Below are 115,343 nucleotides of genomic sequence, written 5' to 3' on the forward strand. Positions count from 1 at the left end.
AGTGGCAGGGCCAGCGCGGCCACGGTCAGTGGCGCGAGGAGGCGGGAGGTGCGGCGGCGCGTGTGCACAGCGGCTCCAGAGGTGTGTCCCGGGCACTGGGGTGGTCCCGGGAGTGAGGGTGGGGGTGACTCCGCCGGCCCGCTGGGCGTGCCGCCGCACTGTTGTGCGGGGCGCGCGTGGGGGCTGGGCTCGGTTCGTGGGCCGGCGTGTCGCAGCAAGCTTCGGGGCAGTGGGCCGGTGCGCGACAGCGTGGAACCACGTGCTCGCCCCCGCCCGACCGGTCGCGTACAACCACGCGACCGGTCGGGCCGGTGCACCGCGGCGCCGGGGGCGGTGGCCCCCGGGGCGGGGCCCGGAGGCGGTGGCCGGGGGTTCAGCGGGGGGCGGCCCGAAGGCCGAAGGCCCAGGCCGCGATCTGGAGCCGGGAGCTGACGTGGAGCTTGGTCATGACGCGCTGGACGTGGCCCTCGACGGTCCGCGGAGACAGGACCAGCCGGGCGGCGATCTGCTTGTCCGTCAGCCCCTCGGTCAGGAGGTCGACGACCTGCTGTTCCCGGGCGGTCAAGGGCGAACGGCCGGGCGCGACCTCGGCGGGCGGGGCCGGCTCCCGGTCCAGGGCGAAGGCGACCGCCTGCGCCAGGGACATCTCGGCGCCGGTTCGCTCGGCCCCCGCCAGCTGCTCCTCGGCGAGGTGCCGGCGCAGGAGAGTGCGGCAGGCGTCGCGGTGGTTCAGGAGGCGGCCGAGCGCGCGGGGCACGACGCCGATCCGCTCCCACACCGCCTGGGCCGCCCCCAGCAGCACGGCGCCGTCGCCGGCCGAGCCGGCCTGCGCGGCGGTCCAGGCGAGAACCTCCAGGGTCTGGGCCGTGGCGAAGAGGTTGTGTCCGGGTTCCTCCACCCGCAGGGCGTCCTTCAGCGCGGCGCGGGCGCCGTCGAGATCGGCCACGAGCCAGCGCTGCAGCCCGATGACCCACAGGGCGTACCGGCGGGACCACTGGGCGTGGTGGGTGTCGCAGAGCGCCAGGCCCCGGTCCGCGTAGTGGCGGGCGCGGGGGTCCGCGGCCAGGGTGCAGGCGACGGCCAGCAGGAAGAGTGTGGTCCACTGCGCTCCCGGGTCGCCCGTCGCGGTGTGGTGGTCGAGGGCGCGGTGCAGGAGCTCGACGGCCTGGGCGAAGTCGTCCCGGAACAGCGCGCTCAGGCCGGCGAGCTGGTCGGCGAGGGCGTGGGTGGGGCCGTGGTCGACGCGGTCGGCGATGGCCCGGCACTCGGCGAGGCGCACGGCGGCGGTCGGGGCGTCGCCGCGCAGGAGGGCGAGCCAGCCGTCGGCCCAGAGGGCCTTGGCCCTGGCGGGGGTCGGCGTGGTGCCGAGGACGAGGGTGCGGTCGAGCCAGTGCCGTTCCTCCTCCAGACAGCCGTGCCCGAACCGGTGGCTCCAGAGGGCGGCGACGAGTTCGAGCGCCCCCTGGGCCTCGGTGGGTGAGGTGAGGCCGAACTCGACGGCGGAGCGGATGTTGGCGTGGTCCTGGCGCAGACGGGCGAACCAGGCGCTCTGCCGGGGGCTGAACCAGTCGGCTTCGGCGCGGGCGGCGAGGTCGCGGTAGTGGTCGCGGTGGCGCCGCCGGGTGTCCGCCTCGCGTCCTTGCTCGCGCAGCCGGGCGAGGCCGTAGTGGCGGAGTGTCTCCAGCATCCGGTAGCGGGGCTCCCCGGAGTGCTGTTCGCGCGTCAGGACGGACTTGTCCATGAGTGCGGCGAGTGTGCGGAGCACCGCGTGGCGCGGCAGGTCCTCGCCGTGGCAGACCGCCTCGGCCGCGGCGAGGTCGAAGCCGCCGCGGAAGACGGACAGGGCGGTCCACAGGTGCCGTTCGCGGGGCGTGCAGAGGTGGTGGCTGGAGTCGATCGCCGCGTGGAGGGTGCGGTGCCGCTCCGGCACGGCCCCGCCGGTCGGTGTGGGCAGGTGCGGGCAGGCGTCGAGCCGGTCCAGGATCTGCCGGACCGGAAGGACGCGCATCCATGACGCCGCCAGTTCGATGGCCAGCGGGATGCCGTCGAGCCGGGCGCAGATGTGACCGGCGGCGGTCCACTCGTCCTCGCCGTGCGGGAATCCGCCGAGGACCGCCCGCGCCCTGTGCACGAAGAGCCGGACCGCGGCGTAGCGGGTCAGGGCGTCGGGCCGCGGGAGGTGCTCGGCGTCGGGGGTGGCCAGGGGTGGGAGGTCGAGGATGTGCTCCCCGTAGACGCCGAGCCGGTGGCGGCTGGTGGCCAGGACCCGGAGACCGGGAGCCGTGGTGAGCAGGGTGTGGATCAGCGGTGCGCACTGCTCGGTGAGGTGTTCGCAGTTGTCGAGGACCAGGAGCAGGTGCCGGTCGGCGAGGTGGCGGACGAGCGGCGTGAGCGGGTCGGGGGTCGTCGCCTCGTGGTCGACGCCGAGGGCCAGGCCGAGGGTCTGGGCGAGCCGGTCGCCGTCCTGGAGGAGGGCGAGGTCGATCAGGCGGGTGCCGTCCGGGAACGCGGGTTGCAGGTCCCGGGCGGTGCGCAGGGCGAGGCGGGTCTTGCCGATCCCGGCCGGTCCGGTGACGGTGACCAGCCGTGACCGGGTGAGTAAGCGGCGGGCCCGGGCGAGTTCACGGCTCCGTCCGACGAGGCTGTTGGTCTCTGCGGGGATGGCCTGTTCCCCAGGTCGGGTGAGATGCATGGTTCATGACAGCGCGTCGCGGCCCGGGCGCGCCACCGGTCCGGGGGCAGTGGCCGGGGCGGAACCGGGGCCGCCGGCGCCCCCGGCCGGTCCGTCGGGCCGCTGCTCCTCACGAGCCGGCGGTGGCGGCCTCCAGGGTGGTCGCCATGACCGGGCTGGTGAAGGTGTTGGTCGCGTCCCCCGAGGAGAGGTGGTACGAACCCCACTTGAGGTAGTTGCGGTTCCCGTCCCAGGTGGTGCCCTTGAAGGTGCCGGAGCCGGTGGTGAAGGTCTGCTTCACACCGTCGAACCAGAAGTCGATGGTGCCGTCGGTGCGGCCCAGACGGATCTTCAACGCGTAGGAGTGCCACCGGTTGTTGGCGGTCGGCGCGGTCCACAGCGTGTGCGCGACGTGGTCGGTGTCCCACTCCTGGAGGCGGATGCGCCCGGCCGTCGCGTCGATCTCGATCGGGTGGTTCGCCGTGTCGGTGCTCGGCGAGCACTTGAGCTGGAAGACGTAGCGGCTGTTCGCGTCCTTGATGTCCACCTTGGACGACCAGCCGAGGTAGAAGGTGTCGCCCTGCTTCAGGTCGGGGCTCAACGTCTCGCAGCGCTCCTCGCCCGCGGCCTGGAACGCCCGCCACACACTGCCCTTGGCGGAGTCCTTGACGACGCCGAAGCCGCCCGACGCGCACTGCACGGCGGCGAAGGAGGACGGGCCCTTTGCGGTGCTCGGGGTCCACAGGACCCTGCCCGCCGCAGCGGCGGAGCTGCCGGCGGTGGCCCAGCCGCAGGAGATCGCGAGCGTGGTGAGGGCCACGACGCCGGCAACGGTCCTGCGGTGGTCGGACGACGGGGACATGCCTCTCCCGGGTGAACGAGTGGCCGGAACGGACGGACGCCGTCCGGGCCGACCGGCCCGAACGCACGGAACGATTCGACCACCCGCCGAACCACCGGGCCAAGCGGCCCGACCGACAAGTGCACTTTCGGGCACCTCCACCGGCCCGGCGCCGGCCACCCGTGTCACCCGTGTCACCCGGGGCGCCGGTGGGTGTGCCCGGCGATGGGGCAACACCCGGCCCCGGGGCCGTCTGTCGTCGCCGCGCCCACCGGTCTCACTTCACGGATCCGGCCATCGCTCCCTGGATGAAGAACCGCTGGAAGCAGAGGAACACCCCCACGGGGACCAGGAGGGACAGGAACGCGCCGGGTGCGAGGATGTCCATGTTGCTGCCGAACTGCCGCATCTGGGACTGCAGGTAGACGGTCAGCGGCTGCGAGTCGTTGCCGGCGAAGATCAGCGCGACCAGCATGTCGTTCCAGACCCAGAGGAACTGGAAGATGCACAGCGAGGCGACGGCCGGTGCGGCGAGCGGCAGCGCGAGGGCGCGGAAGATCCGCCACTCCCCGCAGCCGTCCATCCGCGCCGCCTCAAGGAGCTCGGCGGGAATCTCCAGGAAGTGGTTGCGCATCAGGAACACGGCGAACGGCAGCCCGTAGCCGACGTGGAAGAGCACGACACCGGGGATCGTGCCGAACAACCCGACGGCGCCCTCAAGTTTGGCGACCGGGATGAGCCCGACCTGGACGGGGACGACCAGCAGCCCGACCACGCCGAGGAAGACGGCGTCCCGGCCCGGGAAGCGCATCCAGGCGAAGGCGTAGCCGGCGCCCGCGGCGAGGGCGACGGTCAGCAGGGTCGCCGGGACGCTGATGAGCACGGTGTTCCAGAGCGCCTTGGGGACGTCGCCGCCGCCGAGCAGCGCGGTGTAGTTCTGCAGGGTGAGCTGGGCGGGCTCGGTCAGTGCCGTCCACCAGCCTCCGGTGGCGGCGACCTGCTTGGGGCGCAGCGAGGAGACCAGCAGGCCGACGGTGGGCACCAGCCAGGCGACGGCGGCCACGGTCAGCACGGCCTGGACGAGGCCGCTTCGGGTGAGGGCGGCGAGCCGGGTCGTGAGCGCCGGGGCGGGCCGGCCGGCCGTCACTGGTGCGGGCACGGTGGTGGTGGGGGCGGACGGGGCCGTCCGGGTGGTGGTCATGCGCGGCTCCCTCGGAAGCGTCGGACGTTGAGGAGCATCACCGGGACGACGAGGAGCAGCAGCAGGACGCTGAGCGCGCTGCCGAGGCCCTGGTCGTTGCCGCCGCCGAAGGAGACCAGGTAGAGCCGGAGCGCGAGCACGCTCGCGTCCTGCTGCACCGGCCCGGGCGCGATGATGTACACGAGGTCGAAGATCTTCATCACGTTGATGACCATGGTGATGAACACCACGCCGAGGACCGGGGCGAGTTGGGGCACGGTGATGCGGCGGAGGATCTGCCATTCGCCGGCGCCGTCGATCCTGGCCGCCTCGATGGTCTCGCGGGGCAGGTTGGCGAGGCCCCCGGCGATGATGACCATGGCGAAGCCGGCCCAGATCCAGATGTAGGCGCCGATGACGGCCGGGGTGATGAACGCCGGTCCGAGCCAGTCGACGCCGCGGTAGGGGGCGGCGAAGTTCGCCGCCGGCATGACCACCGACGTGGTGGGGGACGGGGAGGCGGCGAACCGGAAGGTACCGTCGTCGGCGGTGGTGGTGGTGTCGACCGTCCTTCCGCCGTCCCGGAGTTGGACGGTGACGCCGGGCAGGCCCTTCTTCCCGGCTTCCGGCCTGCCGGGGTGGCCGCCGCCGCCCGGGACGAAGTCCAGGAACACCGTGCCGCTGACCCCGTCGCCGCCGACCGGCTCCTGGGCCGTCCGGGCGGCGGCCGGGAGCGCGCCGGGCTGCACGCCGACCAGCGGCAGCAGCACGACGTGCGTGCCGGCGGGCGCCGTGACGTCGCCGTCCCGGGCCTGGTCGAGGCCGCCGCCGGGGCGCGGGTGGGCGCCCGGGTAGGTCGGCCGGTCGGTGAAGGTGTCGTGGACGGCGACCGCGGCGGCGTTGAGCACGCCGCGCTGCGGGTCCGCGTCGTACACCGTGCGGAAGATGATCCCGGCGGCGAGGAAGGAGATCGCCATCGGCATGAAGACGAGCAGCTTGAACGCGGTGGCCCAGCGGATCTTCTCGGTGAGCACCGCGAACACCAGGCCCACGGCGGTCACCAGTGCCGGGGCGACGGCGACCCAGATCGCGTTGTTGCGCACGGCGGTGAGGGTGGCGTGGTCGGTGAAGGCGGTGCCGTAGTTGTCGAGTCCGACGAAGCGATGGCCGGAGGCGTCGAAGAGGCTGCGGGCCACCGAGTAGCCGATGGGGTAAACGACGAGGGCGCCGAGCAGCAGCAGGGCGGGGAGGACGAAGAGCAGGGCGAGGCCCCGGTGGCGCCGGAGGGCGCCACCGGATGCCCGGCCGCTGCGGGGTGAGCGCAGGGACATGGTGGATCAGCCCTTGTAGGCCTTGGCGGCGTCGGCTTCGAGCCTGGCCGCGGCGCCGTGGACGTCGGAGGGGTTGGCGAGGAAGTCCTGGAGGTCCTTCCACTCGCCCTGGCCAGCGGTGCCGCCGAACGCGGCGGGGGCCTGGTCCGACATGTCGAAGCGGAAGGTGTCGGCGGCGTCGATCACCGACTTGGCGAACTGCCGGGTGGTGTCGTCGGGGTAGACCGAGGGGTCGACGGCCTTGTTGGGCGAGATGAAGCCGCCGGCCTTGGCCCAGACGGTCGCCGCCTCGGGGCCGGCCAGGAACTCGACGAACTTCTGCGCGGCCTCGGGGTGCTTGGCGCCCTTGAGGACGACCGCCGCGTCGCCCGCACCCATCACCGGGGCCTTGCCGCCGTCCACGGCCGGGAACGGGAACACCTTGGCGTCGGTGCCGACCTGCTTCTTCAGCTCGGAGGCGATGACACCGCCGACGAAGTCGCCCTCGTGGGTCATGGCGGCCTTGGGCTGCGCTCCGAAGACGTCCTGGACAGAGGTCGGGAAGTCGGTCTGCAGGGCGCCCTGCCCCCCGCCGACGACGAGTTGCCTGTCACCGAAGACCTTGCCGAGGGTGGTCAGGGCCTTGAGGACCGACGGGTCGGTCCACGGGATCTCGTGCCGGGTGAGCTTGTCGTAGAGCTCGGGGCCGGCCTGGGAGAGGTAGACGTTCTCGAACCAGTCGGTGAGGGTCCAGCCGGCCTGGCCGCCGACCGAGAAGGCCGGGGTGCCGGAGTCGGAGAGCGTCCGGCCGACCTTCAGCAGGTCGTCGAAGGTGGCCGGGGGCTGGACGCCGGCGTTCTGGAAGGCGGTGGGGCTGTACCAGATGGTCGACTTGTCGGCGGCCTTGAAGTAGAGGCCGTACTGGGTGCCGTCGACGGTCCCGAGGCTGGACCAGATGCTGGCGTAGTCCTTCTTCGCGGCATCGGTGACGGCGGACGAGAGCGGCGCCAGCCAGCCCTTCTCCGCGAACTGCTTGATCACGCCGGGCTGCGCGACCATGACCACATCCATCGGGTCGCCGCCCTCGATCTTGCTGCCGACCACGGTGGAGAGGTTGTCGCCGGTGGAGGTGTAGCTGACGGTGGCGCCGGTCTTCGCGGTGAAGGCGTCCAGCACCTTCTTGAAGTTCTCCTGCTCGGTACCGCTCCACACGGCGGCGACGGTCAGGGTCTGCCCCTTGAGCTCCTGGGTGGCGGAGTCGACGGCGGTGCCGCCTCCCCCGCTGCCGCAGGCGGTGGCGGTGGCGGCCAGCACGACGGAGGCGGTCAGGGCGGGAAGAGCGTTGCGGAGTCTCATCGTCGAGTCTTCTTCCGTGAGGCGGGTGGCGGGGTTTGTGATGTGATGAACAGTCAGATACTGCTGACGGCGGTGGTGTTGACCCACCAGGCGGCAGTTGCGGGCGGCAGGACGCCGTCATCGCACGGGCCGCTGGCCAGCAGGGGCGGGCCGACGACCGGAGCCGGTGCGGGGGTGTCCCCGAAGTTGACGGCGCACACCAGGCCCTCGCCCCTGACGAACGCGAGGACGCCGGGCGGGGTCTCCAGCCATCGCAGCGTGCCCTCGCCGAGCTGCGGGAGTTCACGGCGCAGCTGAAGGGCGGCGCGGTACAGGTGGAACACGGAGCCGGCGTCGACCCGCTGCCGCTCGGCCGTGTGGGCGGCGAACGAGGCCGGCTGCGGCAGCCACGGCGCGGCCGGGCTGTCCGGCGGGCTGAAGCCGAACGGGGCCTCGGCGCCCGACCAGGGCAACGGTATCCGGCAGCCGTCGCGGATCCCGGTCCGGCTGCCGGTGCGGCGGAAGATCGGGTCGGTGACCGACTCGTCCGGCAGGTCGAGGACTTCGGGCAGTCCGAACTCCTCGCCCTGGTAGATGTAGGCGGCCCCGGGCAGGGCCAGCATCAGCAGGGCGGCGGCCTTGGCCCGGGCCGGACCGGAGGCCGGGTCCTCCCCCGCGAACCGGCTCACCGTGCGGACCTGGTCGTGGTTGTTGAGCACCCAGGTGACCGTCGACCCGGTGGCGGTGATGTCCCGCACGGCGTCGTCGATGACCCGGTGGAAGTGCGCGAGGTCCCACGGCGCGTGCAGCAGGTGGAAGAAGAACGCCTGGTGCAGTTCGTCCGGGCGCACGTACAGCGCCTGTTCGGCCGGCGTGGGCACGGACGCCTCGCCGACCAGCAGCCGCTGCCGGCCGTCGCGGACGGTGTACTCCTCGCAGATCGCGCGCCAGCGGCGCCAGACCTCGTGCACCTCCGGCTGGTTCCAGGCCAGCGGGTTGACCGAGTCGCGGGTGCGCTCGTCCACGTCCGGGTCGGGCGAGTCCGGCAGCTCGGGGTGCTTGTACAGCCCGGCCGCGACGTCGATCCGGAAGCCGTCGACGCCGCGGTCGAGCCAGAACCGCAGCACCTCCTCGAAGTGGGCGGCGACGTCGGGGTTGCGCCAGTTGAAGTCGGGCTGCTCCGGGGTGAAGAGGTGGAGGTACCACTGGCCGGCCCGGCCGTCGGCCTCGGTGGCCCTGGTCCAGGCCGGGCCGCCGAACATGGCCCGCCAGTTGTTGGGCGGCAGCTCCCCGGCCTCGCCGCGCCCGTCGGCGAAGTGGAACCGCGCCCGCTCCGGGCTGCCGGGGCCGTTGGCCAGCGCCTTCTGGAACCACGGATGCTCACGTGAGCAGTGGTTGGGGACGACGTCCAGGACCAGCTTGAGGCCGAGCAGCCGGCAGTCCGTCACCAGGCGGTCGAACTCGGCGAGGTCTCCGTAGACCGGGTCGACGGCGCAGTGGTCGGCGATGTCGTAGCCGTGGTCGTGCTGGGGTGAGACGTAGAACGGGTTGAGCCAGACGCCGTCGGCGCCCAGCTGCCGCACGTGGTGCAGTCGTTCCCGGACGCCGGCGAGGTCGCCGACGCCGTCGCCGTCGGTGTCACGGAAGCTGCGCACGTAGATCTGGTAGATCACGGCGTCGCGCCACCAGGCGCGGGCGGTGGGGGTGGCGGTGGGGGCGTGCGAACGAGCGCGCGGCAGGGTGACCGCGTCGCCGTCGGGGAGGGTGGGGTTGGGCATCTCGCTACTCCAACGGTTATGCATTCGCGTTAGGTATAGCAGGCAGATGCAGCCGCTGTTAAGCCCTTGTTTGATGCTGTTTCCCGGGAGTTACGAGAAGGGATGCCCGATCCGGGATAGATACATGTTAGGTACTAGCGGGTAGGGAGCTCGCCCGGCAGGGGCTGAACCGCCCGCAGCCGTCCTCGGCGTCGACTCAGCCGACGATGGCGCGCAGCTCCGCGGCCAGCCGGGGCAGCGCCGCCTCGGCGGTCCGACGGCCCGACACGACCTCGAACGCCGTCTCGCTGAACGCGAGGCTCAGCTGCTGGTACTGCGGCACGCCGGGGCGCGCCCCGGCCGCCAGGATCGCCGTGCGCAGCACGGGCAGGTACGGGAACCGGGCCGTCAGGTCCGGGTCCGCGTAGAGGTCGGCCCAGACCGGCGGCAGCCCGCCGTCGGTCAGCACGCGGCGCTGCGCCCGCCGGCTCGTCAGGTAGCCGATGAGCGCCCGGGCGGTGCGCTGGCGCCGGGAGAACCGGCTGACCGCCAGGCCCGAGCCGCCCAGCACACCGCTGCCGGGCCCGTGCGGGCCCGGCAGCGGCACCACGCCGAACCGTCCCTCCACGGGGGACCCGGCGGCGCCGACCGCGTGGTAGACGTACGGCCAGTTCCGCAGGAAGAGCAGGCCGCCCCGGCCGAAGGCCGCGCGGGACTCCTCCTCCTGGTAGCCGAGCACCTCGGGCGGGATCCAGCCGTCGCGCACGCCCCCGGCCAGGAACTCCAGCCCGGCCAGAGCCTGCGGGCTGTCGACCACCACGGTTCCGTCGGCGGCCAGCAGGTCCCCGCCGGCCGAGCGGATGGCCTCCAGCGCGTTGACGGCGAGGCCCTCGTAGGGGCTCAGCTGGCCCGCGTACCCGGACAGCCCGTGCGCGGGGGCCAGCGTCCTTGCCTGCCGCGCCAGTTCCGCCCAGGTGGTGGGCGGCTGCTCACCGGCGGCGGCCAGCACGTCGCTCCGGTAGTACAGCAGCGCGGCGTTGGCGACGAACGGCACCGCGTACAGCCGCCCGTCGTACCGTCCGGTCCGCACGACAGGTGGCAGGAAGCTGTCCAGCGCGAAGTCCGACTCGTCCAGCGGCACGGTCCAGCGCCTGGCCGCGAACTCGGCCGTCCACACCACGTCGAGGTTGAGCACGTCGAAGCGGCTCCCGCCGGCCGACAGCTCGCCGGCGAGCTGGGCGTGCACCTCGTCCGCCGCCTCGGGCAGCTCGACCAGCTCGGCGGGCTGGTCCGGGTGCTCGGCGTTCCAGTCGGCCAGCAGCCCGCGCAGGTAGCGGGTGGTGTCCCGGCCGGTGGCCAGCGTGACCGGCCCGACGCCCTCCGGATCGCCCGCCGCCTGCGCACCGCCGACCAGGCCGTACCAGGCGGACGCGCCCCCGGCCGCGAGCACCGCCGCCCCGCCCGCCAGCGCGCGGACCACGCGCCGTCGACCCGCGTCGGGACCGGTGGGCGGCCGGTTGTCCATGGAGCTCCTTCGATCCGCCGGCACGGGTGGGCGCCGACGCACGTCCCTTTATACGGCCTCCCTGCTGGTGGGGACCCGTCTGCCCGTACTGTGTGACCGAGGTGTAACCAGCGAACAGGAACGAGAAGGAAGAGGTGACGCCCGGTGCGCCATCAGCTGCTGGCGCTGCTGGCCCGGCAGCCCGCCTACGGGTACGAGCTCAAGCAGGGGCTTGAGCAGACCTTCGGCGCGGCGTACCCTCAGCCGAACATCGGCCAGATCTACGTGACCCTGAGCCGACTGGAGAAGTCCGGACTGATCCGCGGCACCGAGGTGACGCAGGAGGGCAGGCCGGACAAGAAGGTCTACGAGATCACGGAGAAGGGCACCGAGGAACTCGCCGGCTGGTTCGAGGCGCCCACCGAGGGACCCCGGGTCAGGGACGAGTTCTTCATGAAGCTCATCCTGGCCGAAGGCACCGACCTCGCCGACCAGCTGACGCTGATCAACAACCAGCGCCGGCACTGCATCAACACGATGCGCGGACTCAACAAGCTGGCCGCCACCGAGCGCGGCAACCGGACCTCGCTGTTGCTGATCGAGGGCGCGGTCCTGCACCTGCAGGCCGACCTCGACTGGCTGGAGCGTTGCCAGGAGGAGCTCACGTGACCGGCTCGGAGCCGATACCACCGCTGCTGGCCGCCGACGGCGTGGTGCGCTCGCACCTGAGCGGCTCGACCCTGATACCGGCGGTCCGCGGCGTCAGCCTGCGGATCGACCGGGGCGAGTTCGTCGCCGTCACCGGCCCTTCGGGCGCCGGCAAGTCCACCCTGCTGCACCTCCTCGGCGGCCTGCTGCGGCCCGACGAGGGCGAGCTGTGGCTCGACGGACGCCGGGTGGACCGCCTGCGCGAGTCCGCCTGGGCCCGCCTGCGCCGCCGGCACTACGGGATCGTCTTCCAGAGCGGCAACCTGCTCCCCGACTTCTCCGTCGCCGACAACATCGAACTGACCGCGGTGCTCGCCGGCATGTCCGGCCGTACCGCCCGCGAACGCCGGCAGGAACTCCTCGAAGACCTCGGCCTCGCCCAGAAGGCCGCCGCCGGGCCCGGCGAGCTCTCCGGCGGTGAGCGCCAGCGGGTCGCCCTGGCGCGCGCGCTGGTCAACCGGCCACAGCTGCTCCTCGCCGACGAGCCCACCGGGAACCTCGACAGCCGCAGCGCCCGCGACGTCCTCGCCCTGCTCAGCCGCTACCACGACCAGGGCACCACCATCGTGCTGGTCACCCACGACGCCAGGGCGGCGAGCACCGCCGACCGCGTCGTCAGCCTCTTCGACGGCCGGGTCGCCGACGACGCCCGGGTGGAGGAGCCCTCGCCCGCGCGGCGCGCCGTCGGGGTCCGCGACATCATCGATTTCGGCGGGTGAGCCGGTGCCTGCCGTCCTCCGCTGGATCCGAGCCGACCTGCGCTCGCACCGCCTGCACGCCCTGCTGATCGTCCTCGCCACCGGCGGCACCGCCGCCGCCCTCCTGCTCGCCGGCACGCTGCTCGGCGCCGCCGCCGACCCGTGGCAGCGGCAGTTCCACGCCGCCGGATCACCCGACGTCCGGATCGACCTGCGCCCGTCCGCTTCCGCCCGGGGCGGCGCCGACGAGCCCTCGGCCGCCGTGCTCGCCGGCGAACCCGGCGTGCTCGCCGTCTCACCGTCCCAGCACACCGCCGAGACCACCCTGGTCGGCCGACGCACCGACGGGGCCACCGACGCGGGCCCGCCCGGCCGCACCACGCTCGTGCTGCGCGGCGACACGCCGGACGCGGCTCGTCCTCTGCTGCGCTCCGGCCGCTGGCTCGATCCGGACGACATCCACGGCATCGTGCTCGAACGGTCCGCGGCCGACGCCGCCTGGGTCCGCCCCGGGGACCACCTGACCGTCCTCGACGCCCACGGCGGCCCCGTCGACCTCCAGGTCGTCGGCGTCGCGGACAGCCCCGACCAGCTGCCCAGCCAGGCCGCCGGCTACGACCTCGGCTGGGCCCCTCCCGGCACGCTCGACCTCGTGCAGCCGGAACGGTCGGCGCAGGGACTCACCCTCGGCCTGCGGCTGGCCCACCCCTCCGACGCCGGGTACACGGCCCAGCGGGTGGTCAGCGTCCTCGGCGCCGAGCGGGTCTCCCGGATCACCACCTGGCTGGACGCACGGGCCGCACGGCAACAGGACAACCGGCTCGCCGGCCTGCTGCTCGGCCTCAGCGGACTCGCCGCACTGCTCGCCGCGGCCCTCGTGGTGGCCGGCGCGGCCGGCGGTCGGATCCGGGCCAGGACCGGAGACATCGCCCTGCTCAAGGCGCTCGGCTTCACCGCCGGCCAGGTCGCCTGGATGTTCATCGCCGAACAGCTCCTGCTGGCCGGCACCGGAGTGCTGCTCGGCGCCGGCGGGGCCGCGATCGCCGTCCACACCGTACCGGCCCTCGGCGGCGGGACCGACGCGCTCCCCGGGCTCGTCCCCGGCGGCACGGCGACCACCGGCGCCGTGGTCGCCGCCGCGCTCCTCGCCGTCGGGGCCGCGGCCGCACTGCCCGCACTGCGGGCCGCCCGGGTCGCCCCCGTACCCCCGACGGACGGCACCCGGCCGCCCGCCATGACGGCCCGGCCGGTCCGCCTCGGCCCGCTCCGGCGGCTGCCGCCGGCCCTCGCCTTCGGGCTCGGCAGCGTCCTGCGCCGACGCTCGGACCTGGTCGGAAGCGCCCTGCGGCTGACCGTGCCGGTCGTCGCCGCCACCCTGGCCCTGAGTACCTGGACGACCCTCGACGCCGTCACCCGGCCCGACGGCGGCGCCACCGTCCCGTCCGTCACCGCCCGCCGCGCCACCCCCGACCAGACGCCCGGCGACGGGCAGCTCGCCGCTGCGCTGGCCGCCGACGCCGCCGTGCAGCGCGTCTATCCGGGCGCCGAGGTGCAGGCCCTCGCTCCCGGCCAGTCCGCGACGCTCACCCTCCGCGCCGTAGGCACCACCGACGCTCCGTACCCGTACACCCTCGTCGAGGGCCGGGCGATCCGCGCCACCGACGAGGCCGTCGCCGGACAGGGCGCCCTCGACCTGCTCGGCGCCCGGGTCGGCCAGTGGGTGCGGCTCACCACCGGGGGCACCCCGCGCATCCTGCACATCGTCGGACGGAACCTCGAACCGGAACACGGCGGCCGCGTCCTGTCCACCGGCTTCGACACCCTCGACCGGCCCGGCGACCCCACCCACCCCGACTTCTGGCAGCTGACCCTGCGCCCCGGCCAGGACCCGGCCGAGGTCCAACGCGACCTCCCCGCCCGCGCCGGCCTCGCCGGGCAGACGGAGATCCGCCTTCCGACCGGCCCGGTCACCCGGCCCGGCGCCCTGCGGGCCAGCGTGGTCGGCCTGCTGCTCCTGCTCTCCCTCATCGGCTTGGTCGACCTGCTCAGCACGGCCGCCGCCGGCTTCCACGAACGCCGCCGGGACCTCGGCCTGCTCAGGGCGATCGGCCTGACCCCGGGCCAGTCCGCCGTCGTGCTCGCCGTCCGGGGGACGGTCATCGCCCTCGTCACCGTCGCCGTCGGCTCGGCCGTCGCCGTCCCGCTCGTCCGCCGGCTCATCGACCGGCAGGGCGAGCTGAGCGGCATCGGCGCGGGCATCGCCCGCGCCCCCTCGACGTGGACGGTCCTCGCCATGGCCGCCGTCTGCGCCACCGCGGCCGCCGCCCTCTGCGCCCTCCCGGTGCTGCGCATCCCCCCTCCCAGCCGGACCCCGGACGGCACCGACCGGTAGCCGTGGCCGCCACGGCCTCGCCCGTGCTCCTGCCGGAGCCGGACGGCTCAGCGGCCGCGGGCCGCCGGGGCCGCCGCCCCGGATCGCGGCCTCGCTGCGGCGGCCCCGGGGGACGGGACGCACTCGCACCCTGCGGCCCCGCACCGGCCCCCGCTTGACAGTGGCGCCGGCCGGACGTAGACGGGAAAGCATGAGTCGGCATGAGCCCGGCGAACAGGCGGGACCTCACGGGAGCACGGCGGCCCACCCGGCCACGGGAGCCGCGGCGAGCACCGACCGCCCCGAGCACGCACCGGGGACGGCGGTGTCCGACCGGGTGCGGGCGGAGTTCGAGGACGCCCTGGTGACGGCCGTGGTCAAGGCCGTCGGGGACAGCGCGGCCCACGCCGGCAGCGTCTTCCTGCGTTCCCGGGACGGCCGGTCCATCGTGCTGGCTGCCGCCTGCGGCACCCCGCCCTCCCTGCTCGGCGGCTGGCAACTCATCCCGGTGAACAGCCCCATCCCGGTGGCGGTGGCCTACAGGTCGGGCCGGACGGTCCACCTGGCCGACGCCACCGAAACGGTGCGCCGTTACCCCCAGCTCGCGGTGGCCCTGCCGTACGCGTTCGGCTCGGCGTCGGTGCCGGTCCAGACCGGCCAGGAGAGCCTCGGTGCACTGGCGGTGGTGTGGGCGGCGGCATCCGGGCACCCCGGGCTGTCCCGGGCCCAGCTCCGTCACCTGCGGGCCATCGCCGGCAGGCTCGGCGCCACCCTCGCCGACCTCCGAGCCCGAGGGGGCACCCTCGACTGCGACGCCGCGACCGTCCCCCTGCAGGTACCGGCCCCCGAGGTGCCGGCGGTGCGGGTCGGCCTGTTCGACTGGCAGCTCGACACCGGGGCCGTGGTCGCCGACGACGAGTTGTGCGCCCTGTTCGGCCTCACGCCGGGCACGTTCGACGGTCGGGCCGAGACCCTGGCCTCCCGGCTCCATCCCGGCGACCGGCTGTCGCTCCGGGCCGCGGCCCGCGAGGCCCGCACGGACGGCAGGGTGCTCGCCCGGCGACTGCGCGTGCGCACCGCCGAGGGGTACCGCACGGTGGAGCTGTGGGGACGCGTACCGGAGGCGCCCGGGGAGGAGGCCCGGTCCCACCTGGTCGGCAGTGTGCTCGACGCCGGGGCCGGCGCCGCGGCCGTCACCGCGGTGGAACGGCTCCGGGACGGCATCTTCTCCCTCACCCCGGACGGCCGGGTCACCTACACCAACCGCTGCCTGGAGCAGCTGCTCGGGGTATCCGGACCTGAGCTGCTCGGCAGTTGCCTGTGGGAGGTCGTCCCTTGGCTGTCCGATCCCGTCTTCGAGGATCGGCACCGGGCCGCGATGGTCTCGCAGCAGCGCACCGCCTTCCTGGTCCGCCGACCGCCGGACCGGTGGCTCGCCTTCTCCCTTCACCCGGACGCGAACGGCGTGACCGGCAGGGTGGCGACCGCGGCCCCTCCGCAGCCGCCGAAGGCGGCCGCCGGGCCGCCGGTGGGGGCCCGGGAAGCGGAGGAGGACTCCGGGGATGCGGCCGGTGCGCCGCCGGACGCCCGGCCCGCCCCGCTCTCCCCTTCCACCCCTTCCACCCCGTCCGCCCCTTCCACCCCGGACCCACCGGTCGATCGGGCGGCACCCGCGCGCCTCGGCGCCATCTACCGCATGATGCAGCTGGGCAGCGCGCTGACCGCGGCGGTCACCATGGACGAGGTGTGCGAGGTCGTCGCCGGCCAGCTCCTGCCGGCCTTCGGAGGCCAGCACCTCGCCGTCTACGCCATCGAGGAGGGCCGGCTGCACCTGCTCTCCCGCACCGGCCGGCACGACCGTTTCCTGCACCGTCTGGAGGGCCGGCCACTCGACGCCCCGCTGCCCGGAACGGAGGCGCCGGCCCTCGGCGTGCCCCTGTTCATCGAGGATCGGCAGGACCTTCCCGGTGGCCGGCCGCCCCGCGCCGGGGAGGGCGCCGGCGAGGACGCCGGGGAAGGTCTCGGGGAGGCCGTGGCGACGTGGGCCTACCTGCCGCTCATCGCCTCCAACCGTCCCGTCGGCGCCTGCCTCCTCGGATTCGACGACGTCCACCACCTCACCACCAAGGACCGCGGCATCCTCACCGCGCTCAGCGGTCTGATCGCCCAGGCGCTGGAACGCGCGCGTCTCTACGACGCGAAGAACGCCCTCGCCCACGGCCTGCAGAACGCACTCCTGCCGCACCGCCTGCCCGTCCTGCCGGGCATCCACACGACCGGCCGGTACCTGCCCGGGACCAGCGGGATGGACATCGGCGGCGACTGGTACGACGTGATCCCCACCGGGGACGGCGTGGCCCTGGTCGTCGGGGACGTCGAGGGCCACAACATCGCGGCGGCCGGAACCATGGGCCAGCTGCGCAGCGCCGTCCGCGCCTTCGCAACGGCCGGCCACGCCCCCGGGGCCGTCCTGGCCGGCACGAACCGGCTCCTGACCGACCTCGACCCCGGGCTGCTCGCCAGCTGCTGCTACATCCGCGTCGAGCCGGGCAGCGACTGCGCCCACGCCGTCCGGGCCGGGCACTGCCCGCCGCTGCTGCGCCGCCCCGACGGCAGCACCGAGGTGCTGGAGATCGCCGGCGGCCCGCTCCTCGGTGTCGTCGGCACCAGCAGCTATCCCGAGACCCGGCTGGACCTTCCGCACGGGTCGGTCCTCGCCCTCTACACCGACGGCCTCGTCGAGGAACGCGGCCAGGACATCGACGTGGGGATCGACGAGCTGCGGGCCACGCTGGCCCACGCCCCCGCCGGCGACCTCGATGAACTCGCCGACCACCTCCTGCGCAAGGCCCGGCGCTCCCCGCACCGCTCCGACGACATCGCCCTGCTGCTCACCGGCTACCACCCCGAGCGGGACTGAACCCCCGCCGCTGGACGAGCGGTCGCCGCACCTTCGCGCCGGCCGGCACGCGACGGACGTCCTCTCGACCGACCCGCCTACCCCGCGAACCGCTTCCGGTGCGCCGCGATCAGGTCCCGGTACCAGCCGTACGAGGCCCTGGGCGTGCGGCGCTGCGTCTCGAAGTCGACGTGGACGAGGCCGAAGCGCTGGGCGAAGAGCCCTTCGGCCCATTCGAAGTTATCGAGGAGGGACCACGTGTAGTAGCCGCGGACGTCGACTCCCCCGGCGACGGCCCGGGAGAGGGCGTCGAGGTGGGCGGCGAGGAAGTCGATGCGAGGCCGGTCGGGATCGGTGGACTCGGCGACGGAGCAGCCGTTCTCGGTGATGGTGACGGGCGGAAGGGCCCCGCCGTAGGCGTCGCGGAGGTCGAGGAGGAGCCGGGTGAGGGCCTCCGGGACGACGGGCCAGCCGAAGGCGGTGTGGGGGACGTCCGGGATGTCGACCAGGTCGAACGGGAGGCCGGGGGCGGTGGGGGCGGCGATGCGGGTGGGGTTGTAGTAGTTGACGCCGAGGCCGTCGAGGCCGGGGGCGTGGATGAGGTCGAGGTCGCCGGGGTGGACGGCGCCGTAGACGTCGTCGGGGACGCCGAGGGCGGCGAGGTCGGGGTAGCGGCCGAGGAGGACGGGGTCGGTGAACAGCCGGTTGTGCAGGGTGTCGTAGGCCGCCGCGGCGGCGAGGTCGGCCGGGTCGGAGGTGGCCGGTTCGACGGGGGTGAGGTTGTTGGAGAGCATCACCTCCAGGCCGCGCTCGTGGAGGATCGAGGCGGCCAGCCCGTGGCCGAGGAGCTGGTGGTGGGCGGCCGGGAGCGCCTCGAACATCAGGGTACGGCCGGGGGCGTGGACGCCCGTCGCGTAGCCGAAGACGGTGTGGACGAAGGGCTCGTTGAGGGTGATCCAGGCGGGGACGCGGTCGCCGAGGCGGTCGGTCACGACCGCGGCGTAGTCCGCGAAGCGGTGAGCCGTGTCACGGTTGAGCCAGCCGCCGTGGTCTTCGAGGGCCTGGGGAAGGTCCCAGTGGAAGAGGGTGGGCAGGGGGGTGATGCCGGCGTCGAGGAGGGCGTCGACCAAGCGGTCGTAGAACGCGAGTCCGGCGGGGTTCACCGGCCCGCAGCCGGTGGGCAGGATCCGGGGCCAGGCGATGGAGAAGCGGTAGCCGTCGAGGCCGAGGCCCTTCATCAGGGCGATGTCCTCGGGGTAGCGGTGGTAGTGGTCGCACGCGACCGCACCGGTGTGACCGTCCCGGACGGCGCCCGGACGGGCGGCGAAGACGTCCCAGACCGACGGGCCGCGGCCGTCCTCGCCGACCGCCCCCTCGATCTGGTAGGCGGCGGTGGCAGCACCCCAGCGGAACCCCGCCGGGAGGTCGATACGGTCCGGCATGACAGCCTCCTGACGAATACATGAGGGGTAGTCATGTTATCGACGGGGCGCCGAAACACCAGGGAGGTGCACCGCCCGGCTACCGCATCTCCGACGACACCGCCTCCCTTGAGGTCAGGTCGGGAGTGATTCCACCCCTCCTGCCGGAAATGCGCCCACACGAGCATCGCGCGCATGCACATGGACACGGGCCCGGTGCTCGCCGGAAAGCCCGGCGCCGGTCGCGACGGATGTCCGGTCGCGGTCGGAAACGGCGGTCCTCCCGGCTCGGCTGCCGGATCCCGCCCCATGCACGTGGCGGAGAGGGGGTGAGGGCGTTCACCCCGATCGACGTCTCACGGAGCGGGCGGGCCGGAGGCGCAGCCTCGGCCGGAGGGAGAGGCCCGTGCTGTCCGAGGCTTCGGCGAGCACCTCCAGGAGCGGGTCCACGGCGTCGGCCGGTGAGGCCTGTTCGGACAGGCACACCGTCAGTTCGAGCACGGGGCTCCGCCCCCGCCCCATGCGTGCTCGCGCACCGACGACGCCCGGGACCTCCTCCGCCCGCGTCCGAACCGCATCGGTGAGGGCTCGGGTGCGCAGCCGGCCACCCCTCAGGTCGAGCCTGGCGGGCGTACCGGGCAGGGCTTGGGCGGCGAGCAGCAGCAGGCACAGCGCCCCGGTGGCCGCGACCGCGACGGCGAAGGAGTCGTCCCAGCTCCGCGGCGCCAGTGGGTGCACGGGGAGCAGGCACGGCACGACGATCTCGGAGGGGCCGCCCGGCACGCGGTGGAGCCACCTGCCGGGCGGGCGGAAGCCCGCGGCGACGAGCAGGACGGATGCGCTCAGCGCGGTGAGGGCGAAGCCTGCCAGGCCGAGCACGGCACGGTTGACGAGTCGTCTCATCGGTCCTCCTGGGGATGAGGTGGCCGGACCGGTGCCGGCGGTGGCGGTGGCGGTGGCGGATTCTGCTCCGGGAACCGGACGGACCCGGCCGGGTCCTCGCCTGGTCGCCCGGCTTCGCTCACGGCCCGGTCCGCCCGGTGGCGGGCGACGCGCACGGTGATCCGGGGGCCGCTGCCGTCGAATCCGAGGCGGAACAGCGCGCCGAGGGCAGCGTCCTGCAGGTCGGCGGCGCAGCCCCCGACGGCCCGGACCCGAACGGTCCGGCGCACCCGCACCCGGGGCGTGGCCACCGCCCGGGTCTGCCCGACGGCGCGCTGCACCGCGTGTTCCACCAGGCGGCGGTCCACCGTCACGGGCGGATCCGCCTCCGGGCGCGGCAGCCGCCAGCGGAGCGCGCCGCTGCCGGTGGCCGCCAGGACCAGCAGACGCAGGCCCAGCACGCCTCCGGCCGCGGCGACCACGGCCCCGGCACCGGTGGCCCGGTGGCCGAAGGTGCTCAGCGCGGCGTCCAGGTGCCGCGGCCGCCAGGTGCCGCCCAGCCGGACGTACCACCACGCGGCGCAGGCCGTGGCGACGACGGCGTAGAGCGCTGCCGCGGCCGGGCGCCGCTCGCACCAGTGGCGTCGGGCCCGGAGTGCACGACCGCGCAGGGGCGGGGTCGTCGCCGAGCGGGCCGTCCCGCCGGAGCCCGGCCCGGTGGCGTCGACCGGGTTCGACGGACGGGCATCGCGCGCGGGTGCGGAACGCGCCGTCAGCCGGCCGAGTTCGGCGCGCACGCTGCGCAAGCGGACCCCGGCCAGGTGCAGGGCCGCCGCCTCCGCGGCCCCTGCCGCGGCGACGAGGACGCTCGGCAGGTGGGCGGGGTAGTCCACCGTCAACCGGAGCTCTCCGTCGGTGACGGCGCCGCGTCGGTGGACCGTGACCTGCGGCAGGGCACCGGGCGCGAGAGCGGGAGTGCCCTCCCGGGCGCCCTGCGCCATGACCCGCGTCAGCGCCCTTTCGGAGACGGTGAGACGGCCCCGCCGGCGGGGCGCCGGGGTCTCCGGCGAGGTGCCGGTGCTCATCGTTCCCGTCCCCTGCGCAGGAGGTCTTCGAGCTGCGGGTGTCCGTCGGCCCACCAGCCGGTCAGAAAGCCCACCGCTCCCAGTGCGGCTACCAGCAGGAAGGCTGCGAACCCTCCGAAGTACCCGGCGAAGCCCAGCGCCATGCCGGCGAGGAGTCCGGTCCGTGCCGATGACATGTGTTGCTCCCTCGCGTCCGGGTCAGAGGCCCGCCGGGACGAACAGCCGGTAGCCCGTCAGATCCAGGAGCTGGCGGTGCTGGGGCCGCAGCCCGGTGACTTCCAGGCGGGCACCGGCGAGGGCGCAGCGGTTCTGCAGGCGGGTCAGGAAGTTGAGTCCGCTGGAGTCCATGAAGCCCGTCGCGCTGAGGTCCAGGTGCACCCGGAGCACCGGCGGGCAGACCAGGCACAGGGGCCCGGCGAGCACCGGGAGCGCGGCGATGTCGAGGTCTCCGCAGGGCGCCAGGGCCAGTGCGCCGTCCTCCTGCCACACGTCGCAGTGGAAGCGCGGACAGGGGACGTCTGCTCGGTGGACACGGGCGGTCCGGGCGGCGGGCAGATCGACGATCATGGCGGGTTTCTCCTCGGCGACGGGACGGACAGGTGACGTGCTCGGCTGTTGGACACGCGGACAGCGCCGATGCTCACGCACGCTCGCGTCACTCGTGCGAGTGAATGTCTCTCCCGGCTCGCCCGCGTCGACCGGCGGCTCCGAACACTCCCCGACTGGCCGCGTGAGGAATCCCGGATCCCGGGTGTCCAAGTGCGCGACCAGCACCGACACCTTCGGAGGAATCGATGACCGCCACCGGCACCGTCACCCGCAGCATCACCGCAGGCACCGCGACGAAGGCGGTGGCGGCCGCCGAAGCCCTCGGCACCGTCCAGCAGCCGGTGCCGCCCGCGTCCTCCCCCGATCGGGGCCGAACCGTGATCGCGGACCAGGTGGTCGGCAAGATCGCCGGCATGGCCGCTCGGGAGGTGTACGGCGTCCATTCCTTCGGTGACGGCCTCACCCGGGCCCTCGGCGCCGTCCGGGACCGTGTGCCGGGCGGGCGGGGATCCGGTGTCACCCGGGGGGTGAAGGTCGAGGTCGGCGAGAAGCAGGCCGCCGTGGACCTGGACATCGTGGTCGAGTACGGGGTCGCGATCGCCGAGGTGGCGGCCGAGGTCCGCGAGGAGGTGATCGGCGCGGTCGAACGGATGGCGGGCCTGCAGGTCGTCGAGGTGAACGTCCACGTCGTGGACGTCCACCTGCCCGACGACGGGGAGGAGGACGACGCACCCTCGCGCGTCCGGTAGGTCCCGACCCCGTGTCCCGGAAGGGGGCGGAGCGTACCCACGACGGCCGCCCCCTGCACCGGGGCCCTCATCTCGACGGAAGCGACATGTTCCAGCCCCGCTCCGAGGTACTGACCCCGCCGGGCCCGTACCTCGCCCCGCCCCCCGCGGGACCACCGGACACGGTTCTCGTGGCCCGTGCCGCCGAGGGCGACGAGTCCTCCTACGCGGAACTGATGCGGCGCCACGTGCCTCGCATGTTGACCCTGGCCACCCGGCTGCTCGGGGACCGCGGATCCGCGGAGGACGACGTCCAGGAGGCCTGCCTGACCGCGTGGCGCCGCCTGCCCGACTTCCGTCGCGAGGCCGCCTTCGGCACCTGGCTGTACCGGATCGTCACCAACCGCTGCCTCAACACCCTCCGGGCCCGGCACGCCCACGTCCCGCTGGAGGACGCCGAGGAGCCGGCGAGCCCCGACCCGGCGGCGTCCCCGGAACGCACCGCCGAATCCCACGCCTCCGCACAGGACCTCCGCACGGCGCTTGCGGCGCTGACCCCGCAACAACGGGCATGCTGGGTCCTGCGTGAACTGCACGGGCTGTCCTACGACGAGATCGCCGAGGTGACCGGCATCGGCGAACCGGCGGTACGCGGACGGATCTTCCGCGCCCGACGACAGCTGACGGAGGCGATGGCACCATGGCGCTGAACGACGCCGCCGACCACGAGGCGCTGCCCTGCGGCGAGGACCTGGCCCGACTGTGGGAGGCCGGCGAGCCCGTCGGCGACCACACCGCCTGCACCGACTGCCACGCCGCGCTCGATGCACTCGGCGTGCTGCAGCGGACGGTGCACACGGCGCTCGACGAGGACGGCCGGGGCGGGGACGGCCGGGGCGGGGACCAGACCGCCTTCCTCGAACGGGTGATGTGCGCCGTACGGACCGAGATCCGCCCCGGAGCCCTGATCCCCCTGGGCGACGCCTTCGACGACGACTGGATCACCGAGGCCGCCGCCGCCGGAGTCCTGCGCTCGGCCGTCGACACCCTTGCCGGCCTGCGCGCAGGCAGCTGCCGCATCACCCCGCACCGAGGGCCGGGCGGCCCCGGGCGAGCACCGGCACTGCCCGGCAGCAGACTTCCCCGCGGCCCGCTGCGCATCGACGTCGAGGTGTTCGCCGACCTCTCCCGGCCCCTGCCGCACTCCGTCGAGCTGGTCCGGTCCGCCGTCGCCCGGGCGGCCGCCCTGCGGCTCGGCCTGGACGTCCACCGGATCGACGTCACGGTGCGGGACCTACTCCCGCAGGAGGAACGGCAGCCATGAAGGCCGACGACCGGGCCCGTCTGGAGGCCGAGCTCGCCGAACGGGCCGTCGCCGTACCGGGTGTGGCCTACCTCAGCCCGAACCTGCTGCGCCGCCTCACCGGTCGCGGCCGATCCGCCGGCGGGGTACGGATCAGGGACGGCGATCCACCGGTCGTGGAGGTGTGGATCGCCGTCCGGACCGACCACCAGGCCGCCGCGACCGCCCGCGCCGTGCGCGGGGCCGTCCGGACCGCATCGGCGGGAGTGCCCGGCCTGTGCGGTGCGCAGGTACGCGTCGTGGTGAGCGCAACGGCCTGACAGGGCGGGCCGCTGCGGACGGCGGACGGACCGCCTCCGGGCCCCTCGGTGACCTCCCGGTCACCCGCCCCCTGCCGGGGCCGACGTCCCCGGGCCGCGGCCCACGGGTTCCGTCACGTCACTCGGACTCGGCCTGCCGCTCGACGTCCTCGATGCCGCTCGGGCTGCCGGCCCGCACCCAGCGCACGTACAGGCCCGCGCCGATCAGCACGGTCGCGACCAGGGACAGCACCGGCCAGCCGCGCAGCAGGTTCACCACCAGGGTGAAGGCGACCGCCGCCGCCGCGAGGGCGTTGACCAGGGCCACGACCGGCTTGTGCGCACGGCGGGCGAAGCTGGTCATCGCCAGCAGGCCGACCAGGAAGCTGACGAAGACCGAGACGGCGTAGAACAGCACCAGCTCCTGCTCCTGGCCGGCGGCGGCGAGGATGATCACGGCGGCGGCCGCGAGGTAGACCGCGACGGACCAGTACGGGGTGTGGTGCCTGTTCGTCCGGCCGAGCACGGCGGGAAGCACACCGGGGTTCTTCGCCGTCCCGGCCAGGGCCTTGAGGAGCCCGGGGCCGGCCTGGAAGGAGGAGCTGGCGGCGGCGAGGAGGAGGAGCGAGCTGGTGAGCTGGAAGGCGCCGTAGAGCCAGCCGGGTCCGGCGGCGGCGTGGGCGATGTCGGCGATCTGGGTGGAGTCCGCGCCCGGCAGGCCGATGTGGAGCTTCACGGCGAGGGCGGTCAGGGCGAGGGTGAGTCCGCCGACGATGACCAGCAGCAGGGCCAGGGTGCCGCGGCCGAAGCGGCGGCGATGGGTGTCGTCGAGCTGGCCGAGCTGGGCGATCGCGGTGGACGGCGCCTCCACGCCGGTCGCCAGGGCCATGGCGACCGGGAAGGCCATCACGACGGCCAGCGCTGCCGAACGGCCCGGGTCGGCGTGGGCGGCGGCGGTGCCGACGGCGTGCGGCGAGGCGAAGCCGAGGACCACCACCGCCACGGCGACGACGACGAACACCACGGTCATCGCGGCGAACAGCAGGCGGCCGCCGTGTCCGAACCAGGTCAGGCCCGCCACGACCACCAGGAGCACGAGTGCCAGGGGTATCCGGGCCGGTGCCAGGGCCGGGAACAGGGCGATCACCGCGCTGGCCGCAGCCGCGATGGAGATGCCGATCGTGAGGACGAAGTCCACGACCAGTGCGCCGATCGGCAGGAACGTCCACCGCGGCCCGAACGCCCGCCCGGCGGCCGCCGCCGCGCCGCCGCCCTGCGGGAAGCGCCCCACCAACTGCCAGTAGTTCGCGGTGACGACCACGACCAGGCCGACCACCAGGGCCATGGTGGGCAGCAGCAGCGCGAGGTCCCCGTGCAGGGCGTGGAGCGCCGCCTCGATCGCGTAGGCGACGGAGGAGACGGGGTCCGCGATCACCGCGAAGGCGAAGGCGAAGAACAGCACCGACCGCCTGGGCCCGCGGCCGACGACGGCCGGTACGGGTCCGGGTGCGGGAGCGGGAGCGGTGGACGCGGGAACGGAGGACGGCACGGCGGCAGGCCCTTTCAGGAGCGTACGGTGGATCACTGTGCCGACCAGACTTCCCGGCTCACCGGTCGAAGAGAATACGTCAAGAACGCGACAGCGGAGCGTCAAGGAAGCGTTAAAAACCACCGCTGCCCGGGTCCGCCTCACAGCATGGGCCGGACCCCGCCCCGGTACGGCCCTCGACCTGCCGCCTCGCCGGGCTGAGCGCCTTCGCCTCCCGGGTCGGGACACGGGGGCGGGCGAAAGCCTCGGACGTGGCCGCCGGTCGCTGCAGGCCGACGGCTACCGGAGGCGGCGCGCCTCGAACAGGTACGTGAAGGGGCCGCCGTCCCTCCCAGGAGGGGTGAAGCCGGACGCCGCGCCCAGCAGGGCGATGACGGCTCCCGCGGGGTCGGCCTGGTGCAGGGTCCAGGCGGCGCCGTCGCCGGCGATCGCCAGCGACGCGACCGGGCGGCCCCAGGCCCTGCGGGCCCGCCGGAGTGCGGTGGCCTGATCGGCGATCGACTCGGAGCGGTCGCGCAGCAGCCGCTCCCGCTCGGCCGGATGATCGACCGTGTCGAGCTCGACGACGAACCTCCGCAGGTCGCGCGCGTAGGCCCGATAGGTACCGCCGTGCTCGCGGCGGAAGTCGAGGATCTCGTCCAGGGGCACCTGCGAGAGATCGACTCCCGCGTCCACCAGGTCGCGGTGCAGGGTGAGCGGGGCGATACCGCCACGGCCGGAGCCGTCGGCCGGGGTCACCGCTGCGGTGTCGACCGGTCCCGGCAGGTCTCCGACCAGGTGGAGTCGATGGCCGGGGACCCGGCGCTGTGCGGAGAGGCCGAGGGCCAGCAGGACCGCGGCCCGGACCCGCGGAGGCATCTCGACCATGTCGGCACCGAGGTCGGGACGGCGTCGGCTCACCGAGCCCGTGCAGAGCATCCGGTCCACGATGCGGTCGGCGTTCTCCGCGTGGCCCGCGACGTGGCCACCGGTGATCGTGAGGCCACCCGTGAAGTGCCCGGCGGTGATATCCAGGCCCGAGGCGGACGCAGGACCCGCCCCGGAGCGGCGGGTCCGCTCGGCGACCTGGCGTACGGCCCGGGCGGTTTCCGCGTCGAGCCACGTCCCGGGGGCCAGGTTGTGCAGCAGCCCGGCGGCGCGCAACGGGCCCGCCAGCTGAGTCTCCCGGGCGACCACCGCCTGGAAGTGCTCCTCGGGCAGGAGCAGCGCGAAGCCGTCGAAGTAGAGCAGCAGACTCTTCATCCGGTGGACGGAGGTGTCGTCCCAGATCCAGCCCGGGTAGTAGTGCGCCAGGTCCAGCGAGGGGGTCTCGGTGCCCATTCGGACAGTCTGGCAGTACCTCCGGCCTCCGGAGGGGCGATCGGCCCGATCCGTCCGCGGGAACGTGCGGACGACCGGGCTCCGTCACCCGGCGCCCGCACGCCCCGGCCCGGGAGGGCCGGAAGGCGAGTCCACCGGCCCCAGACCGCCGGGGCCGGCCTTCGGCCGACGCGGCACGAGGCCGCTGCGCGACGGCGGGAAGATCGAATGAACGTGTGCACGGACGCGTCGGGGAGGTAAAAAGGACACATGTCCGACGACCTCACCGTGCACGCCTCCCGCGACCGGCCCTCCGGCCCCGTCGAGGAGGACCTGGTCACCGCCGTGCTGACCGCCTCCCGGGTCCTGGTGGCGATCTCCGCGCGATCGCTGGGGGAGGTCGCCGAGGCGCTCACCCTGCCCCAGTTCCGGATGCTCGTCGTCCTGCACTCGCGGGGCCCGATGAGCATGTCACGCCTGGCCGAGCTCCTGGCCGTCAACCCGTCGACGGCCATGCGGATGATCGAACGGCTCGTCGCCGCCGGCGTCGTCGCCCGGGAGGTCAGCCCCGGGGACCGCCGCGAAGTACGCATCACCCTGACCGAGGCCGGGGTCCGGACCGTGGTCGACGCCACCGACCGCCGCCGCGAGGAGATCTCCCGGATCGTCGCCGCCATGCCCGCGAAACAGCGCACCGGCCTCGTCGACGCACTGCAGGCCTTCGCCGAGGCGGGCGGCGAGCCGTCGGCACCCGACCGGAACCCGGCCGACCTGCTCGGCTGGTGACGGCTCACCGCAGACCGCCGTCACGCCCCAGCAGCAGCCCCAGACCCTCCCGCGTGGCGGCGACCACCACCAGGTCGCCGTCCCCCAGCGCCCTCGTGCCCGGTGGGGACCAGAGCAGCTCCGATCCGCGGTGGTAGGGATCGGCCAGATCCGGGGCGCGCTCGGGCGGAGCCGCCACGTCCACCGCCAGGACCTGCCAGCCACCGGGCCGGCGGGCGGCACGGACCGTGCGGCCGGCCAGGTGCGGGTTCCCGGCGACCTCGACGGCGGCGATCAGCACCACCTCGCGGCCGACACCGAGCGCGCCGATCACCTGGCGGCCCATCATGGCGGAGGCGAAGGACGGGGCCGCGAGGAAGGAGACGCTGCGGCTACGGGTCTCGGCCCCGGGATAGGAGTCCCGCAGAGCCCGGTAGATGTCGCCGGCGAAGTCCTCGTCGAACAGCCGCAGCACCACCCGCAGGTCCGCATGGCACTCCCGGGCGTAGAGCGCGGCCTCCAGGTTCGTGCTGTCGTCGCTCGTCAGCGCCATCAGGGCCGCCGCCCGATCGACCCTCGCCGCCTCCAGGACGCCGTCCTGCGTGACGTCCCCCAGAACGACGGGTACCCCGTAGGCCCGGGCCCGGGCGATGCCGAGGGCGCCCGGATCGCTCTCCACGCACACCACCGGCACGTCCATCTCCCACAGCCGCTCCAGCACACGGCTGCCGACCCTGCCCAGGCCCACCAGCACGACGTGACCCGACAGGCCGCGCGGCGGCCTGCGCAGTGCGGTGGCCGCGCGGAACGTTCCCAGGGCCTCCAGGACCATGGCGATCAACAGCGGCATCAGCAGCATGCCGCTCACCGAGGCAAGAATCTGGAGGATCTTGCGCCCCGGCCCGCCGTCGTCCGCGGGGTCCGCGATACCCAGCACGTCGAGCGTCGTCAGCCACACCGCCGACAGCGGAGGCCTGTCGGCCAGGGCCCACGTCAGAGCCGCGAACACACCGGTCAGCGCGGCGAGCCCGGCCAGGGCCCAGCGCAACCGCGCCGAGAACAGGCTCGGCCACGCCAGCGCGGACAACCCGGGCGGCCTGCGCCGGCGTGCGGAACTCGGCGCCCTGCCGAGCAGCTCCAGGACGACGCGGCCCTCCCCCGGGACGACGGGATCGGGCAGCAGCCCGCCCTCCGGCTCCCCCGACGCCGCTCCGCGAACCGCCGCCACCACCGCCACCTCCCGCCCCTGGGCGTTCTCCCCCGGGGCGAGCACCGACAGGCGCAGCAGGCTGCCGTCGACGGGAACCACGTGGCTGCGCCCGGCCACGGCCGCCGCCACCAGCGCGGGTGTCGCCGTGCCCGACGCGGACAGGACGGTCGTGGAAGCCTCCAGCGCCGCGGGCGACAGCTCCGGGTGGCGTGCGGCGACCGCCCGGTCCAGCAGTTGCTCGACCCGCAGCCCCAGCCGTCGGTTGTAGATCCGCAGCACCAGGCGCAGCCGGGGGTTGATTCCTCTGGCCCGGAGCCCGGCATGGATGTTGGCCTGGTCGTCACCGGAGGTGAGCGCCAGGGCCGCAGCCGATGCCACACCGACGGCGCGCAGCGTCGCCTCGTCCAGTTGCGTCGCCTCGACCGCCTCGACGGTGACCTCCTCGTCGGCCGCCAGGGCGGCGATCCGCGGGCCGTGGTCGTCCTGGAAGGACGGCACCACCACGGTGACCCGCTGCCCGTACAAGGTGGCCAACTCGACGGCCAGCCGGTGGGCCAGGGCGTCACCACCGCACACGACCATGTGACCCGACCGCGCCCCGGGGGTGTCGGTACGGCGATCAGCGGTTTGCTGTCGGCTGCGCGGCGACGGCACGCCGTCGGCCGACCTGCCGGCGAGAGGGAACGTCATGACGTCAGTCTTCCGCGCCGACCGGCCGGTCCTGCTGCCGCCGGTCCCATCGTTGACGAATCGTCACCGCGGCTCACGGGCGCACCGCGGCGGACCGGTCCCGCACCCGGCGCTCGGGCGGCCCGCAGGAGCGGTTCGCGGCGGCGGCGCCCGGGAGCTCACCTCCGCGCGCGGGGCTCCGTGCCGCAGACCCGACGGCACGAAGGACGCATGTCCGGAAGCTGCCGCCCACCGCTCGGGCTTATCGTTCTTGAGTGGGTGGATTCGGGTGTGGTCCCTGCCTCGCGCGCCGACGGCGCGAAGCCGCGGGCGTCCTGTCGGCCTGCGTGCCGGCCGGGAGCACGCGGGCCGCCGGTCCGGGGGACGCGGTCGCGCCCCGGTCGGATCCGACCGCGGAGGGTGACACGGTGACCACCTGGGCGCGGGCCGTCACACCGCAGGGCCGAGAGCCGTCCCGACGCATGCCGGCCGGGCAGCGGGCCGGTGCGGGGGCGGCAGGCGGTCGCTCCGCTCGCACGGTCGCCGCGGTCTCCACAGTCGCCGTGCGGACCGGTTAGCGCCATGCCGTCCTCCTCCCCCGGGCCGGGGCCCGACCGCGGTACGGAACACCTGGAAGCCCTCATGGCCGACGTGATGCGCCGGACCGACGCGTCGGCCGGTCTGCTCTACCTCCGGCCTCCCGGGGCTCCGCTGTTGTGGCTCGCGCTGCTCTCCGGTGTGTCCCGGCAGATCGCCGCCCCCTGGTACCGCGCCCCGCTGGACGCATCGACGCCGGTCACGGACGCCATGCGCCGACGGCGTCCGATCTGGCTGGACAGCCAGGAGGAGGTGGCCCGCCGGTATCCACAGCTGACCCTCGTCCTGCCGTACGACTTCGCGCTCGCCGCGGTCCCCTTCACCGGCGGCACCCAGGTGTGGGGAGGCCTCGCCCTCTTGTGGCCCGTCGGGCAGGCCGGGCAACACCCGGACGCGCAGCAGCGGGAGATCGTCACCGCGTGCTGCCGGCGGACGGCACTGCTGCTGGAGCGGGCCGCCGCCGAGGGGCACCCACTGCTGCCTCCCGACGAACCCCGGTACGTACCGACGTCGCCCCCGGATGCCGACCCCGCCCAGGCCATGGCGGCGCTCGGCTTCGCCGAACGCCTTCCCGTGGGCTGCTGCGCGCTGGACCTTGAGGGCCGGCTCACCTTCATCAACTCCGCGGGCGCCGATCTGGTGGGCTCCGATGCCGCCTCCCTCAGAGGCCGGCGCCCCTGGGAAGCGCTGCCGTGGCTCCACGCACCGACCAGCGAGGAGAGCTACCGGGCCGCGGTGGTCACCCGCCGGCCCACCGCGTTCACCGCGATGCGGCTTCCGGGCACGCCACTGCTCTTCCAGCTCTACCCCGACGAGAGCGGCGTCAGCGTCCACATCACGCCCACCCGTCGGCGGACGGCCACCCCGCAGGCCCCGCCGTCCGACGCACCGGTCGGCGCCATGGGGCTGTACCACCTGACCCACCTGGCAGCCGCCCTCGCCGAGGCCGCAACCGTCCACGACGTCACCGAGGTGGTCGCCGACCAGATCGTGCCCGCCTTCGGCCCCCGGGGCCTGGTCCTCATGATCGCCGAGGAAGGCCGCCTGCACGTCATCGGCCACCGCGGCTACAGCACGGAGTTCATCAACCGCTTCGACGGCACGGCCCTGACCTCGCGCACCCCGACCGCGCACACGCGGGCCACCGGCGACCCCGTCTTCTTCCCCAGTTTCGCCGACTTCCAGCGCGCGTACCCCGACGCACCCCGCTACGAGGCCCGGAACGCGTGGGCCTTCCTTCCCCTGATCGCCTCCGGCCGCAGCATCGGTTCCCTCGTCCTCTCCTACGACCGGCCCCGCCCCTTCCACCCGGCCGAGCGCGCGCTCCTCACCTCGCTCGCCGGGCTGATCGCCCAAGCGCTGGATCGCGCCCGCCTCTACGACGCGCAGCACACCCTCGCCCACACCCTGCAGACCAGCCTGCTGCCCCCTGCGCTGCCCCACGTCCCCGGCCTCGGCATCGCCGCCCGCTACCAGTCCGCCGGCCACGGCATGGACATCGGCGGCGACTTCTACGACCTCATCCACGCGCCCACCGCCACCACGGCGGCGATCGGCGACGTCCAGGGCCACAACACCGCCGCCGCCGCCCTGATGGGCCAGGTCCGCACCGCGGTACACGCCCACGCCGCCTCAGGTGCCTCCCCCGGTGACCTCCTCGCCCGCACCAACCGCCTCCTCGCCGACCTCGACGCCGAACTGTTCACCAGCTGCCTGATCGCCCAGCTCGACCTCGCCCACCGGCGCGCCCGGCTCGCCACCGCCGGACACCCCCCGCCCCTGCTCCGCCACCCCGGGGGGCACACCGAAGTCGTGGACCTGCCCCCCGGGCTCCTGCTGGGCATCGATCCCGACGCGGACTACCGCACCACCGAGATCCCGCTCCCGCCGGGCGCCGTACTCGTCCTGTACACCGACGGGCTCGTGGAAGCCCCGGGTACCGACATCGACGACGCCACCGACGCCCTCTGCCGGCACCTCGCCGAGGCCCGGGTCGACGACCTCGACCGCCTCGCCCGGAGCCTCCTCCGCCGTGCCGCAGACTCCGCGCGGCACCACGACGACATCGCGCTCCTGCTCATCCGACCCGACCGGTGATTCGCGGGGCCGCCGCCTGACGTCACGCCTGGGCGACCTCCGAGCGCCCGGCCCGCACCGCGGGCTCACGGCGGGGGAAGCACGGCCACCGCCGGTCGCTCACATGGAACCTGCGCTGCAGGAGGCTCCGGGCTCCTGGGTCTGCGGCCCCTGGACGTACCTGGTGAAGAACCGGTCCACGCGCGGGTCGGTGGCGCTGTCGACGACGAGCTGAGTGCTCCAGGCGGTCAGGGTGATGGTTCCGGGCTCGTCGGGGTAGGGGCTCATGAACGAGTACGGGGTGGCCCTGACCTTGTCGGAGAGCGTCTTGATGTCCGCCGGGCTCGCCTTGCCGCTGTAGGTGACCCACACCGCACCGTGCTCCAGCGAATGGACGGCGTTCTCGTTGTGCAGCGGCTGGTCGTAGACGTCGCCCATGCACGGCGTCCACGTCGGGTTGTGGTCACCGCCCACGGGCGGGGTCTGGGGGTACTGGACGGGCGTCGTCACATGGTTGCGGGTGAAGGTGCCGAAGGTCTTCACCCCGGGTATCGGAGCGTCGGCGGCGGCCTTCGCCGAGGCCTGACGGTCCGACGCGCGCAGGACCACGAAGACGCCGGTGGCGACGAGGGCAACCACCAGCGCGACCACCGCGGTCACCACCAGAGCCCTGGACCTCCGCTCGTGCCGCTGCTCGCGGGCGCGCAGTTCGGCGATGCGCGCCCGCCGTGCAGCGCTGCCCGAGGCGCTCCCCGTGGGGCCTACCGGGCCGGAACCGCCCTTCGGGCGCTCGGACTTGGGCGAAGCGGACGCCATGGAAACTCCCTGTCCCCGCCACGGCCACAGGCGGGGCGGTCTCCGATCGGACGTTCGACGGCCCCGCCCGGTCGCCCGCCCGGGGTGTCGTGACGGGCGGGCGGCGCCGGCCGCGGCAACGCGCGAGCCGTGGCCTGCCCGGTCTTCCGGCGGTGGACCCGATCCCCGCCTTCCACGGCCTGCGGCACATGCTAGCCCCGCCATCCGGCTTCGCAAGGGTCCCCTGGCCCCGCCGCGAGGCCGCCCCGCGGGGCGGGAACGACTCGCCCCGCCCGGCCCATCAACGCCATGACCAGGGCATATGACAGATCAGCCGGTAGCGGTGCGCCACGCCACGCCTCTTGGGAACCTTTCTTGCTTTGTGCAAATTTTGCCCAATGCAAAGGACTGGCCGGTTCGCCAGCCACGGACCGCCGGCACCGGAGGAGCATGCGGTGGTCGCGGCCGCCCTCCGGGACGGCTCCGCGCCGGGCCCCGGGGCGGCGGCGGGGGCCGGGCCGCCCCGCCACCGAGCCGGAGGTCCCGGCGGTTCGGGGCTCACGCGTCGGGCACCACCGCCACCGGGCAGGCCGCGTGGTGCAGGACCGCGTGGGCGACCGGACCGAGCAGACCGATCCGGACGGTGGGGCGGCGGCCGACCACCAGCAGGGAGGCCTTGGCCGACGCCTCCACCAGCAGCAGTCCGGGGGCCGCGCGCTCCGTCACCTCGACGACCTCGACACCCGGATGCGCCGCCCTCCAGGGGGCGATGGCGCGGCCGAGCAGCCCGGCCTCCTCGTCCCGTCCCCCGGCGGCCCCGGCGGCCACCGCCACGGCGGTGGCGTGCACGGCCCGCAGCACCACGCCGTACCGCGCCGCAGCCGCGAACGCGAACTCCAGCGCCGCCTCGGCGGGGCGGCGGGCGTCCACGCCCACCACCACCTGGTCGCGCTGTTCCGGGCCCGCCGGCTCGACCGGGAGCACCACGGTCGGGCAGCCGGCCCGGGCCGCGAGGTACAGCGACGTGGAGCCGACCCGCAGCCCCGCGAATCCGCCGTCACCGCGGGCTCCGACCACCAGTAGTTCGGCGTCCTCGGCGGCGGCGCAGAGCGCCGACGTGGCGACGTCGTGGACCTCCTCGGTGTGGAGGAGCACTCCGGGGTGACGCACGGCGAGGACGTCCTGTACCTCGTGCAGCAGGCCTCCGCCGTCGGACCGCTGCCCGGCTGCCCGGCCGGGCAGCGGGTGGGCCGTCGGGGGCAGGGCGTGCAGGACGCGCAGCGGTCGGCCGCGCAGCGACGCCTCGCGCGCGGCCCAGTCGGCGGCCGCCAGGCTCGCCTCGGAGGTGTCGACGCCGACGGTGACGGGCAGGTCCACGGTGGTTGTCTCCTCGATGACGGCCCCCCTGATCCCCGGTCAGGAACCCCAGCTCCAGTCTGCTACCTCGGGCAGGTCGGTGCCGTGTTCACGGATCCAGTCGTGGTGTCGGGTGCGCTGGTCGGCCATCTCCTGCCGGACGGCGGCCGCCCGTGCGGCGAGGCCGGGGGTGCGGTCGATGACGTCCATGACCAGGCGGTAGCGGTCGAGGTCGTTGCGGACGACCATGTCGAAGGGCGTGGTGGTGGTGCCCGACTCCTTGTAGCCGCGCACGTGCAGGTGCGGGTGGACGGCGCGGCGGTAGGCCAGGCGGTGGATCAGCCACGGGTAGCCGTGGTATGCGAAGACGACCGGGCGGTCGCGGGTGAACAGGGCGTCGAACTCGGCGTCCGGCATGCCGTGCGGGTGTTCCTCCGCAGGCATCAGGCGGGCCAGGTCTACCACGTTGACCACCCGGACGCGCAGGTCCGGCAGGTGGCGGCGGATCAGGTCCGCGGCGGCCAGGACCTCCTGGGTGGGGACGTCGCCGGCGCAGGCGAGGACGACGTCGGGCTCGCGCGAGCCGTCCTCGGTACCGGCCCACTCCCAGATGCCGGCGCCGCGGGCGCAGTGGACGCGGGCCTGGTCGAGGGTGAGCCAGTCGGCGCAGGGCTGCTTGCCCGCGACGACGACGTTGACGTAGTCGCGGCTGCGCAGCACGTGGTCGGCGGTGGCGAGCAGGGTGTTGGTGTCCGGCGGGAAGTAGACGCGGACGGCTTCGGGGCTCTTGTTGAGGACGTGGTCGACGAAGCCGGGGTCCTGGTGGGAGAAGCCGTTGTGGTCCTGGCGCCAGACGTGGGAGGTGAGCAGGTAGTTCAGTGAGGCGATCGGTGCGCGCCAGGGCAGCGTGCGGGTCGTGCGCAGCCACTTGATGTGCTGGTTGACCATGGAGTCGACGATGTGGACGAAGGCCTCGTAGCAGGAGAACAGGCCGTGGCGACCGGTCAGGAGGTAGCCCTCCAGCCAGCCCTGGCAGGTGTGCTCGGAGAGGATCTCCAGCACCCGACCGTCGGGGGTGAGGTTCTCGTCGACGGGCAGGGTGCCGGCCTGCCAGGCCTTGCCGGTGGCGGCGTAGACGCTCTGGAGCCGGTTGGAGGCCGTCTCGTCCGGGCCGACCAGGCGGAAGTCGCGGCGGTCGGCGGTGTCCGCCATCACCTGTTCGAGCAGGTCGCCCAGCGCACGGGTGGGCTCGTGCAGCGTGGCGCCGGGCTTGTCGACCGGCACGGCGAAGCGCTCCAGCGGCGGCAGCGGAAGGTCCCGCAGCAGCAGGCCGCCGTTGGCGTGCGGGTTGGCGCCGAGGCGGCGGTCACCGGCGGGCACCCAGGCGAGGACCTCCGGGGTCGGCCGGCCGTGGTCGTCGAAGAGTTCCTCGGGGCGGTAGGAACGGAGCCAGGCCTCCAGCTGGGCGAGGTGCGACGGGTCGTCGCGGACCTGGTCGAGCGGGACCTGGTGGGCGCGCCAGGTGCCCTCCACGGGCAGTCCGTCGACCTCGGCCGGTCCGGTCCAGCCCTTGGGAGTGCGCAGTACGATCACCGGCCAGGCAGGGCGACCGGTGGAGCCGTCGGTGCGGGCGTCGCGCTGGATGGCGGCGATGAGGTCCAGGGCGGTGTCCATGGCCTCGGCCATCGCCCGGTGCACCGTCATCGGGTCGTCGCCGCCGACGTACAGCGGTCGGTGCCCGTAGCCGCGCAGCAGGGCGTCGAGCTCGTCTTCGGGCAGGCGGGCGAGGACCGTCGGATTGGCGATCTTGTAGCCGTTGAGATGGAGGATCGGCAGCACCGCGCCGTCGTGGACCGGGTCGAGGAACTTGTTGCCGTGCCAGGAGGCGGCGAGCGGTCCGGTCTCGGCCTCGCCGTCGCCGATCACGCAGGCGACCAGCAGACCGGGGTTGTCGAAGGCGGCTCCGTAGGAGTGCGAGAGCGCGTAGCCGAGTTCGCCGCCCTCGTGGATCGAGCCCGGGGTCTCCGGGGCGACGTGGCTCGGTACGCCTCCGGGGAAGGAGAACTGGCGGAACAGCCGCGCCATCCCCGCTTCGTCGCGGGTCACGTCCGGGTAGGTCTGCGAGTAGCTGCCCTCCAGCCAGGAGTTGGCCAGCACGGCCGGACCGCCGTGCCCCGGCCCCCACACGCAGATCGCGTCCAGGTCCCGCGCCTTCACCACCCGGTTGAGGTGGGTGTGCACCAGGTTCAGGCCGGGCGAGGTGCCCCAGTGGCCCAGCAGGCGCGGCTTGATGTGCTCCGCGCGCAGCGGTTCACGCAGCAGGGGATTGGCCATCAGGTAGATCTGGCCCACCGCCAGGTAGTTGGCGGCCCGCCAGTGCGCGTCGAGCGCCCGCAGCTCTCGTTCGGACGGTGCCACGGGGGTCTGGCTGGGCGTGACGGACATGGTGACGGTCTCCTCCGGGGCGGTTCCGTGCCGCCGGCGGCCGCACGGCAGGCGGTGTCCATCGTCATCACGCCCGCGCCCGCGCCCCAGGGCCGAACGGGGCACGACACCTCCGCACCGGGAGGGACCTGTGGCCCGTCGCGGACCGCCCGGAGAAGGCCCCGGCGGTGAGGACTTCCGGCCCTGCGGCATGGGTACCGCCGGCCCCTGACGCGGGCCCCCGAGTGGCCGGAGGCTGGTGGCACCTGCCCGAACGGTGCAGGGGCGCCGCCACGGCGCGGACCTCGGACGGTTGGACGACACCATGATCGACAGCGGGCGCGCCTCGAAGGCCTACCTGGTCGGCGGCGGCATAGCCTCCCTGGCCGCTGCGGCCTTCCTGATCAGGGACGGCGAGTTCCCCGGCGAGAACATCCACGTCCTGGAGCGGCTCCCGCTGGCCGGCGGCTCCCTGGACGGCTCGGGCTCGCCCGAGCGAGCGTACGTGACCCGCGGCGGCCGCATGCTGGAGGACGAGGCGTACACCTGCCTGTGGGACCTGATGGGAACCATCCCCACCCTGGAGGACCCGGACGTCTCCGTCCGCCAGGAGATCATCGACTTCAACCGGGAGTGGCCCACCGACGCCAGGGCCCGCCTGATCGACCGCGACCACCGGATCCTCGACGCCTCCCGCCTCGGCCTCGACACCCACGACCGCCTCGAACTGACCCGGCTGCTGGTCACCCCCGAGTCGGTGATCGGCGCCCGCAGGATCGACGAGTTCTTCTCCGAGCACTTCTTCGCCACGAACTTCTGGGCGATGTGGCGCACCACGTTCGCGTTCCAGAACTGGCACAGCGCGATCGAGCTCAAGCGCTACTTCCTGCGGTTCCTCCAGGAGTTCCCCCGCATCCACACCCTCGCCGGCGTGCGCCGCACCCGCCTCAACCAGTACGACTCTATCGTGCGCCCGCTCACCCGGTGGCTGGTGGAGCGCGGCGTTCGCTTCGAGCACGGCGTCACCGTCACCGACGTCGACTTCGTCGAGCACGACGGCATCCGCCGCGCCGGGCGGCTCCACCTGGAGCGCCCGGAGTCCGGCCGTGAGACCGTCGAACTGGCCGACCTGGACCTGGCGTTGATCACGCTCGGTTCGATGACCGCCGACGCCGCCCTCGGCGGCGACGACACCGTGCCGGAGCTGGTCCGGGACAAGCGGGACGGCAACTGGGCACTCTGGGAGACCCTCTCCCGCAAGGCGCCGGACTTCGGGCGGCCCGCCGTCTTCAACGGCAACATCGCCGAAGCCGCCTGGGAGTCCTTCACACTGACCATGCGCAGCCCCGCCCTGCTCAAGCGGATCGAGGAGTTCAGCGGCAACGCCCCCGGCACCGGCGCGCTGATGACCTTCAAGGACTCGCCCTGGCTGATGTCGATCGTCGTCCCCCGTCCGCCGCACTTCGACGGCCAGCCCGAGGACGTGTTCACCCTGTGGGGCTACGGCCTGTTCATGGACACCCCGGGCGAGCACACCGGCAAGGCCATGTCCGAGTGCACCGGCCGGGAGATCCTCACCGAGCTCCTCGGGCAGCTCGGCTTCGACGACATCGCCGACGAGGTCCGCGCCACCACCACGGTCACCACGGTGATGATGCCCTACATCACCAGCCAGTTCGCCCGCCGCGAGGTCCGCGACCGCCCCCTGGTGATCCCCCACGGCGCGCGGAACTTCGCCTTCCTCGGCCAGTACGTCGAGATCCCCGAGGACGTCGTCTTCACCGTCGAGTACTCGGTGCGCGGGGCCATGCACGCCGTCCACCAGTTGCTCGGCCTCGACCTGCCGACGCCGCCCGTCCACCACGCCCTGACCGACCCCACCGCCGCCCTCGCGGCCCTGCGCACCGCGCTCGGCTGAGCCGCGATTCCCACCCCGGCGGGGCGCTCGGGCCGGACCGGACCGCGTGGGACCGCGTGGGACCGCGTGGGACCGCGTGGGACCGCGTGACCGGGGAGCACCGGTCCGGCCGGCCCCGGCTCCGCGGCCTCCGGGCGCCGTGCGGCCTGCTCGGGACGTTCGGCCCCGTCGACCTGCCCCGGACGGCCCTGGCAGAACGCCCGGGGCCGTCCGACACTGTTCGACGACTCACTGCCAAGCCGAGAACGATCTGGAGAGATTAACCGATGTCCTCGTACCTGCTTGCCGGCATCGACGGCTCGCCCGAGAGCACCGCGGCCGCCCGCTGGGCAGCCCACGAGGCCGTCCGCCGTGGCGTGCCGCTGCGCCTGGTCCACGCCCAGACCTGGCTGGACGACATCCACGCCGACCCCTCCCAGCCCGCAGACGTACGCGCGCTGACCACGCGCATGGTCTCCGACGCGACGGAGGAGATCCGGGGGCTCCAGCACGGCCTGGAGGTCAGAGCCGAACTGATCGGTGGCGGCGACCCCGTCGAGGTGCTCGCCGAGGCCGCGACGAAGTCGGAGATGCTCGTCGTCGGATCGCGGGGGATCGGCGGGTTCGAGGGGCTCGTGGTCGGCTCCTTCGGCCTCGCCCTCGCCGGCCGGTGCGACGTGCCCCTCGTCCTGGTCCACGCCGACGACTCCGCGCGCCCCGCCGCGCCCGACGGGGCCGAGGTGGTCCTCGGCATCGACACCCGCGACCCCGCCGGCGACGTGATCGACTTCGCCTTCCGCGAGGCGGAACGTCGTGGAGCGGTGCTGCACGCCGTCCACGGCTGGACCCCGCCCCCGGCCTGGGGTTACGCGGGCTGGATCAGCCCGCAGGTCGAGGCCGGGCAGTTCGCCGCCATCGAGGCCGAACTGCTGGGCAACGCCCTGACCGGCTGGCGGGCGAAGTACCCCGACGTCGTCGTGGTCGAGGACTGCCGGGTCGGCAGCGGAGCCTCCGCCGTGGTGGACACCGGCTCCGACGCGTGCCTCGTCGTGGTGGGACGGCGCCGGCGCCCCCACCGCATCGGGATGCGCCTCGGCCCGGTCGCCCATGCGGTGCTCCACCACACGCAGGCACCGGTGGCGGTCGTCCCGCACGACTGAGCACCGGAAACGCCCGAGGGCGGTGCAGCGGCGGGGAGCGGGATCCGGTCCCCGCCGCTGCGCCGTTCACCCGGAGGACCCGCCGGACGTCACCGGACCCGGACGCCTCGATCACGGATGCGCACCGTCCGGGCGGACGGCACCACCGGGAACGTGTCCACCCGTCAACGTTCGACGAGGTGCAAGGTGCCGAAGGCCGGCACCACCTCACAGCTTTCACCACCCCGCACCGTCAACCGGTAGGTGGTCGTCTTGGTGCGCCCGACCTCGACCCGTCGCGGGCCGTCCGGCCCGTGGTCGCTCCAGAAGCTGCCGTTGTCGAAGTGCACGAACTCGCGCATCTCGTAGGCGGGTTTGCCCGGCCGGTCCACATTGAGCACCAACCGGCCGGACTTCACCACGCTCTTGGACCCGAAGAAGCCCTTCTCCGTCGCGTGGACGCTGCCGGTGCTGCGGCCGACGATCCGGACATCCCGGAACAGGTCGTGGTAGTGGCCCTGGGCCTTGGCCGCGGCGAACTCGGCGGTGCTCGCGGTGTACTGGTACGGCTCCAGCGCCCGCAGGGGTTCCTTCGCCGCCGTGGTGAGGCGGTGTCGCACGTCCTCCAGGGTCGGCAGCGGGTCCGCGCCGCCCGACAAGTGGCCGCCGAGCAGTGTGACGTAGGGCATGCCCATCGATCGGCCGCGGGCGAGCGGATCCGTTTCCTGCCCCACCGCGCCGGTCGGCAGGAACTCGTGCGTCTCGGCGCCCTCGCGGGTGACGAGCACGATGGGAGCCAGCCCCATCCTCTCCATGACGGCGAACGCGAAGGCAAGACGGTCGGCCTGTCCCTTGATGTACTCCTTCTCCGGCCGGCTCTGCGACCGTCCCTGCGCGAACCGGGAGACGGCGGCGTCGACCCTGCCCGAGAACTCGTAGTCGCCCATGAGAACCCCCACGGTGGTACGTCGATCGCTGAAGTGGGCGTCACGCACCCGCCCCTACGACACCACTACCCCTCCGGCGGCCTGTGCTCACGTTTTCCGCTCCCCCTGTCCCGGCGGCCCGTGAAGCGGGCCTCCCGGCCGTCCCGCCGGGACCAACGGCCTCTGCCGCGCCCGACGGTGCGAAGCGACCATCGATGCCATGACACCTGATCCCGCGCCGCTTGAGGAGTGGCACTGCCTGCGGCTCCTGGCGAAGTCGTCGGTCGGGCGCGTCGTGTACACCGTCGGCGCGCTTCCCGCTGTCCTGCCGGTCCGGTTCCGGCTCGACGGCCACAACAACGTGCTCCTGCGCGCCGCCGCCGGGTCCGAGTTCCTCCGGGCGGTCAGGGACGCCCTGGTCGCCTTCCAGACCGACGCCGTCAGCGGGGCCGACGGCAGTGGCTGGAGCGTCACGGTACTCGGCAGGGCCGAAGCGGACCCGGAGAGCCCGGAACCGCGGCACGGCGACCAGGTCGCCGTCCGCATCCACTCCGAATGGGTGACCGGCCGTCTCCTGCCCGCCGCGCCGTCCCCACCCCCCTGACGACCCGTCACCAGGGTCTCGCGGTCAGTTCCCCAACGGGGCCGACCAGACGAGCCGGGCCCCGCCCTCCGGCGGACTCGACAGCTCCAGCGCGCCGCCCAGGCCCTCCGCCCGCTCGACCATGTTCCGCAGTCCGCTGCGCCTTCCCTGCTCGGGGATGCCCACTCCGTCGTCCTGCACGGCCAGCACCACCTGCGTGCCGGTCGCCCGCAGCGAGACCTCGACCCGGCGGGCCCCGGCGTGGCGCGCCGTGTTGCTCAGCGCCTCGGCCAGCACCGCCACCACGTGCTCGGCGGTCTCCGCCGGGACGTCCGTGTCGAGCAGTCCCTCCATGCTCAAGCGAGGTGCGAACCCCAGCGTCGGCTGCGCGTCCCCGACCACGCGGACCACCCGGGCGCGCAGTCCGTGGCCGGCCGCGTCCTCCCGGGCCCGCAACCCGAAGATCGTCGATCGGATGATCTTGATGGTTTCGTCGAGGTCCCCCACCGCCCGCAGCACCCGGTCCGAGGCCCCGGAGTGCTCGATGAAGCGCGCGGCGCTCTGCAGGGTCATCCCGGTGGCGAAGAGCCGCTGGATGGCCAGGTCGTGCAGGTCACGGGCGATCCGGTCGCGGTCCTCCAGCATCGCCAGTTGCTCGGCGTCCCGTCGCCGCTCCCCCAGCTCCAGGGCCAGGGCCGCCTGGTCGGCGAAGCTCAGCAGCGGACCGATCTCCCGCTCGGTGAAGGGCGGCTCACCGGCCCGGCGGGCCAGGAGCAGCACCCCCTCGATCAGGCCGCCGGCCCGACCCAGCGGAACCGCCACCGCGGTGCCGAGGCCGTCGAAGCGGCGCGGCCCGCCGGACAGCCGCGGGTCTCCGGCCAGGTCCGCGGTGGTCACCGGTTCCGCCTTGGCGACGGCCTCACCCGAGAGCGTGCCGTCCGCCGGAACCACGAGCCCCAGCCGTTCCGCCGCGTCACCGCCCAGTGCCAGCTCCACGCGCAGCGCCGCGGTGCCGGGCACCGGCACCGACACGTCCGCCAGCTCGGCGCCGGTGATCTCGCGGGCCCGCTGCGCGATCAGCTCGACCACCTCCGAGCGGGGGCTTCCGGACAGCAGCGCCCTGGTGATCTCCGCGCTCGCACGCAGCCAACCGTGCTGGCGCTGCGACCCCTCGTAGAGGCGGGCGTTGTCGATCGCCACCCCGGCGGCGACCGCGAGGGTCGAGATGACGGACTCGTCGTCGGCGTCGAACTCCTCGCCTCCGCGCTTGTCGGTCAGGTAGAGGTTGCCGAAGACCTCGCCGCGCACGCGTACCGGGACGCCCAGGAAGGTCCTCATCACCGGATGATGGGCCGGGCAGCCGTACGAGGCGGGGTGCTCGGACAGGCTGTCCAGCCGCAGCGGCTCCGGGTGACGGATGAGCTCGCCCAGCAGCCCCCTACCGGTCGGGTAGGGGCCGATCCGCGCGATCTCGTCATCCTCCAGGCCGACCGTCAGGAACTGCGACAGCGTCTCGCCGTCCGGCCCGATGACGCCCAGTGCCGCGTACCGGGCGTCCACCAGCACCGCGGCCGCCTCCACGATCCGCCGCAGCACCTGGGTGAGGTCCAGCTCCCGGCCGACCGACAGGACGGCCTCCAGGAGACTGTGCACCCGGTCCCGGGTGCCCCGGGCCGCGTCGATCCGTGCCTGCAGTTCCTCCAGCAGTTCGTCCAGCCGCAGCTGCGGCACGCGCGGCCGTACCTCGTCCCCGCCCACGCGAGCCTCCTCGTCACCGGTTACCAGCCGGTTGATTCTCGCAGACGGCCATCGGGCCGTCACCGGGACCCGGGCCGCGAAGCAGCCCGGGCCCGCCGGGCCCGCCGGGCCGGGCGGGGCGGGCAGGGCGGGCGGGGCGGGCAGGGACGGTCTCACCCGTCCGGTCGGGAGCGTCGAAGCGGTGGTAGAGGACGTTGCCCCGCCCGGTGGCCGCGTCGGTGAAGAAGACGAACGGGAGGCCGCCGAGGTCGAGCCGCGAGACGGCGTCCGCGACGCCGAGCTCCGGGACTCCGCGGGTGCTCACCGAGAGTCCCGGCAGCGGCTCCGGCGCCGGGCCGGCCGCCGCCACCCGGTGGCCGCCGGTGGCCGCGTCACGGTAGACGACGCTGTCGCAACCGGTCACGGCGTCGGTGAACAGGTGGAAGTCGTAGTCCATGGCCTCCAGCTCGAACACCGCGGACCACACGCTCCGGCGGGCCAGGCTGTAGGCCTTGTGGCGGACGATCCGCCGCTCCTCCGGTGCCAGGCCGCGGCGGTGCGGGCGGTGGTCCTGGCCGGACTCCGCGTGCCACGCGCCGGGATCCACCTCAGCCCCGCCGTGGTGCCGGTGGTGGTCCCGGTGGCGGCGGACCCTGGCGAGCCTCGCGGTCAGCCGGTCCTGGAGCAGGTCGACCGCTTCCTGCATGGTCGCGGCCGCCACGTGGGCCCGCACCGGGCGCCCGTTGAGGTCCACCAGGCCCTGGGCGAGGCTCGGCTTGGCGATCGAGTGGTGCGCCTCCTGGGTGAGCTTCACCCGGGCGGCCAGGACGGGTTCGTCCAGACGCTCCAGCACGGCGGCCATCTTGGCCCTCGCGTAGTCCGGAGCGGCGAGCGAGACCTCGCCCCGGGTCTCCACCAGGACGTCGACGGCGGGGCCGGTCTGCAGGGGGTTCATCACAGTTCCTTTCCGAGGAGCAGCAGGTCGTGGTGGTCGGCGTGGCCGTCCGCGTGGGCGCGGACGGTGGTTCCGGTGGTGCCCAGGAGGATGCCGAGGGCGTTGTCGAGCGGGCCGATCGCGGCGAGGTGGCCGGTGCGTTCGGTGAAGGCGGCGGCCGCTTCCGCCTTGGGCCGCATCGAGCCCTCGGGCAGGTCGAGTGCGCGCAGCTGTGCGGGGGTGGCGGTGAGCAGCGGGCGGGGGTGCAGGGTGCCGAAGCCGGTGAACACGTGGGTGACGTCGGTGAGGATCAGCAGGGCGTCGGCGTCGAGCCGTTCCGCGAGCAGGGCCGCGGTGAGGTCCTTGTCGACGACGGCTTCGACGCCGTGCAGCAGCCCCGTGTCGGTGTTCCGGACGACCGGGACTCCCCCGCCGCCGCCGGCGATCACCACCGTCCCGGTGGCCAGGAGGGAACGGACGGCCGGTACCTCGCTGATCGCCACCGGTCGCGGGGAGGGGACGGTGCGGCGCAGGTGGCCGCCGTCCCGGGCGGTGGTCCAGCCGCGTTCGGCCTCCATCGACCTGGCCTGCGCTTCGGTGAGTCGGCCGCCGATGAACTTGCTCGGCTGCTGGAAGGCCTGGTCGTGGGGGTCGACCTCGGTGTGGGTGACGACGGCTGCCACGGCGCGTCCCGGCAGCAGGCCCGCCAGTTCGCGGACGAGGAGGGTGCCGATCATGCCCTGGGTCTGGGCGCCGAGGACGTCCAGCGGATAGGGCACGGTCAGTGCCGGGTCCGCCTCGCTCTCGGCGGCGAGCAGGCCGACCTGTGGGCCGTTGCCGTGGGTGATCACCAACTCGTGGCCGGCCTCGACGAGTTCGGCGAGCGAGCGGGCGGCCTGGTGGACGTGGTGCAACTGGACCTCGGCGTCGGGGCGTTCGCCTCGCTGGAGCAGGGCGTTGCCACCGAGTGCGGCGACGATGCGCATGGTCAGTTCCTTCCGAGGGTGGCGACCAGGACCGCCTTGATGGTGTGCATCCGGTTCTCGGCCTGCTCGAAGACGAGGGAGGCGGGGGACTCGAAGACGTCGTCGGTGACCTCCAGCCCGTCGAGGCCGTGCTCGCGGGCGAGTTCGGCACCGAGGTCGGTGTCGTGGTCGTGCAGGGCGGGCAGGCAGTGCAGGAAGGCGGTGTCGGGGTTGCCGGTGGCGGCGAGCAGGTCGGCGTTGACCTGGTACGGGAGCAGCAGGTCGATGCGCTCCTTCCACTTGCCGTGGTCCTCGCCCATCGAGACCCAGACGTCGGTGTAGAGGTAGTCCGCGCCGCGGACCGCCTCCTGCGGCTTCTCGCTCAGCGTGATCCGGGCTCCCGTGTCCTCGCCGATCCGCCGGCACTGCGCGACCAGGTCCGGTGCGGGCCACAGCGCCTCGGGGGCGGCTATCCGCACGTCCATGCCCAGCAGGCTCCCCATGACCAGGAGCGAGTTGGCGGTGTTGTTGCGGGCGTCGCCCAGGTAGCAGAAGGAGATCTCCTCCAGGGGCTTGCCACTGTGCTCGCGCATGGTGAAGACGTCGCACAGGCTCTGGGTCGGGTGCCACTGGTCGGTGAGGCCGTTGTACACGGGGACGCCGGCGCCCTCGGCGAGTTCGGTCACGGCGTCCTGCTCGAAACCGCGGTACTCGACGGCGTCGTACATCCGGCCGAGGACGCGGGCGGTGTCGGCGATGCTCTCCTTGTGGCCGATGTGCGAGCCGTCCGGGCCCAGGTAGGTGGTCGTGGCGCCCTGGTCGGCGGCGGCGACCTCGAAGGCGCAGCGGGTGCGGGTGGAGGCCTTCTCGAAGATCAGGGCGATCCTGCGGCCGGTGAGGCGGGGCGTCTCGGTCCCGGCCCGCCTGGCGGCCTTGAGTTCGGCGGCGAGGGCGAGCAGGTGGCGGATCTCGGCGGCGGTGAAGTCCAGTTCACGCAGGTAGTGGCGGCCGCGCAGGTCGACGGTCATGGCGGGTTTCCTCTCCGGGGCGGTCAGTTGGCGGGGTCGCGCTGGATGGGGCAGCTCATGCAGCGCGGGCCGCCGCGGCCGCGGCCGAGCTCGGATCCGGCGATGGTGACGATCTCGACGCCCTGCTTGCGCAGGTAGGTGTTGGTGGTGGTGTTGCGCTCGTAGCCGACGACGACGCCGGGTTCGAGGGCGAGGAAGTTGCTCCCGTCGTCCCACTGCTCGCGCTCGGCGGCGCGGGCGTCCTGCTCGGCGGAGAGGAAACGGACCTTGTCCAGGCCGAGGGCCTCGGCGAGCGAGGCGGCGAGGTCGGGGTCGGGGACGACGTCGAAGCCGGCGGGCCGTTCGGGGGCGGGGGTGAGGGTCCACGAGCGCAGCCCGTCGGCCAGGCCCGGGTAGACGGCGAAGGCGTCCCGGTCGATCATCGTCAGGACGGTGTCCAGGTGCATGAAGGCGCGGCTCTCGGGCAGTCGCACCGCGACCAGCCGATGGGCGGTGCCGGTGGCGAACAGCTGCTGGGCGAGGGCCTCGACGGCCTGCGGGGTGGTGCGCTCCCCCATGCCGACCATGACCACCCCCGGGGCGAGGACGTGGACGTCGCCGCCTTCGAGGCTCAGGCCCGCAACCGGGCCGGTGCCGTCGAGCAGCGGGGGCGGGGTCTCGGCGAACAGCGGGTGGAACCGGTAGATCGCCGCGGTGTGCAGGGTCTCCCGGCGGCGGGCCGGGCGGGCCATCGGATTGAGGCTGTAACGGCTGCCGATCCAGCAGGAGTTGTCCCGCGGGAAGAGGTGGTTGGGCAGCGGCGGCAGGGCGAAGTCCTGGTCGCCGAGGGTGTGCCAGGCCAGGCTGTGCGGGTTGCGCAACGGCAGGTCGTCCTTGAGGACGCCGCCGATCAGGTGGCCGGCCAGGGTCTCGCCGTCCGGTTCCCCGCACAGCTCCCGGACCGCGTCCACCAGGGCCGGTCCGACCGCGGCCGGGGTGACGACCCGGTCGAGCAGCCAGGCGCGGGCGGAGGGGATGTCGAGGGTCTCGGCGAGCAGGTCGGCGTAGTGGTGGACGCGCACCCCGTGGTCGCGTAGCACCTGGGCGAAGGCGTCGTGCTCCTCGCGGGCGCGCTTGGCCCACAGGATGTCGTCGAACAGCAGCTCGTCGACGTTGCGCGGGGTCAGCCGGGACAGTTCCAGGCCCGGTCGGTGCAGGATCACCTGGTGCAGGCGGCCGGCCTCGGAATCGACACGCAGGGTGGACATGGAGGGTTCGCTCCTCGTTCTCGGTGCAGAGGGGGGCTCAGTGAAGGTGACGCACAGTCAGGGCGCGGCGCAGGATGGCCGGCAGGCCGACCGGGCGGGCCGCCCGGGCGGCGAGCGGAAGCTGCGGGGGGACGGCCGGCGCGCCGGCCGGGGAGGCGTCCTGCGCGATCCGCCCGGTGGCGGCGCGCTCGCCCTGGGGGCGCTTGAGCCAGATGTAGACGGGGATGCCGAGCAGAATGGTGAACAGGCCGTAGTAGACGGTCTGGTAGCCGCTGCCCTGGATCGACCAGTAGGAGAAGGCCAGGGCCAGGACCGCGACGACGGTGTCCCGGACGAAGCGCCGGCGGTCCAGCTCCTCCCGGCCGCTGCGCACCAGCCAGAACAGCTGGGCGGCGGCGGAGACCAGGTACGGGATGACCGCGGTGAGCACGCTCAGCAGCACGATCTCGGTGAAGACCCGGGTGAAGCCGGTGTAGCTGACGACGGTGAGGACCGAGGCGAGGACGGTCGCCGACACGATGCCGAAGGCAGGCACCTCACCGCGTCCGCGGACCCTGGTGAACGCCGCCGGGAAGAGTCCGTCCCTGGCGGCGGCCATCGGCATCTCGGCGCAGATGAGGGTCCAGCCGTTGAGTGCGCCGAGGCCGGAGACGATCGCCGCCAGGGCGACCAGGTCGCCCGCCCAGGTGCCGCCCGCGATGTTGTTCACGGCGTCGGTGAACGGCGCGGTGGAGGAACCGAGTTGGCCGTGCGGGACGGTCCCGAAGACGGCCAGGGTGCCGAGCAGGTAGATCCCGGCGCAGGCCAGCGTGCCGTACACGGTGGCGCGCGGCACGTTACGCTTCGGCTCCCGTACCCGCCCGGCGGCCACCGAGGCGGTCTCCAGCCCGATGTAGCTGAACAGGGCGATCGCCCCCGCCGCCGAGACCGCGCCGAGCGCCGAGCCGCCGCTCGCGTTGAAGGCGCCGAAGTTGCCGGACTTCACGAACAGCAGGCCGGCCGTCGCCATGAACGCCAGCGGAAGGAACTTCAGCACGGTGGTGACCACCTGGAAGGCACCGATGCTGCGCACGCCCGCGAGGTTGACGGCGGCGGGCAGCCAGAGCCCGGCCAGGGCGATCACGATGGACGCCCAGGTGTGGTGCCCCTTGTTGACGAACACCTCCACGTAGCCCACCCAGGCCACTGCGATGGCCGCGTTCCCCGCCCAGGCGGTGATCCAGTACGACCACGCGGTCAGGAAGCCGGCGAACTCGCCGAACGCCTCGCGGGCGTAGACGTACGGGCCGCCGCTGCCCGGGGACCGCTCGGTCAGCCGCCCGAACGTGGCGGCGAGCGCCAGCGCACCGAGTGTCACCAGCACGAACGCGACCAGGGCGATCGGCCCGTACGGCGCCAGGGCCGAGGGCAGGGCGAACACCCCGGTCCCGATGATGCTGCCGACGACCAGCGCGGTCGCGGCGGGCAGCCCGAACGACCGCTCCGGCCGGGCCCGCGTGCCGTCCGGGGTCTCTGCTCGTCTCCCGCGTTCGAGCGCTGACATGAAGCGGCTCCTTTGCCGATGTGAAGTGGATCCCGTGGGACGGTCTGTTCCTCACCGCCCGTCGCTGAAGATCCTCGGTTCACGGCCGTGCCGCGCCCCAGGGGCCGACAGTCCCTCCCCTCGGGCCCGGCCGTCCCGGATGCCGTCCCCATCGGTCCCACCCGGTCCCGGGCCGACCGGCCCCTCAGGTCTCCGTCCTGCCTCCCGTGACGCTCCGTTCCCACCGGACCGACGCCCCGGTCACCGGGAAACGCCCGGCTGACTGCGGATCATCGGGACCATCGGCCCCCGTACGAGCCCCTTCGGTCCCTGGGGCGACGCTTCGCCGGAGCCGGAGACTGGCGGGCGGCCGCACATGACGGTGCGCCGTCGTGACCGGTGCGGACCTGCGGAGCCGGCCGGGCCGACCGGCGACGCCGCACCCGCGCTCCGGCGCCGACGCCACCACGCCCCACCACCCGTCGCGGCCCGACCGACGCCCGCCGCTGCAGACCCGATTCCGTGCCGGAAGACAGAGGAGAACCCACATGACCGACGCCCGTCGCCCCGCCCGGTCCGTCCCTGCTCGCGGCACGCTGCGCGGCCACCTCCGTCGCGCTCTCGGCCGCGACGGCAACCCGCTGGGCCGGCCCGCCGACCGCCACCGCAGCCAGGCCGTGCTGACGGCCCTCCTCGGCATGGTGCTGGCGGCCCTGGTCGGCGCCGGGGCCACCGCGGCCGAGTACGCGGCGTCCCGGCCGCAGGCTCTCGCGGCCGCCTCCCGACTCCACCGGGTCGATGCGGTGACACTCGCACCTCCGCGGGGCGTCGACCTGACCGTCGCCGGCCGGACGATGTACGCGGCCGATGCCTACTGGTCCTGGCCGGCCGACCAGCGCCAGACCGGCAGCATCGCCGTCCCGCGCCGTACGGCCCCCGGCTCGACCGTGAGCACGTGGATCGACGACCGCGGCCGGCCGGTCGCCGCGCCTCCGTCGGCGACCGACACCGCCGTCGACGCGCTGCTCATCGGGCTGTTCACCTTCTGCGGTCTGACGGTGCTCGTCGCCGGAGGCCTCACCACCCGGCTGGCCGTTCTGGACCGGCGCGCCTGCGACTCCTGGCAGTCCTCCTGGGCGCGGTACGAACCCGTCTGGAGCGGCCGCGCCACTCCGGGCAGGCGGGCCGGCTGACCGTCTGCCCCGGCTCCCGGAGGGATCGGCCTTCGAGGACCGGCGGGGTGACCCTGGGCACGGGGCTAAGCTGTGGTCCCGGCGGCTCGGCACGGCGGGCCGGGGAGCGGAGCGGTGATGGCGGACAACACGAACGGCCCGGTCAAGGTGTTCCTCCTCGACGACCACGAGGTCGTCCGGCGCGGCGTGCACGACCTGCTCGACTCGGAACCCGACCTCACCGTGGTCGGCGAGGCCGCCACCGTCGAGCAGGCACTCGCCCGCGTCCCCGCGCTGCGCCCCGACGTCGCCGTCCTCGACATGCGCCTGCCCGACGGCGACGGTGTCACCGTCTGCCGCGAACTGCGCTCCCGGATGCCCGAACTCGCCTGCCTCTTCCTCACCTCCTTCGACGACGAGGAGGCCCTGCTCGACGCCATCATGGCCGGCGCCTCCGGCTACGTCCTCAAGCAGATCAGCGGCACCGACCTCGTCACCGCCGTGCGGACCGTCGCCTCCGGACAGTCCATGCTCGACCCCGGCGCCGCCACCCGCCTCATGACCCGGCTGCGCGGCGACGCCACCCCGCAGCCCAGCGCTCTCCCCCAGCTCACCGACCGCGAGCGGGAGATCCTCGCACTGATCGGCGAGGGCCTGACCAACCGCCAGATCGGCCAGCGCCTCTACCTGGCCGAGAAGACCGTCAAGAACCACATCTCCCGACTGCTCGCCAAGCTCGGCGTCGAACGCCGGGTCCAGGCCGCCCTCATCGCCACGCAGGCTCCGCCGGTGCGCGAGCGGGGCGCGGGCCTCCCGGCCTCCTGAGCCCGGACCGGGCGAGCCCCTCAGGCGGGGGACCCTCCGACCGGTCCACGAGCCCCCTCCGCCCCTCTCCGCGGACCACGCGGGAAGGGGCCGTGGCCGGCATGACGTCCGAGTGGCGACCCTGGACGCGGAGCGGTGCCCGGCACGGCTCCGCAGCACCACCGGCGGCCGCACCGCCCGCACGGTCGGAGCCCTCCCCGTAGTCGTACCCCTTCAGTGCCGGGTCGTCGAAGGGCCGGGGGCACACCGCCGGGACCGGCGACGGGCGGGCACGGACAGCCGGTGCTCGACACGGGCGCCCCCGGGTCTCGTGGGGCGGGACGGCTGAACGTGTGCCCCGGTTCCTCCGGGGCGAGGACGGCGGCCGGCCCCGGGTTTCGGTGCGGCGGCCCCGGGCAGCCGCTGGGCAGGCCCCCGCCGCCGGCCGCGGGGGCAGCGATCCGGCGCACCGCGAGAGACGGTGACCGGTGGCGGAAGGCGGTGACGGCCGGCGGAGGGCGGTGACGACCGTGGGACACGGCAGGAGTGTGGCCGGGATACCGGTGACCGGCGACCGCGGGGCGAGGAGCCGTTCGGCCGGAACGGGTCGAACCCGCTCGGCGACCTCCGAAGCCGCTGCGGGAGGTGAGGTCGTGGCTGCCGACGACGGACGCCTCGGGCGCGTCCTCACCCGCGCGATGGCGCGGGCCCGGGTGGGCTGGCCGTGGGAGGTGCCCGACCTGGTGCGGGAGGCGGCCCGGGGGCTGGGACTGTCCGAGGCCTGGGTGTTCCTGGCCGACCTGCAACAGCACCGGCTCGTCCCGCTGCCGGACCCGGCGTCGGAGGTCCGCCACTCGGCCGTCGCGATCGAGGGATCGCTCGGCGGGCGGGCCTACCGGCTGCAGCGCACCCAGGTGTCGGCCGGCCCGCCGGCGGTGGGCTGGCTGCCGCTGATCGACGGCGTGGAGCGGATCGGCACCCTGCGGGTGGAGGCACCGACGCTCGGCGAACGGGCGCTGGCCGACTGCGAGGCCCTGGCCGGCCTGATCGCCCTGCTGGTGGTCTCCCGGGCCGCGCACGGCGACGTCATCGCCCGGACCACGCGGCGCACGGCGATGAGCCTGCAGGCAGAACTCCTCTGGGGCTTCCTGCCCCCGCGCACCATCGGCACCCGGAGCGCCACGTCCAGTGCGGTGCTGGAGCCCGCCTACGACGTGGGCGGGGACGCCTTCGACCACAGCATGATCGGCAACGTCCTGCACCTGTCGGTGTTCGACGCCATGGGGCACGATCTCGCCGCCGGCGGGACCAGCGCCGTCGCCCTGGCCGCGTGCCGTTCGACCCGCAGGGCCGGCGGGAGCCTCGCCGAGGTCGCCCGCACCATCGACCGCACCCTCGTCGAGTGGATCCCCGGCCGCCTGCTGACCGCCGTCCTCGCCGATCTGGACACCACGACCGGAAGACTCGCCTGGGTGAACTGCGGCCACCCGCCGCCCCTGCTGGTCAGGGCACGCCGGGTGCTGCCCGAGGCGCTGTCCCGCCGGGCCCAGCTGCCCCTCGGCCTGGGTTTCCACAGCGACACCGCACCGGTCACCCACCACACGGGGCTACAGCCCGGCGACCGGCTGCTCGTCTACACCGACGGGGTGACCGAGGCGCGCTCGGCGAGCGGCGAACTCTACGGTGAGGAGCGCCTCGTCGACACCGTCGTCCAGCACATGGCCGGCGGCGACCCGGCCCCGGAGGCGCTGCGCCGGCTCATCCACAGCCTGACGGCCCACCAGGACCACCGGTTGCGCGACGACGCGACGATCGTGCTGGCCGAGTGGCACCCGGAGCGGCCCGCCGGCTGAGCCGCGGGCCCGGCCACCCGGCCACGGTCGCCCCGCGCGACCGCCCCGGGCACCCTGCGCGACCGCCCCGGGCACCCTGCGGCACCCGGAGCAGCGCGGACCGCGGCCCTCGCCGACGGATCGGCGGGCGACGGATCAGTCGGTGAGGATTCCGGGGTCGGAGACGCCCGAGGAGCCGGTCTCGACGTGCCCGGCCAGGCGGCGGACGAAGTCCGTCGAGGTGCTGGAGGTGACGGTCACGTCGTACCAGCGGTGTCCGGCGGTCAGGTCGACGGTGAGGACGACCGTCGCACCCCGGCGAACGGTGACCGTCGTCGGCGCACCCCCGTAGGCGTTGGTGACGGTCAGGACGGCGTCGGCGCTGCCCGCGTTGGTGCACGTCAGGTCGAGGTTGCCGGTGGTCGCGTCGTGGCGCGCGGTGACCTCGGGACCGGCGGTCTTGCCGGGGTTGCGGAAGCGCCGCAGGAAGCCGTTCGGACCGTGCACGGTCAGGTCGGTGAGGCCCTTGGAGTACTTGGTGTTCCAGACGTCCGCGATCGACTTGCCGGCCTCGGCGGTGTACGTCCACGGGCCGTCGGTGCGGATCGGCGAGGTCACCAGGAACTGGGCGCCGGCCGCGGCCCCGCCGCTGAAGGTCAGGCCGAATCTGCCGGCGCCGGTGTCCGCCGCGCCGTCGACGTACGGCGCGTACTTCAGGGGGCGGGTGGGCCTGCTCCCCCGCTCCTGCTTGGGCATGGTGCCGGTGGCGGGCGGGGTCGGCACGTAGTCCGGGTGGCGGTTGCGGTCCGGCGGGAGGTAGCCGGCCGTCGAGGGCAGCGCCGCCGGCGCCGGGTTCGAGCTGGTGAAGTCGAAGGCCGCGGTCAGGTCACCGCAGATCGCGCGCCGCCAGGGCGAGATGTTGGGTTCCTGGACACCGAAGCGGCGCTCCATGAAGCGGATGATCGAGGTGTGGTCGAAGGTCTCGGAGCAGGTGTAGCCACCGGTGCTCCACGGTGAGACGACGAGCATCGGCACCCGCTGGCCGAGGCCGTAGGGGCCGGCCGCGTAGCCGGCGCTGCCCGGGTGCTGGTCCGCCGTGGTCGACACGGTCGAGAGGCCCTGCGCGGCGGAGGACGGCGGGAAGGGCGGCACGACGTGGTCGAAGAAGCCGTCGTTCTCGTCGTAGGTGATGAACAGCGCGGTGCGGGCCCACACGTCGGGGTTGGAGGTCAGCGCGTCCAGCACCTGGGAGATGTACCAGGCACCGTAGTTGGCGGGCCAGTTGGGGTGCTCGGTGAAGGCCTCGGGGGCGGCGATCCAGGAGATCTGCGGCAGCGTGCCGGCCTGCACGTCCCGCCGGAGGCCGTCGAACAGGCCCTCGCCGGCCTTGGCGTTGGTGCCGGTGCGGGCCTTCTGGTAGAGCGGGTCGCCGGGCTTGGCGTTGCGGTAGTTGTTGAAGTACAGCAGCGAGTTGTCGCCGTAGTTGCCGCGGTACGCGTCGTTGATCCAGCCCCAGCCGCCGGCCGCGTCGAGGCCGTCGCCGATGTCCTGGTAGATCTTCCAGGAGACCCCGGCCTTCTCCAGCCGCTCCGGGTAGGTCGTCCAGCCGTAGCCGGCCTCCTGGTTGCCCAGCACCGGGCCGCCGCCGACGCCGTCGTTCCCGGTGCAGCCGGTCCACATGTAGTAGCGGTTCGGGTCGGTGGAGCCGATGAACGAGCAGTGGTACGCGTCGCAGATGGTGAAGGCGTCGGCGAGCGCGTAGTGGAACGGGATGTCCTGGCGGGTCAGGTACGCCATCGTGGTGGCCGTCTTGGCCGGGATCCACTGGTCGTACCTGCCGTTGTTGAAGGCCTTGTGGCCGCCGGCCCAGTCGTGGTTCAGGTCCTGGACGAACTGCATGCCCAGGTCGCTCACCTGGGGGCGGAACGGCAGCACCGCCTTCTTCGAGCCGTCCGTCTGGTACCAGACCGGCTTTCCGCTGGGCAGGGTCACCGGGCGCGGGTCGCCGAAGCCCCGGATCCCCTTCATCGCCCCGAAGTAGTGGTCGAACGAACGGTTCTCCTGCATCAGCACGACGATGTGGTCGACGTCCTGGATGGTGCCGGTGGTGCCCTGCGGGGCGATGGAGGCGGCGCGCGCGATGCTCTGCGACAGTGCCGAGAACGCGACTGTCGCGCCGGTCAGTTGGAAGAATCGCCGGCGGCTCAGCTCAGCCATGTAAGTGACCTCTGCGTGTCGGGGGGAGGACGGCGACCCAAGGACAGCGCGGGCGGAGTACCGGCCGGAGGACCGCTCGTGGCGGCCGGCTGTACGTCAGGCGAACGCCTGAAGTTGTCCGTACAAGCGAGTCGAGCGGGCGTGGCAGGCGCCGCCCCGGGGCGGCGCCCGGACGACGTCGCCCCCGCCGGCGGTCGGACCGCCGGCGGGGGCACCGTCGGGTGATGCTCCCGCCGATCGACCGGATCACTTCACCGGGCGGCAGAGCAGCGCGTCCGGGACGCCGTAGTGGAGCCACTTCCAGGTGAAGGCGACACCGGCGACGTACTCGTCGTCCGTGCACTGGCCCTTGTAGTGACCCGGCGCCCAGTCGCTGGCCGTGGAACCGCCGGTCGCGGGCCGGTCGTCACCGTGGTCGAACCAGACGTTCCGCCCGGACAGCGGCAGCGCGGCCGCCGCCGGGGCGCAGAGCAGGGCGGACATCGCGTTGGAGCGGACGCTGTAGCCGACCGCGTACGTGTTGTCCGGGCACTGGAGCTTGTTGTAGCCGGCGGCCCAGTCCCCGTGGGTGACGTACCGCTCGTCGGTGACGGTCGCCCAGTCGCCGGCGCCGGTCGCGGGCCGGCCCGCGTCGGTGCACAGGCCCCGGCTGTCGCCGCGGCCGAGGCCGACCAGGCGCTGGCCGTCCGGGCAGTTGCCCTTGCGGTTGCCGGGGCTCCAGTCGGGCCGGGCGAGCATCCGCCGGGAGACGTTGAAGTCGGTGTGGTCCAGGTCGAGCATGTTCCAGCGCGGGCCCGGCGCGACCTGACCCGTGTAGGAGGGGGCCCCGAGCAGCCGGTTCCAGTACGGGGCGCGCCAGTCGCCCGGGTCCTCCAGGCTGAGCGCCCGGCCGGCGGTGTCGAAGTGCAGCAGCGCCCAGCTGTCGTTCGGGACGCCGGCGTTCTGCCAGCCGACCAGCGGCCAGATGGCGAAGTCGGTGTCGTTCGCCGCCAGGATCGCGGTGAAGTGGTCGAACCAGGCCTGCCCCTTGGCGTCCGTGTCGCCGCGACCGCCGGCGCCGAACTCGCTGATCCACACCGGCGCGGTGAAGTGCTGGCCGGACTGCGTCACGAACAGGGCCTCGTCGTCGACGACCTGCGCCAGCTGCTCGGGGGTGAAGTCCTGGTAGCGCGGGTCGTCGGTGGCACCCGGGCCGCTGCCCGCGCCGGTGTTGGCCGGACCGGTGTAGCCGTAGAAGTGCGCCGCGTAGACCAGCTTGCCCGAGTCGATCAGGGTGTTGGAGAGGGTGCGGACCGGCGTGAGGTTGGGCCGACCGTGACTGAAGATCGCGGCGGGGATGCCGTACCAGTTGATCCCCTCCATGACGACCAGCATGTCGGGGTCGGCCCGGAGGATGCGGTTGCCCGCCTCCTCGAAGGCCGCGAACTCGTCGTGGCTGTCGCCCATGCCCCAGTTCGGGTCGTCCCAGGTGTCGCGGCGGACCTCGTTGCGCAGGTCGGCGCCGACCACCCGCTTGTTCTCCTTGTACCGGCTCACCAGGAACACCCAGTCGTCCTCCCAGGCCTGGGTGGACTGGCCGCTGTTCCAGCGCTCGTTGCCGTCCAGACCACAGCAGAAGCGGTAGCTGGTGGTGTGGTTGTTGAGGATCACCGCGAAGCCGTCGGCGGTCAGCGCCGCCACCACGGCGTCGTACACCTGCAGCGGGGTCTTCCCCCTCAGCTGCGGGTTGGCGGTCACGGCGACGTCCGGCACCGGCATGGTGTCGTGGATCATCGCGTTGGCGAAGGGCAGCCGGACGCTGTTGATGCCGAGGCGGTGGAAGCCGGTCAGGATGTCGGCGATCGGCGCCCGGTCCAGGCCGAGTGGCAGGTTGTACGAGACCTGGCCGGCCTGGTTGTTGGCCGGGTCGGTGGTGGAGCCGCTGCCCTGCCAAGTTCCCTGGGCACCAGCCCAGTTGCCGGCCTTCAGCTTGAACCGGTTGCCCGCGGCGTCGACGATGTACCGTCCGCGGGTGCTGAGCGGGGCGGTCCAGGAGGCGGCGAGCTGCGGGCCGGTGAGCGGCACCGGCGCAGCGGCCGCGGTCGCGGCGGCGGGTGTGGCAGGTGCGGCGGAGGCGGTGCCGGCTCCCGCAGTCATCGCGACGCACGCGGACAGGGCTGCCCCTGCCGCGAGTGCGCGGTGCACGAGCTTCTTCATTCGTCATCCCGGTGGGTCAGGCAGGCGGCGGCGACCGTTCACCCCGCTGCCCGGTCCCGGGCATCGCGTCGACTCGGCGTACCGACGGACGGAGGTGGGCGAGCCCGAGGCAGTGGACGACCTGGGCGGTGAACCCGGGGCGGTCGCAGCGGTGGTGGCGAACGGGGCCGGGCCCCGTGCGGTCTGGAAGGGGGAAGGTGCTGAGCACGGACGCCAGGAACCGAACGGTCACCGGGGAGGAGTGCCGCGGTCATGGCAGGGCAGGACGCTACCACTCCTGACGACTGTTCACGGACAAGTCGCGGGATCCGGAGTCCACTCTTGCGGCGAACGGCGCGAGGCGGCACAGGGCCGTGTCCGCCGGCCAGATGGGCACGTACCCCGGCTCCCTGGTGCAGAGCCTCACCCGACCCGGGCCGCCCCGGCGCCGGGTGGCGCCCCGAAGCCCGGACCGCTCGCGGCCGCCCCGGGCCGCGGCCCGGGGCCCGGGCCGCCTCCACCGGCGGGGCTCGGCGCGGCACGGCGGCGGGGGCCGGGATTGGCCGGGGGAACGCCCGATGCGGCACAGTGGCCCCATGAGCGCGGACACGAGGAGTCACCAGGCCCCCGAGCGGACCGGTCCGGGCCGCCGGCGCCCGGTGCAGCAGCGCAGCCAGGAGCGCTACGGCCGGATCCTCGACGCCTGCGCCGGGCTGCTCGACGAGGTCGGCGCCGGCGCGCTCACCACCAAGGAGGTCGCGCACCGCGCACACGTGCCGATCGGCACGCTCTACCAGTTCTTCGCCGGCAAGGAGGACCTGCTGGCCGCGCTGGCCGGCCGCAACCTCGACCTCTACCTCGGGCGCGTCGAGCAGCGCCTGCTGGCGGAGTCCCCGGCCGGCCCGGCCGGGTTCACCGATCTGGCGGTCGAGGAGTTCGTCGTCATGAAGCGGACGGTGCCCGGCTTCGGCCAGGTGGACTTCGGACTGGCCGACGCGCCCGTCCCCGCCGGGGTACGGGACGACCAGCACCTGCTCGACGCCGAGCTCGACAACAACACGGCCGTCGCGCTGCGCCTGCAGGCACTCGGCGCCGAGCTGTTCACAGCGGCCGACCCCGCCGCGCTCACACTCGGACTGCGGGTGGCCCTGGAGGCGGCGGACGCCGTCCTCAAGCTCGCGTTCCGCAGCGACCCGGAGGGCGACCCGGCCCTGATCGCCGAGTGCAAGCAGCTGATCCGCTGCTACCTCGCCGCGCAGTTCGGCCAGCACTGACGGCCCCGGCCCCCGGAAGCGGGACCGGGGGCGGTCCGCCGACACACCCCGCGGCGGACCGGACACACCGCGCACCCGCCCGGGAACGGGCGGCACGAACCGGCCGCACCCGGCACCCGACACGGCCGCGTCCCGGCCCACCACGGCGTTGCGAGGCCGCCTCCGCCGCAGCACAGTGGAAGCAGAACGGCCGCCCGCGCGGCCACAGCTACCCGAGGAGCAGACCATGCAGGCAGCGGTAGGTGACCAGCTCCACATCCACAGCAGGTCGGTAGGCATGGTCGACCAGAAGGGCGAGATCATCGAGGTGCGCGGCCAGGAGGGCGAGCCGCCGTACATGGTCCGCTTCGAGGACGGCCACGTGGGCCTGATCTACCCCGGGCCCGACTGCAACATCGAACGCCGCGAGGCGCTCCACTGACCCAGGCCACCACCACCCCGCGCCGCCCCGGCGCGGGGTGGTGAACGACGTGTCCGCGTCCGTCCCCGAACTGCCCGGCGCACTCGCCGGGCTCGCGCCGCTGCTCGACCGGTACGGCTATCCGGCGGTGGCACTCTTCGTCCTGCTGGACAACTGCGGCATCCCCGCCCCCGGCCAGACCATCCTGGTGCTCGCCGCCGTCTACGCCGGCGCCGGGCACCTCAGTCTGGCCGCCCTGGTGGCGATCGCCCTCGCGGCCGCGGTCGTCGGCAACAGCCTCGGCTACCTGATCGGCAGCACCGGAGGCCGCGCCTTCGTCCACCGCTGGGGCCGCTACGTGGCGCTCACACCGGCCCGGATGGAGCGCGCCGACGGGTTCTTCGCCCGGCACGGCGGGAAGGTGGTCACGGTGGCCCGCTTCGTGGACGGGCTGCGGCAGACCAACGGGATCATCGCCGGGACCACCGAGATGCCGTGGCGACGGTTCCAGCCGTTCAACGTGCTCGGCGCGGCGCTCTGGGTCGGGGTCTGGTCGGCCTTCGGCTACCTGGCCGGCACGAACATCGGCACCATCTACCGGACGGTGGTCCGCTACCAGCTCTGGCTGCTGTTCGGCCTGCTCGCGGTCTGCGCGGTGCTCGTCGTCCGGGCCGTGCTGCGCCGCCGGCGCGGCGGCCGGCAGCGCAACGGGCCGGAGCGCAACGGGCCGGAGCAGGGGCGGCCGGACCCGCCGGAGCCGTCCGGCACCCGGGAGCCGGCGGAACCACCTGAGCCGCCTGAGGCACCGGAGCAGGGGCCGCGGGCCCCGGAGGACCCGCGGTAGCGGCGCCGGCCGACCCGTCCCCGTGGCTCCCGGACGCCGCCCCCGGCCGCCTGCCGTCCCGCTACCGGAGCGGGAACACCTCGAACGGGACGGCGAAGCGGGTGCCGAGCCGGGTGCCCGCCGAGCGGCCGAAACCCTCCAGGAACTCCCGTGGTTCGGCCATCGCGCCGCCGAGTCCGGCCAGGTACGCCTTGTGCTCGGCCAGCGAGGCGACGCCCCGGTCGAAGTGGTCGGTGGTGTCCACGGCGTGCCGTGACTCCGGCGAGGCGACCGCCCAAACCTGCCGCACGCCGTTCCAGGGCTCCAGCCCCTCGGCCGTGAGCTCGCGGAACACCCACCGGTTGCCCGCGTCCCGTACGCCGTCGAGGGTGGCCCGGCCGACGGCGATGTGGTCGGCCTGGTTGAGGAAGACGCCACCGTAGGTCTCGCGGAAGTTGCTGGTGATGACGATGTCCGGGCGGTGGCGGCGGACGGCCCGGGCGATGTCGCGGCGCAACGGCAGGCCGTATTCGAGTACGCCGTCCGGGTGGCCGAGGAACTCGACCGTGTCGACGCCGACGACGGCGGCGGAGGCGATCTGCTCGGCCTCGCGCAGCGGGCCGCACTCCTCCGGGCTCAGCGAGTCGATCCCGGCCTCGCCGCTGGTGACCATCACGTAGACCACCTTCTTGCCCTGCGCCGTCCAGCGGGCGACGGCGGCGGCCCCGCCGTACTCCATGTCGTCCGGGTGGGCGACGACGGCCAACGCGGTCTGCCAGTCCTCGTCGACGGGCTCGAACGGCTCGGGCGCCTGCTGCTCGCTCATGGGTACTGCCTCTCCGTGGTGTGACGCGGTGCGGTCGTGCCTGATGCAGTCGTGCCCGGCCGGGCGGCCGGTGCGGTCGTCCTACGGTCCTACCGCTGGCGACTCTAGAAGATCACGGGACCGAACGGGCACCCGGACAGTCCGTCAGTCCCGTTCCCCCTCGGGGACCCTGGACGCCGGGACCGGAGCAGGCCGGGCACGGACCGAACCAGCTGCGGGGCGGGGCCCGGGATCATGTTCGTGTCCGACGGACCGGTTGGGGGACGGGCCGGGCCGGGCAGGACTCCTCCCGGGCCGGATCGAACATCCGCGGGGAGATCGTGGGGGTCGGCACTTGAACGGGGACGAGGACGGCAAGGCGGCGCGCTCCGGCCCGACCGGTGGTTCCGGTACGGCCGGGGAAGCCCGGAGCAGCGTTCGCAGCACCATTCGCGACAGCACCACGAACGGCGTGACCGTGCAGAGCGAGACGGCGACGGTCAACGTGGCCGCACCGCCCGCGCCCTTGGCGGGCCGGCGGCTCTCCCGGCGCGGCGTCGTCACGCTGGTCGTGACGTCCGTGTGCCTGGCGGTGCTCGTCGCCGTCGCGGCACCGACCTCCGGCGATCCCCGACAGGACGGCCGGAGCCAGGCGGCCACGTCCACGGCCTCGGCCGCCGAGCCTCCGACCGTCGCCGGCGGGACGCCGCCCGGGCGCTCCACCGGATGGACCGGCGGCTACCGGACCGTCATCCCCCAGGGGACAGCCGTCGACCTCGGCAACCAGAGCAGCCCGGCCGTGCCGAAGTGGGAAGGCCCCAACGAGACCTTCGGCTGGTACGGCAAGGCCGACGACGGCAGCGAGATCGCCGGCTACAAGGACGCGGCGGCCTTCCTCCCGAGCGACGCGCCCGCCACCCGGGACGCCTGCCTGGCCGTGACCGACCGATTCACCAGCGGCTACGCGCCGCACGGGTTCGCCCCCGGCGACCGGGCCTGCGTCTTCACCGCGAAGAACTCCAACGCCCTGATCACGGTGGTCGCCAACACGGCGGTCGCCCGCGGGTTCGACGGTCAGCTGACCGTCGACGTGCTCTACGGGCCCGCCGGGCTCTGAGGCCCCGGGGCGCCCGGCTCCCTGCCACCCCACCTCCTCCTCGGCCCGCACCCCATGTTGCAGAGGTTTCTCTGCAGATTCCCCTATGCAGAGAAACCTCTGCAACATACGATGACGGCATGACCGAGCGCCCCGAACCCCCGGCCGCACCCGGCCGCACCGAGCAGCGCCACGGCGGCCGCCCCGAGCGCCGGCTCGACGCCCGCAGCCTGCGCGGGCTGGCCCACCCGCTGCGCATCGAGATCGTCGAACTGCTCAACCTCGACGGCCCCTCCACCGCCACCCGGCTCGCCGAACGGCTCGGCGAGAACACCGGCACCGTCAGCTGGCACCTGCGCCACCTGGCCGAGCACGGCTTCATCGAGGAGGAGACCGGCCGCGGCACCAAGCGCGAGCGCTGGTGGCGGCGGGTGCCGGTGTCCAACCGGCTCGACACCGTGGACTTCCGCGACGACCCGGACAGCCGCGGCGCGCTCTCGCTCTACCTGCACGAGATGGTGCAGCAGTCCTTCAACCGGGTCACCTCCTACCTCGGCGAGGAGTGGGAGGACGAGTGGCGCAACTCCGGCACCCTCTCCAACTGGAGCAACCTCCGCATGACGCCGAGTCAGCTCAAGTCCCTCAACCGCGAGTTGACCGAACTCGTCAACCGCTACGCCCCAGATCCGGACGCCGAACCCGACCCGGCGGCACTGCCGGTCATCGTCCAGATCCAGGCCTTCCCGCGCCGGCCGCGAGGTGCCGAATGAACCGCGACGCACGCGGCGGGCTGCTCCGCCGCCACCGGGACTTCCGGCTGCTCTGGTGCGGCGAGACGGCCGGCCGGTTCGGTTCCTCGGTCACCGCGGTGGCACTTCCGCTGATCGCCGTCGCCGACCTGCACGCGGGCACCTTCCAGATCGGCCTGCTGAGCGCCGCCGCGTGGGTGCCGTGGCTGGTGATCGGTCTGCCGGTCGGCGCCTGGGTGGACCGCTTACCCCGACGGCCGATCATGCTGGCCTCCGCAGCGGCCTCCCTGTTGCTCCTCGCCGCCGTGCCGGTGGCGGCCTGGCTGGGCGCGCTGAGCATCGGCCTGCTGCTGGCGGTCGCGCTGCTGGTGGGCACCGCCGGAGTCTTCTTCCAGACCGCCTACACCGCCTACCTGCCCGGCCTGGTGGGGCCGGCCGACCAGGCCGAGGGCAACGCGAAGCTGCACGGCAGCGGCTCGGCCGCCCAGCTCGCCGGCCTCGGCTCCGGCGGCCTGATCGCCCAGGCGGCGGGCGCGGCCAACGGGATGTTCGCCAACGCCGCCACCTTCCTGGTCTCGCTGGTCTGCCTGAGCCGGATCCGGTACCGGGAGGATCCGGTGCCGCCGCGCGAGCGGGCGCTCGGCCGCGAGGTCGTCCAGGGCCTGCGCCTGATCGCCGGCGACGTGTGGCTGCGCACCTTCGTCCTCCACGGCTCCCTGTGCAACATGGTGCTGATGGCCTACCAGGCGATCCAGATCGTCTTCCTGATCGAACGGGCCCACCTCTCGGAAGGCGCGGTCGGCGCCGTGCTCGGCCTGGCCGGCGCCGGCGGCATCGTCGGCGCGGCCGTGGCCCGCCGGACTGCCGCCGCGATCGGGACCGCGCGCGCCATGCTCCTCTTCCAGCTCGGGCTGCCGACGCTCGCCCTGCTGATCCCGCTCACCGGGCCGGGCGCCGGCGTGGCCTGCTACGTCGTCGGAGCGGGCGCCGTCGCCGCCGGAGTGGTGGCCGGCAACATCCTGCGCGCCACCTTCCAGCAGGGCTACGTCCCCGCCGACCTGCGCGGCCGGGTCAGTGCCAGCGGCGCGTTCCTCAACTACGGCACCATCCCGGTGGGCGCGCTCGCCGGCGGGGCGCTCGCCACCGCGTTCGGCGTCGGGCCCGCGATGTGGCTGGCCACCGCGGCCGTGCCGCTCGCCGCCACCACCCTGCTCCTCTCCCCGCTGCCCCGGCTGCGCGAGCTCCCCGACCGCCCCGCACCCCGGCCGGCGGCCGACGCCGCCGGCGTCCCGGCCGTCCCGGCGCACTGACACCCGTCCGGGTGGGCGGGACGCCGGCGGCGCGCGCCGGCAGGATCGACCGGACGGGGGCGGACAAGCCCTAGCGTGGAACCGTGGCACGGAGCGCACGGGCCGGTCGGCTCGCACCACCCAGTTGGCTCGCCGAGGGCCTGCGCCCGCACCCGGCGGCGATCCCCTGGGCCGCCGTCGCGCGGGCCTCGGCCGGCCTGGCGACACCGCTGGCGGTCGGCATGGCCGCCGGGCGGCCCGCGTACGGCGCGCTGGCATCCATGGGCGCGCTCTCCGCCGTGATCGGCGACACCGCGGACGCCTACCGGATGCGGCTCTTCAACATCGCCGTCCCGCAGCTGTTCGGCGCCCTGGGTGTCACCCTCGGCACGCTGGTCTTCGGCCAGGGGTGGACGGCCGTCACCGTGGTCACGGCCGTCGCCCTGGTCTCCGGCATGATCTCCTCGATCGGCGCCGTCGCCTCCGCGTCGGGGCTGCTGCTCCTGCTCAACGCCGTCGTCGGCGCCGGCCTCCCGATGCCGAGTCCCTGGTGGAAGCCGCCGCTGCTGCTCGCCCTCGGCGGCCTGGTCGTCCTGGTGCTCGCCCTGTTCGGCTGGCCGCTGCGCGGCGGAGTGCCGGAACGGTCGGCGGTCGCCGGGACGTACCGCAGCGTCGCCGGGTTCCTGGAGGCCGCCGGCGGCCCCGCGCACGACGAGCGGCGGCAGGCCGTCACCCTCTCCCTGAACCGCTCGTACGACCTGCTGCTCTCCCACCGCACCCGGCGGCACGGCCGCTCCCCCGCGCTCGCCCGGCTGACCGCCCAGCTCAACGCGGTGATCCCGCTGGTGGAGGCGGCCTCCTCGGCGAAGCTGCGCCCGGCCTCGCTGGGCCCGCTGTCGCCGGCCTACCCGGCGGCGGCCCGGCGGCTGGCCGACGCGGTGGAGCGGGGCTCCGCCGGCCGCCGGCCGCCCGCCACCGCCCTCCCGGGCCGCAGTTCCCCCGTCCTCGACCTGCCGCCGCCCACCGGCCCCACCGAGCGGGCCGTCGACCGGGCGCTGCGGTACGCGGCCGAGGTCATGCAGGAGGACACGCCCGACCCGTTCGGCGCCACCGACCGCCTGGGCCGGCCCGCAGAGCTCAGGATCCGGGCCCGGCGCACCGCACGCGCGGCCCTGGTGTCGGAGGCGTCCTGGCGGTACGGGCTGCGGATCGCGCTCTGCATCGGCCTGGCCCAGGCGTTGGTCTCGGTGATCGCGGTACCCCGCTCGTACTGGGTCACCCTCACCGTCACCTTCGTCATGAAGCCCGACTTCGGCTCGGTCTTCTCCCGGGCCGTGCTCCGCGCGCTCGGCACCGCGGCGGGGCTGCTGATCGCGATCCCGGTGCTCGCCGAGGTGCCGCGCGGGTGGTGGGACGTGCCGACGCTCGCGCTGCTGGCGGCGCTGGTCCCGGCCTTCTCGGCGAAGGGCTACGCCTTCCAGACCGCCGCGATCACGCCGGTCATCCTGCTGCTCTCCGACCAGCTCAACCACCAGGGGTTCCAGCTGGTGCTGCCCCGGCTCTACGACTCGCTGATCGGCTGCGCGATCTCGCTGGTGGCGGGGTACCTGCTCTGGCCGGAGTCCTGGCACACCCGGATCGGCGACCGGCTCGCCGACGCCGTCGCGGACACGGCGGCCTACGTCTCGCTGGCCTTCGCCACGGCCCCCGGGCGCGACCACCCGGCGCGGCTGCGGCACCGGCGCCGGCTCTACCGCGACCTGTCCGCGGTGCGCTCGGAGTTCCAGCGGGCCCTCACCGAGCCGCCGCCGACCGGGGCACTGGCGGCGGCCTGGTGGCCGCTGGTGATCGCGGTCGAGCGGATCGTCGAGGCCACCACGGCCACACGGGTCCGGGCGGACCACGGGGTGCCGGCGCCGCCCGCGGCGGAGGTCGCGGAGATCACCCGCGAGCTGGACGACCTCGCCGGCGCGCTGCGCACCGGGAAGGCCGTGCCCGGCGGGGCGGACGAAGGTGCCGGGCCGAACGGAGCGGGCGCGCCGGGCGCCGCCGGCGGTCCGGACGGGGAGGAGGGTGTGCTGGACCCGCTGCGGCGCGAGGTCCGGGCCGCCCGGGCGATCGCGGCCCCCGCCCCGGGCTGACCCGCCCGACCGCCGTACCGCCTCTCCCGGACCCTGCCCCTCTCGGACCCGGCCCCCTCAGACCGCGGCCGCGTCGTCCTGGATCCGCCGCCAGGGCCGGTCGGCCTCCAGTGCGAAGGCCAGCTCCAGCAGCACCCGCTCCTGACCGTGCGCCGCCGAGAGGTGGACGCCCACCGGCAGGCCGTTGCCGGCCGCCTCACCGGGGAGCGCGATCCCCGGACCGCCGGTCACGTTGTTCACCGGCGTGAACGCCACGTAGCGCCTCAACCGCTCCAGCAGCTCGCCGAAGGCGACGTTCGGGCTCAGGTGCCCGATGGGCGGCGGGGTGTGCGCGAGCACCGGCGAGAGGATCACGTCGTGGTCGCGGAAGAGCCCCGCGTACGCCGCCTCGGCCCGGCGGAGCCGGCGCAGCACACCGGGCACCCGGTGGAACTCGCGGTGGAAGGAGCGCCGCAGGCCGGTGGTGAGGCCGTCCAGCTTCCCGGCCTGGAAGCCGGGGTCCAGGAGCACCTTGCCGGTCGTGGCGATCAGGAACGCGATGTAGCCCCAGTACATGGTGAAGTCCCGGGAGAACTCCTCGCCGAACGGCAGCGTGGCCGGGACGACCTTGTGGCCCATCGTCTCCAGCCGCTCCGCCGTCCGCTCGACCGCACGGCGGGTCGGCCCGTCGCTGACCGCCAGCGGCGAGTCCACCACCAGCCCGATCCGCACCGGGCGGTCGCCCGGCCCCTCCACCAGGCCCAAGGGGGGCAGCCCCGGGTTGCGGCGGTGACGCTCGGCCGCCGCGAAGAAGGCGGCGGTGTCGCGCACCGACCTGGTCAGGACGCCGTCGGTGACCAGGTCGATCGGCAGCCGCCGGCCCTGGTCGTTGGGCACCAGCCGGCCGCGGGTGGGCTTGAGCCCGACCAGCCCGCAGCAGGCCGCCGGGATCCGGATCGAGCCGCCGCCGTCGTTGGCGTGGGCGATCGGCACGACACCGGCCGCCACCAGCGCCGCCGAGCCGCCCGAGGACGCCCCCGGCGAGTGCGAGGTCCGCCACGGGTTGCGGACCGGCCGGGCCTCGGCGAACTCGGTCGAGGCGTTGAGGCCGAACTCCGGCAGCCGCGTCTTGCCCAGTACGGCCAGACCGGTGCCGAGGAACTGCTCGGCGAACCCGGCGGTGCGCCGCGCGGGCTTGGCGCGGAACGCCGACGTGCCGTGCGTGGTGGGCATCCCGCGGAGGTCGACGTTGTCCTTCAGGTAGCTGGGCACGCCGTACAGCGCGCCGCCCTCGCCGGCCGGGGCCGTCCGCGGGCCGCCGTGGGCGGCGAAGGCGACCGGCGCCAGGGCGGCGTCGACCTGCTCGGCACGCGCCGCCGCGGCCGCCGCCAGCTCGGCCGGGCTGACCTCACGCGCCTTCACCAGCGCCGCCAGGGCCACCGCGTCGTGCTCCCCCAGCGCGTCGTCCCCGAAAGCGTGCACCCGCTCGTCCGCCATACGACTTCCCCATCCCTACCGGCCGGTAATACCGCGCGAGCTCCGCAGTCTAGGCCCGGCCCGGTCACGGGAACACCCCGCGGGCGGGGGGTGACGGCCGTCGCCGCTCCGCGCGTACCGCACCCGCCGCACGCAGGTCCCAACTATCCTTCCCGGTAGCCCGAAAACCGTGCTCCCCCTCGCCTCCCGCACCCGAAAGCCGGTCTTCATGCTCGACTACGACGACAGCGGATTCCGCCGCGACGGCACACCGCACCGGATCATCTCCGGTGCGGTGCACTACTTCCGCATCCACCCCGATCTCTGGGACGACCGCCTGCGCCGGCTGCGAGCCATGGGCGCCAATACCGTCGACACCTACGTCCCCTGGAACTTCCACGAACTCCCTTCCGGCGAGAAGGACTTCACCGGCTGGCGGGACCTCGGCCGGTTCCTCCGGCTCGCCCGGGCCAACGACCTCGACGTGATCCTGCGCCCCGGCCCGTACATCTGCGCCGAGTGGGAGTTCGGCGGCTTCCCGGCCCGGCTGCTCACCGTCGACGGCCTGCGGCTGCGCTGCGCCGAACCGGCCTACCTGGCCGAGGTGGACGGGTGGTTCGACGCCGTGGTGCCGGAGTTCCTGCCGCTGCTCGCGAACCGGGGCGGCCCGGTGGTGGCCGTCCAGATCGAGAACGAGTACGGCAGCTACGGCAACGACGCCGCCTACCTGGCCCACCTGCACGACGGTCTGGTGGCCCGGGGCGTCGACTGCCTGCTGTTCACCGCCGACGGCGCCGAGGACACCATGCAGCAGGGCGGCGGGATCCCCGGCCTGCTGGCCACCGCCACCTTCGGCTCCCGGGCGGCCGAGCGCTTCGAGGTGCTCCGCCGTCACCAGCCCAAGGGCCCGCTCACGGCGATGGAGTTCTGGATCGGCTGGTTCGACCACCTGGGCGCACCGCACCACGTCCGCGACGCCGGGGAGTCCGCCCGGTCCCTGGACGACCTGCTCGCCACCGGCGCCTCCGTCAACCTGTACATGGCGCACGGCGGCACCAACTTCGGTTTCTGGGCCGGCGCCAACCACACCGGCGCCCACCCGTACGACGCCGGCCACGAGCCGGACGTCACCAGCTACGACTACGACGCGCCGATCGGCGAGGCCGGCGAACTCACCGAGAAGTTCCACGCCTTCCGGGCGGTCATCGGCAAGTACGTACCGCTGCCCGACGTCGAACTGCCGGAGCCGCCGCCGCGGATCGCACCGCAACGGCTGGACGGCCCCACCGGCCGGGCCCGGCTGCTGGGATCCCTCGACGCCCTCTCCGTCCCGGTCCGCCGGGCCGCGCCGGAGCCGATGGAGCGCGTCGGCCAGTCGCTCGGCCTGATCCACTACCGCACCCGCGTCCCCGGGCCGCGGGGCGCGCTGCCGCTGCGGATCGACGGCATCGGCGACCGCGCCCACGTCTTCGCCGACGGCGCGCCGCTCGGCGTCCTGGAGCGCAACGCCCCCGGCCGGACGCTGCCGCTGGAGACCGGGCCGACCGGTGCGACCCTGGACGTCCTGGTCGAGGCGCTCGGCCGGGTGAACTACGGGCCGCTGATGGACGACCACAAGGGCATCGGCCGCGGCGTCTCGCACGGTCAACAGCGGCTGTTCGACTGGGAGATCCGGCCGCTGCCGCTCACCGACCTCTCCGCCCTGGCCTTCGACCCCGCGGTCGGGGCCGCCGACGAGGACCCGGTGTTCCACCGCTTCGAGGCCCACCTCGAAGAGCCCGGCGACGCCTTCGTCGCCCTGCCCGGCTGGGGCCGCGGCCTGCTCTGGCTCAACGGCTTCCTGCTCGGCCGCTACTCCCCCGACAGCCCGCAGCACACCCTCTACGCCCCCGGGCCGCTCTGGCGCGCAGGGGGCAACGAGCTGATCGTCCTCGAACTCGCCGCCCACGGAACCGTCCTCGAACTGCGTGACCGGCCCGACCTCGGCTCCACCACGACCGCCCCCAGCGTCGACTACTGATCGGCCCTTCGAGCCGTACGGCGGCCCGGCCGCGGCGTGTCGCGGCTCCGCCGCCCGGAAGCGTCGGCACCGGCGACCTTGCGCCGATATGGTGCTACTGTCGATAGCATCATGCTGCTGAAGTTGGACCTCACCGACACCCGGCCCCTGCACGAGCAGGTGGCCGGCGCGATCCGGCGGGCCATCGCCGAGGGCGAGTGCGCACCGGGCGACCGGCTGCCGCCTGCCCGGGAGCTGTCCCGGGCGCTGGGCGTCAACGCCAACACCGTGCTGCGCGGCCTGCGGGCGCTGCGGGACGAAGGCGTCCTGGAGTTCCGCCGGGGCCGGGGCGTGACCGTGGCCGGCGGCGCCGACGGACGGGCCGAGCTCGCCGGCCGGGCCGCCGAGTTGGTGGAGGAAGCCGCACGGCTGGGCTACAGCAGGGAGGATCTCGTGGAACTGATCAGGAGGCTGCCATGACCAGCGGGGGGACCGGAACACCGGGCGGGCGGGACGGCGAACGGCGGAGCACCCTGCCGCCGAGCACCGGGCGGAGCGCCGCACTGGGTGCCGCCGCGGTCCTCGCGGCCCTGCTCGCCCTGCCGCAGGTGGCGGCCGGCCGGCTGCCCGGGCGGCTCGCCACCCACTGGTCCGGCGGCGGCCCGGACGGTTCCATGCCGTTCTGGGCGGCGACGCTCGGCCCGGCGGCGCTCTGGACCGCGCTGGCGCTCTCCCTCGCCCTGACCGCCCGGACACTGGGCGCGTCGATGCGGCGGCTGTGGTACGCCACGGTGCTGCCGGCGGGCGGCGTCCTGCTCATCGGCGCCCAGGCCTCGATCGTGCACGCCAACCTCGACCGCGCCGACTGGAGGGACGCCGACGGCGTCGGCCTGGACGTCGCCTTCGTCCTGCTCGCCGCGGCGGCGGCCGGGGTGCTCGGCCACCTGGCCGCGCGGCGCACCGCCGCCCCGCCCGACGCCCCGGCCGGAGCCCCGGCGGCCGACCCGGCCTCCGGTCCGCACCTCGCCCTCCCCGACGGCGAGCGCTTCGCCTGGCTCTCCCGCACCGTCAACCCGTGGCTCCGGCTGACCGCGGCCGTCTCCGGTACGGCCGCCGCCGCCCTGGCGATCGCCGCCGCGGCCGGCCTGGCCGGCGGGCTCTGGGCGGCCGTCGCGCCGCTCGCGGTGGTCGCCCTGGCAACGCTCGGCTGCTCCGCCGTCCAGGCAGTGGTCTCGCCCCAGGGCCTGGAGGTCTCCTTCGGCCCGTTCGGCTGGCCGGTCCGCCGTTGGCCGCTGGGGCAGATCGAGTCGGCCCGCGCCGAGGACCGCACCCCCGCCCAGGTCGGCGGCTGGGGCTACCGGCTGAGCGGTCCGGGCACCACGGTGATGCTGCGCGGCGGCTCCTGCCTGGTGGTCCACCCCCGCACGGGGGCGGAGTTCGCGGTGAGTCTGGACGACGCGGAACGGGGCGCCGCGCTTCTCAACTCCCTGGTGGCCCGGCGCAGTTCCGACGACTGAACCGGACTGCACCGCCCGCCCCGGACAGCGCCACGGGACGGCGCCGCGGCCGACCCGCGCGACGCGCCGCCCCCGCCACCCTCACCCCAGCGGCTTGTCCAGCACCGCCTTGGGGTGGCTGAAGGTCGCCATCGAGTACTCGCCGTGGTAGTTGCCCATGCCGCTCTCCCCGACGCCGCCGAACGGCAACTCGGGCACCGCAAGGTGGGACACGGACAGCCCGAAGACCAGCGCACCGGACGAGGTCTCCGCGGCCAGCCGCTCCTTCGTCGCCTCCGAGGCGGTGAAGGCGTAGAGGGCGAGCGGCTTCTCCCGGTCGGCGATGAAGGAGATCGCCGCGTCCAGGTCGGGCACCTCCAGAACGGGCAGCACCGGGCCGAAGATCTCCTCCCGCATCACCGGCGCGTCCGGCCGGACGTCGGCCAACACGGTGGGCGCGATGTAGCGGGTGGCGCGGTCGTGGCCGCCGCCGGTGACCACCCGGCCGTCGCCGAGCAGCGCGGCGAGGCGGTCGAAGTGCCGGTCGTTGACGATCCGCCCGTACTCGGGGTGGGCGGCCGGGTCCTCGCCGTAGAGCCCGCGCACGGCCTCGGCCAGCTCCGCGGCCAGCTCGGGGCCGGTGCCGCCGACGGCGAGGACGTAGTCGGGGGCCACGCAGGTCTGCCCCGCGTTCAGGAACTTGCCCGCCGCCAGCCGCTGCGCGGTGGCCTTCAGGTCGGCGCCCGGGTCGACCACCACCGGGCTCTTGCCGCCGAGTTCGAGGGTGACGGGGGTGAGGTGGCGGGCGGCGGCGGCCATCACGATCCGGCCGACCGCACCGTTGCCGGTGTAGAAGATGTGGTCGAATCGCTGCTCCAGCAGGGCGGTGGTCTCGGGCACCGCACCCTCGACGACCGCGACCGCCTCGGGGTCCAGGTACTGCGGGAGCAGCCGGGCGATCGCCGCCGAGGTGGCGGGGGCGAGCTCGCTGGGCTTGACGAGGACGGCGTTGCCGGCCGCGAGCGCGCCCACCACGGGCGCCAGGGCGAGCTGCAGCGGGTAGTTCCAGGGGGCGATCACCAGGACCACGCCGAGCGGCTCCCGGACCACCCGCGCGGTGGCGGGGCGGAGGGCGTCGGGGACGGCGGCGGGCTTCGGCCTGACCCACTCGTCGAGGTGCCGGACGGTGTGGTCCAGCTCGTTGAGGGTGAAGGCGATCTCCGTCCGGTGCGCCTCGACGGGACCCTTGCCGAGGTCGGCGCGGAGGGCCGCGAGGAGTTCCCCGCTCCGATCGGCGAGGAGGGTGCGCAGCCCGGCGAGCTGCTCCCGGCGCCAGTCGAGCGGACGGGTCCGGCCGCTCGCGAAGACGGCGCGCAGTCCGGCGACGACGGCGGCCGGGTCGGGGGCCGCCACGGGCTCGGCGGCGGCCCGGTCGGCGGGGGCTGAGTGGGTGGTGGCCTTCATGACAGTACTCCCGGCGAGAAATTTTCAGCCGCTTGATAGTTGCCAACATCAAGCACTTGCCTCGACGGTAGGCCCGAATGGTTGGCAAAGTCAAGCATCTGGGTGCACGGAGGGCCGGCCCCGTCCGGGACCGGCCCTCCCTCGGCGATCGGACGCCGCCTACTCCACCGTCTACTCCACCGTCACGCTCTTCGCCAGGTTGCGCGGCTTGTCGACGTCCCGCTTCAGCGCGACCGCGGCGTGGTAGGCGAGCAGTTGCAGCGGGATGTTCAGCAGCAGCGGGTCGAGCTCCGGCTCGCTCTTCGGGACGACGATGCAGTGGTCGGCCAGCTTGGCCTCCGGCGCGCGGTGGGCGACGGCCAGCACCCGGCCGGAGCGGGCCTTGATCTCACCGAGGGTGGTGAGGTTCTTGTCCAGCAGTTCGTCGTCGGGCACCAGCGCGACGGTCGGCAGCTCGGGACTGATCAGCGCGAGCGGGCCGTGCTTGAGCTCGCTGGCCGGGTAGGCCTCGGCGTGGACGTAGGAGATCTCCTTGAGCTTCTGCGCACCCTCGCGGGCCACCGGGTAGCCGCGGACCCGGCCGATGAACATCATCCCCTCGGAGTCGGCGTACTCGGCGGCGAGTCCGGCGATCGTGTCGCTCTGCGCGAGGACCTCCCGGATCTGGTCCGGCAGCGCCTTGAGGGCGGCCACGATGCGGCGCCCGTCCGCGGGCGAGAGGTCGTGGATCCGGCCGAAGTGCAGGGCGAGCAGCGCGAAGGCGATGACCGTGGAGGTGAACGCCTTGGTGGAGGCGACCGAGATCTCCGGGCCGGCGTGCAGGTAGATGCCGCCGTCGCACTCGCGGGCGATGGCACTGCCGACGGTGTTGACGACGCCGAGCACCCGGCCGCCCTTGCGCTTGACCTCCTGGACGGCGGCCAGCGTGTCGTAGGTCTCGCCGGACTGGCTGACCGCGATGTAGAGGGTGTCCGCCTCGATCACCGGGTTGCGGTAGCGGAACTCCGAGGCCGGCTCGCTGTGCGCGGGGATGCGGGCCAGCTCCTCGATCAGCTGGGCGCCCATCTCGCCCGCGTAGTAGGCGGAGCCGCAGCCGAGGATCTTCACCCGGCGGATCTCCCGCAGCTCGCGGGCGTCCAGGTTGAGGCCGCCGAGGTGGGCGGTGGCGAAGCGCTCGTCGAGGCGGCCGCTGAGGGTGCGCTCGACCGATCCGGGCTGTTCGTGGATCTCCTTGAGCAGGAAGTGCTCGTAACCGCCGGTGTCGTAGGAGTCGATCTCCCAGTCCACCGTGGACGGCTGGCGGTGGGTGGTGCGGGCGTCCTCGGTGAAGGTGCGGAAGCCGTCGGCGCGGACGGTCGCCAGCTCACCGTCCTCCAGGTGGACGACCTGGCGGGTGTAGCGGACCAGGGCCGACACGTCGGAGGCGGCGAACATCTCCTTCTCGCCGATGCCGAGCACGATCGGGCTGCCGTTGCGGGCCACCACGATGCGGTCGGGCTGCTCGGCGTCCAGGACGGCGATGCCGTAGGTGCCGACCACCTTGCCGAGCGCGGCGCGGACCGCCTCCTCCAGCTCCACACCCTCCGTCGCGTGGGCGGCGATCAGGTGGGCGAGCACCTCGGTGTCGGTCTCGGAGCGGAAGACGGCGCCCTCGGCGGTGAGCCGGGCGCGCAGCTCGTCGGCGTTCTCGATGATGCCGTTGTGGACGACGGCGATCCGCTCCGCGTTGTCCTGGTGCGGGTGCGCGTTGGCGTCGCTGGGCACACCGTGGGTGGCCCAGCGGGTGTGGCCGATGCCGGTGCCGCCCTTGAACCGGGCCGGGACGGCCGCGGCCAGGTCGGCGACCCGGCCCTTGACCTTGCGGACCTTGATGCCGCCGGTGCGTCCGGCGACGGCCACGCCCGCGGAGTCGTAGCCGCGGTACTCCAGCCGGGCGAGACCCTCCAGCAGGAAGGGCGTCGCGTCCTTGGGGCCGATGTAGGCCACGATTCCGCACATCTGGGTGGACTCCTTCTGGAGTGGTGTGGGAGGAGCGGGTGCTCCGGGTGACGCGGGAGGACCGGGCAGCGGGGCCGCCCCCGGAGGTCGGGTGCGGCCGGCGCGGGGACGCCGGTCAGCCGTAGACGATCCGGCGCAGCTGGCGGGCCGAGAGCCCGGGCGCGGCGACGCGCCGGGCCGGCAGCTCCTCGGCGAGCCGGGCGAAGATCTTCTCGTTGGTCAGGCCGCGCGCCTGCAGCTCGCCGTGGCGGCGCCGGACGTACTCCTCGGCGGTCTCGGAGAAGTACGCCAGGACCTCCGCCACCACCCGCGCCGCCTCCCGGGGCCCGAGCGGGCTGGTCCGGGTGAGGTGGGCGAGCAGTTCCTCGTGCGGGTGGGACTGAGGGTGCGAGGAAGCGGGAGCGCTGGACACAACTCGGGACTCTAGGCCGGGAAGGACGTGGAGATCAAAGATCCTGCCCGAATTCGGGCAGGACTTGCCGCATTCAGGTCAAGGGTCGGCCAGTCCGCGCCCCGGCGCCCACACCCGGACCGTTGCCGGCCCCTTGTAGCGACACCGGCTCGACACGTAGCGTGACTCTTCGCATACGCATCGGAGAGGCGCGCCCTCCGCGGACGCGCCTCGGAAGAACCGGAGGCTTGCTGATGTGCGGGATCACCGGATGGGTCGCCTTCGACCGCGACCTCACCGTCGAAGGGCCGGTACTCGACGCGATGACGGCCACCCAGCTCTGCCGCGGCCCGGACGCGGGCGGGGTCCACCTGGAGCGGCACGCCGCCCTGGGCCACCGCCGCCTCGCCGTGATCGACATCGAGGGCGGCACCCAGCCCATGACGGTCGAGCACGACGGCCGGGTGCTGGCCGGCCTCACCTACAGCGGGGAGGTGTACAACCACCGCGAGCTGCGGGCCGAGCTGGAGGCCGCCGGCCACCGCTTCCGCACCCGCAGCGACACCGAGGTCGTCCTGCGCGCCTACCTGGAGTGGGGCGAGCGGCTCGCCGAGCGGCTGAACGGCATGTTCGCCTTCGCCGTCTGGGACACCCGCACCGAGGAACTGCTGCTGGTCCGGGACCGGATGGGCGTCAAACCGCTCTACTACCACCTCACCCGGCACGGCGTGGTCTTCGGCTCGGAGGCCAAGGCCGTGCTCGCCCACCCCTCCGTCCGGCCGGTGGTCGACCTCGACGGGCTTCGGGAGATGTTCGCCGTCACCAAGTCGCCCGGCCGCACCGTCTACCGGGGCGTCGCCGAGGTCCGGCCGGGCCACGTGGTCCGGATCCGGCGCGAGGGCGTCTCGGTACGCCGCTACTGGGCACTGGAGGCCCGTGAGCACCCGCACGACCTGGACGCCACGGTGACCACCGTCCGGGCCCTGCTCGACGACATCGTCCACCGCCAGCTGGAGGCGGACGTGCCGCTCTGCTCGCTGCTCTCCGGCGGCCTCGACTCCAGCGCCGTGACCGCGCTCGCCGCCCGGGCGCTGCGCGCCGCCGGGGCCGGCCCGGTGCGCTCCTTCGCCGTCGACTTCACCGGCCAGAGCGAGCACTTCCGGGCCGACGAGGTCCGGTCCACTCCGGACGGCCCGTTCGCCCGGCTGCTCGCCCGGCACGTCGGCGCCGACCACAGCGTGATCGAGCTGGACGCGCGCGCACTCACCGACCCGGCCGAGCGGGCCGCCGCGCTGCGCGCCCGGGACGTCCCCGGCGGCTTCGGCGACATGGACATCTCGCTGCTGCTGCTCTTCCGGGGCGTGCGCCGGCACTCCACCGTGGCGCTGTCCGGCGAGTCGGCCGACGAGCTGTTCGGCGGCTACCGCTGGTTCCACGACCCGCGGCTGGTCTCCGCCGACGACTTCCCGTGGGCGGGCGCGCTGAGCCAGCTCGCCGGAGCCGGCGCCGGGCCGCGCGAGCAGCTGCTGGACCCGGGCCTGGTCGCCAAGCTCGACGTGCACGAGTACCGACGGGCCCGCTACCGCGAGGCGCTGGCCGAGGTACCGCACCTGCCCGCCGCCGACCCGCTGGAGCGGCGGATGCGGGAGATCTCCTACCTCAACCTGACCCGCTTCGTCTGCATCCTGTTGGACCGCAAGGACCGGATGAGCATGGCCAACGGCCTGGAGGTCCGGGTGCCGTTCTGCGACCACCGGCTGGTCCAGTACGTCTTCAACACGCCCTGGTGGATGAAGACCTTCGACGGCCGGGAGAAGAGCCTGCTGCGCGCCGCCGTCAAGGACATGCTGCCGGAGGAGGTCGCCCAGCGGCCCAAGGCCCCGTACCCGGTGGTCCTGGACCCGCACTACCCGGCACTGCTCCGGGCCGAACTGGCCGCCCTCGCCGACGACGGCAGCGCGCCCGTGCTCGGCCTGCTGGACCGGCGGGCGCTCGCCGACGCGCTCGCACCGGACACCGACCCGCAGTCCGTCCGGCTCGGCGTCGACCTGGCCCTGGACCTCGACGCCTGGCTGACCGAGTACCGGGTGGAGCTGGAACTCTGACCGGACCTCAGCCCGTACGGCGGCCGGATGCCGCCGTACGGGTGGCGGCCGCCCCGGGCCATCCCGCCTCGGTCGACCGCCGCGACGTGCGGTAGCGTCGCCGACACCTCCCGAATGGCGGCCGAAAACACGGAATCCGACCCTCGTGCCGTCAGGATGGGGAGCGAACCGTCCGCATCGATCCGCCGGGGGATCTCCGTCATGCAACCGCGAGCGTTCGCGATTCTCACCGCCCTGCTGCTGGGCGTCCTGGGCCTCGGCTCGGTGGCCGTCACCGACTGGACGCCTTCGACCACCTCGGCGGCCGCGGCTCCGGCGGCCACCGGCGTGACGGGTTCGGGCGCACCGCCCTCCGGTGGCACCACCGCCACCGGCGCGAGCGCCACCCCCACCGGCGATCCGGCGGTGTGGACCCGCTCGACGCTGCGCAACAAGCTGATGTCCGAGATGGAGGCCACCGACCCCGGCGTCGCGCTGGCCGACCTCGACAGGATCACCAAGCAGCTGCCGTACACCGTGCGGTTCTGCCACCCGATCGCACACGAGCTCGGGCACGCGGCGGTCAAGCGGTTCAACGCCGACTTCCAGAAGGTCATCTCCTTCCCGCACGAGACCTGCGCGGCCGGCTACCTGCACGGCGCGGTCGAGGAGATGCTGAACTCCTCCCAGCAGCCCGAGGTGGACCTGCTGAAGCTCTGCGCCCCCAAGAACAGCGGCCCGTGCATCCACGGTGTCGGCCACGGCACGATGTTCGTCGCCAAGCAGGACGTGGCCAAGGCCCGCGACCTGTGCAGCAAGTTCACCACCGACCAGAACCGGATCCGCTGCTCCGAGGGCCTGTTCATGCAGCTCTTCGGCCCGGACGAGGAGGACGAGAAGGCGAAGGCCAACCTGCCCGCCGACAAGCTCGCCCAGGACCCGCTCTACCCGTGCAAGGACCAGCCGGCGCTGTTCCAGCCCGCCTGCTTCTTCTACGCGCCGACCTTCTACCTCTCCTCGCACGACTACCCGAACCACCCCGAGGTCTACGCCGACGCCCTGAAGTGGTGCCTGGCCGGCAAGGCCTCCGGCGGCGCCGTCGACTGCAGCCGCGGCGTCGGCTCGCGGACCATGAAGTACAACCTGGACCGCGAGGACTGGGCCGCCCAGCAGTGCGCGACCGCCGCCGACGGCTGGCAGCGCAAGGCCTGCGCCGAGGGACTGGTCAGCTACTACACGGTGAACTACACGGACGCCGGCGCGGCCGGCCGGCTCTGCGGCAAGATCACCAACAAGGAGATGCAGGGCTACTGCCGCTCCGCGAGCGGCCTCTCCGCCTCGCTCGACTAGGACCTGCCCGGTCGATCGTGCGCCCGGCTCGATCGACCGGACGGCTCCGGGAGGGCGCGTCCCTGGGATCACGCCCCACCCGCCGTCCCACCGGAAGGGGCCCGCGCCGTGCGGCGCGGGCCCCTTCCGTAGGATCGCGGTGATCGGGTGCGCCGAGGACGCCGCGCCGCCAGGCCCTTGGCCCCGCACCCCCTGGGAGCCCGCCGTGACCCCTGACGACCTCCGCAGTCTCCGCGCCGACGAGGCCGGCACCACCCCGCCGACCCCTGACGACTTCCGCGCCGCGGCGCACGCCGCCGCCGACCTGGTCTCCGACTACCTCGACGGGCTGCCCGCCCGCCCGGTCTGGCAGCCCATGGACGAGGCGGCCCGGGCGGCCCTGCTGGACGCGCCCCTCCCGGCCGCCGGCACCGCGCTCACCGAGCTGCTCGCCGCCGTCGAGCGGGACGTGCTGCCGTACCCGATGGGCAACGGCAACCCCCGTTTCTTCGGCTGGGTGAACTCCGCCCCCGCCCCGGCCGGCGTGCTGGCCGCCCTCGCCGCCGCCGCGATGAACCCCAGCTCGGCGGGCGGCGACCACGCCGACGTCCACCTGGAGCGGGCGGTGGTCCGCTGGATCGCCGAGCTGGTGGGCTTCCCGCACCCGGCCGGCGGCGGGCTGCTGACCTCCGGCACGTCGATGGCGACCATCGTCTGCCTGGCCGCCGCCCGCAACCGCGCCGCTCGCGCCGCCGGGTGGGACGTCCGCGAGGACGGCCTGGCCGGCCTGCCGCCGCTGGTCGGCTACGTCACCGGCGAGACCCACTCCTGCGTCCGCAAGGCCGCCGAGCTGCTGGGCCTCGGAAGCCGACACCTGCGCACCGTCGCCACCGGCCCCGACGGCCGGCTGGACACCGCCGACCTGCACGCCGCGATCGAGCGCGACCGGGCCGCCGGCCTGCTGCCGTTCCTCGTGGTCGCCTCGGCCGGCACGGTCGGCACCGGCGCCGTGGACGCCTTCCACCCGATCGCCGACCTCTGCGCCGAGCAGGGCCTCTGGCTGCACGTCGACGGCGCCTACGGGGCCTTCGGCCGGCTCGACCCGGCGATCGCCCACCGCTACGCCGGCCTGGAGAGGGCCGACTCGCTCGCCCTCGACCCGCACAAGTGGCTGGGCGTCCCGGTCGACTGCGGCTGCGCGCTGGTGCGCGACACCGGGGAGCTGCGCGGCACCTTCAGCCTCGTCCCCTCCTACCTGCGCGACGAGGCGGCCGGCGCGCTCGGCTGGTTCTCCGAGTACGGCACCGAGCAGACCCGCCCGTTCCGCGCCCTCAAGGTCTGGGCCACCATCGCCCACCGCGGCCGCGACGGCCTCGCCCGGGACATCGGCCGCTGCACCGCCCTGGCCCGACACCTCGGCGAACTCGTCTCCGCCGACGCCGAGTTGGAGCTGCTCGCCGAGGTGCAGACCTCCATCACGGCCTTCCGGTACCGGCCGGCCGGGCTCGACGAGGCCACCCTCGACGCGCTCAACCGCGGGCTGCCCGCGGCGGTCCAGCGCCGCGGCCGGGTCTTCGTCACCGGGGCGCGCCTCGGCGACCGCGAGATGCTCCGCGCCTGCCTCCTCAACCCCGCCGCCACCGAGGCCGACCTCGCCCTCCTGCTGGCCGAGGTGAAGTCGGCCGCCGCCGACCTGCACACCATTTACCGACCGGACACGGCGGATTCGTGATCGCGAAACACCGGGGCGGCAGATTGACGGCATGGAGCACACGGAGAAGCTGACGACCCGGTCCCCGCAGACGCCGACCCCCTCCCGTGCCCAACGGCGCGGTGCCCGCAACCACCGCTGGCGCCGCGACACCGTCGAGCTCGCCGCGGTCTTCCTCTCGGTGACCGCTGCCGACCTGGTGGCCAAGGTCGTGGTGCACGGCCCGGACGGCCCGGTGGTGCTCGCGGCCTCCGCGGTCGCCCTGGTCGCCACGGCGCTCTTCCACGCCTGGTGGTCGCACCGCCATCAGTTGCACGGCCCGCCCGTGCCGGACGCGCCCGCGCCCCCGGGCGCCGCGGAGTCCGCCGCGGCCGAGCCCGTGAAGGGGCCGCTGGACGACTTCGAGGAGACCGCGCTCTGGCGGATCCGCACCACCGTGCAGGACTCCCCCGGCAGCCTGGCCCGGGTCTGCACGGCGTTCGCCGAGCGGCGGGTCAACATCGTCTCGATGCAGTCCCACCCGCTGCCCGAGGGCACCGTGGACGAGTTCTTCGTCCGCGTCCCGCGCTCGCTCACCCGGGCCGACCTGACCGCACTGGTGGCCTCGGCCGGCGGACACGACATCTGGAGCGCGCCCGCCGACGCGCACGACCTGGTGGACGAGCCGACCCACGTGCTGGCGCTGGCCACCCGCACCGCGCTGGACGCCGCCGAGTTGCCGGTCGCCCTGCGCCAGCTGTTCGGACAGTGCACCATCCGGCAGTACCCGGGCGGGGCCGGACGCTCCGCCGCCGGGGTGGACGGCCACGTGCTGCGGCTGCCGGTGCCGTCCGGCGACCTGATCGAGCTCAGCCGCCCCCGGCTGCCCTTCACCCCGACCGAGTTCGCCCGGGCGAAGGCCCTGGTCGAGCTGGACACCCTGCTCGGCCCGCGGGTCCCGGACGTCCGCGCGCGGCTGACGCTGCCCGCCGGCGCCGACCTGACCGTGCGGCGGGCCGACGCCGGCGACAAGGAGGCGGCGCTGGCCATGCACCACCGCTGCTCCCCGGACACCCTGCGCAAGCGCTACCACGGCCCGGTCCGGGACGCCGACCGCTACCTGGACCACCTGCTGGACGCCCGGCACGGACAGACCCTCGCCGTGGAGGCGGCGGACGGCCTGATCGTGGCCCTCGGGCACCTGATGTGGGACGGCGACAGTGCCGAGGTCGCCGTCCTGGTCGAGGACGCCTGGCAGCGCCGCGGTCTGGGACTGGACCTGATGCGGCGGATGTCCGCGCTGGCGCTGGAGGCAGGGGTGGAGACGGTCTACGCCGTCACCCAGTCGTCCAACACCGGGCTGATCTCCACCATGCGCAGGCTGGCCGCACCGCTGGACTACCAGGTCGAGGAGGGCACCCTGGTGATCACCGCGCACCTGGCGGAGGCCGCCGAGCAGCTCCCCGCACCCTGGCCGACCCGCCCGGGCCGGCGGGGCCGGTAGGGCGGTCGGGCCGGTAGGGCGGTCGCGCCGGAAGGGCGGTCGGGCCCGCCTTGTCGGCCTCTCCGCCCCGGACGCGGCGGTCCGGCCCTGCGGGGCCACCCGGCGGTTCGGTAGCCGATCACCCGGCGACCAACCAGCCGGTTATCGTTTCTTCACTACATCCTCACGCGGACCCCTCGGGCCGGACGGCGAGCCCCGCCGTCCGGCCCGACGCACGCCCGCCAGGGGGAACCGGCAGGCCCCGGATCAGCGTCCCCGGCGGCGAAAGGCCCCTCCGTACACCGCCTTTCCTGACGCCACGTCAGGGCGTCCGCGAAGGGGCCGCGGGGGCCGTCGCAGCAGGCGGCACAGGGTCCGGAGCATCGAGCCGGCCGGCGGAGTCGGTAGGCTGGCCCCGTCCCCGCCGCCCGACGGCTCGTTATCCGGCCCCCGGGCGGTGCCGCAGCAAGGAGGAACCACTGAGCATGGCAGGCACCGAACCGGAGCCCACAGGCGCACGCGACGCCTCGCTGCCCGCCCGCGCCAAGATCGCCGTGACGGCCGGCCGGGTGGCCGCCGCCGTGTCCCGCAAGGCCGGCCGCGGAAGCGGCTCGGTGATCGGCGGCAAGGTCGCCCTCAAGCTCGACCCCGATCTGCTCGCCACCCTCGCCGACCACCTGGACGTGGTGCTGGTCAGCGCCACCAACGGGAAGACCACGACCACCCGGCTCATCGCCGAGGCGCTGCGCGCCGCCGGCCCGGTGGTCTCCAACGCCCTCGGCGCCAACATGCCGGCCGGCATCACCTCCGCCCTGGCCGGCGGCTCGGACGCCCGCTTCGGCGTCATCGAGGTGGACGAGAAGTACCTGGCCGGGGTCGCCCGCGACACCCGCCCGAAGGCGATCGCCCTGCTCAACCTCTCCCGCGACCAGCTCGACCGCGCCGCCGAGACGCGCATGATGGCCGAGAAGTGGCGCGAGGGCCTCCAGGACACCGAGGCCGTGGTCATCGCCAACGCCGACGACCCGCTGGTGACCTGGGCCGCCTCCTCCTGCAAGAAGGTGGTCTGGGTGGCCGCCGGCCAGGCCTGGAAGGAGGACGCCTGGTCCTGCCCGGCCTGCGGCGGTGTGATGCAGCGCCCCGGCGACGACTGGTTCTGCCAGGACTGCGGCTTCCGGCGCCCCAACCCGCACTGGGCGCTCCAGGGCACCCACGTGATCGACCCGCAGCGCGGCGCCTGGCCGATCCAGCTCCAGCTGCCCGGCCGCGCCAACCTGGCCAACGCCACCACCTCGGCCGCGGTCGCCGCCGTCTTCGGCGTCGCCCCCCAGGTCGCACTGGAGCGGATGCGCTCGGTCACCGCCGTGGCCGGCCGCTACGACGTGGTGCAGTACCAGGGCCGGGACATAAGGCTGCTGCTGGCCAAGAACCCGGCCGGCTGGCTGGAGACCTTCTCGCTGATCGACGGCCCCCCCGCGCCGGTGGTCCTCTCCGTCAACGCCCTCGACGCCGACGGCACCGACACCTCGTGGCTCTGGGACGTCGACTACGAGCGCCTCGCCGGGCACCCGGTGTTCGTGATGGGCCAGCGCAAGCTGGACCTGGCCGTCCGCCTGGAGGTCGCCGGGCTGCAGTTCCACGTGGTGGACTCGCTGGAGCAGGCCGTCCGGATGGCGCCGCCCGGCCGGATCGAGGCGATCGCCAACTACACCGCCTTCCAGCAGCTGCGGAAGGTCGTGGCCGGCTGATGCCGGCCCAGCAGCCCCATCGAGTGAGCGTGACGGAAGGCCTTCGAGGATGAGTGAGAGCAGCCTGCGCGTGGTCTGGGTCTACCCGGACCTGCTCAGCACCTACGGCGACCGGGGTAACGCCCTGGTCGTGGAGCGCCGGGCCCGCCAGCGCCACCTCAACGTGACCCGGATCGACGTCCGCTCCGACCAGTCGATCCCCACCAGCGGCGACATCTACCTGATCGGCGGCGGCGAGGACCGCCCGCAGCGGCTGGCCGCCGAGCGACTGCGCGCGGACAGCGGCCTGGTCCGGGCCTCCGAGAACGGCGCGATCATCTTCGCCGTCTGCGCCGGCTACCAGATCCTCGGCCACGAGTTCGTCAACGACCTCGGCGAGCGCGAGCCGGGCCTGGGCCTGCTCGACGTCTGGACCACCCGCGGCGAGGGCGCCCGCTGCGTCGGTGACGTGCTCGCCGACGTGGACCCGCGCCTGGCCCTGCCGCAGCTGACCGGCTTCGAGAACCACCAGGGCGTCACCCACCTCGGCCAGGGCGTCCAGCCGCTGGCCACCGTCACCGCCGGCCGGGGCAACGGCACCGGGGACGGCACCGAGGGCGCCTGGCGGGACACCGTCTTCGGCACCTACCTGCACGGGCCCGTGATGGCCCGCAACCCCGCCGTGGCGGACATGCTGATCAAGCTGGCGCTGGACGTCAACGCCCTGCCGCCGGCTGACACCACCTGGTACGACGCGCTGCGCGCCGAGCGCATCGCGGCCACTTCGCGCCCCGCGTAGCACGCCGCCCGCCAGGACCGGGTGCCCGCGATGCGGTCACCCGGCCCACCGGCGGGCCGGACGTACGACAATGGGGCTGCCGGCTGCACACCCTCCTCGGCAGCAGGCTGCACTTCCGCGCGGGGGCGCCGACGGCGCCGCTCCCGCGTCGGCCCCTGCCCGGCCGGACGCAGGGGCCGTATGCTCGACTCCCCGGCCGCTTTCGGGCGTTCTGTCCGAATCGGCCGGTCCTTCACCCCACGGTCGCCTCCCCGTCACCACGGTGCGGGATCGGGCCGCTACGGTGACGGCTCGTCGTCCCAGCCTGTAGTCCGGCCGTTCCTCGGTTCTGCTCGGGAGTTGCAAAGCAATGCGTATTGGAGTGCTGACCAGCGGCGGTGACTGCCCCGGCCTGAATGCGGTGATCCGCTCCGTGGTCCACCGGGGGGTGGTCGACCACGGCGACGAGATCATCGGGTTCGAGGACGGCTGGCGCGGTTTCCTGGAGGGCCACCACCGGCCCCTGACCCTCGACTCGGTGAGCGGGATCCTCGCTCAGGGCGGCACCATCCTCGGGTCCTCCCGGGTGCAGCCCAGCCATCTGCGCGACGGCGTCGAGCGCGCCAAGCAGTACTGCGCCGACCTCGGCCTGGACGCGGTCATCCCGATCGGCGGTGAGGGCACGCTCAAGGCCGCCAAGCTGATGAGCGACGCCGGCCTGCCGATCGTCGGCGTGCCGAAGACCATCGACAACGACATCGCCTGCACCGACGTGACCTTCGGCTTCGACACCGCCGTCTCGGTCGCCACCGAGGCGCTGGACCGGCTGAAGACCACCGCCGAGTCGCACCAGCGCGTCATGGTCGTCGAGGTCATGGGCCGGCACACCGGCTGGATCGCGCTCAACGCGGGCATGGCGGCAGGTGCCCACGCGATCGTCGTCCCGGAGCGCCCGTTCCACATCGAGAAGCTCACCGCCGTCGTCCGCGAGCGCTTCGACCGGCAGAAGAAGTTCGCGATCGTGGTCTGCGCCGAGGGCGCCAAGCCCGAGCCCGGCACCATGCACTGGGAGGAGGGCAGCAAGGACATCTACGGCCACGAGCGGTTCACCGGCATCGCCACCCAGCTCTCGCGGGAGCTGGAGCACCGGCTCGGCAAGGAGGCCCGCCCGGTGATCCTCGGCCACACCCAGCGCGGCGGCACGCCGACCGCCTACGACCGGGTGCTCGCCACCCGCTTCGGCTGGCACGCCATCGAGGCCGTCCACAAGGGCGCCTTCGGCCACATCACCGCGCTGCAGGGCACCAACATCAACCTGGTGCCGCTGGCGGAGGCCGTCGCCGAGCTGAAGACCGTCCCGCAGGAGCGTTACGTGGAGGCCGAGACGGTCATCTGACCCGTCCGCCCCCACCGCACCGCGGCACGGAGCACCGCGGCCCGCGGCACCACCGCCCCCCCCCACCCCCCTTTTGGGTTCCGGTGCCGTTGCCGCCCGGCGACCGGCGGCAGCGGCTAGCGTGACCCGTGGACCGGTCCACCACGGAAGGAACCACCCGATGGAGATCCTCGCGTACGGCGTCCAGACCGACGAGCGGTCGCTGCTGGAGCAGGCCTTCGCCGGGCGGCACGAGCTGCGCTGCCTGGACGTCTTCCTCAACCGCGACACCGCCCCGCTGGCCACCGGCCACCCGGTGGTCAGCAGCAGCGTCAACGCCGTGCTCGACGCCGCGACGCTCACCGTACTGGCCGCCGGGGGCACGAAGCTGATCGCCCAGCGCTCCACCGGCTTCAACAACATCGACCTGGACGCCGCCGCCGAGCTGGGCCTCACCATCGCCCGGGTCTCCCACTACAGCCCGTTCTCGGTCGCCGAACACGCCTGGGCGCTCGCCCTGGCCGTCAACCGCCGCCTCACCCGCGCCGCCACCCGCACCCGCGAGTTCGACTTCCGCCTCGACGGCCTCCTCGGCCGGGACGTCCACGGCATGACCGTCGGCGTCATCGGCACTGGCAAGATCGGCGCATGCTTCGCCCGGATCGCCGCCGGCTTCGGCACCGAACTGCTCGGCTGGGACATCACCGAGAACCCCGCCTGCCTCGACCTCGGCATGCACTACACCGAACTTCCCGAACTCCTCACCCGCGCCGACCTGGTGAGCCTGCACGTCCCCCTCGTCCCGGCCACCCACCACCTGATCGACGGCGCCGCCCTCGCCCGGATGAAGGACGACGCCATCCTCGTCAACTCCAGCCGCGGCGGCCTCATCGACAGCGCCGCCCTGGTCGAGACGCTGCGCGCCGGACGGCTCTCCGGCGTCGGTCTGGACGTCTACGAGGAGGAGACCGGCGTCTTCTTCACCGACCGCTCCATCCGGGGCATCACCGACGACACCCTCGCCCGCCTGGTCACCTTCCCCCAGGTCCTCGTCACCAGCCACCAGGCCTACTTCACCCGCACCGCCGTCGGCCAGATCATCGACGCCACCGCCCGCAACATCGACGACTACGCCGCCGGCCGCACCAACGAGAACACCCTGGTCCCCAGGGCCTGACCCGGCCCGTCGCGGCGTCCACGGGCCGGGTCAGCAGACCGGAGTGGCGTTCCAGTGCTGCCGGAAGCGGCTCCGGGCCCGGTGCAGGCGGGAGCGGACGGTGCCGACCGGGAGCTGCAGGGTGCGTGCGATCTCCTCCTCGCTCAGGCCCAACACCCTGAGCGAGAGCACCTGTTGGTGCTGCCTGGAGAGGCGTTCCAGGATGTCGTCGATGTGCACCACGTCCAGCGGGTCGGCGGTCTGGGTGACGTCGGGGAGCGCGTCCGCGGCGGAGGCCACCGAGAGCCGGGCGGCGCGCACCGCCTCCCGGACGGCGATGGCGCGCACCCACCCGTAGAACGCCCCGGTGTCCCGCAGGCCGTGCACACCGCGGTAGACCGCGAGCAGGGCCTCCTGGGCGGCGTCCGGTCCGTGGCGCCTGGCGATCGGCGTGCACACGCGGGAGACGTAGGGCGCGATGTGGGCCAGCAGGTCGTTGAGCGCCCGCCGGTCGCCGGCCCGTGCCCGCGCGAGCAGCTGCGCCGCGGTCGCGGCCGGGCTCGTGTCGACCGCCGTCAAGATGCGGCGCTCCCGGCCGACCCGCCGAGCGCGGCGAGGTCCAGGAGCACGGACTGCACGTCTTCCCGCAGGGCCGCCATGAAGGGCCCGCTGAAGCACTCGCTCCAGTACGGGAACTCCACCGCGAGGCGCCCGTCGAAGGTGGTCACACAGGCCATCAGCGGGCTGCGCCCGGCCTGCGGGAAGTACTGCTCCCGCGCCGGCACCAGCCGTACGTCGAGCAACTCCAGTCCCTCGGGCAGCGGCGGGGCCGCGACGGCCCCCATGTTGGTGGCGATCACCGTGCCGGCCATCAGCGGCGGGAACTCCCCCACCCGGGGCATGATGCGCACCTCCAGCGCCGGTTCGCCGGCCTCCAGGGCCCGGCGCAGCCCGCCGGTCACCGTGCGGGCCAGCTCCACCGGCTCGCTGTCCGGGGCGACGTCGAGCGCCTGGACGTTGGAGGTGACGGCGGCGATCATCAGCTCGCGCGGCACCGGCGGCGTCATCCGGGAGCGCAGGTCGACGGGCGACAGGCAGCCGAGGGTCCGCGGGCCCTCACCGGGCAGCCGCCGCCGGGCGGCGACCAGCAGGGCGCCGGCGACCAGACCCTGTACGGAGACGCCGAACGCGGCTGCCGCGCTGCGTAGTTGGACGGTCCGTTCGGCGTCCAGCCGGAGTCGGGCGATCTCGATCCGGCCGCTCTCGGCTCCGCCCGCGGCGTCGTAGGGCACCAGCTCGACCGGGCGGGCCTTGGCAGCGGCCACCCGGCGGTCGAAGTACCGGGCGACCTCCTCCTCGGGGCAGGGCGGCAGCTGCTCGGTCAGCGGTGCCGGCCAGTCGGTGCACCAGGGCTCCGGGGCCGTGTCGGGCGCGGCGAGCAGCTGCGCGTAGCGGTCCCAGAGGGCATGGTGCAGGGCGATGGCGCTGTGGCCGTCGGTGATGGTGTGGTCGATGACCAGCACCAGGGTGTCGGTGCCGGCCCCACGCAGCAGCGTGGCGCGGGCCAGCGGGCCGCCCACCGGCAGCGGGGCGTTGAGTTCGTCGGCGTAGCCGTCGTCGGCGTTCTCCCGCACCACCAGGCGCGGCGGGGTGTCGAGCTCCTGCAGGACGAAGCCGGCGTCCTCACGCGCGATGCGGCAGCGCAGCGGCGGGTGCTTGGCGGTCAGGTCCGCGAAGGCCGCGGTGAGCACCTGCGGGTCCACCCCGCCCGACACCGCGCAGGAAATGACGGCCCGGCTCCGCTGGCCGACGTAAAGCGTTTCCACGGGGCATAGCAAGCGCTGCATGGTGAGCCTTTCGAGCGGTGGCACGGCGCACTGTTCGGTCGTACGGACGGTGAGCCGATCAGGTTCAACCGAATCCGGATTTCCGCAGCAAGAAATTCGTGTCCCCCGTAGCTGCGGCGGACCCGAAGAAGGGGTCCGCGCGCTCAGCCTTTCACCTGGTCACGTATGCGCCAAGGTCGCCTCTGAGACATGGCCGAATCACGTCTTCCGGCGGGTTCTCAGCCAAATCCGCCCCCGAGCGGGAGCCGGAGGTTCCGCATCCGAGCTGCCCGAACACATGGATTGTCCGGTTCTGTCCCATCCCGCCGTCCGCAGAGTTGACCTTGACCCGACAAGCGGGGCTCCTGATAATGAGGCCTGAATGATCAGCGTCGCCAATGCATTCACCGGTGCGACGCATCTCCACGCCGGGCTCCGTTCAGCCCGAATTCACCCCTCTCTTTCTTGAGCTTTCCGCGGGTACGCCGACAGTTTCCCGGCGCGCGCCCCGACATCCTGCTCGAACACACCGGTCGGTCTCTCCTGCGGTATTACCGCTCCGCGCTGAAGGTTGGTGCAATGTCAGTCCACGAGGAAGAACTCCGGCCACTGTCGGGCGCCCAGGAAGGAATCTGGTTCGCCCAGCGGCTCGACCCGGCCAACGGCGCCTACAACACCGGCGAGTACGTCGAGATCCACGGCCGCATCGACCCGGCGCTCTTCGAGACCGCCCTGCGGCGCACGGTGGCGGAGGCCCAGACCTTCGCGCTGCGCTTCCGCGACACCCCGGACGGACCGTGCTGCGTGCTGCCCGCCGAGCCGGCCGACTGGCCGCTGCACCGGATCGACCTGAGCGCGGAACCCGACCCGCGGACCGCGGCCGAGGCGTGGATCCGCGCCGACCTGGCCGCCCCCGTGGACCTGGAGAGCGGGTCGCTGTTCACCCACGCGCTCTTCACACTGGGCAGCGACCACTACGCCTGGTCCCTGCGCGCCCACCACATCCTGCTGGACGGCTACAGCTACAAGCTGGTGGCCCGCCGGCTGGCCGAGACCTACAGCGCGCTGGCCGCCGGCCGCGAGGTTCCGCCGGGTCCGTTCGGGCCGATCGGCCCGCTGCTGGAAGCCGATGCCGAGTACCGCTCCTCGGAGCGCTTCGCGCAGCACCGCGCGTTCTGGACCGACCGCCTCGCCGACGCGCCCGCGCCGGTACGGCTGAGCGGGCGCACCGCGCCACCGGTCTTTCCGTTCCGCCGCCGCGCCACCGTGCTGCCCGACGCCGAGGGCCTGGCAGCGGCCGCCGGACGGTTCGGCGCCTCCCGCACCGACCTCCTGGTGGCCGCGGTGGCCGCCTACCTGCACCGGGCGACCGGCGCGCAGGACCTGGTGCTCGGGCTGGCCACGATGAGCCGTCTGGGCTCGGCCGCGCTGCGCACGCCGGGCACCACCTCCGACATCCTGCCGCTGCGGGTCAGGGTGCACCCGGGCACCACCGTGGGCGACCTGGTGCGCGAGGTCGCCGCCGAGCTGGCCGCCCTGCGGCGCAACCAGCTCTACCGCGGCGAGTACCTGCGTCGTGACCTGGGCCTGCTCGACGGGGGCCGGCGGCTGTACGGGCCGGTGGTCAACCTGATCCCGTTCAGCGAGGACCTGAGCTTCGACGGGCACCCGTCCACCTCGCACCACCTCACCGGCGGCGCGATCGAGGACCTGCAGATCAACGTGCGCCCCGCCGAGGACGGACCCGGGCTGTGGCTGGCCTTCGACGCGAACCCCGGGGCCTACACCGAACAGGAACTGACGGCGCACCAGCAGCGCTTCGTGCAGCTGCTCGACCGACTGGCCACCGCCGAGCCCGGCCTGCCGCTCGCCCGCACCTCACTGCTGCTGCCGCACGAGCACGAGAAGCTGCCCGAACTCACCCCGGCGCCGCCGCTTCCCGCCGCCCTCACCGCAGCGGCCCGTGGCACCGTGCCGGCCCGGTTCGAGGAGCAGGCGGCCCGTGCCCCGCAGGCAGCGGCCGTCACCGACGAGCACGGCACCCTGACCTACGCCGAACTGAACGACCGGGCCAACCGGCTCGCCCGGCTGCTGGCGGCCCGCGGTGCCGGCCCCGGCCGCCTGGTGGCGCTGGCCCTGCCGCGCACCGCCGAGCTGGTCACCGCCGTCCTCGCCGTGCTCAAGGCCGGCGCCGGCTACCTGCCGCTGGACCCGGCCCAGCCCGCCGAGCGGCTACGCCTGGTGACCGATGACGCCGCGCCGCTGCTCACCGTCACCGAGGCCCACAGCGCCGGGAAGCTGCCCGCGGACGGCCCGCCGCCCGTGGTGCTCGGCGCCCCCGCGGTCGAGCGGGAGCTCGCCGCGCTCTCCCCCGCCGACCTCACCGACGCCGACCGGACCGCGCCGCTCACCCCGGACACCGTGGCGTACGTCATCCACACCTCGGGCTCGACCGGCCGGCCGAAGGGCGTGCCGGTCCCGCACAGCAACGTGCTGCGGCTGTTCGCCGCCGCCGGGCACTTCGCCTTCGGGTCCGAGGACGTGTGGACGCTCTTCCACTCCTACGCCTTCGACTTCTCCGTCTGGGAGCTGTGGGGCGCGCTGCTGCACGGCGGCCGTCTGGTGGTCGTCCCGTACGCGGTCTCCCGTGCGCCGGGGGACTTCCTGGAGCTGCTGCGGCGCGAGCGCGTCACCGTGCTCAACCAGACGCCCTCGGCCTTCCACCAGCTGGTGCAGGCCGACCAGGAGGCACCCGCCGAGGCCGCGCCGCTGTCCCTGCGCTTCGTCGTCTTCGGCGGCGAGGCGCTGGAGGCCGCACACCTGCGCCCGTGGCTGGACCGGTACGGGGACCGGTGCCCGGAGCTGGTCAACATGTACGGCATCACCGAGACCACGGTGCACGTCACCCACCACCGGGTGACCCGGGAGGCGGTCGAGGAGCCCACCCCGCGGGGCACCATCGGCGTCCCGCTCGCCGACCTGCGGGTGCACGTGCTGGACCACTGCCTGCAGCCGGTGCCGCCCGGCACGGTGGGCGAGATGTACGTCGCCGGTCCCGGCCTCGCGCTCGGCTACCTGGACCGGCCGGGACTGACCGCACAGCGCTTCGTCGCCGACCCGTTCGGTCCCCCCGGCTCCCGGATGTACCGCACCGGCGACCTCGCCCGGCGCGCCGAGGACGGCACCCTGGAGTACCGGGGCCGGGCCGACCAGCAGATAAAGATCCGCGGCTTCCGGATCGAGCCGGGCGAGATCGAGGCCGCCCTGGTCGGTCACCCCGCGGTGGCCCAGGCCGCCGTGGTGGCCCGCGAACAGGGCGGCGACCGGGTGCTGGTGGCGTACGCGGTACCGGCACCCGGCGAGCGGCCCGACCCGGCCGCCCTGCGCGCCCACCTGGCCGGGCTGCTGCCCGAACACCTGGTACCGGCCGTCTGCGTGCTGCTGGAGGCGCTGCCGCTCACCGGCAACGGCAAGCTCGACGCGACCGCGCTGCCGGCGCCGGACTTCGCCGCCGCGGCCGGCGGCCGGGCCCCGGACACCGCCGAACAGGCCCTGGTCTGCCGGCTGTTCGAGGAGGTGCTGCGCCTGCCGGAGGGCAGCGTCGGCCGCGACGACAGCTTCTTCGCCCTGGGCGGCCACTCACTGAGCGCCACCCGGCTGCTCTCCCGGCTGCGCCTGGAGACCGGTCGGCAGGTGCCGGTGGCGGCGCTGTTCGACGCCCCGACGCCCGCCGGGGTGGCCGGGCGGCTGGCGCCCGGCGGTCCGCGGTCGCAGGCCCGCCCGCCGCTCGCGCCCGCCGCACGTCCCGAGCTGCTCCCGCTCTCCCACGGGCAGGAGAGCATGTGGTTCCTCAACCGGATCGACGCCTCCGGCGCCACCTACAACATCCCCCTGGTGGTCCCGCTGGCCGGGGAGCTGGACACCGAGGCGCTGAGGGCGGCGCTGGCCGACCTGGCCGACCGGCACGAGAGCCTGCGCACCCTGCTGGTCGAGACGGAGGGCCGGCCCCGGCAACAGGTGCTGCCCGCCGGGGAACGCGCCCCGCAGCTGACGGAGGTCGACTGCCCGGCCGAGGAGGTCGCCGCACAGATCACCGCCGCCCTGCGCCACCGCTTCGACCTGGCGGGTGAACTCCCCCTGCGCGCCTGGCTGCTGGGCACCGGCCGGGACCGCGTCCTGGTCCTGGTCCTGCACCACAGCGCCGGTGACGGCTGGTCTCTGCGCCCGCTGGCCGACGACCTCTCCGCGGCCTACGCGGCCCGGGTCGCGGGCCGGGTACCGGACCGGCGCCCGCTGCCGGTCCAGTACGCCGACTACGCGCTGTGGCAGCGCCGCCTGCTCGCGCCGCCGCCGGACGGGGCGGACCTGCTGGAGCAGCAACTGGCCTTCTGGCGGAAGGCGCTGGCCGGCCTGCCGGAGGACGCGGGACTGCCCGCGGACCGGCCCCGGGGCACCCGCCCCGGCGAGGGCGCGGCCTGCACGCTGACCGTGGACGCCGAGCTGCACCGGGCGCTGACCCGGCTCGCCGAGGACGGCGAGGCCAGCCTGTTCATGGTGCTGCAGGCCGCGCTGGGCGCGCTTCTCACCCGGTGGGGCGCCGGCCCGGTGGTCGCGATCGGCACACCCGTCGCCGGCCGTACCGACCCGGCACTGGACGACCTGGTCGGCCTGCTGACCAACACCCTGGTGCTGCCCACCGACGCCTCCGGCGACCCGGACTTCCGCACCCTGCTGGCCCGGGTGCGGGCTGTCGACCTGGCCGCCTACGACCACCAGGAGGTTCCGTTCCCGCTGCTGGTGGAGGCCGTCAACCCGCCCCGGCACCCGGCCCGGCACCCGCTCTTCCAGGTGATGCTGGCGCTGCAGAACGCGGGCGAGGCCGTGCTGCGGCTGGGCCCGACCACGGCGCCGCTGCGGCCGACCGCGACCGGCACCGCCAAGTTCGACCTGTTCCTCGACGTGGTCGAACGGACCGACGAGCAGGGCGCCCCGGCCGGCCTGGACTGCCACCTGGAGTACGCCACCGAGCTGTTCGACGCCGCCACCGCCCGGGGCCTGGTGCAGGCGCTGCACCGGCTGCTGGCAGCGGTCACCGCCGACCCGGCACAGCGGCTCGGCGCGCTGCCCGCTCCCCCGCCGCCGCGCGGCGCGGCCGGCCCGGCCCGGCCCGGCCCCGACCCCGCCGCGCTGGAGCGCGCCGCACTGGCCGCCGGCGGGCTGCGCGCGGCGGCCGCCGTCCGCGAACCGGACGGCCTGCCGAGGCTGTTCGCGGTGCCCGCCCGCGCGGGGGCCGCCGAGCAGACCGCCCGGGCGCTCGGCACCGACGCCCGGCTGACCGCGGTCGGCACCCTGCCGTACGACGCCGACGGCGTGCTGGACACCCGCGCGCTGCTGAGCCTGCCGCCGGTGGACCAAGTGACCGCCGAGCGGTGGCAGCGCGCCCTGGCCGCGCTGCCCGGCGTCCGCGCGGCCACCGTCGGCCTGGAGGACGCGCCCGAGGAACTCGGCACCCGGCGTCCGGCCGCCACCCGGCGGCGCCCGGCGGCGGAGCAGCCGGCCGAGGCGCCGGCCGCCGCGGACGCGCCGCTCGCGGTGAGCACCGGCCCGGAGCTGCCGGAGCCCTCGGTGGACAGCTGGGCGGCGGCGCTGCGCCGCGCCGCCGCGGCCGGGGAGCACGCGGAGGTGGTGCACGTCCGCGCGGACGGCTCGGAGACCCGGCGGAGCTACGCCTCGCTGGTCCCGGAGGCCTCCCGGGTGCTGGGCGGGCTGCGGGCCCTCGGGCTGCGCCCAGGCGACCGGGTGATCCTGCAGTGCGACGACACCGAGGACTACCTCGCCGCCCTGTGGGGCTGCATCCTGGGCGGCATCACGGCCGTCCCGCTGACCGTGCCCGCCTCGTACGAGGCCGCGTCGGCGGCACTGACCAAGCTGGAGGGCATCTGGCGGATGCTGGACATGCCGCCGGTGGTCACCACCACGGCCGGCGAGCCGGGGCTGCGCGGCCTGGCCGAGCGGCGCGGCTGGCCCGAGCTGCGGCTGGCCACCGTGGACGCGCTTCGCCGGGGCCCGGAGGACGCGGACTGGTACCGGGCGCAGCCGGACGACCTGCTGCTGATGCTGATGACCTCGGGCAGCACCGGCCTGCCCAAGGCGGTACGGCTGACCCACCGCAACGTGCTCACCCGCTCGGCGGCCGCCGCAGCCACCAACGACCTGTCGGCCGCCGACGTCTCGCTCAACTGGATCCCGCTGGACCACGTGACCGGCGTGGTGATGTTCCACCTGCGCGACGTCTACCTGACCTGCCGCCAGGTCCACGCGCCGACCGGCTGGCTGCTCCAGGACCCGCTGCGCTGGCTCGACCTGGCCGACCGCCACCGGGTGAGCGTCACCTGGGCGCCCAACTTCGCCTTCGGCCTGCTGGCCGAGCACGCCGACCGGATGGCCGGCCGCCGCTGGGACCTCTCGCCGATGCGGCTGGTGATGAACGCGGGCGAGGTCGTGGTGGCCGCCACCGCCCGCGGCTTCCTGCACGTGCTGCGCCCGTTCGGCCTGCCGCAAGACGTGATGCACCCGGGCTGGGGCATGTCGGAGACCTGCTCGGTGGTCACCGACGTCGGCCTGCCGGGCGAGCCGACCGGGGCGGACGAGTCCTTCGTCAGCTGCGGCCGGCCGTACCCGGGCTTCGCGATGCGGATCGTGGACGGCGCCGACCGGGTGCTGCGCGAGGGCGAGGTGGGCCGCTTCCAGGTCCGCGGTACCTCGGTGACCTCGGGCTACCACGACAACGCCGAGGCCAACGCCGACTCGTTCACCGCGGACGGCTGGTTCGACACCGGTGACCTGGCGTTCCTCCGCGACGGTGAGCTGTACATCACCGGCCGGGCCAAGGACGTCATCATCGTCAACGGCGTCAACCACTACAGCCACGAGATCGAGGCCTGCGTCGAGGAACTCGCCACCGTGGTGCGCAGCTTCACCGCTGCGGTGGCCGTGCGCCCCGATCCGGCGGCGGGCACCGACGAGCTGGCGCTCTTCGTCCACCTGGCCGACGGGGTGGACGCCGCCGCGGCGCTGCGCGAGATCCGCGGCAAGGTGACGCGGGAGATCGGGGTGAGCCCGGCCCACCTGCTGCCGGTGCCGGCGGCCGCGATCCCCAAGACCGAGATCGGCAAGATCCAGCGCACCCAGCTGCGCAAGCGCTTCGAGGCCGGGGAGTTCGACGGGGTGCTGCGGCAGGCGGAGGAGCTGCTGGGCACCGCCACCACCGTCCCGGACTGGTTCCTGCGCCCGGTCTGGCAGCCCGCCCGGCCGCACCGCGCGCCCGGCGGCACCCCCGGGCACACCCTGGTGCTGGCCGGCCGCGGCGAGCGGGCCGGCGCCGTGGCGGAGCGGGTGGCCGCCGGGCTGCGGGCGGCGGACGGCCGCTGCACCGTGGTGACGGCGGGCCCCGGTTTCGGGCGCGCCGACGCGGCGCGCTACCGGGTGCGGCCGGACCACGAGGCCGACCTGGGCCGACTGCTGGACCGGCTCGCGGAGGACGGCCGCACGGTGGACGCCGTGCTGCACCTGGGCGCACTGGACGGCGCCGACCGCGAGCCCGACAGCGTCGCGGAACTGGTCGAGGCGCAGCGCGACGGCGCACAGTCGCTGCTCGCGCTGGCCCGGGCGCTGGCCGCCCGCGCCGAGCACCGCACCGCACCGCTGCCGCTGGTCTTCGCCACCGCCGGCGCCCAGCCGGTGCTGCCGGCCGAGCGGGGAGGCTACCTGCACGCGGCCGCGGGCGGGCTGCTGCGCACGCTGCGCGAGGAGCTGCCCTGGCTCGGCGCCGTCCACCTCGATCTCGCGGCGGACGTCGACGCCGGGGCGGCGGCCGCGGCGCTGCTGACCGAGCTGGCGCTGCCGCCGGGTGAGCCGGAGGTCGCCCACCGGTCGGGAGTGCGTCATCTGCGTCGGCTGGCACCACTGCCCGAGCAGCGGCAGCCGGCCGAGCAGCCGCCGGTCGAACGGCCACCGGTCGCCGGGCGGGGCGCCGACCCCGACGCGCCCGGCTTCGTCCTGGTCAGTGGCGGCCTGGGCGGGGTCGGCACGGAGCTGGCCGCCCACCTGCTGCGCACGACCGGCACCCGGCTGCTGCTGGTCGGCCGCACGGCGCTGCCCGAGGAGCCCGACCGGGAGCGGGGGCCCGCCGCGGACGGCCCGGCCGCCGAGCGGGTCGCGGCGTACCGGCGGCTGCGCGCGCTGGGCGACGTCCGCTACGAGGCGGCCGACGTGACCGACCCGGTGCAGTTGCGGGCGGCGGTGGACCGGGCACGCGCCGCGTGGTCGGCGCCGCTGGCCGGTGTGCTGCACCTGGCCGGCGACCGGGTCGAGGCGCCGGTGACCGAGCTGGATCCGGAGCGCTGGCGCTCCGCGCTGGCGGCCAAGGTCGAGGGCGGCTGGGTGCTGTACCGGCTGGCCGCGGACCTGGACGCCTCCTACACGGCCTTCTCCTCGGTCAACGGCTTCTTCGGCGGTTCGCTCAACGCGGCCTACGCGGCGGGCTGCGCCTTCCTGGACGCGCTCGCGGTGCACCACGGGCGCGACGGACGCCCGGTGCGCAGCCTGGCCTGGAGCGCCTGGAAGGACCGCGGGATGAGCGAGGGCTACCGGTTGGCGGCGCTGACCGAGGCCCGCGGCTACCGCGCCCTCGATCCGGTGGCGGCCCTGCGCTCGTACGACCTGGCGGTCTCGACGGCCGAGCCGCACCTGCTGATCGGCGCGGACCGGACGGCGCCCTGGGTGCGGGCGCACCTGGCCGGCCCGGCCCGCCCGGTGCAGCGGCTGGCGGGCCGGGTGGTGCTGGCCGACGGCGCGGACCTGGGAGCGGTGTGCACCGGCGCCGGCGAGGCGGCCCGGAGGCTGGACGTCGACGGGCACTGGGTGCTGCGGGCCGCCGGGTCGTCCGAACCCGGCGTGTCCGGGGCCCCGGACGGCGCGGCGGAGGCGGCGGACCGGCTGGAGGAGACCATCGCCGCGCTCTGGGCCGGGGTGCTGGGCCGGGAGCGGATCGGCCGGGAGGAGAACTTCTTCGACCTGGGCGGCAGTTCGCTGCTGCTGGTGGCGGCGCAGGCGGGGGTGAACGAGGCGCTGGGCACCGACCTGACGGTGGTGGACCTGTTCGGCCACCCGACGGTGCGCGACCTGGCCCGGCACCTCGCCGGGAGCGGCGTCCGCGCCGCCGACGGCACGTCGCCCGCCGCCGGCGGCGCCTCACCCGCCACCGGCGCGCCGGAGAACGGCACCGCCGGCCGGCCCGCCGGGCCGACGGCCCCGGGTGCCCCCTCGGCCCTGGACCGGGCCCGCCTGCAGAACCAGCGGCGGCGCACCGCACAGGCCGCCCGCCGTACCACCGCACAGCAGAAGGGCGACAACCATGGCTGACGACCACCTGGCCACCGACGAGCCGACCACGGAGGACGGCCCACCGCTGATCGCCGTGGTCGGCATGGCCGCGCGGTTCCCGGGCGCGGCCGACGTCGCCGAGTTCTGGTCCAACCTGGCCTCCGGCCGGCACTCCATGCGGCAGGTCGGCGACGAGGAGTTCGTCGCCGCCGGCGGCGACCCGGCGGACCTCGCCGACCCCGACCTGGTCCGCACGGTCTCCGTCCTGGAGGACATCGACCGGTTCGACGCCGCCTTCTTCGGCTACAGCCCGACCGAGGCCGCCGTGGTGGACCCGCAGCAGCGCCTGCTGCTGGAGACCGCCTACCACGCGGTGGAGGACGCGGGGTACGCCGGCGGCTTCGGCGACCGGCAGGTCGGGGTGTACGCGGGAGCGGGCGACAGCCGCTACTACCCCTCGCACCTGCACCCGCAGTACGCCGGCCGGCCCGGCTCGGTCGCCCTGGTGCACGCGGCGACCAGCAACTCGCTGGGCACCCTGGCCACCCGCGTCTCCTACGAACTGGGGCTGACCGGGCCGAGCCTGTCGCTGCAGACCGCCTGCTCAACGGCCCTGGTCGCCGTCCACCAGGCCTGCCAGGACCTCATCGACTACCGCTGCGACACCGCCCTGGCCGGAGCGGTGTCGGTCAACCCCTCGGCGTTGCTGGGCTACCGCTGGGTGCCCGGCGGTCCGTTCTCGCCGGACGGCTACTGCCGGGCCTTCGCCGCGGACGCGGCCGGCACCTCCTCCGGCGACGGGGTGGGCGTGGTGGTGCTCAAGCGCCTGGAGGACGCGATCGCCGACGGGGACCGGATCCGGGCGGTGGTGCGCGGCTCGGCGGTGAACAACGACGGCCGCCGCAAGGTCGGCTTCACCGCACCGAGCCCGGCCGGCCAGACCGAGGCGGTCCTGGCCGCACAGCTGGCGGCCGGCATCACCGCGGACACCATAGGCCTGGTCGAGGCGCACGGCACCGCGACCGCGATGGGCGACCCGATCGAGGTCGCGGCACTCACCGAGGCGTTCCGGCACAGCACCGACCGGCGCGGCTACTGCGCGCTCGGCTCCGTGAAGACCAACATCGGGCACCTGGGGGCCGCGGCGGGAATCGCCGGTTTCGTCAAGGCCGTCCTCGCCCTCGAGCACCGGCAGGTCCCGCCGAGCCTGCACTTCGAGCGGCCCAACCCGCTGATCGACTTCGCCGCCACCCCGTTCCGGGTACCGACCGCGCTGGAGGACTGGCCGGCGGGCCGGCACCCGCGCCGCGCCGCGGTGAGCGCCTTCGGTGTGGGCGGCACCAACGCGCACGTCGTGCTGGAGGAGGCGCCGGCCGCCCCGGCGGACTCCCGGGAGGCGGAGCGGACGCGCTGGCGGGTGCTGCCGCTGTCGGCCCGGACCCCGGGCGCCCTGCGCGGCCAGGCCGACGCGCTCGCAAGGCGGCTGGCGGACGACCCCGGGCTGCGGCTGGCCGACGTCGCCCACACGCTCACCGACCACCGGCCGGTGATGCGGCTGCGCTCCGCGGTCGCCGTGCGCGGCGCCCGGGAGGCGGTCGCCGCGCTGCGCGCGCCGCTGCCCGAGCCGGTGGAGGTGGCGGAGGGCGCGCCGCGGCCGGTGGCCTTCCTGTTCCCCGGGGGCGGCACCCAGTACGTGGGCATGGGCACCGAGCTCTACCGGGCGGGCGGGGTGTACCGGGACGCGGTGGACGAGTGCGCCCGCATCCTGCGGCCGGGGCTCGACCGGGACCTGCGCACCGCACTGTTCGAGCAGGTGGACCCGGCGTCCGCCGAGGCGTTCCTGGCGCTGGTGGTCACCCAGTACGCGCTGGCCGCGGAGCTCGCCGAGCGCGGGGTGCGCCCGGACGCCATGATCGGGCACTCCCTCGGTGAGTACACGGCCGCCTGCCTCGCCGGGGTGTTCACCCTGGAGGAGATGCTGCCGCTGGTCCACGAGCGGATCCGGCTGATCGCCGCCTGCGGCGGTGCCACGGTCGGGGTGGCGCTGGGCGAGCGGCAGCTGCGGCCGTTCCTGACCGAGGGCGTCTCGTTGGCCGCCGTCAACGGCCCGGCCGCCTGCACGGCCGCCGGCCCGGTGGCCGCGGTGGCCGAGCTGGAACGGCGGCTGACGGAGGGCGGCGTGACGTTCCGCCGGCTGCGGATGCCGGCCGCGGCGCACTCCGCCGTGCTGGACCCGGCACTCGGCGAGCTGGCCGGGCACCTGCGCTCCGTCCCGCTGCGCCCGCCGCGCATCCGGTACGTCACCAACGTCACCGGCGACTGGGCCACCGACGCGCAGGCCGGATCGGTGGAGCACTGGGTCGCCCACACCCGGCAGACCGTGCGGTTCGCCGACGGCGTCCGGACGCTGTGGGAGGGCGGCAACCCGGTGCTGGTGGAGATCGGCCCCGGAGACACCCTGCTGAAGCTGGCCGGCGCCGCACTCGGCCCGCAGGCCGCGGTGGTGGGGGTGACCACGATGCGGCACGCCAAGGCCCAGAGCCCGGACGGGCAGGTGCTCGCGGCCGCGCTCGGGCGGCTGTGGAGCGCCGGCGTGGCCGCGCTGCCCGAGCCGGACCCGGCCGAGCAGGTGCGTCCGGTCCCGCTGCCCGGCTACGCGTTCGACCGCCGGCGGTACTGGATCGACGCCCCGGGGGCCCGCCCGGCCGGGGCGGCGGACGGCCCGGCCGGGCGGGCCGCCGGACGCTCCCCGCGCCCGTACCTGACGACCGAGCAGGTGCCGCCCCGCACCCCGCTGGAACAGGCGGTCACCGAGGCCTGGGAGGCGGTGCTGGGTGTCGAGGGCATCGGCGTCGACGACAACTTCTTCGACCTGGGCGGCGACTCGATGCGCGGCGTGCTGCTGGTCGGCCGGCTGCGCGAGGCCGGGGTGCTGGACGTGCCCGCCGCCGCGCTGCTGTCGGCCCCGACCGTGGCCCGGCTGATCACGGCCGCGGGCCGCGGCGGCGGCCCCGAGGCGTTCGCGCCGCTGTTGCCGCTGCGCGCCGAGGGCGAACAGAACCCGCTGTTCTGCGTGCACCCGGGGGCGGGCGTGTCCTGGCGGTACTCCGGGCTGCTGCCCCACCTCGGCACCGACCAGCCGGTGTACGGCATCCAGGCCCTCGGGCTGGACGGGCGGCGGTCGCCGGCCGCCGACGCCGCGGCGATGACGGACGCGTACGTGGCGCTGCTGCGCGAGCGGCAGCCGCACGGCCCGTACCGGCTGCTCGGCTGGTCGTACGGCGGCTTCGTGGCACACGCGGTCGCCTGCGCCCTGCAACGCCGGGGCGAGCGGGTGGAGTTGCTGGCGATGATGGACGCGCCGCAGCCGTACGGCCTGCACTGGACCCCGGAGCAGATCGAGTCCCAGGTGGCGGCGCTGCTGCTGCGGGTGGCGGGCCTGGAGCCGGGCGACGGACCTGCGCCGACCGTGGCCGGGGTGCTGGAGCGACTGTCCGGGACCGACGGCGGGACGGCGCCGGTGACCGGGGCGGAGGCCGAGCGGATCGCCGAGGTGATGCGCAACAACCTGCGGATCGCGCCCGGCTTCGCGCCCGGGGTCTTCGACGGCGATGCGCTCTTCTTCACCGCGAGCGCCGACCTGCCCGCCCCGGACGGGGCGGACGACCCGTCACTGACGCCCGGCAAGGCCGAGGCCTGGCGCGCGTACGTCGGCGGCACCCTGCACGACCGTCCGGTCGCCTGCAGCCACTACGGCATGACCGAACCCCAGCCGATGGCCGAGATCGGCGCGGTGCTGGCCGCCGCGCTGAAGTCGTGAACGGCCCCCTGAGACAGGAGAGAACCGTGTGCAGTCCGTTCGAGGACCGCGGCGACGAGGCGTCGCACGTGCTACTGGTGAACGCCGCAGGCGAACACTCGCTCTGGCCGGTCTTCGCCGCGCTCCCGGCCGGCTGGCGGCAGGCGATGCCGGCGGCCTCCCACCGCGCCTGCCTGGCCGCCGCCGAGCGCGCGGCCGCCGCCACCCACCCCGGTACCACCACCCGAGGAGTCTCCCGGTGAACCAGCCGAGCCAGGTCCCCTTCGCCGCGAAGGACCTCTACGAACTCGGCGACGCCCCCGAGTTGGGGCGCACGCCGCGTCGCATGTACGCCTCGCTGATCCGCCGGGAGCGCTACGGGCGCCCCGCCGACGCCTTCCGCACCGAGGTGGTGGACGTGCCGCCGGTCGGCCGCAACCAGGTGCTGGTGAAGGTGATGGCGGCCGGCGTCAACTACAACAACGTCTGGGCGGCGCAGGGCTACCCGCTGGACGTGATCGCGGCCCGGCAGAAGCAGGGCGCCACCGAGGACTTCCACATCGGCGGCTCCGACCTCTCCGGCGTGGTCTGGGCCACCGGCGAGGGGGTGCAGCAGTTCCGGCCCGGCGACGAGGTGGTGGTGCTCGCCAGCACCTGGGACGAGCACGCCGAGGACATCAGGCTCGGCGCCGACCCGGCGACCTCCGCCAGCCAGCGGGTGTGGGGCTACGAGGAGAACTACGGCTCCTTCGCGCAGTTCGCGGTGGTGGGCGACTACCAGTTGCACCCCAAGCCGGCCCGGCTGTCCTGGGCCGAGGCCGCCTGCTACCTCGCGACCGCGGCCACCGCCTACCGCCAGCTGTTCGGCTGGGAGCCACACGCGGTCCGGCCCGGCGACCCGGTACTGATCTGGGGCGGCGCGGGCGGTCTGGGCAGCATCGCGATCCAGCTGGTCCGGCACGCCGGGGGCATCCCGGTGGCGGTGGTCTCCAGCGCGGAGCGCGGCGAGTTCTGCGTCCGCCTGGGCGCCCGGGGCTGGATCGACCGGCGCGACTTCGACCACTGGGGACGGCTGCCGGACGCCACCGACCAGGAGGCGATGGCCCACTGGCTCAAGGGGGCCCGGGCGTTCGGCCGCCGGTTCTGGGAGGTGCTGGGCGAGCGGCGGGCGCCGCGGATCGTGCTGGAGCACTCCGGCCAGGACACCATCCCCACCTCGATGTACCTGTGCGACAACGCCGGCATGGTGGTCATCTGCGGCGGCACCACCGGCTACAACGGCGACGTGGACCTGCGGTTCCTGTGGATGCGGCAGAAGCGCCTGCAGGGCTCGCACGTGGCCAGCGCCCGGGAGGCGCGGGAGGTCTCCGCGTTGATCGCGCAGGGGCACATCGACCCGTGCCTGTCGCGCACCTTCGACTTCGAGGAGGTCGGGCTGGCGCACCAGCTCATCCACGACAACCAGCACCCGCCGGGCAACATGGCGGTGCTGGTCAACGCCGGGCGCTAGGACCGGACAGCGCCTGGGTGGGCAGCGCCGTCCAGCAGAACACCCCGTCGCCCGCGGCGTCGACCCGCACCAGCGCCGCGGGCGGCGGTGCACCCGGGGCGCCCGGCAGGCTCGGCCGCAGGCGGAAGGCCCGCGGCCGGGCGCCGGCCGGCGGCGGATCGGCGGTCAGGCGGGCCACGGTGAGCGCGCCGAAGGTCTCCGGCTGCAGGCCGCAGAGCAGTTTGAAGGCCGCCTCCTTGGCGGAGAAGAGGGCCAGCAGCCGGTGCTCCGCCTCCGGCGTACCGGCGTCGCCGACCCAGGCGCGCTCCGGCCCGGTCAACACCAGCCGTGCCGCGGCGGCCGGCAGCCGGCGCAGCTCCAGGTCGCAGCCGACCGCGGCGTGCCGGTCGAGCGGCGCGGCGAGGGCCACCGCGAGCCCGGCCGAGTGGCTGATGGAGAGCGCCCAGCCGGCCGGCGCCAGCGGTCGGCGCCCCGCCCGCCCGATCTCGCCCACCGGGCCGCCCGCCGCACGAAGGGCACGCCGCGCCGCGCACCGGCCGGCCAGGAACTCGCGGCGCCGGGTGGGCGGCATTCCGGCCGCGGCCCGTGCCTCGCTCGGCCCGGCGGGTGCGGCGTCCACGTGCTCGGCGCCGCCGTCCACGGCGTCCCCGGCGACGGCCCAGCCCAGGGACAGGCCGCGGGCGGCCAGTGCAGCGCCGAGCGGCGGCAGGTCGTCCAGAACCCGCCGCCGCACGAGCTCCGCGGTCACGCCCGGAGCAGCTTCTTGACGATCTTCCCGGCCGGATTGCGCGGCACCTGCTCGATGAACTCGATCCGCGCCGGGCGCTTGTACGGCGCCAGCCGCTCGGCCAGGTGGCGCTGCAACTCGGCGCGGCCGGTGTCCGCCTCGGCCACCACGTAGGCCAGCGGCACCTCGCCGTAGTCGGCGTCGGGCATACCGACCACGGCCGCGTCCCGCACCGCCGGGTGCTGCATCAGCGCCCGCTCGATCTCGGACGGGTAGACGTTCTGCCCGGCCCGCAGGATGAGGTCCTTGGTGCGGTCGACCAGGTGGATGCGGCCGGCCCGGTCGATCCGGCCGAGGTCACCGGTGCGGATCCAGCCGTCCGCGGTGGTGATCTCGGCGGTGGCGTCCGGATTGTGCAGGTAGCCGTGCATGACGCCCGGCCCGCGGACCACGATCTCGCCGATCGCCTCCGGCTCCACCTCCCGCCCCTCCGCGCCGATCGCGCGCACGGACATGCCGGGGACGACCCGGCCGGCGGGGATGATCTCGCCCACCGCGTCCGGGGCCGGGTGCTCCTCCGGGCCGAGGGTGACGAACGGGCCGCCGACCTCGGTCATGCCGTAGACCTGCCGGAACCCGCAGCCCAGCCGCTCGGCGGCCGCCGCGTACACCTCTCGGGGCATCGGCGCGGCGCCGTACAGCACCTCGCGCAGGGTGCCGAACCCGGTGCGTTCCAGGGCCTTGGCCTGCAGCATGAAGCGCAGCATCTGCGGGACCAGCCAGATGTGCGTGGCGCGGTGGGTCTCGATCGCGGCCAGCGCGCGCTGCGGGGTGAAGCCGGGCATCAGCACGGCGGTGGCCCCGGCGGCCAGGTAGGTCAGCGTGACCACCATGCTGCCGTGGTACAGCGGGCAGCAGTTGACCAGCACCATGTCGTCGGCCGGCCTGCTGACGGCCAGCCAGCCGAGGGCGATCGCCCGGAACGACCGCTGGTCCACCACCACGCCCTTGGCCCGACCGGTGGTGGCCGAGGTGTGCAGGATCGCGACGGGGTCGGTGTCCGAGACCTCCGGCAGCTCGAACTCCGCTGCGTCCTCTCCGAGTTCCGCGAAGTCCGGCTCGTCCAGGGCGATCCGCCGCGACACCGGGAGGTCCGCGAAGCGCTCCAGCAGCGCCGTCTCGCCGACCAGGGCGGTCGGCTCCACCCGCTCCACGATCTCGGCGACCTCGGGCACCGTGAGACTGTGGTTGAGCGGAACGAACAGCGCACCGAGCCGGGCCAGCGCGAAGTAGGTCTCCAGCACCTCGACGCGGTCCAGCGAGAGCACCACCACCCGGTCACCGCTGGCGATGCCGAGAGCCGCCAGTCCCCGGGCGAGGCGGACGGTGCGCTCGTGGAACTGGGACCAGGTCACCGACCGGCGCTCGTCCACCAGCGCCACCCGGTCGGGGAAGCACTGCCGGTTGCGGTCCGTCAGCTGGCTGAGCCACATCACGCGCCGCCGGACTGCAGGGCGGCGCTCCGCTCCTCGACGAAGCGCTCGTAGTCACCGATCGTGGCGAGCTTCTCCATGTCCTCGGCGGTGACCTCCACGCCGGTGCGCTGCTCGATGAGCAGGACCAGGCGCACCAGGTCCCCGCTGTCGATGCCGCTGGCTGCGAGGTCGGCGTCGTCACCGATCGCGTCGGTGTACTCCGAGGTGCCGGTCAGTTCCACCAGCATCGACCTGATCAGGCTCATGGTTTCCCTTTCGCTGTGCGCTCGTTCGCTTCATGCGCTCGTTCACTTCGCCGTACGGCCCGTCCGCCGCGCAGCCGCCGCGGGCGGTGGCTCCCGGCACTGCCGTCACCTCTGGAAGGAGGGACGCCACCGGCCCGGCACTCCCCACCCGGCGCGTGACCTTCGTCACGCCGCGGATCCGCGGCGCCGGGGATAGCCCGCGCCGATCGGCGCCTCTTTCTGTTTCGGAGGCGCCGGTCGTGAGGACGCGGCGCCCGGACCGGCAGGGGAACCGAGGGAGTGGCCAACATGACCGGCGGGCATCGGCCGACGCTTCACGCGCCGGCCACCGGGCAGGGCGAACGGAGCGGGCGACCACGCCAGGACGACGAGGAGTTGCTCGCACGGTTCGAGGCGCTGGTAGCGGCCGGCGAGACCGTCGAGCCCCACGACTGGCTGCCCGACGGCTACCGGCGGATGCTGATCCGGCAGATCGCCCAGCACGCGCACTCGGAGATCATCGGCATGCAGCCGGAGGGCGCCTGGCTGACCCGCGCGCCGTCCCTGCACCGCAAGGCGGCCCTGCTGGCCAAGGTGCAGGACGAGGCCGGGCACGGCATGTACCTGTACTCGGCGGCCGAGACCCTGGGCGTGGACCGCGCCGACCTGCTGGACGCGCTGCACCGCGGCCAGCAGCACTACGCGGCGACCTTCGACCACCCGGCGCTGACCTGGGCGGACACCGGCGCCATCGCCTGGCTCACGGACGGCGCCGCGGTGGTCAACCAGGCGCCGCTGACCCGTACGTCCTACGGCCCGTACGCGCGGGCGATGCGGCGGGTCTGCCAGGAGGAGGCGTTCCACGTACGGCAGGGCTACGACCAGTTGCTGTCGCTGAGCCGGGGCACGCCGGAGCAGCACCGGATGGCCCAGGACGCGGTGAACCGCTGGTGGCTGCCCGCGGTGGCGCTGATGTTCGGCCCGCCGGACACCGAGGCGGGCGGCGCGGGCGTGGCGGTCGGTTCGGCGGTCTCCCGGCGGGCGATCGCCTGGGGCATCAAGCAGCACACCAACGACGAGCTGCGCCAGCGCTTCGTGGACCTGGTCGTGCCGCAGGCCGAGAGCCTGGGGCTGACCCTGCCGGACCCGGCGATCCGCTGGAACCCCGGGCGCGGCCACCACGACTTCGGCCCGATCGACTGGCCCTGCTACCGGCGGGCGCTGGCGGACGGCACCCACTGGGCGCGGCAGCGCCTCGCGCACCGGGAGGCGGCCCACCGGGACGGCGCCTGGGTGCGGGAGGCCGCCGAGGCGTACGCGAGCCGCAGCGGCGACGAGACGACGGAGGTGGCGTCATGACCGGCGGCAACGGCGGGGCGCCGGCGTCCTGGGAGGTGTTCCTGCGGGCCAGGCGCGGACTGGCCCACCAGCACGTCGGCTCGGTCCGCGCGGCGGACCATCAGCTGGCCCTGGCCACCGCACGCGACCTGTTCGCCCGCCGGGGCGAACCGCAGTCCCTGTGGGTGGTCCGCTCGGACCAGGTGCACGCGGTCTCACCGCAGGAGAAGGACCCGTACTTCGCGGGCGCGTCCGCCAAGCCGTACCGCTACCCCGACCACTACGCGCCGCTGGGCGGTCCGGAGCCGTCCGAGCATTCCGAGCAGTCAGAGCAGTCCGAGTCCTCCGGTTCACCCGAGCCGGCCGAGTCCGCGGAGGGAGCGGGCCGTGACCGCTGACACGACGGCCGGTACCACCGCCGGGGCGACGGTGGCCCGGGAGCACGACCTCGCCCGCTGCGCGCTCGGACTCGGCGACGACGCACTGGTCCTGGCCCAGCGGCTGTGCGCCTGGATCACCCGGGCGCCGAGCATCGAGGAGGACCTGGCGCTGTCCAACATCGCCCTGGACCTGCTCGGCCACGCCCGCGTCCTGCTGACCATGAGCGGCCGCCTGGACGGCACCGGCCGCAGCGAGGACGACCTGGCGTACCTGCGCGACGGACGCGAGTTCCGCAACACGCTGCTCACCGAGCTCCCGGGGGGCGACTTCGCCGTCACGGTGGCCCGGCAGTTGCTCTACACGCACTACGCGAGCCTTTACTACGCCGAGTTGGCGAGCTGCGCGGCCCCCGAGCTGGCCGCCTTCGCCGGGCGCGCCGCGACGGAGGTGGGCTACCACCGGGCGCACGCCGACGGCTGGACGGTCCGCCTGGGCCTGGGCACGCCCGAGAGCCGGCGCCGGATGCAGGAGGGCCTGGACCGGATGTGGCCGTACGCCGCCGAGCTGTTCGAGGCGGACGAGGCGGCGGCGCGGCTGGACGCGGCGGGTCTGGTCCCCGCCCCGGGCGGGGTGCGCGAGCGCTGGCAGCGCGAGGTGGCCGAGGTGGTGGTCCGGGCGGGCCTGCGCGTGCCCGAGCCGTCCTGGTCGGCCGGCGGTGGCCGGGACGGGCGCCACTCGGAGGAGTTCGGGCTGCTGCTGGCCGAGCTGCAGTCGGTCCACCGTCAGTACCCGGGAGGTGTCTGGTGAACTTCGGCGAATCGGCCCGAGCGGGCGCCGCGGCCACCCGGCCGCCACGGCCGTCCGAGCAGCGGCTGTCCGAACAGCGGCTGTCCGAACTGCGCTCCGCCATAGAGGAGTTGCCCGATCCGGAGCTGCCCGTGGTGACCCTCGGCGATCTGGGCGTCGTGCACGCGGTCCGGATCGGCGCGGACGGCACGCCCGAGGTGGAGCTCACCCCGACGTTCCTGGGCTGCCCGGCGATGGAGGTCATCGAGCAGGCGGTGCGCGGTGTGCTCACCGAGGCCGGCCACCCGGCGGGCCGGGTGCACCGGGTGCTGGTCCCGGCCTGGAGCACCGACCGGATCAGCGAGCGGGGCCGGCGCCGGCTCGCCGAGCACGGGATCGCCCCGCCCGGCCGCCCGGCCGGGGCCGGGCCGGTGACGCTGGAGCTCGGGCCGTCCTGCCCGCACTGCGGCTCGCCGGCCACCCGGCCGCTGAGCCCGTTCGGAGCCACCCGCTGCCAGTCGATCCTGCTGTGCACGGCGTGCCGGGAGACGTTCGCGCAGTTCAGGACGGGGTGAGGCGAAGTGCTGAGCATGATCGACGACACCGACCGGTCCGCCGGGCCGCAGGGTTGGCACGCGCTGACGGTGAGCAGCCTGGACCATCTCACCGAGGACACCGTGGCGATCACCCTCGCGGTCCCGGACCGGCTGGCCGGGGCCTTCTCCCACCGGGCCGGGCAGCACGTGGTGGTCCGCCACCGGCAGGACGGGCGCGAGCTGCGGCGCTGCTACTCGGTCTGCCCGCCGCCGTTCGACCCCGGCCGGCTCCGGCTGATCGTCAAGCGGGCGAGCCCGGACGGCTTCGGGGAGCACGCGACGACCCGCCTGGCGGTGGGAGACCGGCTGCACGTCTCCCCGCCGGCCGGCACCTTCCGGCTGGCCGCCGCACCGGTCGGGCACCACGTGCTGCTGGCCGGCGGCACCGGCATCGCCCCGCTGCTGGCGATGGCCGCGGCCGCGCTGCGCGACGACCCGAGCTGCCGCGTCTCGCTGCTGTACGCCGCCCGCGGCGCCGGCTCGCTGCTGCTGGCCGACGAGCTGGCCGACCTGAAGGACGCGTACCTGGACCGGTTCACCGTGCTCCAGGTCTTCTCCCGGGAACGCCGGGAGGCGGAGCTGCTCTCCGGCCGGCTCGACGGCGACCGGCTGCGGCGCCTGCTGTCCGCGCCGGGCACCGAGTTCGACGCGGGCACCGCCTTCTACCTGTGCGGGCCGTGGGGGCTGGTGGCGCTGGCCCGGACCGCGCTCGCCGAGGCCGGCGCGGCCGAGCGGCAGATCCGCCTGGAGCTCTTCTCGCCCGAGGGGACGCCCGCCGCGGTCCCGGTGCCGCCGGCCGGCCGCAGCGTCCGGGTCACCGCGCGGCTCGGCGGCCACACCGCCGGCGCCCGGATGCTGCCCGGCGACCGCACCCTGCTGGACGCGGTGCTGCGGGTCCGGCCGGACGCTCCGTACTCCTGCCGGGTCGGGCTCTGCGGCAGCTGCCGCGCCCGGGTGGTCTCCGGCTCGGCGGCGCTGGACAGCCAGTACGCGCTCGACCCGGCCGAGGTGGCGGCCGGCTACACCCTCACCTGCCGCGCCCGTCCGCAGACGGACGCGATCGAACTCGACTTCGACGCCTGAGACCCGGGCGTCCCGAACGCCGGCCCCGGCGGGGCCGGCGCAGAGAGGAACCGACATGACGTCGACCAGACTCGCCGACCGGACCGCGCTGGTGACCGGCGGCAGCCGCGGCATCGGCCGGGCGATCTCGCTGCGGCTCGCCGCCGAGGGCGCACTGGTGGCCGTGCACTACGGCCACGACCACGAGGCCGCGCAGGACACCGTCAAGCAGATCGAGGCGGCCGGCGGCCGGGCCTTCGCCCTGCGCGCCGAGCTCGGCGTGCCCGGCGACGCCGAGGCCGTCTGGGACGGCTTCGACCGGGGCCTGGAGGCGCTCGGCGCACCGGCCGGGGTGGACGTCGTGGTGAACAACGCGGGCGTCACGCTGCCCAAGTCCATCGCAGACGTCACCGAGGAGGACTACGACCGGGTCTTCGCCGTCAACACCCGCGCGCCGTTCTTCATCCTCCAGCGCGCGCTGCCACGGCTGCACGACGGGGGCCGCATCGTCAACATCTCCTCGGGCGCCGCCCGGATCGCCTACCCGGCGATCGCCGCCTACACGATGACGAAGGGCGCGCTGGACGTCCTCACCCCTGCCCTGGCCCTGCAGCTGGGCCCGCGCGGCATCACCGTCAACACCGTCGCGCCCGGCTTCACCGAGACCGCGATCAATCCGACCCTCGCCGACCCGCAGATCCGCAGCGCCCTCGCCGCGCACTCGGCCTTCAACCGGCTCGGCGCGCCCGCCGACATCGCCGACGTGGTGGCCTTCCTGGCCGGTGACGACGCCCGCTGGATCACCGGCCAGTGGATCGACGCGACCGGCGGCGTCCACCTCGGCCTCTGACACCCTGGAGCCCACAGATGATCAACCGAACACCCGTCCCCGGGGACGCCGCCGAGCTGGCCGTCTTCGCGGGCACCTCGCCGTACGAGGACTACGTGCACGCGTCGGTGCTCGGCTCGCTCCAACAGCCGTTCACCGACGCGCCCGACGAGATGGGTTTCCTGGTCACCACCCAGGTGATGGAGCTGTGGTTCAAGCTGATCGTGCACGAGTGGCGCGCGGCCTGCGACGCGTTCGCCAAGCAGGACCTGCCGGCGGCGCTGGACGCGCTGGAGCGCAGCCGGCGTGCCCACCTGTCGCTCAATGCCAGCTGGACGCCGCTGGCCGCGCTGACACCGGTCCGGTTCAACGGCTTCCGGGCCGCCTTCGGCAAGGCCTCGGGCGCCCAGTCCGTCCGGTACCGGATGATGGAGTTCCTGCTCGGCGAGAAGTCCGACGCGATCCTGGACGCCCACCGCGGCGACCCGGTGGAGCACGCCGAGCTGGGTGAGCACCTGCACGCCCCCTCGCTCTGGGACGAGGTGCTGCGCTACCTGCACTCCCAGGGCCACGAGGTGCCGCAGGCCGTGCTCCGACGGGACGTCACCCAGGAGTACGAGCCCGACGAGGGCGTCGTCGAGGTGTGGCGGCGGATCTACCGCGGACCGCAGCACGATCCGCTCCTGCGGTTGGCCGAACTGCTCACCGACATCGCCGAGTCGGTCGAGCGCTGGCGCACCGACCACCTGCTGGTGGTGCGGCGCGCGATGGGTGCCAGGCCGGGCAGCGCCGGCACCTCCGGACTGGACTGGCTGGACCGCCGCGCGCGGCGCCGGGTCTTCCCCGAGCTGTGGACGGTGCGCAGCGATGTCTGACCCCGTGTCCGTCACATCCGGCACGAGCGCCACGGCCGCCGCGACGACGGCCGCCGCCACGACGACCACGGCGGCCGGCAGGACGATCTCCGCCTTCGCCGCCGAGGAGGAGCGGCGGGTGCTCGGCCTCCGGCCGGTGCTGGCTCCGGCCCACGGCCGTTACGGCGACCACCCGCACCAGGTCTACGACCTGTGGCCGGCCGCGGGCGGCCACGACGACGCGCCCCTGGTGATCCTGCTGCACGGCGGATACTGGCGATACGACCGGATGCACCTGACGCCGTTCGCCGCCTACCTGGCGGGCCAGGGGCTGACCACGCTGCTGCCGGGCTTCCGCCGCTCCGGCGGCGCGGGCGGCTACCCCGAGACCTTCGACGACATCGCGCGGATCGTGGACACCCTCCCGGCCGGGCGGCCGTACGTCCTCGCCGGGCACTGCTCGGGCGGGCACCTGGCGCTGTGGGCCGGCGCCCGCGCCCTGCTGCCGGCCGACTCCCCCTGGCACAGCACCGGGTCGCCCACCGCGATCCTCGCGCTGGCCCCGCTCACCGACCTCGAAGCCACCGTCCGTGACCGGCTCAGCGAGGACGCGGCCCTGCAACTGCTCGGCGGCCCGCAGGCCCTGCCGGATCGGCTGCCGCTGGTGGACCCGGTCACCCTGCTGCGCGGGCCGGGCACCACCGGGGTGCGCACGGTCCTGCTGCACGGCGCGGTCGACGAGGAGGTGCCGCAGGACCAGTTCACCGACTACGCCGCCGTCCACCGGGACCTGGAGGTCGTCGTGCTGCCGGACACCGGCCACTACACCCTGATCGAGCCCGGCGCGCCGGGTGCCCGCGCGGTCGCGGAGCAGCTGCACCGGCTGGCGGCCGAGTTCACGCCCGGGCGAACCGCCGGGAACGCCGCGGGCGCCGGGAGCACGGCATGAGCAGTACCGTCGAACGCCTCGCCGCCCGGGCCGCCGCACTGGATTCCGCCGACCCGCTGTCCGGCCTGCGCGAGCGGTTCCTGCTCCCGCCGGGCGTCGTCTACCTGGACGGCAACTCGCTCGGCGCACTGCCCGCGGCCGTCCCGCCGGTACTGGCGGACGCGGTGCACCGGCAGTGGGGCACCGGTCTGATCCGCTCCTGGAACGACCACGGCTGGTGGCAGGCCCCGCTGCGGGTCGGCGACGCGGTCGGGCGCCTGATCGGCGCGGCTCCGGGGCAGGTGGTGGTGGGCGACTCCACCAGCGTGCAGCTGTTCAACGCGCTGAGCGCGGCGGTCCGGCTCCGCCCCGGCCGGCCGCTGCTGGTCGTCGACCGGGACCACTTCCCCACCGACCGGTACCTCGCCGCCTCCGTCGCCCGGCTCCACGGCCTCCGGCTCCGTGCGGTACCGGCCGACGCGCTGGCGGAGCTGTTGTCCCGGGAGGGTGAGCAGGTGGCCGCCGTGCTCGGCGCGCCGGTCGACTATCGCACCGGCCGGCTGACCGACCCGGCGGCCGTGACGCGGGCCGCCCACGACGCGGGCGCGCTGGCGGTGTGGGACCTGTGCCACGCCGCCGGAGCGCTGCCCCTCGACCTGGACGCACTCGGCGCCGACCTGGCCGTCGGCTGCGGCTACAAGTACCTGTGCGGCGGCCCGGGCGCCCCGGCCTTCCTCTACGTCGCCCACCGCCACCAGGCCGGCTTCGACCACCCCCTGACCGGCTGGAACGGCCACGCCGACCCGTTCGACCCGACCGAGGAGTACCGTCCCGCCGAGGGCATCGCCCGCGCACGGATCGGCACCCCGCCGATGCTCTCCCTGCTCGCGCTGGAAGCCGCCCTCACCGTGTTCGACGGCGTCGACCCGGGCCGGCTGCGAGCCAAGAGCCTCTCCCTGACCGGCTTCCTGCTCGACTGCGCGGACGACCTGCTCGCCGCGCAGGGTTTCGCTCCCGCCACTCCGCGCGCACCGGAGCGGCGCGGCAGTCAGGTCGCCCTGCGCCACCCCGAGGCCTACGCCCTGGTCCGGGCCCTGGCCGATCGCGAGGTGATCGGCGACATGCGCGCCCCCGACCTGCTCCGCTTCGGCGTCAACGCCCTCTACGTGTCCCATGCCGACGTGCTGCACGCCGTGACCACCCTCCGGGAGATCGCCGCGGAGCGCGCGCACCGGCCGTACCTGGCCGAACAGCGGGCGGTGGTGACCTGAGGCACGGCCGGTGAGCCGGACGACCGTCCCGGTACGGCCCCGCGCATCCGGCCCGGCCGGGACCGGTACCCTCCGGCCCCGTCCTTCCCGGCCCGGCTCGTGCCGGAAGGGGGTCGGGGGGAGGCCCGGAGTAAGGCCCGCCTAGGCTGTAGGGCGAACCAAAACGGGCGAACCGGACCCACCCAGGGGCCGCGACGAGGGAAAGCAGGACCCGCCGATGGGCGACGGAATGTCAGGGATGCACCACCACGGCGGGATGTCGCAGCTGGGACCGTTCTCCCTCTCCAACGTCATGACCTGGTCCCCCGACTGGGTCTTCCTGATCGGCTGCCTGGTCGCCCTGGCGCTGTACGTGACCGGGGTGGTCCGGCTGTACCGCCGCGGCGACCGCTGGCCGGTCGGCCGGACCGTCGGCTGGGTCGCGGGCGTCGGATCGGTGATCCTGGTCACCTGCACCGGGCTCAACGACTACGGCATGGTGCTGTTCAGCGCACACATGATGCAGCACATGGTGCTCTCCATGCTGTCGCCGATCCTGCTGCTGCTCGGAGCGCCGATCACGCTGGCGCTGCGCTCGCTGCGGCCGGCCGGCAAGGGCCGGCCGCGCGGCCCCCGCGAGCTGCTGGTGGCGCTGCTGCACAGCACCTACGTCCGGGTGATCTCGCACCCGGCGTTCACCATTCCGCTGTTCATCGCGAGCCTCTACGGGGTGTACTTCACCCCGCTGTTCGACTTCCTGATGCAGTACCGGCTCGGGCACATCTTCATGATGGTGCACTTCCTGGCCACCGGGTTGGCGTTCTTCTGGCCGATCATGGGCGTGGACCCGGGCCCGCACCGGCCCGGCCACGTGATGCGGATCATCGAGCTGTTCATGGGGATGCCGTTCCACGCGTTCTTCGGCGTGGCCGTGATGATGGGCAGCCACCAGCTGGTGAGCACCTTCACCGAGGCGGGCGCCCCGCCCGGCACCGACCTGCTGGCCGACCAGAAGCTCGCCGGCGGCATCACCTGGGCGTTCGGCGAGATCCCGACCGCGATCGTGCTGATCGCCCTGGTCTACCAGTGGATGCGTTCCGAGCAGCGGCTCTCCCGCCGCCGGGACCGCGCCGAGGACCGCAACGGCGACGCCGAGCTGGCCGCGTACAACGCCTACCTGGCCTCGCTCGACAAGCGGAACCAGCGCCCGGCGGCCCCGGCCGCCGACGCCGGCTGAGCCGGCCCCTCCGTCCGCAGGAGCCCCCGCCCGGCCACGGGCGGGGGCTCCTGCGTCTGCGGCCTCGCGGCGGCCGACCCCAACGGGCGCGGTCAGGCCGACGGGCGCGGTCAGGCCGACGGGTCGGTCCCGCCGCCGTGCCGGGCCAGGCCGGCCACCAGGATGTCCAGGCCGAACTCGAACCGCTCGCCCCAGACGTTGCGGGTGAGCGCCACGGCCATCGAGGTGATCATCGGGTACCGGTCGACCGGGATCGTGCCGAAGTACGCCAGGACCTGGTCGGTGAACTCCTGCGAGTTCCCGCCGCTGCGGGTCGAGGCCTCGAAGGTGGTCGCCGTGGTGTACAGCCCGATCAGGTCCACCCCGTACGCGGCCGTCTGCTCGTCCAGGCCGCCGGAGCGCAGGATGGCGAGCATGTTCTCGGCGACGTCCATCGCGTGCGGGGTCATCGGGACGTTGGCGACCACGGCGGCCTTGGCCAGGTCGCGGTGGCCGAGCAGGACGTCCCGCGAGCGGCGCATCAGCCGCTTCACCTGCTCCTGCCAGTCGGCCGGATCCGGCCGTTCGAGCTCGATCTCGGAGTAGGCGAGGTCGAGGACCAGCTCGACCAGCTCCTCCTTGTTCCCGACGTGCGCGTAGAGGCTGGCCGCACCGGTGTCGAGCTCCTGGCCGACCCGGCGCATGCTCAGCGCGTCCATGCCCTCGGTGTCGACGATCCGCAGCGCGGCCTCGACGATCCGCTCACGGGTCAACGGCTGGCGCCGGGAGCCGCCCTTCTCCTTCTCCTGCCACTGCCCTGACCAGCTCGAACGCGGGGCGGCACTGGTCATGGAGGGCTCCTTCACGGTCGACGACGCACCCCACCCTACTTGACACGAACGCCGTTCCATGGAAGAACACTGTTCGTCACGTCAAACAGTGTTCGTTCGGGCGAACGAGGTTCGTCCAGCTCTGAATCCACTCGGAGACCCTGCATGACCAGTCAGACCGCCATTCCCGCCCCCGCCGCTCCGGCCGCACCCGAGCCGGCCGGCTACCGGCTGCGCTGGGCCGCCCTCGCCGTGATCCTCGCCGCCGAGGTGATGGACCTCCTCGACACCACGATCGTCGGTGTCGCCTCCCCCGCCATCCAGCACGACTTCGGCGGTGGCGACGCGCAGATCCAGTGGATCTCCGCTTCCTACACGCTCGCCTTCGCCGTCCTGCTGATCACCGGCGGCCGGCTCGGCGACCTCTTCGGCCGCAAACGCCTCTTCGTCGTCGGCGCGGCCGGCTTCACCGTCGCCTCGGTGCTCTGCGCGAGCGCGCCCGGCGCCGGCACGCTGATCGCCGCCCGGACCGTCCAGGGCCTCTTCGCCGCGCTGCTGATCCCACAGGGACTCGGCCTGATCAAGGCGATGTTCCCGCCCAAGGAGGTGGGCGCCGCCTTCGGCCTGTTCGGCCCCGTCCTCGGACTCTCCTCCGTCCTCGGGCCGACGCTGGGCGGCTACCTCACCGACGCCGACTGGTTCGGCACCGGCTGGCGGATGGTCTTCCTGATCAACCTGCCGCTCGGCGTGCTCGCCGTGCTCGCCGCCCTGAAGGTGCTGCCCGTCGACCGCACCACCCGCACCCCCGGCGCCGGCCGGCTCGATCCGGTGGGCGTCCTGCTGCTG

Annotated in this window: 87 protein-coding genes and 1 pseudogene (2 of these 88 only partly in view); 49 read left to right on the top strand and 39 right to left on the bottom strand. The window is 74.4% G+C overall.

From position 1 onward, the window contains the following. The 8 genes from ACF9IK_RS05120 to ACF9IK_RS05155 all read right to left on the bottom strand — a co-directional run. Window positions 1-68: the 5' end (the start) of a GDSL-type esterase/lipase family protein gene (locus ACF9IK_RS05120; RefSeq protein ID WP_395293035.1), read on the bottom strand. Its footprint begins 1,138 nt before the window's first position; the window shows 68 of its 1,206 coding nt (coding positions 1-68); the start codon lies at window positions 66-68; the stop codon falls past the left edge of the window. Between the two features lie 305 nt (window positions 69-373). Further along, window positions 374-2,692: an ATP-binding protein gene (locus tag ACF9IK_RS05125; protein WP_395293036.1), complete on the bottom strand. Its 2,319-nt coding sequence runs from the start codon at window positions 2,690-2,692 to the stop codon at window positions 374-376. A gap of 109 nt (window positions 2,693-2,801) precedes the next feature. Further along, entirely contained in the window at window positions 2,802-3,533 is a 732-nt protein-coding gene (locus ACF9IK_RS05130; RefSeq protein ID WP_395293037.1) for a hypothetical protein, read from the bottom strand. 256 nt (window positions 3,534-3,789) lie between these two features. Further along, complete coding sequence (locus ACF9IK_RS05135; RefSeq protein WP_395293038.1) at window positions 3,790-4,713, bottom strand: carbohydrate ABC transporter permease; 924 nt, start codon at window positions 4,711-4,713, stop codon at window positions 3,790-3,792. Beyond that, the gene (locus ACF9IK_RS05140) at window positions 4,710-6,023 is read right to left on the bottom strand and encodes a carbohydrate ABC transporter permease (RefSeq protein ID WP_395293039.1); all 1,314 of its coding nucleotides are present in this window, start codon (window positions 6,021-6,023) and stop codon (window positions 4,710-4,712) included. The genes ACF9IK_RS05135 and ACF9IK_RS05140 overlap by 4 nt, the downstream gene beginning before the upstream one ends. Before the next feature lie 6 nt (window positions 6,024-6,029). Further along, window positions 6,030-7,358 carry an ABC transporter substrate-binding protein gene (locus ACF9IK_RS05145; protein WP_395293040.1) on the bottom strand — a complete coding sequence of 443 codons (1,329 nt, stop codon included), beginning with the start codon at window positions 7,356-7,358 and terminating at the stop codon, window positions 6,030-6,032. Between the two features lie 53 nt (window positions 7,359-7,411). Continuing rightward, on the bottom strand, window positions 7,412-9,115 hold the full coding sequence (locus tag ACF9IK_RS05150) for a glycoside hydrolase family 13 protein (RefSeq protein WP_395293041.1): 1,704 nt from the start codon (window positions 9,113-9,115) through the stop codon (window positions 7,412-7,414). Between the two features lie 196 nt (window positions 9,116-9,311). Then, complete coding sequence (locus tag ACF9IK_RS05155) at window positions 9,312-10,619, bottom strand: ABC transporter substrate-binding protein (RefSeq protein WP_395293042.1); 1,308 nt, start codon at window positions 10,617-10,619, stop codon at window positions 9,312-9,314. 144 nt (window positions 10,620-10,763) lie between these two features. On the opposite strand from ACF9IK_RS05155, the gene ACF9IK_RS05160 reads away from it, so the two are divergent. From ACF9IK_RS05160 to ACF9IK_RS05175, 4 genes are all read left to right on the top strand, one after another. Further along, entirely contained in the window at window positions 10,764-11,267 is a 504-nt protein-coding gene (locus ACF9IK_RS05160; protein ID WP_360217492.1) for a PadR family transcriptional regulator, read from the top strand. Beyond that, a complete protein-coding gene (locus ACF9IK_RS05165; protein WP_395293043.1) occupies window positions 11,264-12,025 on the top strand; it encodes an ABC transporter ATP-binding protein in 762 nt (253 codons plus the stop codon). The genes ACF9IK_RS05160 and ACF9IK_RS05165 overlap by 4 nt, the downstream gene beginning before the upstream one ends. Window positions 12,026-12,029: 4 nt before the next feature. Further along, window positions 12,030-14,396: an FtsX-like permease family protein gene (locus ACF9IK_RS05170; RefSeq protein WP_395293044.1), complete on the top strand. Its 2,367-nt coding sequence runs from the start codon at window positions 12,030-12,032 to the stop codon at window positions 14,394-14,396. 190 nt (window positions 14,397-14,586) lie between these two features. Then, window positions 14,587-17,295 (top strand): SpoIIE family protein phosphatase, encoded by a 2,709-nt coding sequence (locus ACF9IK_RS05175; protein WP_395293045.1) that lies wholly within the window; start codon window positions 14,587-14,589, stop codon window positions 17,293-17,295. 77 nt (window positions 17,296-17,372) lie between these two features. Here the strand turns inward: ACF9IK_RS05175 and ACF9IK_RS05180 are convergent, their stop codons facing one another. The 5 genes from ACF9IK_RS05180 to ACF9IK_RS05200 form a co-directional block, all read right to left on the bottom strand. Next, a complete protein-coding gene (locus ACF9IK_RS05180) occupies window positions 17,373-18,716 on the bottom strand; it encodes a GH1 family beta-glucosidase (RefSeq protein ID WP_395293046.1) in 1,344 nt (447 codons plus the stop codon). Between the two features lie 318 nt (window positions 18,717-19,034). After that, window positions 19,035-19,598 carry a hypothetical protein gene (locus ACF9IK_RS05185; RefSeq protein ID WP_395293047.1) on the bottom strand — a complete coding sequence of 188 codons (564 nt, stop codon included), beginning with the start codon at window positions 19,596-19,598 and terminating at the stop codon, window positions 19,035-19,037. Next, on the bottom strand, window positions 19,595-20,662 hold the full coding sequence (locus ACF9IK_RS05190; protein ID WP_395293048.1) for a hypothetical protein: 1,068 nt from the start codon (window positions 20,660-20,662) through the stop codon (window positions 19,595-19,597). The genes ACF9IK_RS05185 and ACF9IK_RS05190 overlap by 4 nt, the downstream gene beginning before the upstream one ends. Further along, a complete protein-coding gene (locus tag ACF9IK_RS05195; protein ID WP_395293049.1) occupies window positions 20,659-20,838 on the bottom strand; it encodes a hypothetical protein in 180 nt (59 codons plus the stop codon). The genes ACF9IK_RS05190 and ACF9IK_RS05195 overlap by 4 nt, the downstream gene beginning before the upstream one ends. A gap of 22 nt (window positions 20,839-20,860) precedes the next feature. Continuing rightward, complete coding sequence (locus ACF9IK_RS05200; RefSeq protein WP_395293050.1) at window positions 20,861-21,229, bottom strand: STAS domain-containing protein; 369 nt, start codon at window positions 21,227-21,229, stop codon at window positions 20,861-20,863. 227 nt (window positions 21,230-21,456) lie between these two features. On the opposite strand from ACF9IK_RS05200, the gene ACF9IK_RS05205 reads away from it, so the two are divergent. From ACF9IK_RS05205 to ACF9IK_RS05220, 4 genes are all read left to right on the top strand, one after another. Continuing rightward, on the top strand, window positions 21,457-21,960 hold the full coding sequence (locus ACF9IK_RS05205; RefSeq protein ID WP_395293051.1) for an Asp23/Gls24 family envelope stress response protein: 504 nt from the start codon (window positions 21,457-21,459) through the stop codon (window positions 21,958-21,960). Between the two features lie 86 nt (window positions 21,961-22,046). Then, window positions 22,047-22,649, top strand: a complete 603-nt coding sequence (locus tag ACF9IK_RS05210; protein ID WP_395293052.1) for an RNA polymerase sigma factor — start codon at window positions 22,047-22,049, stop codon at window positions 22,647-22,649. Then, window positions 22,640-23,263 carry a hypothetical protein gene (locus ACF9IK_RS05215; protein WP_395293053.1) on the top strand — a complete coding sequence of 208 codons (624 nt, stop codon included), beginning with the start codon at window positions 22,640-22,642 and terminating at the stop codon, window positions 23,261-23,263. Before ACF9IK_RS05210 ends, ACF9IK_RS05215 begins: the two co-directional genes overlap by 10 nt. After that, window positions 23,260-23,562 carry a hypothetical protein gene (locus tag ACF9IK_RS05220; RefSeq protein ID WP_395293054.1) on the top strand — a complete coding sequence of 101 codons (303 nt, stop codon included), beginning with the start codon at window positions 23,260-23,262 and terminating at the stop codon, window positions 23,560-23,562. The genes ACF9IK_RS05215 and ACF9IK_RS05220 overlap by 4 nt, the downstream gene beginning before the upstream one ends. A gap of 118 nt (window positions 23,563-23,680) precedes the next feature. Here ACF9IK_RS05220 and ACF9IK_RS05225 read toward each other — a convergent pair whose 3' ends face one another. Together ACF9IK_RS05225 and ACF9IK_RS05230 are read right to left on the bottom strand one after the other, a co-directional pair. Further along, the gene (locus ACF9IK_RS05225; protein ID WP_395293055.1) at window positions 23,681-25,003 is read right to left on the bottom strand and encodes an amino acid permease; all 1,323 of its coding nucleotides are present in this window, start codon (window positions 25,001-25,003) and stop codon (window positions 23,681-23,683) included. 366 nt (window positions 25,004-25,369) lie between these two features. Then, window positions 25,370-26,410: a hypothetical protein gene (locus tag ACF9IK_RS05230; protein WP_395293056.1), complete on the bottom strand. Its 1,041-nt coding sequence runs from the start codon at window positions 26,408-26,410 to the stop codon at window positions 25,370-25,372. A 249-nt stretch (window positions 26,411-26,659) separates the two neighbouring features. Between ACF9IK_RS05230 and ACF9IK_RS05235 the strand changes: the two genes are divergently transcribed. After that, window positions 26,660-27,175 (top strand): MarR family winged helix-turn-helix transcriptional regulator, encoded by a 516-nt coding sequence (locus ACF9IK_RS05235; RefSeq protein WP_395293057.1) that lies wholly within the window; start codon window positions 26,660-26,662, stop codon window positions 27,173-27,175. 4 nt (window positions 27,176-27,179) lie between these two features. On the opposite strand, the gene ACF9IK_RS05240 is transcribed toward ACF9IK_RS05235, so the two are convergent. Further along, window positions 27,180-29,054, bottom strand: a complete 1,875-nt coding sequence (locus ACF9IK_RS05240; protein WP_395293058.1) for an NAD-binding protein — start codon at window positions 29,052-29,054, stop codon at window positions 27,180-27,182. A 621-nt stretch (window positions 29,055-29,675) separates the two neighbouring features. Between ACF9IK_RS05240 and ACF9IK_RS05245 the strand changes: the two genes are divergently transcribed. After that, window positions 29,676-31,727: a SpoIIE family protein phosphatase gene (locus ACF9IK_RS05245; RefSeq protein ID WP_395293059.1), complete on the top strand. Its 2,052-nt coding sequence runs from the start codon at window positions 29,676-29,678 to the stop codon at window positions 31,725-31,727. 99 nt (window positions 31,728-31,826) lie between these two features. Here the strand turns inward: ACF9IK_RS05245 and ACF9IK_RS05250 are convergent, their stop codons facing one another. The 3 genes from ACF9IK_RS05250 to ACF9IK_RS05260 form a co-directional block, all read right to left on the bottom strand. Next, window positions 31,827-32,522 (bottom strand): DUF3105 domain-containing protein, encoded by a 696-nt coding sequence (locus ACF9IK_RS05250; protein ID WP_395293060.1) that lies wholly within the window; start codon window positions 32,520-32,522, stop codon window positions 31,827-31,829. Window positions 32,523-33,059: 537 nt separating this feature from the next. Then, complete coding sequence (locus ACF9IK_RS05255) at window positions 33,060-33,878, bottom strand: universal stress protein (protein ID WP_395293061.1); 819 nt, start codon at window positions 33,876-33,878, stop codon at window positions 33,060-33,062. A 39-nt stretch (window positions 33,879-33,917) separates the two neighbouring features. Then, window positions 33,918-36,302 (bottom strand): phosphoketolase family protein, encoded by a 2,385-nt coding sequence (locus tag ACF9IK_RS05260; RefSeq protein WP_395293062.1) that lies wholly within the window; start codon window positions 36,300-36,302, stop codon window positions 33,918-33,920. A 238-nt stretch (window positions 36,303-36,540) separates the two neighbouring features. Between ACF9IK_RS05260 and ACF9IK_RS05265 the strand changes: the two genes are divergently transcribed. Further along, window positions 36,541-38,199 carry an oleate hydratase gene (locus ACF9IK_RS05265; protein WP_395293063.1) on the top strand — a complete coding sequence of 553 codons (1,659 nt, stop codon included), beginning with the start codon at window positions 36,541-36,543 and terminating at the stop codon, window positions 38,197-38,199. 266 nt (window positions 38,200-38,465) lie between these two features. Next, a complete protein-coding gene (locus ACF9IK_RS05270; protein ID WP_395293064.1) occupies window positions 38,466-39,338 on the top strand; it encodes a universal stress protein in 873 nt (290 codons plus the stop codon). Between the two features lie 164 nt (window positions 39,339-39,502). On the opposite strand, the gene ACF9IK_RS05275 is transcribed toward ACF9IK_RS05270, so the two are convergent. Further along, window positions 39,503-40,264 carry a hypothetical protein gene (locus ACF9IK_RS05275; RefSeq protein WP_395293065.1) on the bottom strand — a complete coding sequence of 254 codons (762 nt, stop codon included), beginning with the start codon at window positions 40,262-40,264 and terminating at the stop codon, window positions 39,503-39,505. Window positions 40,265-40,463: 199 nt separating this feature from the next. Here ACF9IK_RS05275 and ACF9IK_RS05280 point away from each other — a divergent pair, with 199 nt between their 5' ends. After that, window positions 40,464-40,847, top strand: a complete 384-nt coding sequence (locus tag ACF9IK_RS05280; RefSeq protein ID WP_395293066.1) for a pyridoxamine 5'-phosphate oxidase family protein — start codon at window positions 40,464-40,466, stop codon at window positions 40,845-40,847. 24 nt (window positions 40,848-40,871) lie between these two features. Here the strand turns inward: ACF9IK_RS05280 and ACF9IK_RS05285 are convergent, their stop codons facing one another. The 6 genes from ACF9IK_RS05285 to ACF9IK_RS05310 are packed head-to-tail and all read right to left on the bottom strand — an operon-like array spanning window position 40,872 to window position 48,280. Continuing rightward, the gene (locus ACF9IK_RS05285; RefSeq protein ID WP_395293067.1) at window positions 40,872-42,584 is read right to left on the bottom strand and encodes a GAF domain-containing sensor histidine kinase; all 1,713 of its coding nucleotides are present in this window, start codon (window positions 42,582-42,584) and stop codon (window positions 40,872-40,874) included. A gap of 13 nt (window positions 42,585-42,597) precedes the next feature. After that, a complete protein-coding gene (locus tag ACF9IK_RS05290; protein WP_395293068.1) occupies window positions 42,598-43,518 on the bottom strand; it encodes a sigma 54 modulation/S30EA ribosomal C-terminal domain-containing protein in 921 nt (306 codons plus the stop codon). Next, entirely contained in the window at window positions 43,518-44,483 is a 966-nt protein-coding gene (locus tag ACF9IK_RS05295; protein WP_395293069.1) for a carbamate kinase, read from the bottom strand. The genes ACF9IK_RS05290 and ACF9IK_RS05295 overlap by 1 nt, the downstream gene beginning before the upstream one ends. A gap of 2 nt (window positions 44,484-44,485) precedes the next feature. After that, window positions 44,486-45,490 carry an ornithine carbamoyltransferase gene (gene argF, locus ACF9IK_RS05300; protein ID WP_395293070.1) on the bottom strand — a complete coding sequence of 335 codons (1,005 nt, stop codon included), beginning with the start codon at window positions 45,488-45,490 and terminating at the stop codon, window positions 44,486-44,488. Between the two features lie 23 nt (window positions 45,491-45,513). After that, a complete protein-coding gene (locus tag ACF9IK_RS05305) occupies window positions 45,514-46,737 on the bottom strand; it encodes an arginine deiminase (protein ID WP_395293071.1) in 1,224 nt (407 codons plus the stop codon). Window positions 46,738-46,774: 37 nt separating this feature from the next. Then, window positions 46,775-48,280 (bottom strand): amino acid permease, encoded by a 1,506-nt coding sequence (locus ACF9IK_RS05310; protein ID WP_395293072.1) that lies wholly within the window; start codon window positions 48,278-48,280, stop codon window positions 46,775-46,777. Between the two features lie 527 nt (window positions 48,281-48,807). Between ACF9IK_RS05310 and ACF9IK_RS05315 the strand changes: the two genes are divergently transcribed. The 3 genes from ACF9IK_RS05315 (at window position 48,808) to ACF9IK_RS05325 (ending at window position 52,088) form a co-directional block, all read left to right on the top strand. Continuing rightward, window positions 48,808-49,452: an Rv1733c family protein gene (locus ACF9IK_RS05315; RefSeq protein WP_395293073.1), complete on the top strand. Its 645-nt coding sequence runs from the start codon at window positions 48,808-48,810 to the stop codon at window positions 49,450-49,452. A 117-nt stretch (window positions 49,453-49,569) separates the two neighbouring features. After that, window positions 49,570-50,256, top strand: a complete 687-nt coding sequence (locus ACF9IK_RS05320; protein ID WP_395293074.1) for a response regulator — start codon at window positions 49,570-49,572, stop codon at window positions 50,254-50,256. A gap of 632 nt (window positions 50,257-50,888) precedes the next feature. Further along, window positions 50,889-52,088 carry a PP2C family protein-serine/threonine phosphatase gene (locus ACF9IK_RS05325; RefSeq protein ID WP_395293075.1) on the top strand — a complete coding sequence of 400 codons (1,200 nt, stop codon included), beginning with the start codon at window positions 50,889-50,891 and terminating at the stop codon, window positions 52,086-52,088. Window positions 52,089-52,223: 135 nt separating this feature from the next. Here the strand turns inward: ACF9IK_RS05325 and ACF9IK_RS05330 are convergent, their stop codons facing one another. After that, entirely contained in the window at window positions 52,224-54,284 is a 2,061-nt protein-coding gene (locus ACF9IK_RS05330) for a phosphocholine-specific phospholipase C (protein WP_395293076.1), read from the bottom strand. A gap of 246 nt (window positions 54,285-54,530) precedes the next feature. Further along, window positions 54,531-56,480, bottom strand: a complete 1,950-nt coding sequence (locus ACF9IK_RS05335; protein ID WP_395293077.1) for a glycoside hydrolase family 5 protein — start codon at window positions 56,478-56,480, stop codon at window positions 54,531-54,533. Between the two features lie 575 nt (window positions 56,481-57,055). Here ACF9IK_RS05335 and ACF9IK_RS05340 point away from each other — a divergent pair. From ACF9IK_RS05340 to ACF9IK_RS05350, 3 genes are all read left to right on the top strand, one after another. Continuing rightward, the gene (locus tag ACF9IK_RS05340; RefSeq protein WP_395293078.1) at window positions 57,056-57,733 is read left to right on the top strand and encodes a TetR family transcriptional regulator; all 678 of its coding nucleotides are present in this window, start codon (window positions 57,056-57,058) and stop codon (window positions 57,731-57,733) included. A 226-nt stretch (window positions 57,734-57,959) separates the two neighbouring features. Continuing rightward, window positions 57,960-58,154 (top strand): DUF1918 domain-containing protein, encoded by a 195-nt coding sequence (locus ACF9IK_RS05345; protein WP_313766838.1) that lies wholly within the window; start codon window positions 57,960-57,962, stop codon window positions 58,152-58,154. Window positions 58,155-58,203: 49 nt separating this feature from the next. Further along, entirely contained in the window at window positions 58,204-58,977 is a 774-nt protein-coding gene (locus ACF9IK_RS05350) for a DedA family protein (protein ID WP_395293079.1), read from the top strand. A gap of 61 nt (window positions 58,978-59,038) precedes the next feature. Here the strand turns inward: ACF9IK_RS05350 and ACF9IK_RS05355 are convergent, their stop codons facing one another. Continuing rightward, entirely contained in the window at window positions 59,039-59,782 is a 744-nt protein-coding gene (locus ACF9IK_RS05355) for a PIG-L deacetylase family protein (RefSeq protein ID WP_395293080.1), read from the bottom strand. Window positions 59,783-60,233: 451 nt separating this feature from the next. Between ACF9IK_RS05355 and ACF9IK_RS05360 the strand changes: the two genes are divergently transcribed. The 4 genes from ACF9IK_RS05360 (at window position 60,234) to ACF9IK_RS05375 (ending at window position 65,036) form a co-directional block, all read left to right on the top strand. Then, window positions 60,234-60,878: a hypothetical protein gene (locus ACF9IK_RS05360; RefSeq protein ID WP_395293081.1), complete on the top strand. Its 645-nt coding sequence runs from the start codon at window positions 60,234-60,236 to the stop codon at window positions 60,876-60,878. A gap of 119 nt (window positions 60,879-60,997) precedes the next feature. Further along, window positions 60,998-61,627, top strand: coding sequence for an ArsR/SmtB family transcription factor (locus ACF9IK_RS05365; protein ID WP_395293082.1), 630 nt, complete (start codon window positions 60,998-61,000; stop codon window positions 61,625-61,627). Beyond that, complete coding sequence (locus ACF9IK_RS05370) at window positions 61,624-62,916, top strand: MFS transporter (RefSeq protein WP_395293083.1); 1,293 nt, start codon at window positions 61,624-61,626, stop codon at window positions 62,914-62,916. The genes ACF9IK_RS05365 and ACF9IK_RS05370 overlap by 4 nt, the downstream gene beginning before the upstream one ends. Before the next feature lie 83 nt (window positions 62,917-62,999). Continuing rightward, window positions 63,000-65,036, top strand: coding sequence for an FUSC family protein (locus ACF9IK_RS05375; protein WP_395293084.1), 2,037 nt, complete (start codon window positions 63,000-63,002; stop codon window positions 65,034-65,036). Between the two features lie 57 nt (window positions 65,037-65,093). Here the strand turns inward: ACF9IK_RS05375 and ACF9IK_RS05380 are convergent, their stop codons facing one another. Continuing rightward, a complete protein-coding gene (locus ACF9IK_RS05380; RefSeq protein WP_395293085.1) occupies window positions 65,094-66,512 on the bottom strand; it encodes an amidase in 1,419 nt (472 codons plus the stop codon). Window positions 66,513-66,681: 169 nt separating this feature from the next. On the opposite strand from ACF9IK_RS05380, the gene ACF9IK_RS05385 reads away from it, so the two are divergent. The 3 genes from ACF9IK_RS05385 to ACF9IK_RS05395 all read left to right on the top strand — a co-directional run bounded on the left by ACF9IK_RS05385 (window position 66,682) and on the right by ACF9IK_RS05395 (window position 70,007). After that, window positions 66,682-68,511 carry a glycoside hydrolase family 35 protein gene (locus ACF9IK_RS05385; protein ID WP_395293086.1) on the top strand — a complete coding sequence of 610 codons (1,830 nt, stop codon included), beginning with the start codon at window positions 66,682-66,684 and terminating at the stop codon, window positions 68,509-68,511. A 111-nt stretch (window positions 68,512-68,622) separates the two neighbouring features. After that, window positions 68,623-68,970, top strand: a complete 348-nt coding sequence (locus tag ACF9IK_RS05390) for a GntR family transcriptional regulator (protein WP_313766829.1) — start codon at window positions 68,623-68,625, stop codon at window positions 68,968-68,970. Continuing rightward, on the top strand, window positions 68,967-70,007 hold the full coding sequence (locus tag ACF9IK_RS05395; protein WP_395293087.1) for a DUF1648 domain-containing protein: 1,041 nt from the start codon (window positions 68,967-68,969) through the stop codon (window positions 70,005-70,007). The genes ACF9IK_RS05390 and ACF9IK_RS05395 overlap by 4 nt, the downstream gene beginning before the upstream one ends. An 81-nt stretch (window positions 70,008-70,088) precedes the next feature. On the opposite strand, the gene ACF9IK_RS05400 is transcribed toward ACF9IK_RS05395, so the two are convergent. The 3 genes from ACF9IK_RS05400 to ACF9IK_RS05410 all read right to left on the bottom strand — a co-directional run bounded on the left by ACF9IK_RS05400 (window position 70,089) and on the right by ACF9IK_RS05410 (window position 73,860). Continuing rightward, window positions 70,089-71,450 carry an aldehyde dehydrogenase family protein gene (locus ACF9IK_RS05400; protein ID WP_395293088.1) on the bottom strand — a complete coding sequence of 454 codons (1,362 nt, stop codon included), beginning with the start codon at window positions 71,448-71,450 and terminating at the stop codon, window positions 70,089-70,091. Between the two features lie 171 nt (window positions 71,451-71,621). Next, window positions 71,622-73,448: a glutamine--fructose-6-phosphate transaminase (isomerizing) gene (glmS, locus tag ACF9IK_RS05405; RefSeq protein ID WP_395293089.1), complete on the bottom strand. Its 1,827-nt coding sequence runs from the start codon at window positions 73,446-73,448 to the stop codon at window positions 71,622-71,624. A gap of 115 nt (window positions 73,449-73,563) precedes the next feature. Beyond that, complete coding sequence (locus ACF9IK_RS05410) at window positions 73,564-73,860, bottom strand: hypothetical protein (protein WP_395293090.1); 297 nt, start codon at window positions 73,858-73,860, stop codon at window positions 73,564-73,566. 233 nt (window positions 73,861-74,093) lie between these two features. On the opposite strand from ACF9IK_RS05410, the gene asnB reads away from it, so the two are divergent. The 8 genes from asnB (at window position 74,094) to ACF9IK_RS05450 (ending at window position 85,482) form a co-directional block, all read left to right on the top strand. Further along, entirely contained in the window at window positions 74,094-75,944 is a 1,851-nt protein-coding gene (asnB, locus tag ACF9IK_RS05415; RefSeq protein WP_395293091.1) for an asparagine synthase (glutamine-hydrolyzing), read from the top strand. A 201-nt stretch (window positions 75,945-76,145) separates the two neighbouring features. After that, entirely contained in the window at window positions 76,146-77,273 is a 1,128-nt protein-coding gene (locus ACF9IK_RS05420; RefSeq protein WP_395293092.1) for a hypothetical protein, read from the top strand. Between the two features lie 205 nt (window positions 77,274-77,478). Then, window positions 77,479-78,984, top strand: a complete 1,506-nt coding sequence (locus ACF9IK_RS05425) for a pyridoxal phosphate-dependent decarboxylase family protein (RefSeq protein ID WP_395293093.1) — start codon at window positions 77,479-77,481, stop codon at window positions 78,982-78,984. Window positions 78,985-79,015: 31 nt separating this feature from the next. Next, the gene (locus ACF9IK_RS05430; RefSeq protein ID WP_395293094.1) at window positions 79,016-80,446 is read left to right on the top strand and encodes a GNAT family N-acetyltransferase; all 1,431 of its coding nucleotides are present in this window, start codon (window positions 79,016-79,018) and stop codon (window positions 80,444-80,446) included. A 464-nt stretch (window positions 80,447-80,910) separates the two neighbouring features. Next, window positions 80,911-82,173 (top strand): MurT ligase domain-containing protein, encoded by a 1,263-nt coding sequence (locus ACF9IK_RS05435; RefSeq protein ID WP_395293095.1) that lies wholly within the window; start codon window positions 80,911-80,913, stop codon window positions 82,171-82,173. A gap of 49 nt (window positions 82,174-82,222) precedes the next feature. Beyond that, window positions 82,223-82,951 (top strand): type 1 glutamine amidotransferase, encoded by a 729-nt coding sequence (locus ACF9IK_RS05440; protein ID WP_395293096.1) that lies wholly within the window; start codon window positions 82,223-82,225, stop codon window positions 82,949-82,951. 349 nt (window positions 82,952-83,300) lie between these two features. Beyond that, on the top strand, window positions 83,301-84,326 hold the full coding sequence (locus ACF9IK_RS05445) for a 6-phosphofructokinase (protein ID WP_313766818.1): 1,026 nt from the start codon (window positions 83,301-83,303) through the stop codon (window positions 84,324-84,326). A 160-nt stretch (window positions 84,327-84,486) separates the two neighbouring features. Further along, window positions 84,487-85,482, top strand: coding sequence for a 2-hydroxyacid dehydrogenase (locus ACF9IK_RS05450; protein ID WP_395293097.1), 996 nt, complete (start codon window positions 84,487-84,489; stop codon window positions 85,480-85,482). Between the two features lie 30 nt (window positions 85,483-85,512). On the opposite strand, the gene ACF9IK_RS05455 is transcribed toward ACF9IK_RS05450, so the two are convergent. Continuing rightward, window positions 85,513-86,040, bottom strand: a complete 528-nt coding sequence (locus tag ACF9IK_RS05455) for an RNA polymerase sigma factor (protein ID WP_395293098.1) — start codon at window positions 86,038-86,040, stop codon at window positions 85,513-85,515. Next, complete coding sequence (locus ACF9IK_RS05460) at window positions 86,037-87,287, bottom strand: phthiocerol/phthiodiolone dimycocerosyl transferase family protein (protein WP_395293099.1); 1,251 nt, start codon at window positions 87,285-87,287, stop codon at window positions 86,037-86,039. Before ACF9IK_RS05460 ends, ACF9IK_RS05455 begins: the two co-directional genes overlap by 4 nt. A gap of 579 nt (window positions 87,288-87,866) precedes the next feature. Here ACF9IK_RS05460 and ACF9IK_RS05465 point away from each other — a divergent pair. The 4 genes from ACF9IK_RS05465 to ccrA all read left to right on the top strand — a co-directional run bounded on the left by ACF9IK_RS05465 (window position 87,867) and on the right by ccrA (window position 101,980). Continuing rightward, on the top strand, window positions 87,867-96,710 hold the full coding sequence (locus ACF9IK_RS05465) for an amino acid adenylation domain-containing protein (protein WP_395293100.1): 8,844 nt from the start codon (window positions 87,867-87,869) through the stop codon (window positions 96,708-96,710). Beyond that, window positions 96,703-100,491, top strand: coding sequence for a type I polyketide synthase (locus tag ACF9IK_RS05470; protein ID WP_395293101.1), 3,789 nt, complete (start codon window positions 96,703-96,705; stop codon window positions 100,489-100,491). Before ACF9IK_RS05465 ends, ACF9IK_RS05470 begins: the two co-directional genes overlap by 8 nt. A gap of 26 nt (window positions 100,492-100,517) precedes the next feature. Beyond that, a complete protein-coding gene (locus tag ACF9IK_RS05475; RefSeq protein ID WP_395293102.1) occupies window positions 100,518-100,733 on the top strand; it encodes an MbtH family NRPS accessory protein in 216 nt (71 codons plus the stop codon). A gap of 83 nt (window positions 100,734-100,816) precedes the next feature. Then, complete coding sequence (gene ccrA, locus ACF9IK_RS05480) at window positions 100,817-101,980, top strand: crotonyl-CoA carboxylase/reductase (RefSeq protein WP_395298472.1); 1,164 nt, start codon at window positions 100,817-100,819, stop codon at window positions 101,978-101,980. On the opposite strand, the gene ACF9IK_RS05485 is transcribed toward ccrA, so the two are convergent. From ACF9IK_RS05485 to ACF9IK_RS05495, 3 genes are read right to left on the bottom strand one after another with little or no spacing between them, the layout of a single operon-like run. Next, on the bottom strand, window positions 101,964-102,728 hold the full coding sequence (locus ACF9IK_RS05485; protein WP_395293103.1) for a 4'-phosphopantetheinyl transferase superfamily protein: 765 nt from the start codon (window positions 102,726-102,728) through the stop codon (window positions 101,964-101,966). The genes ccrA and ACF9IK_RS05485 overlap by 17 nt on opposite strands. Next, window positions 102,725-104,200 carry a class I adenylate-forming enzyme family protein gene (locus ACF9IK_RS05490; RefSeq protein ID WP_395298473.1) on the bottom strand — a complete coding sequence of 492 codons (1,476 nt, stop codon included), beginning with the start codon at window positions 104,198-104,200 and terminating at the stop codon, window positions 102,725-102,727. The genes ACF9IK_RS05485 and ACF9IK_RS05490 overlap by 4 nt, the downstream gene beginning before the upstream one ends. Beyond that, a complete protein-coding gene (locus ACF9IK_RS05495) occupies window positions 104,200-104,448 on the bottom strand; it encodes an acyl carrier protein (protein WP_380478959.1) in 249 nt (82 codons plus the stop codon). The genes ACF9IK_RS05490 and ACF9IK_RS05495 overlap by 1 nt, the downstream gene beginning before the upstream one ends. Window positions 104,449-104,736: 288 nt before the next feature. On the opposite strand from ACF9IK_RS05495, the gene paaA reads away from it, so the two are divergent. The 10 genes and pseudogenes from paaA to ACF9IK_RS05545 all read left to right on the top strand — a co-directional run bounded on the left by paaA (window position 104,737) and on the right by ACF9IK_RS05545 (window position 113,688). Beyond that, the gene (paaA, locus tag ACF9IK_RS05500; RefSeq protein ID WP_395293104.1) at window positions 104,737-105,786 is read left to right on the top strand and encodes a 1,2-phenylacetyl-CoA epoxidase subunit PaaA; all 1,050 of its coding nucleotides are present in this window, start codon (window positions 104,737-104,739) and stop codon (window positions 105,784-105,786) included. After that, window positions 105,783-106,058 (top strand): annotated as a pseudogene (gene paaB / locus ACF9IK_RS05505) (1,2-phenylacetyl-CoA epoxidase subunit PaaB); the annotation flags it as partial. The gene paaA and the pseudogene paaB, both read left to right, overlap by 4 nt. Window positions 106,059-106,152: 94 nt before the next feature. Continuing rightward, window positions 106,153-106,953: a 1,2-phenylacetyl-CoA epoxidase subunit PaaC gene (gene paaC, locus ACF9IK_RS05510; RefSeq protein ID WP_395293105.1), complete on the top strand. Its 801-nt coding sequence runs from the start codon at window positions 106,153-106,155 to the stop codon at window positions 106,951-106,953. Further along, entirely contained in the window at window positions 106,950-107,507 is a 558-nt protein-coding gene (gene paaD / locus ACF9IK_RS05515) for a 1,2-phenylacetyl-CoA epoxidase subunit PaaD (RefSeq protein WP_395293106.1), read from the top strand. Before paaC ends, paaD begins: the two co-directional genes overlap by 4 nt. A gap of 15 nt (window positions 107,508-107,522) precedes the next feature. Further along, the gene (locus ACF9IK_RS05520) at window positions 107,523-108,611 is read left to right on the top strand and encodes a 2Fe-2S iron-sulfur cluster-binding protein (protein ID WP_395293107.1); all 1,089 of its coding nucleotides are present in this window, start codon (window positions 107,523-107,525) and stop codon (window positions 108,609-108,611) included. A 55-nt stretch (window positions 108,612-108,666) separates the two neighbouring features. Beyond that, on the top strand, window positions 108,667-109,440 hold the full coding sequence (locus tag ACF9IK_RS05525) for an SDR family oxidoreductase (RefSeq protein WP_395293108.1): 774 nt from the start codon (window positions 108,667-108,669) through the stop codon (window positions 109,438-109,440). Between the two features lie 17 nt (window positions 109,441-109,457). Beyond that, complete coding sequence (locus ACF9IK_RS05530) at window positions 109,458-110,294, top strand: tryptophan 2,3-dioxygenase (protein ID WP_395293109.1); 837 nt, start codon at window positions 109,458-109,460, stop codon at window positions 110,292-110,294. Further along, entirely contained in the window at window positions 110,287-111,222 is a 936-nt protein-coding gene (locus ACF9IK_RS05535) for an alpha/beta hydrolase family protein (RefSeq protein ID WP_395293110.1), read from the top strand. The genes ACF9IK_RS05530 and ACF9IK_RS05535 overlap by 8 nt, the downstream gene beginning before the upstream one ends. Beyond that, entirely contained in the window at window positions 111,219-112,472 is a 1,254-nt protein-coding gene (locus tag ACF9IK_RS05540; RefSeq protein WP_395293111.1) for a kynureninase, read from the top strand. The genes ACF9IK_RS05535 and ACF9IK_RS05540 overlap by 4 nt, the downstream gene beginning before the upstream one ends. 238 nt (window positions 112,473-112,710) lie before the next feature. Further along, entirely contained in the window at window positions 112,711-113,688 is a 978-nt protein-coding gene (locus ACF9IK_RS05545; RefSeq protein WP_395298474.1) for a cytochrome c oxidase assembly protein, read from the top strand. A 110-nt stretch (window positions 113,689-113,798) separates the two neighbouring features. Here the strand turns inward: ACF9IK_RS05545 and ACF9IK_RS05550 are convergent, their stop codons facing one another. After that, complete coding sequence (locus tag ACF9IK_RS05550) at window positions 113,799-114,518, bottom strand: TetR/AcrR family transcriptional regulator (RefSeq protein ID WP_395293112.1); 720 nt, start codon at window positions 114,516-114,518, stop codon at window positions 113,799-113,801. A gap of 144 nt (window positions 114,519-114,662) precedes the next feature. Here ACF9IK_RS05550 and ACF9IK_RS05555 point away from each other — a divergent pair, with 144 nt between their 5' ends. Further along, a protein-coding gene (locus tag ACF9IK_RS05555; RefSeq protein WP_395293113.1) for an MFS transporter crosses the window boundary here: on the top strand, window positions 114,663-115,343 show its beginning. Its footprint extends 792 nt past the window's final position; the window shows 681 of its 1,473 coding nt (coding positions 1-681); the start codon lies at window positions 114,663-114,665; the stop codon falls past the right edge of the window.

It is taken from the genome of Kitasatospora hibisci, from assembly GCF_043950205.1.
Lineage (GTDB): Bacteria > Actinomycetota > Actinomycetes > Streptomycetales > Streptomycetaceae > Kitasatospora > Kitasatospora hibisci.

Bases quoted from the DNA above. Each gene is read 5' to 3' on its own strand.
- ACF9IK_RS05495 (WP_380478959.1), bottom strand. From the start codon at position 104,448: ATGAGCCTGATCAGGTCGATGCTGGTGGAACTGACCGGCACCTCGGAG.
- ACF9IK_RS05545 (WP_395298474.1), top strand. From the start codon at position 112,711: ATGCACCACCACGGCGGGATGTCGCAGCTGGGACCGTTCTCCCTCTCC.
- ACF9IK_RS05235 (WP_395293057.1), top strand. From the start codon at position 26,660: ATGTCCGACGACCTCACCGTGCACGCCTCCCGCGACCGGCCCTCCGGC.
- ACF9IK_RS05270 (WP_395293064.1), top strand. From the start codon at position 38,466: ATGTCCTCGTACCTGCTTGCCGGCATCGACGGCTCGCCCGAGAGCACC.
- ACF9IK_RS05190 (WP_395293048.1), bottom strand. From the start codon at position 20,662: ATGAGCACCGGCACCTCGCCGGAGACCCCGGCGCCCCGCCGGCGGGGC.
- ACF9IK_RS05315 (WP_395293073.1), top strand. From the start codon at position 48,808: ATGACCGACGCCCGTCGCCCCGCCCGGTCCGTCCCTGCTCGCGGCACG.
- ACF9IK_RS05530 (WP_395293109.1), top strand. From the start codon at position 109,458: ATGATCAACCGAACACCCGTCCCCGGGGACGCCGCCGAGCTGGCCGTC.
- ACF9IK_RS05295 (WP_395293069.1), bottom strand. From the start codon at position 44,483: ATGCGCATCGTCGCCGCACTCGGTGGCAACGCCCTGCTCCAGCGAGGC.
- ACF9IK_RS05355 (WP_395293080.1), bottom strand. From the start codon at position 59,782: ATGAGCGAGCAGCAGGCGCCCGAGCCGTTCGAGCCCGTCGACGAGGAC.
- ACF9IK_RS05175 (WP_395293045.1), top strand. From the start codon at position 14,587: ATGAGTCGGCATGAGCCCGGCGAACAGGCGGGACCTCACGGGAGCACG.
- ACF9IK_RS05465 (WP_395293100.1), top strand. From the start codon at position 87,867: ATGTCAGTCCACGAGGAAGAACTCCGGCCACTGTCGGGCGCCCAGGAA.
- ACF9IK_RS05195 (WP_395293049.1), bottom strand. From the start codon at position 20,838: ATGTCATCGGCACGGACCGGACTCCTCGCCGGCATGGCGCTGGGCTTC.
- ACF9IK_RS05520 (WP_395293107.1), top strand. From the start codon at position 107,523: ATGATCGACGACACCGACCGGTCCGCCGGGCCGCAGGGTTGGCACGCG.
- ACF9IK_RS05395 (WP_395293087.1), top strand. From the start codon at position 68,967: ATGACCAGCGGGGGGACCGGAACACCGGGCGGGCGGGACGGCGAACGG.
- ACF9IK_RS05250 (WP_395293060.1), bottom strand. From the start codon at position 32,522: ATGGCGTCCGCTTCGCCCAAGTCCGAGCGCCCGAAGGGCGGTTCCGGC.
- ACF9IK_RS05470 (WP_395293101.1), top strand. From the start codon at position 96,703: ATGGCTGACGACCACCTGGCCACCGACGAGCCGACCACGGAGGACGGC.
- ACF9IK_RS05140 (WP_395293039.1), bottom strand. From the start codon at position 6,023: ATGTCCCTGCGCTCACCCCGCAGCGGCCGGGCATCCGGTGGCGCCCTC.
- ACF9IK_RS05340 (WP_395293078.1), top strand. From the start codon at position 57,056: ATGAGCGCGGACACGAGGAGTCACCAGGCCCCCGAGCGGACCGGTCCG.
- ACF9IK_RS05260 (WP_395293062.1), bottom strand. From the start codon at position 36,302: ATGTCCGTCACGCCCAGCCAGACCCCCGTGGCACCGTCCGAACGAGAG.
- ACF9IK_RS05245 (WP_395293059.1), top strand. From the start codon at position 29,676: ATGGCCGACGTGATGCGCCGGACCGACGCGTCGGCCGGTCTGCTCTAC.
- argF (WP_395293070.1), bottom strand. From the start codon at position 45,490: ATGACCGTCGACCTGCGCGGCCGCCACTACCTGCGTGAACTGGACTTC.
- ACF9IK_RS05200 (WP_395293050.1), bottom strand. From the start codon at position 21,229: ATGATCGTCGATCTGCCCGCCGCCCGGACCGCCCGTGTCCACCGAGCA.
- ACF9IK_RS05330 (WP_395293076.1), bottom strand. From the start codon at position 54,284: ATGGCTGAGCTGAGCCGCCGGCGATTCTTCCAACTGACCGGCGCGACA.
- ACF9IK_RS05275 (WP_395293065.1), bottom strand. From the start codon at position 40,264: ATGGGCGACTACGAGTTCTCGGGCAGGGTCGACGCCGCCGTCTCCCGG.
- ACF9IK_RS05205 (WP_395293051.1), top strand. From the start codon at position 21,457: ATGACCGCCACCGGCACCGTCACCCGCAGCATCACCGCAGGCACCGCG.
- ACF9IK_RS05420 (WP_395293092.1), top strand. From the start codon at position 76,146: ATGCAACCGCGAGCGTTCGCGATTCTCACCGCCCTGCTGCTGGGCGTC.
- ACF9IK_RS05435 (WP_395293095.1), top strand. From the start codon at position 80,911: ATGGCAGGCACCGAACCGGAGCCCACAGGCGCACGCGACGCCTCGCTG.
- ACF9IK_RS05305 (WP_395293071.1), bottom strand. From the start codon at position 46,737: ATGTCCACCCTGCGTGTCGATTCCGAGGCCGGCCGCCTGCACCAGGTG.
- ccrA (WP_395298472.1), top strand. From the start codon at position 100,817: ATGTACGCCTCGCTGATCCGCCGGGAGCGCTACGGGCGCCCCGCCGAC.
- ACF9IK_RS05430 (WP_395293094.1), top strand. From the start codon at position 79,016: ATGGAGCACACGGAGAAGCTGACGACCCGGTCCCCGCAGACGCCGACC.
- ACF9IK_RS05185 (WP_395293047.1), bottom strand. From the start codon at position 19,598: ATGAGACGACTCGTCAACCGTGCCGTGCTCGGCCTGGCAGGCTTCGCC.
- ACF9IK_RS05490 (WP_395298473.1), bottom strand. From the start codon at position 104,200: ATGTGGCTCAGCCAGCTGACGGACCGCAACCGGCAGTGCTTCCCCGAC.
- glmS (WP_395293089.1), bottom strand. From the start codon at position 73,448: ATGTGCGGAATCGTGGCCTACATCGGCCCCAAGGACGCGACGCCCTTC.
- ACF9IK_RS05365 (WP_395293082.1), top strand. From the start codon at position 60,998: ATGACCGAGCGCCCCGAACCCCCGGCCGCACCCGGCCGCACCGAGCAG.
- ACF9IK_RS05215 (WP_395293053.1), top strand. From the start codon at position 22,640: ATGGCGCTGAACGACGCCGCCGACCACGAGGCGCTGCCCTGCGGCGAG.
- ACF9IK_RS05180 (WP_395293046.1), bottom strand. From the start codon at position 18,716: ATGCCGGACCGTATCGACCTCCCGGCGGGGTTCCGCTGGGGTGCTGCC.
- ACF9IK_RS05440 (WP_395293096.1), top strand. From the start codon at position 82,223: ATGAGTGAGAGCAGCCTGCGCGTGGTCTGGGTCTACCCGGACCTGCTC.
- ACF9IK_RS05550 (WP_395293112.1), bottom strand. From the start codon at position 114,518: ATGACCAGTGCCGCCCCGCGTTCGAGCTGGTCAGGGCAGTGGCAGGAG.
- ACF9IK_RS05220 (WP_395293054.1), top strand. From the start codon at position 23,260: ATGAAGGCCGACGACCGGGCCCGTCTGGAGGCCGAGCTCGCCGAACGG.
- ACF9IK_RS05210 (WP_395293052.1), top strand. From the start codon at position 22,047: ATGTTCCAGCCCCGCTCCGAGGTACTGACCCCGCCGGGCCCGTACCTC.
- ACF9IK_RS05320 (WP_395293074.1), top strand. From the start codon at position 49,570: ATGGCGGACAACACGAACGGCCCGGTCAAGGTGTTCCTCCTCGACGAC.
- ACF9IK_RS05310 (WP_395293072.1), bottom strand. From the start codon at position 48,280: ATGTCAGCGCTCGAACGCGGGAGACGAGCAGAGACCCCGGACGGCACG.
- ACF9IK_RS05390 (WP_313766829.1), top strand. From the start codon at position 68,623: ATGCTGCTGAAGTTGGACCTCACCGACACCCGGCCCCTGCACGAGCAG.
- ACF9IK_RS05150 (WP_395293041.1), bottom strand. From the start codon at position 9,115: ATGCCCAACCCCACCCTCCCCGACGGCGACGCGGTCACCCTGCCGCGC.
- ACF9IK_RS05130 (WP_395293037.1), bottom strand. From the start codon at position 3,533: ATGTCCCCGTCGTCCGACCACCGCAGGACCGTTGCCGGCGTCGTGGCC.
- ACF9IK_RS05155 (WP_395293042.1), bottom strand. From the start codon at position 10,619: ATGGACAACCGGCCGCCCACCGGTCCCGACGCGGGTCGACGGCGCGTG.
- ACF9IK_RS05525 (WP_395293108.1), top strand. From the start codon at position 108,667: ATGACGTCGACCAGACTCGCCGACCGGACCGCGCTGGTGACCGGCGGC.
- ACF9IK_RS05335 (WP_395293077.1), bottom strand. From the start codon at position 56,480: ATGAAGAAGCTCGTGCACCGCGCACTCGCGGCAGGGGCAGCCCTGTCC.
- ACF9IK_RS05280 (WP_395293066.1), top strand. From the start codon at position 40,464: ATGACACCTGATCCCGCGCCGCTTGAGGAGTGGCACTGCCTGCGGCTC.
- ACF9IK_RS05445 (WP_313766818.1), top strand. From the start codon at position 83,301: ATGCGTATTGGAGTGCTGACCAGCGGCGGTGACTGCCCCGGCCTGAAT.
- ACF9IK_RS05230 (WP_395293056.1), bottom strand. From the start codon at position 26,410: ATGGGCACCGAGACCCCCTCGCTGGACCTGGCGCACTACTACCCGGGC.
- ACF9IK_RS05125 (WP_395293036.1), bottom strand. From the start codon at position 2,692: ATGCATCTCACCCGACCTGGGGAACAGGCCATCCCCGCAGAGACCAAC.
- ACF9IK_RS05240 (WP_395293058.1), bottom strand. From the start codon at position 29,054: ATGACGTTCCCTCTCGCCGGCAGGTCGGCCGACGGCGTGCCGTCGCCG.
- asnB (WP_395293091.1), top strand. From the start codon at position 74,094: ATGTGCGGGATCACCGGATGGGTCGCCTTCGACCGCGACCTCACCGTC.
- ACF9IK_RS05450 (WP_395293097.1), top strand. From the start codon at position 84,487: ATGGAGATCCTCGCGTACGGCGTCCAGACCGACGAGCGGTCGCTGCTG.
- ACF9IK_RS05145 (WP_395293040.1), bottom strand. From the start codon at position 7,358: ATGAGACTCCGCAACGCTCTTCCCGCCCTGACCGCCTCCGTCGTGCTG.
- ACF9IK_RS05380 (WP_395293085.1), bottom strand. From the start codon at position 66,512: ATGGCGGACGAGCGGGTGCACGCTTTCGGGGACGACGCGCTGGGGGAG.
- paaA (WP_395293104.1), top strand. From the start codon at position 104,737: ATGACCGGCGGGCATCGGCCGACGCTTCACGCGCCGGCCACCGGGCAG.
- ACF9IK_RS05345 (WP_313766838.1), top strand. From the start codon at position 57,960: ATGCAGGCAGCGGTAGGTGACCAGCTCCACATCCACAGCAGGTCGGTA.
- ACF9IK_RS05540 (WP_395293111.1), top strand. From the start codon at position 111,219: ATGAGCAGTACCGTCGAACGCCTCGCCGCCCGGGCCGCCGCACTGGAT.
- ACF9IK_RS05290 (WP_395293068.1), bottom strand. From the start codon at position 43,518: ATGAACCCCCTGCAGACCGGCCCCGCCGTCGACGTCCTGGTGGAGACC.
- ACF9IK_RS05370 (WP_395293083.1), top strand. From the start codon at position 61,624: ATGAACCGCGACGCACGCGGCGGGCTGCTCCGCCGCCACCGGGACTTC.
- ACF9IK_RS05400 (WP_395293088.1), bottom strand. From the start codon at position 71,450: ATGAAGGCCACCACCCACTCAGCCCCCGCCGACCGGGCCGCCGCCGAG.
- ACF9IK_RS05135 (WP_395293038.1), bottom strand. From the start codon at position 4,713: ATGACCACCACCCGGACGGCCCCGTCCGCCCCCACCACCACCGTGCCC.
- ACF9IK_RS05535 (WP_395293110.1), top strand. From the start codon at position 110,287: ATGTCTGACCCCGTGTCCGTCACATCCGGCACGAGCGCCACGGCCGCC.